The organism is Algibacter lectus (genome assembly GCF_004368925.1).
Lineage (GTDB): Bacteria > Bacteroidota > Bacteroidia > Flavobacteriales > Flavobacteriaceae > Algibacter > Algibacter lectus.
In genome coordinates, this window is record NZ_SORL01000012.1 from 115,343 (window position 1) to 227,487 (window position 112,145).

General features: G+C 33.6%; 100 protein-coding genes, 1 tRNA gene and 1 pseudogene (1 of these 102 cut by a window edge). 63 read left to right on the forward strand and 39 right to left on the reverse strand.

Translation table 11 applies throughout. The annotated features are described in order from the left end of the window. From rodA to DFQ06_RS16765, 7 genes are all read right to left on the reverse strand, one after another. A protein-coding gene (rodA, locus tag DFQ06_RS16735; RefSeq protein ID WP_042504334.1) for a rod shape-determining protein RodA crosses the window boundary here: on the reverse strand, positions 1-229 show its 5' portion. It extends 1,049 nt beyond the left edge of the window; the window shows 229 of its 1,278 coding nt (coding positions 1-229); the start codon lies at positions 227-229; its stop codon lies beyond the left edge, outside the window. Beyond that, positions 229-2,166, reverse strand: a complete 1,938-nt coding sequence (gene mrdA / locus DFQ06_RS16740) for a penicillin-binding protein 2 (protein WP_133969007.1) — start codon at positions 2,164-2,166, stop codon at positions 229-231. Before mrdA ends, rodA begins: the two co-directional genes overlap by 1 nt. Further along, positions 2,163-2,669, reverse strand: coding sequence for a hypothetical protein (locus tag DFQ06_RS16745; protein WP_042504329.1), 507 nt, complete (start codon positions 2,667-2,669; stop codon positions 2,163-2,165). The genes mrdA and DFQ06_RS16745 overlap by 4 nt, the downstream gene beginning before the upstream one ends. Beyond that, entirely contained in the window at positions 2,662-3,483 is an 822-nt protein-coding gene (gene mreC / locus DFQ06_RS16750) for a rod shape-determining protein MreC (protein WP_042496993.1), read from the reverse strand. The genes DFQ06_RS16745 and mreC overlap by 8 nt, the downstream gene beginning before the upstream one ends. 24 nt (positions 3,484-3,507) lie before the next feature. Next, positions 3,508-4,536 (reverse strand): rod shape-determining protein, encoded by a 1,029-nt coding sequence (locus tag DFQ06_RS16755; protein ID WP_042496995.1) that lies wholly within the window; start codon positions 4,534-4,536, stop codon positions 3,508-3,510. Positions 4,537-4,731: 195 nt separating this feature from the next. Beyond that, positions 4,732-6,264: a bifunctional phosphoribosylaminoimidazolecarboxamide formyltransferase/IMP cyclohydrolase gene (gene purH / locus DFQ06_RS16760; RefSeq protein WP_133969009.1), complete on the reverse strand. Its 1,533-nt coding sequence runs from the start codon at positions 6,262-6,264 to the stop codon at positions 4,732-4,734. A gap of 253 nt (positions 6,265-6,517) precedes the next feature. Further along, entirely contained in the window at positions 6,518-6,973 is a 456-nt protein-coding gene (locus tag DFQ06_RS16765; protein ID WP_074938802.1) for a GAF domain-containing protein, read from the reverse strand. 69 nt (positions 6,974-7,042) lie between these two features. Between DFQ06_RS16765 and xrtF the strand changes: the two genes are divergently transcribed. Both xrtF and DFQ06_RS16775 read left to right on the forward strand, forming a co-directional pair. Beyond that, entirely contained in the window at positions 7,043-7,594 is a 552-nt protein-coding gene (gene xrtF / locus DFQ06_RS16770) for an exosortase family protein XrtF (protein ID WP_133969011.1), read from the forward strand. Continuing rightward, positions 7,587-8,024, forward strand: a complete 438-nt coding sequence (locus DFQ06_RS16775; RefSeq protein WP_133969013.1) for an exosortase F system-associated membrane protein — start codon at positions 7,587-7,589, stop codon at positions 8,022-8,024. The genes xrtF and DFQ06_RS16775 overlap by 8 nt, the downstream gene beginning before the upstream one ends. A 135-nt stretch (positions 8,025-8,159) precedes the next feature. Here DFQ06_RS16775 and DFQ06_RS16780 read toward each other — a convergent pair whose 3' ends face one another. The 3 genes from DFQ06_RS16780 to DFQ06_RS16790 all read right to left on the reverse strand — a co-directional run bounded on the left by DFQ06_RS16780 (position 8,160) and on the right by DFQ06_RS16790 (position 12,025). Further along, entirely contained in the window at positions 8,160-10,196 is a 2,037-nt protein-coding gene (locus DFQ06_RS16780; protein WP_133969015.1) for a M3 family metallopeptidase, read from the reverse strand. Between the two features lie 160 nt (positions 10,197-10,356). Then, entirely contained in the window at positions 10,357-10,839 is a 483-nt protein-coding gene (gene purE / locus DFQ06_RS16785) for a 5-(carboxyamino)imidazole ribonucleotide mutase (RefSeq protein ID WP_042497002.1), read from the reverse strand. A 31-nt stretch (positions 10,840-10,870) separates the two neighbouring features. Next, positions 10,871-12,025, reverse strand: coding sequence for a 5-(carboxyamino)imidazole ribonucleotide synthase (locus DFQ06_RS16790; protein WP_133969017.1), 1,155 nt, complete (start codon positions 12,023-12,025; stop codon positions 10,871-10,873). A gap of 138 nt (positions 12,026-12,163) precedes the next feature. Here DFQ06_RS16790 and DFQ06_RS16795 point away from each other — a divergent pair, with 138 nt between their 5' ends. The 4 genes from DFQ06_RS16795 (at position 12,164) to DFQ06_RS16810 (ending at position 15,745) form a co-directional block, all read left to right on the forward strand. Next, the gene (locus DFQ06_RS16795) at positions 12,164-13,273 is read left to right on the forward strand and encodes an adenylate kinase (protein ID WP_081958613.1); all 1,110 of its coding nucleotides are present in this window, start codon (positions 12,164-12,166) and stop codon (positions 13,271-13,273) included. A gap of 189 nt (positions 13,274-13,462) precedes the next feature. Next, positions 13,463-14,458, forward strand: coding sequence for a GTPase ObgE (gene obgE / locus DFQ06_RS16800; RefSeq protein ID WP_042497003.1), 996 nt, complete (start codon positions 13,463-13,465; stop codon positions 14,456-14,458). A gap of 166 nt (positions 14,459-14,624) precedes the next feature. Beyond that, a complete protein-coding gene (locus DFQ06_RS16805) occupies positions 14,625-15,146 on the forward strand; it encodes a DUF4136 domain-containing protein (protein ID WP_042504322.1) in 522 nt (173 codons plus the stop codon). A gap of 41 nt (positions 15,147-15,187) precedes the next feature. Further along, positions 15,188-15,745 (forward strand): hypothetical protein, encoded by a 558-nt coding sequence (locus DFQ06_RS16810; RefSeq protein ID WP_133969019.1) that lies wholly within the window; start codon positions 15,188-15,190, stop codon positions 15,743-15,745. Between the two features lie 8 nt (positions 15,746-15,753). Here DFQ06_RS16810 and DFQ06_RS16815 read toward each other — a convergent pair whose 3' ends face one another. Beyond that, a complete protein-coding gene (locus DFQ06_RS16815) occupies positions 15,754-17,187 on the reverse strand; it encodes a T9SS type A sorting domain-containing protein (RefSeq protein WP_133969021.1) in 1,434 nt (477 codons plus the stop codon). 1 nt (position 17,188) lies between these two features. Next, positions 17,189-17,653, reverse strand: a complete 465-nt coding sequence (locus DFQ06_RS16820; RefSeq protein WP_133969023.1) for a hypothetical protein — start codon at positions 17,651-17,653, stop codon at positions 17,189-17,191. 178 nt (positions 17,654-17,831) lie between these two features. Between DFQ06_RS16820 and DFQ06_RS16825 the strand changes: the two genes are divergently transcribed. The 13 genes from DFQ06_RS16825 (at position 17,832) to DFQ06_RS16885 (ending at position 30,100) form a co-directional block, all read left to right on the forward strand. Then, entirely contained in the window at positions 17,832-18,287 is a 456-nt protein-coding gene (locus tag DFQ06_RS16825; protein ID WP_133969025.1) for a GNAT family N-acetyltransferase, read from the forward strand. A 6-nt stretch (positions 18,288-18,293) separates the two neighbouring features. Further along, positions 18,294-18,833 carry a DUF1697 domain-containing protein gene (locus tag DFQ06_RS16830; RefSeq protein WP_133969027.1) on the forward strand — a complete coding sequence of 180 codons (540 nt, stop codon included), beginning with the start codon at positions 18,294-18,296 and terminating at the stop codon, positions 18,831-18,833. Between the two features lie 107 nt (positions 18,834-18,940). Further along, entirely contained in the window at positions 18,941-20,020 is a 1,080-nt protein-coding gene (gene mvaD / locus DFQ06_RS16835; RefSeq protein ID WP_133969029.1) for a diphosphomevalonate decarboxylase, read from the forward strand. Between the two features lie 29 nt (positions 20,021-20,049). Further along, on the forward strand, positions 20,050-20,979 hold the full coding sequence (locus DFQ06_RS16840; protein ID WP_042504308.1) for a mevalonate kinase family protein: 930 nt from the start codon (positions 20,050-20,052) through the stop codon (positions 20,977-20,979). 73 nt (positions 20,980-21,052) lie between these two features. Further along, on the forward strand, positions 21,053-21,955 hold the full coding sequence (locus DFQ06_RS16845; protein WP_133969031.1) for a geranylgeranylglycerol-phosphate geranylgeranyltransferase: 903 nt from the start codon (positions 21,053-21,055) through the stop codon (positions 21,953-21,955). Between the two features lie 183 nt (positions 21,956-22,138). Continuing rightward, positions 22,139-23,017 (forward strand): pseudouridine synthase, encoded by an 879-nt coding sequence (locus DFQ06_RS16850; protein ID WP_042504303.1) that lies wholly within the window; start codon positions 22,139-22,141, stop codon positions 23,015-23,017. 701 nt (positions 23,018-23,718) lie between these two features. Beyond that, positions 23,719-25,116 carry an arginine decarboxylase gene (locus DFQ06_RS16855; protein ID WP_133969033.1) on the forward strand — a complete coding sequence of 466 codons (1,398 nt, stop codon included), beginning with the start codon at positions 23,719-23,721 and terminating at the stop codon, positions 25,114-25,116. Then, positions 25,106-26,044: an agmatinase gene (gene speB / locus DFQ06_RS16860; protein ID WP_042497020.1), complete on the forward strand. Its 939-nt coding sequence runs from the start codon at positions 25,106-25,108 to the stop codon at positions 26,042-26,044. Before DFQ06_RS16855 ends, speB begins: the two co-directional genes overlap by 11 nt. Further along, a complete protein-coding gene (locus DFQ06_RS16865) occupies positions 26,034-27,008 on the forward strand; it encodes a deoxyhypusine synthase family protein (RefSeq protein ID WP_133969035.1) in 975 nt (324 codons plus the stop codon). Before speB ends, DFQ06_RS16865 begins: the two co-directional genes overlap by 11 nt. A 2-nt stretch (positions 27,009-27,010) precedes the next feature. Beyond that, the gene (locus DFQ06_RS16870; protein ID WP_042497022.1) at positions 27,011-28,537 is read left to right on the forward strand and encodes a bifunctional GNAT family N-acetyltransferase/carbon-nitrogen hydrolase family protein; all 1,527 of its coding nucleotides are present in this window, start codon (positions 27,011-27,013) and stop codon (positions 28,535-28,537) included. 133 nt (positions 28,538-28,670) lie between these two features. Then, complete coding sequence (locus tag DFQ06_RS16875; RefSeq protein ID WP_042497143.1) at positions 28,671-28,985, forward strand: hypothetical protein; 315 nt, start codon at positions 28,671-28,673, stop codon at positions 28,983-28,985. Between the two features lie 14 nt (positions 28,986-28,999). Next, positions 29,000-29,224, forward strand: coding sequence for a hypothetical protein (locus DFQ06_RS16880; RefSeq protein ID WP_042497024.1), 225 nt, complete (start codon positions 29,000-29,002; stop codon positions 29,222-29,224). Positions 29,225-29,320: 96 nt separating this feature from the next. Beyond that, entirely contained in the window at positions 29,321-30,100 is a 780-nt protein-coding gene (locus tag DFQ06_RS16885; RefSeq protein ID WP_133969037.1) for an RMD1 family protein, read from the forward strand. 82 nt (positions 30,101-30,182) lie between these two features. On the opposite strand, the gene DFQ06_RS16890 is transcribed toward DFQ06_RS16885, so the two are convergent. The 4 genes from DFQ06_RS16890 to lysS form a co-directional block, all read right to left on the reverse strand. Beyond that, the gene (locus tag DFQ06_RS16890; protein WP_074938841.1) at positions 30,183-30,653 is read right to left on the reverse strand and encodes a hypothetical protein; all 471 of its coding nucleotides are present in this window, start codon (positions 30,651-30,653) and stop codon (positions 30,183-30,185) included. Between the two features lie 146 nt (positions 30,654-30,799). Then, entirely contained in the window at positions 30,800-33,235 is a 2,436-nt protein-coding gene (locus DFQ06_RS16895) for a zinc-dependent metalloprotease (protein WP_235833571.1), read from the reverse strand. A 114-nt stretch (positions 33,236-33,349) separates the two neighbouring features. Then, the gene (locus tag DFQ06_RS16900; protein WP_133969039.1) at positions 33,350-34,567 is read right to left on the reverse strand and encodes a hypothetical protein; all 1,218 of its coding nucleotides are present in this window, start codon (positions 34,565-34,567) and stop codon (positions 33,350-33,352) included. Positions 34,568-35,172: 605 nt separating this feature from the next. Then, positions 35,173-36,870: a lysine--tRNA ligase gene (lysS, locus tag DFQ06_RS16905; RefSeq protein WP_133969041.1), complete on the reverse strand. Its 1,698-nt coding sequence runs from the start codon at positions 36,868-36,870 to the stop codon at positions 35,173-35,175. Between the two features lie 333 nt (positions 36,871-37,203). On the opposite strand from lysS, the gene DFQ06_RS16910 reads away from it, so the two are divergent. Next, positions 37,204-37,362 carry a YqaE/Pmp3 family membrane protein gene (locus DFQ06_RS16910; protein WP_074938849.1) on the forward strand — a complete coding sequence of 53 codons (159 nt, stop codon included), beginning with the start codon at positions 37,204-37,206 and terminating at the stop codon, positions 37,360-37,362. A gap of 79 nt (positions 37,363-37,441) precedes the next feature. Here DFQ06_RS16910 and DFQ06_RS16915 read toward each other — a convergent pair whose 3' ends face one another. Continuing rightward, positions 37,442-37,882 (reverse strand): hypothetical protein, encoded by a 441-nt coding sequence (locus tag DFQ06_RS16915; RefSeq protein ID WP_042497032.1) that lies wholly within the window; start codon positions 37,880-37,882, stop codon positions 37,442-37,444. Positions 37,883-38,249: 367 nt separating this feature from the next. Between DFQ06_RS16915 and ffh the strand changes: the two genes are divergently transcribed. The 4 genes from ffh (at position 38,250) to DFQ06_RS16935 (ending at position 41,260) form a co-directional block, all read left to right on the forward strand. Beyond that, positions 38,250-39,578, forward strand: a complete 1,329-nt coding sequence (ffh, locus tag DFQ06_RS16920) for a signal recognition particle protein (protein ID WP_042504466.1) — start codon at positions 38,250-38,252, stop codon at positions 39,576-39,578. 59 nt (positions 39,579-39,637) lie between these two features. Next, entirely contained in the window at positions 39,638-40,012 is a 375-nt protein-coding gene (locus tag DFQ06_RS16925; RefSeq protein ID WP_042504292.1) for a four helix bundle protein, read from the forward strand. An 87-nt stretch (positions 40,013-40,099) separates the two neighbouring features. After that, positions 40,100-40,978: a bifunctional methylenetetrahydrofolate dehydrogenase/methenyltetrahydrofolate cyclohydrolase FolD gene (folD, locus tag DFQ06_RS16930; RefSeq protein WP_074938851.1), complete on the forward strand. Its 879-nt coding sequence runs from the start codon at positions 40,100-40,102 to the stop codon at positions 40,976-40,978. Positions 40,979-41,008: 30 nt separating this feature from the next. After that, complete coding sequence (locus DFQ06_RS16935) at positions 41,009-41,260, forward strand: hypothetical protein (RefSeq protein WP_133969043.1); 252 nt, start codon at positions 41,009-41,011, stop codon at positions 41,258-41,260. 54 nt (positions 41,261-41,314) lie between these two features. Here the strand turns inward: DFQ06_RS16935 and rluF are convergent, their stop codons facing one another. Genes rluF through DFQ06_RS16950 form a run of 3 tightly spaced genes read right to left on the reverse strand, consistent with a single transcriptional unit; the run spans position 41,315 to position 43,291 of the window. Beyond that, a complete protein-coding gene (rluF, locus tag DFQ06_RS16940) occupies positions 41,315-42,070 on the reverse strand; it encodes a 23S rRNA pseudouridine(2604) synthase RluF (RefSeq protein WP_074938853.1) in 756 nt (251 codons plus the stop codon). A gap of 18 nt (positions 42,071-42,088) precedes the next feature. After that, the gene (locus DFQ06_RS16945) at positions 42,089-42,916 is read right to left on the reverse strand and encodes an alpha/beta fold hydrolase (protein WP_133969045.1); all 828 of its coding nucleotides are present in this window, start codon (positions 42,914-42,916) and stop codon (positions 42,089-42,091) included. Positions 42,917-42,922: 6 nt separating this feature from the next. Next, positions 42,923-43,291 (reverse strand): cupin domain-containing protein, encoded by a 369-nt coding sequence (locus tag DFQ06_RS16950; protein WP_133969047.1) that lies wholly within the window; start codon positions 43,289-43,291, stop codon positions 42,923-42,925. A 75-nt stretch (positions 43,292-43,366) separates the two neighbouring features. On the opposite strand from DFQ06_RS16950, the gene lipB reads away from it, so the two are divergent. Continuing rightward, positions 43,367-44,065, forward strand: coding sequence for a lipoyl(octanoyl) transferase LipB (gene lipB / locus DFQ06_RS16955; protein WP_133969049.1), 699 nt, complete (start codon positions 43,367-43,369; stop codon positions 44,063-44,065). A 58-nt stretch (positions 44,066-44,123) separates the two neighbouring features. Then, positions 44,124-46,148, forward strand: a complete 2,025-nt coding sequence (gene dnaG, locus DFQ06_RS16960) for a DNA primase (RefSeq protein WP_133969051.1) — start codon at positions 44,124-44,126, stop codon at positions 46,146-46,148. On the opposite strand, the gene DFQ06_RS16965 is transcribed toward dnaG, so the two are convergent. Next, entirely contained in the window at positions 46,143-46,775 is a 633-nt protein-coding gene (locus tag DFQ06_RS16965; protein ID WP_042504465.1) for a response regulator, read from the reverse strand. The genes dnaG and DFQ06_RS16965 overlap by 6 nt on opposite strands. 100 nt (positions 46,776-46,875) lie before the next feature. Beyond that, positions 46,876-47,664 carry an NAD(+) synthase gene (gene nadE, locus DFQ06_RS16970; protein ID WP_042497148.1) on the reverse strand — a complete coding sequence of 263 codons (789 nt, stop codon included), beginning with the start codon at positions 47,662-47,664 and terminating at the stop codon, positions 46,876-46,878. 93 nt (positions 47,665-47,757) lie between these two features. On the opposite strand from nadE, the gene gldB reads away from it, so the two are divergent. The 12 genes and pseudogenes from gldB (at position 47,758) to DFQ06_RS19470 (ending at position 61,563) form a co-directional block, all read left to right on the forward strand. Then, positions 47,758-48,723 (forward strand): gliding motility lipoprotein GldB, encoded by a 966-nt coding sequence (gene gldB / locus DFQ06_RS16975; RefSeq protein WP_133969053.1) that lies wholly within the window; start codon positions 47,758-47,760, stop codon positions 48,721-48,723. After that, entirely contained in the window at positions 48,723-49,055 is a 333-nt protein-coding gene (gene gldC, locus DFQ06_RS16980; RefSeq protein ID WP_042504278.1) for a gliding motility protein GldC, read from the forward strand. The genes gldB and gldC overlap by 1 nt, the downstream gene beginning before the upstream one ends. A 174-nt stretch (positions 49,056-49,229) precedes the next feature. Beyond that, a pseudogene (gene cdd, locus DFQ06_RS16985) lies at positions 49,230-49,751 on the forward strand (cytidine deaminase); the annotation flags it as partial. A 166-nt stretch (positions 49,752-49,917) separates the two neighbouring features. Next, the gene (gene pdhA / locus DFQ06_RS16990; RefSeq protein ID WP_042504276.1) at positions 49,918-50,916 is read left to right on the forward strand and encodes a pyruvate dehydrogenase (acetyl-transferring) E1 component subunit alpha; all 999 of its coding nucleotides are present in this window, start codon (positions 49,918-49,920) and stop codon (positions 50,914-50,916) included. A 3-nt stretch (positions 50,917-50,919) separates the two neighbouring features. After that, positions 50,920-52,548, forward strand: a complete 1,629-nt coding sequence (locus DFQ06_RS16995) for a pyruvate dehydrogenase complex dihydrolipoamide acetyltransferase (RefSeq protein ID WP_133969055.1) — start codon at positions 50,920-50,922, stop codon at positions 52,546-52,548. 84 nt (positions 52,549-52,632) lie between these two features. Then, positions 52,633-53,562, forward strand: coding sequence for a M28 family metallopeptidase (locus DFQ06_RS17000; protein ID WP_133969057.1), 930 nt, complete (start codon positions 52,633-52,635; stop codon positions 53,560-53,562). Further along, positions 53,555-54,238: an SDR family NAD(P)-dependent oxidoreductase gene (locus DFQ06_RS17005; protein WP_042504272.1), complete on the forward strand. Its 684-nt coding sequence runs from the start codon at positions 53,555-53,557 to the stop codon at positions 54,236-54,238. The genes DFQ06_RS17000 and DFQ06_RS17005 overlap by 8 nt, the downstream gene beginning before the upstream one ends. A 403-nt stretch (positions 54,239-54,641) precedes the next feature. Further along, the gene (locus DFQ06_RS17010) at positions 54,642-57,371 is read left to right on the forward strand and encodes a T9SS type B sorting domain-containing protein (RefSeq protein WP_133969058.1); all 2,730 of its coding nucleotides are present in this window, start codon (positions 54,642-54,644) and stop codon (positions 57,369-57,371) included. A gap of 4 nt (positions 57,372-57,375) precedes the next feature. Beyond that, on the forward strand, positions 57,376-58,287 hold the full coding sequence (locus DFQ06_RS17015; RefSeq protein ID WP_133969060.1) for a PorP/SprF family type IX secretion system membrane protein: 912 nt from the start codon (positions 57,376-57,378) through the stop codon (positions 58,285-58,287). Position 58,288: 1 nt separating this feature from the next. Continuing rightward, a complete protein-coding gene (locus DFQ06_RS17020; RefSeq protein ID WP_133969062.1) occupies positions 58,289-60,316 on the forward strand; it encodes an OmpA family protein in 2,028 nt (675 codons plus the stop codon). Positions 60,317-60,322: 6 nt separating this feature from the next. Continuing rightward, positions 60,323-60,958 (forward strand): HAD family hydrolase, encoded by a 636-nt coding sequence (locus DFQ06_RS17025; RefSeq protein ID WP_133969064.1) that lies wholly within the window; start codon positions 60,323-60,325, stop codon positions 60,956-60,958. A gap of 80 nt (positions 60,959-61,038) precedes the next feature. Then, complete coding sequence (locus tag DFQ06_RS19470; RefSeq protein ID WP_159140102.1) at positions 61,039-61,563, forward strand: ubiquitin-like protein; 525 nt, start codon at positions 61,039-61,041, stop codon at positions 61,561-61,563. 42 nt (positions 61,564-61,605) lie between these two features. On the opposite strand, the gene DFQ06_RS17035 is transcribed toward DFQ06_RS19470, so the two are convergent. After that, positions 61,606-62,925, reverse strand: a complete 1,320-nt coding sequence (locus DFQ06_RS17035; RefSeq protein WP_133969066.1) for a hydroxymethylglutaryl-CoA reductase, degradative — start codon at positions 62,923-62,925, stop codon at positions 61,606-61,608. Positions 62,926-63,076: 151 nt separating this feature from the next. Between DFQ06_RS17035 and DFQ06_RS17040 the strand changes: the two genes are divergently transcribed. The 4 genes from DFQ06_RS17040 to DFQ06_RS17055 all read left to right on the forward strand — a co-directional run bounded on the left by DFQ06_RS17040 (position 63,077) and on the right by DFQ06_RS17055 (position 69,383). Beyond that, positions 63,077-65,266: a S9 family peptidase gene (locus DFQ06_RS17040; RefSeq protein ID WP_133969068.1), complete on the forward strand. Its 2,190-nt coding sequence runs from the start codon at positions 63,077-63,079 to the stop codon at positions 65,264-65,266. 29 nt (positions 65,267-65,295) lie between these two features. Further along, complete coding sequence (locus DFQ06_RS17045) at positions 65,296-66,849, forward strand: peptide MFS transporter (protein WP_042504262.1); 1,554 nt, start codon at positions 65,296-65,298, stop codon at positions 66,847-66,849. Between the two features lie 58 nt (positions 66,850-66,907). After that, positions 66,908-68,692 (forward strand): peptide MFS transporter, encoded by a 1,785-nt coding sequence (locus DFQ06_RS17050; protein WP_133969070.1) that lies wholly within the window; start codon positions 66,908-66,910, stop codon positions 68,690-68,692. Positions 68,693-68,834: 142 nt separating this feature from the next. Beyond that, complete coding sequence (locus DFQ06_RS17055; RefSeq protein WP_074938924.1) at positions 68,835-69,383, forward strand: thioredoxin family protein; 549 nt, start codon at positions 68,835-68,837, stop codon at positions 69,381-69,383. Positions 69,384-69,405: 22 nt separating this feature from the next. Here the strand turns inward: DFQ06_RS17055 and DFQ06_RS17060 are convergent, their stop codons facing one another. The 5 genes from DFQ06_RS17060 to surE all read right to left on the reverse strand — a co-directional run bounded on the left by DFQ06_RS17060 (position 69,406) and on the right by surE (position 74,256). Then, on the reverse strand, positions 69,406-71,400 hold the full coding sequence (locus DFQ06_RS17060) for a ComEC/Rec2 family competence protein (RefSeq protein ID WP_235833572.1): 1,995 nt from the start codon (positions 71,398-71,400) through the stop codon (positions 69,406-69,408). A gap of 69 nt (positions 71,401-71,469) precedes the next feature. Further along, positions 71,470-72,045 carry a C40 family peptidase gene (locus DFQ06_RS17065; protein ID WP_042504256.1) on the reverse strand — a complete coding sequence of 192 codons (576 nt, stop codon included), beginning with the start codon at positions 72,043-72,045 and terminating at the stop codon, positions 71,470-71,472. 7 nt (positions 72,046-72,052) lie between these two features. Further along, positions 72,053-73,165: a lipid-A-disaccharide synthase gene (gene lpxB / locus DFQ06_RS17070; protein ID WP_133969074.1), complete on the reverse strand. Its 1,113-nt coding sequence runs from the start codon at positions 73,163-73,165 to the stop codon at positions 72,053-72,055. Positions 73,166-73,200: 35 nt separating this feature from the next. Then, the gene (locus DFQ06_RS17075; protein WP_042497073.1) at positions 73,201-73,482 is read right to left on the reverse strand and encodes a hypothetical protein; all 282 of its coding nucleotides are present in this window, start codon (positions 73,480-73,482) and stop codon (positions 73,201-73,203) included. Next, positions 73,483-74,256: a 5'/3'-nucleotidase SurE gene (surE, locus tag DFQ06_RS17080; protein WP_042504254.1), complete on the reverse strand. Its 774-nt coding sequence runs from the start codon at positions 74,254-74,256 to the stop codon at positions 73,483-73,485. A gap of 177 nt (positions 74,257-74,433) precedes the next feature. Here surE and DFQ06_RS17085 point away from each other — a divergent pair, with 177 nt between their 5' ends. The 3 genes from DFQ06_RS17085 to DFQ06_RS17095 all read left to right on the forward strand — a co-directional run bounded on the left by DFQ06_RS17085 (position 74,434) and on the right by DFQ06_RS17095 (position 78,599). Beyond that, positions 74,434-76,578, forward strand: coding sequence for a carboxy terminal-processing peptidase (locus tag DFQ06_RS17085; protein WP_133969107.1), 2,145 nt, complete (start codon positions 74,434-74,436; stop codon positions 76,576-76,578). 14 nt (positions 76,579-76,592) lie between these two features. Then, complete coding sequence (locus DFQ06_RS17090; protein ID WP_074938891.1) at positions 76,593-77,687, forward strand: ABC transporter permease; 1,095 nt, start codon at positions 76,593-76,595, stop codon at positions 77,685-77,687. Positions 77,688-77,756: 69 nt separating this feature from the next. Then, on the forward strand, positions 77,757-78,599 hold the full coding sequence (locus DFQ06_RS17095) for a hypothetical protein (RefSeq protein WP_042497081.1): 843 nt from the start codon (positions 77,757-77,759) through the stop codon (positions 78,597-78,599). A gap of 487 nt (positions 78,600-79,086) precedes the next feature. Here the strand turns inward: DFQ06_RS17095 and yihA are convergent, their stop codons facing one another. Continuing rightward, complete coding sequence (gene yihA, locus DFQ06_RS17100) at positions 79,087-79,701, reverse strand: ribosome biogenesis GTP-binding protein YihA/YsxC (RefSeq protein ID WP_133969076.1); 615 nt, start codon at positions 79,699-79,701, stop codon at positions 79,087-79,089. A 48-nt stretch (positions 79,702-79,749) separates the two neighbouring features. Beyond that, positions 79,750-80,514, reverse strand: coding sequence for an alpha/beta fold hydrolase (locus DFQ06_RS17105; RefSeq protein WP_074938895.1), 765 nt, complete (start codon positions 80,512-80,514; stop codon positions 79,750-79,752). Positions 80,515-80,810: 296 nt separating this feature from the next. On the opposite strand from DFQ06_RS17105, the gene mraZ reads away from it, so the two are divergent. The 17 genes from mraZ to DFQ06_RS17190 all read left to right on the forward strand — a co-directional run bounded on the left by mraZ (position 80,811) and on the right by DFQ06_RS17190 (position 99,085). After that, positions 80,811-81,281, forward strand: coding sequence for a division/cell wall cluster transcriptional repressor MraZ (mraZ, locus tag DFQ06_RS17110; RefSeq protein ID WP_133969109.1), 471 nt, complete (start codon positions 80,811-80,813; stop codon positions 81,279-81,281). Further along, on the forward strand, positions 81,268-82,164 hold the full coding sequence (gene rsmH, locus DFQ06_RS17115) for a 16S rRNA (cytosine(1402)-N(4))-methyltransferase RsmH (protein ID WP_074938925.1): 897 nt from the start codon (positions 81,268-81,270) through the stop codon (positions 82,162-82,164). The genes mraZ and rsmH overlap by 14 nt, the downstream gene beginning before the upstream one ends. Before the next feature lie 123 nt (positions 82,165-82,287). Next, positions 82,288-82,608 carry an FtsL-like putative cell division protein gene (locus DFQ06_RS17120; RefSeq protein WP_042497085.1) on the forward strand — a complete coding sequence of 107 codons (321 nt, stop codon included), beginning with the start codon at positions 82,288-82,290 and terminating at the stop codon, positions 82,606-82,608. Positions 82,609-82,668: 60 nt separating this feature from the next. Continuing rightward, on the forward strand, positions 82,669-84,627 hold the full coding sequence (locus DFQ06_RS17125; RefSeq protein WP_133969111.1) for a penicillin-binding protein: 1,959 nt from the start codon (positions 82,669-82,671) through the stop codon (positions 84,625-84,627). Next, positions 84,624-86,087, forward strand: a complete 1,464-nt coding sequence (locus DFQ06_RS17130) for a UDP-N-acetylmuramoyl-L-alanyl-D-glutamate--2,6-diaminopimelate ligase (protein ID WP_133969078.1) — start codon at positions 84,624-84,626, stop codon at positions 86,085-86,087. Before DFQ06_RS17125 ends, DFQ06_RS17130 begins: the two co-directional genes overlap by 4 nt. A 16-nt stretch (positions 86,088-86,103) precedes the next feature. Continuing rightward, on the forward strand, positions 86,104-87,345 hold the full coding sequence (gene mraY, locus DFQ06_RS17135) for a phospho-N-acetylmuramoyl-pentapeptide-transferase (RefSeq protein WP_042504241.1): 1,242 nt from the start codon (positions 86,104-86,106) through the stop codon (positions 87,343-87,345). Between the two features lie 49 nt (positions 87,346-87,394). Beyond that, positions 87,395-88,735: a UDP-N-acetylmuramoyl-L-alanine--D-glutamate ligase gene (gene murD, locus DFQ06_RS17140; protein ID WP_074938903.1), complete on the forward strand. Its 1,341-nt coding sequence runs from the start codon at positions 87,395-87,397 to the stop codon at positions 88,733-88,735. Positions 88,736-88,794: 59 nt separating this feature from the next. Continuing rightward, on the forward strand, positions 88,795-89,988 hold the full coding sequence (locus DFQ06_RS17145; protein ID WP_042504236.1) for an FtsW/RodA/SpoVE family cell cycle protein: 1,194 nt from the start codon (positions 88,795-88,797) through the stop codon (positions 89,986-89,988). 57 nt (positions 89,989-90,045) lie between these two features. Further along, positions 90,046-91,140 (forward strand): undecaprenyldiphospho-muramoylpentapeptide beta-N-acetylglucosaminyltransferase, encoded by a 1,095-nt coding sequence (murG, locus tag DFQ06_RS17150; RefSeq protein WP_133969080.1) that lies wholly within the window; start codon positions 90,046-90,048, stop codon positions 91,138-91,140. Next, positions 91,141-92,493 (forward strand): UDP-N-acetylmuramate--L-alanine ligase, encoded by a 1,353-nt coding sequence (gene murC, locus DFQ06_RS17155; RefSeq protein WP_133969082.1) that lies wholly within the window; start codon positions 91,141-91,143, stop codon positions 92,491-92,493. Then, positions 92,483-93,202 (forward strand): cell division protein FtsQ/DivIB, encoded by a 720-nt coding sequence (locus DFQ06_RS17160; protein WP_133969084.1) that lies wholly within the window; start codon positions 92,483-92,485, stop codon positions 93,200-93,202. Before murC ends, DFQ06_RS17160 begins: the two co-directional genes overlap by 11 nt. Before the next feature lie 3 nt (positions 93,203-93,205). Continuing rightward, on the forward strand, positions 93,206-94,540 hold the full coding sequence (gene ftsA, locus DFQ06_RS17165) for a cell division protein FtsA (RefSeq protein WP_133969086.1): 1,335 nt from the start codon (positions 93,206-93,208) through the stop codon (positions 94,538-94,540). A 66-nt stretch (positions 94,541-94,606) separates the two neighbouring features. Beyond that, positions 94,607-96,619 carry a cell division protein FtsZ gene (ftsZ, locus tag DFQ06_RS17170; RefSeq protein WP_074938914.1) on the forward strand — a complete coding sequence of 671 codons (2,013 nt, stop codon included), beginning with the start codon at positions 94,607-94,609 and terminating at the stop codon, positions 96,617-96,619. Positions 96,620-96,781: 162 nt separating this feature from the next. Then, positions 96,782-97,231: a GatB/YqeY domain-containing protein gene (locus DFQ06_RS17175; RefSeq protein WP_042497092.1), complete on the forward strand. Its 450-nt coding sequence runs from the start codon at positions 96,782-96,784 to the stop codon at positions 97,229-97,231. A gap of 37 nt (positions 97,232-97,268) precedes the next feature. Beyond that, positions 97,269-97,342 (forward strand) — tRNA-Arg (locus DFQ06_RS17180). A 263-nt stretch (positions 97,343-97,605) separates the two neighbouring features. Further along, entirely contained in the window at positions 97,606-98,475 is an 870-nt protein-coding gene (locus DFQ06_RS17185) for a zinc-dependent peptidase (protein WP_074940659.1), read from the forward strand. A 190-nt stretch (positions 98,476-98,665) separates the two neighbouring features. Then, on the forward strand, positions 98,666-99,085 hold the full coding sequence (locus DFQ06_RS17190; protein WP_042497101.1) for a CBS domain-containing protein: 420 nt from the start codon (positions 98,666-98,668) through the stop codon (positions 99,083-99,085). Here DFQ06_RS17190 and rpe read toward each other — a convergent pair. The 3 genes from rpe to DFQ06_RS17205 form a co-directional block, all read right to left on the reverse strand. Beyond that, positions 99,082-99,744 carry a ribulose-phosphate 3-epimerase gene (gene rpe / locus DFQ06_RS17195; protein ID WP_133969087.1) on the reverse strand — a complete coding sequence of 221 codons (663 nt, stop codon included), beginning with the start codon at positions 99,742-99,744 and terminating at the stop codon, positions 99,082-99,084. The two genes, DFQ06_RS17190 and rpe, sit on opposite strands and share 4 nt — an antisense overlap. 43 nt (positions 99,745-99,787) lie before the next feature. After that, on the reverse strand, positions 99,788-100,195 hold the full coding sequence (locus DFQ06_RS17200; RefSeq protein WP_052415295.1) for a BLUF domain-containing protein: 408 nt from the start codon (positions 100,193-100,195) through the stop codon (positions 99,788-99,790). A gap of 176 nt (positions 100,196-100,371) precedes the next feature. Beyond that, positions 100,372-101,235 (reverse strand): sigma-70 family RNA polymerase sigma factor, encoded by an 864-nt coding sequence (locus DFQ06_RS17205; RefSeq protein WP_042497104.1) that lies wholly within the window; start codon positions 101,233-101,235, stop codon positions 100,372-100,374. Between the two features lie 555 nt (positions 101,236-101,790). Here DFQ06_RS17205 and DFQ06_RS17210 point away from each other — a divergent pair. Next, positions 101,791-103,863, forward strand: a complete 2,073-nt coding sequence (locus DFQ06_RS17210; protein ID WP_074940640.1) for a hypothetical protein — start codon at positions 101,791-101,793, stop codon at positions 103,861-103,863. Between the two features lie 92 nt (positions 103,864-103,955). Here the strand turns inward: DFQ06_RS17210 and DFQ06_RS17215 are convergent, their stop codons facing one another. The 6 genes from DFQ06_RS17215 to DFQ06_RS17240 form a co-directional block, all read right to left on the reverse strand. Next, positions 103,956-104,657 (reverse strand): VWA domain-containing protein, encoded by a 702-nt coding sequence (locus DFQ06_RS17215; protein ID WP_159140101.1) that lies wholly within the window; start codon positions 104,655-104,657, stop codon positions 103,956-103,958. A gap of 248 nt (positions 104,658-104,905) precedes the next feature. After that, positions 104,906-105,655, reverse strand: a complete 750-nt coding sequence (locus tag DFQ06_RS17220) for a LytR/AlgR family response regulator transcription factor (protein ID WP_074940634.1) — start codon at positions 105,653-105,655, stop codon at positions 104,906-104,908. 21 nt (positions 105,656-105,676) lie between these two features. Further along, on the reverse strand, positions 105,677-107,557 hold the full coding sequence (locus tag DFQ06_RS17225) for a tetratricopeptide repeat-containing sensor histidine kinase (RefSeq protein ID WP_133969091.1): 1,881 nt from the start codon (positions 107,555-107,557) through the stop codon (positions 105,677-105,679). 180 nt (positions 107,558-107,737) lie between these two features. Further along, positions 107,738-109,654 carry an OmpA family protein gene (locus DFQ06_RS17230; protein ID WP_042497115.1) on the reverse strand — a complete coding sequence of 639 codons (1,917 nt, stop codon included), beginning with the start codon at positions 109,652-109,654 and terminating at the stop codon, positions 107,738-107,740. 10 nt (positions 109,655-109,664) lie between these two features. Continuing rightward, positions 109,665-110,600 carry a PorP/SprF family type IX secretion system membrane protein gene (locus DFQ06_RS17235; protein WP_074940631.1) on the reverse strand — a complete coding sequence of 312 codons (936 nt, stop codon included), beginning with the start codon at positions 110,598-110,600 and terminating at the stop codon, positions 109,665-109,667. A gap of 12 nt (positions 110,601-110,612) precedes the next feature. Then, positions 110,613-112,145: T9SS type B sorting domain-containing protein (locus DFQ06_RS17240; RefSeq protein ID WP_166668889.1), on the reverse strand; the 1,533-nt coding region annotated here is incomplete at its 5' end.

Here is a 112,145-nt window from a genome sequence, read left to right on the forward strand (position 1 = left end):
AACGCTCGTAGAACTTAGCATCTATGGCTAAGAGTAGTATAATTAAACCGAAGGTTAAAAAAATAAAAATAAGTTGTTTCCCGAAGGGTTGAGAAAGATCGAAATAATCTAAAGTTACTCCGGTGTGTGATGCCGATAAAATATTAAGCCAACCAAAACCTACTAAAAGAAAAAATAGAAAGATAGTAATCCAATCGAATTTAAAATGTCTGTTAGTGTCTCTAACCATTAATTTGCTGTTTTATTTATTTTATTCAGCTCTGTTTTTAGTCGATTGTATTCTTGATCGTCAACAATTTGCAAGCTTGTTTGTCCGTTAATTCTAAAAGACTCACCAGAATAAGGTTTAGCATATTCGTTCTCTAAACTATGCTTTAAAAGCCACTCTTCTAAATCTTTTCGGGTAATTTCTTTTTTAATATGTTTTTCAATCATTAAACTAGCAATTCGTCCAGCAAAACGACTTCCCCAATATCCGTTTTCAACAAAAACAGCAATGGCTATTTTTGGATTATCTTTTGGAGCAAAGGCTAAAAATATAGAATGGTCGGTAAGCTGTGTTCTTACGCTATCAATTTTTACAAAATTTTCTACAGTTCCAGTTTTTCCGCAGATGTCAATATCTTTTACTTGTAAAGATGCTGCTGTACCTTGTTTGTAAACTTGTAGCATACCCTCGATAACAGGTTCGAAGTTTTGCTTGTCTATAGTAGTTATTTTAGGTTTTGTAAACTGTTCTGGTAAAGTTTCGTTTTCAATACTTTTTATAATGTGTGGCGTAAAATAATGCCCGCGATTGGCAATAGCTGCAGCCATATTAGCTAATTGAATTGGTGTTGTGGCAACTTCCCCTTGCCCAATAGCATTAGAAATGGTATAGGTAGAGTAGAAAGTGTTTGGGTAAATATGCTTGTAATATGCACGGTCTGGTATACGTCCTTTTTGGCCTACATACAAATCGTTATTTAAAAACTCGCCTAATCCAAAACTTTTAGCATGATTGCTCCAGGTATCAATACCTGCTGAAGCATTACCATTTTTATCTAAAATTTTTCGGTATGTAGTAGCAAAGTATGCATTGCATGAGCGTTGTATACCAGAAATCATATCATTTCTAGTACCGCTATGGCAGTGGCATTTCATAAATCTATTTCCATATTTATAACCTGCGTAACAGGTAACAGTTTCATCTGGGGTTACAACGCCTTCTTGTAAAGCGATTAAGGCATTCATTAATTTAAATGGTGATCCTGGCTCATAAACGCCTTGTAAACTTCTATTGAAAAGCGGTTTCGCAATAGAATCGTTATAGAGTTTTGTGAAATTTTTAGAACGATTTCTTCCCACTAAAATATTAGGATCGTAAGTTGGAGCCGCAACCATGGCTAATATTTCTCCAGACGATGGTTCTATGGCAATAACACCACCGCGTTTATTTTGCATAAGCAATTCACCGTAGGCCTGTAAATCGGCATCAATTGTGATTTTGATGTCTTTACCTTGTTCTGGGGTAATATCGAATTCGCCATCTTTATAAGGGCCGATATCTCGATTGAATCTATCTTTTTGAATAAATTTTAAACCTTTAACACCACGCAACGTTTCTTCATAAGAGGCTTCAATACCTTGTTTTCCGATAAGGTCACCCATTTTGTAGTAATCGTCACGATTTATAATGGCATTGTTTACCTCTCCAATATCACCTAAAACGTTGGCGCCAATAGTGGTTTCGTAATGTCTAAGTGAACGTTTTTGAATATAAAAACCTTTAAACTTACGCATTTTTTCTTGTAGTACTGCGTAGTCAGATTTTGATAAATGTGAAACAAAAACAGATGATAATCTAGGGGAATAGCGACGTGCTTTGTTGTATGTTGTGATAAATTTTTCTTTATCAATTTTTAAAAGATTACAAAACTCTAAAGTATCTAGTGGTTCTACTTCTCGAGGAATTACCATAACATCGTATGATGGTTGGTTGGAAACTAAAAGTTCACCGTTTCTGTCATATACAAAGCCTCTTTTTGGGTAATCCCATACTTTTCTAATGGCATTATCATCGTATAAACTATCTGAATTCGAGCTGTACACTTGAAGATAAAAAAGCCTAGAAATAAATAAAACACCAACAAGAATGATGGAGATAAAAAGTAAAAATTGTCTCATTTCGTTTTCCTACTAAAAATAACTGTAATTAGAATAATCAATATAATACTGAATATACTTGAGAATAACGCCTTTTGAAGGATTAAAATTATTTTTGAAAAGTTAAATATTTCTAAACTAAACAAAACAAAGTGATGCACTATGGTTAATAATGAGATATAGGTAAGTTTAGCACCAAAGTCTACTGTATTGAAACGGATGGTTTGGTGTTCGTAAATCATACCGAAAGACGATTTTAAAAGAATAGGGCGAATGTAAGCGATAAATACGCATGCTGCCGCATGAACGCCTCCTGTGTCTAGAAATAAATCAATCGACAATCCTAAGAAGAAACTAATAAAAATGATAACAATACGATTATTTCTAACCGGGAAAAATGCAATTAATAAAATGTAGATATACGGATTTATATATCCTAAGAAATTAATGTGGTTGAATATTAATACTTGAAAAAGGACAAGGATAATAAATCGGCTAGCTTGGGCGAAAAAAACACTATTCATTGCTTATGCCGTTTAAAAGGTTTTTAATTTCAGGAAGATTGATGTTTTTTATAATGTAAACATGCTCAATATTCGTCATGTCGTTAAACAACAATACATTTATTTCGTAGTAATTCTCTGTGTTGTCTAGTTTGAAATCGTTAACGGTACCAATAGGAACGCCTTTAGGAAAAATAGAAGATAGGCCAGAGGTTACAATGGTATCTCCTGTTTTAAAGTTTGCAATTTTAGGGATATCTACTAATTGGGTAATTCTTGGGTTTTTCCCGTTCCATTTTAAAGACCCATAATGGTTGGTCTTTTTTAACTTGGCACTAATGTTACTAGTTGTATTTAATATTGAAATAACGGTTGCGAAATTTTTACTCGTTTTATTTACAATACCTAAAATGCCCTTACTTGTAATAACGCCAAAATCTTCAAAAACACTATCGTTTTTACCTTTGTTTAAAAGTAAAACATTATCAGGTAAAGCATAACTGTTTTTGATAATGTTGGCCGAAGTAAATCTGTATTTATCATTAAAAGATAAGCTATCTATATAAACTGAATCTTTTGTAGCTTGGTTGTACAAAAGAGATTTTAGATGTCTGTTTTCTTCTGATAACAGATTGTTTTGAGATCTTAAATTAAAATAATCTGAAATATTATTTACAGAATTATAAACACCACCAGTTAAAAAGTTAGCCGAGTTAATAAACTTACTTTTATGGTAGGAGTGTGACTGAATTGTAAAAACAATAGAAATGCTAAACAGCAACAAGAACAACAAAAAGTTTTTGTTTCTTATTAGAAAATTAATAATCTGTTGCATGGGTTATAGACCTATTTTATGCTTTTATTTTATCAATACACTTTTGTATTTAGGTAAGTTTTTAAGAGTGATACCTGTACCACGTACTACAGCACGCAACGGATCTTCGGCAATGTAAACCGGTAAATCTGTTTTTAAAGATAAACGCTTATCCAAACCACGTAACATAGAGCCACCACCAGCTAAATAAATACCGGTGTTGTAAATATCTGCAGCTAATTCTGGAGGCGTTTGAGATAAGGTTTCCATAACGGCATCTTCAATACGTAAAATAGATTTATCTAAAGCCTTAGCTATTTCTCTATATGAAATTGATACTTGCTTAGGTTTTCCTGTTAATAAATCACGTCCTTGAACGCTCATATCCTCTGGAGGTAATTCTAAATCTTCGGTAGCAGCACCAATTTGAATTTTTATTTTTTCAGCAGTACGTTCACCCACATATAAATTGTGTTGCGTACGCATGTAATAAACAATATCGTTTGTAAATACATCACCTGCAATTTTAACCGATTTGTCGCAAACAATACCACCAAGAGCAATAACAGCAATTTCTGTTGTACCACCACCTATATCTACAACCATGTTTCCTTTAGGTTGCATAATATCTACGCCAATACCAATTGCAGCAGCCATAGGCTCGTGAATTAAGTAAACTTCTTTACCATTAACACGTTCTGCACTTTCTTTTACTGCTCGCATTTCTACTTCTGTAATTCCAGAAGGAATACAAATTACCATACGTAAAGCAGGTGTGAAGAACTTCTTTTTTAATGCTGGTATATTTTTAATAAACATACTAATCATTTGTTCCGAAGCATCAAAATCTGCAATAACACCATCTTTTAACGGACGGATGGTTTTAATATTTTCATGGGTTTTACCTTGCATTAAACTGGCTTCTTGCCCTACGGCAATAATTTTACCAGAAATTCTATCTCTTGCCACGATAGATGGAGCATCTACAACAACCTTATCATTATGAATAATAAGCGTGTTTGCGGTACCTAAATCTATGGCTATATCTTCGGTAAGGAAGTCAAAAAATCCCATGTGCTATTAATAATTAATTATGGTTTAAAATACGAATCCCGTAAAAGTACTAAAAGTTACTAAATATTCTGAGTTTTACGAGGCCCAAAATTCTGTTTACCAAATGTATTCGTAAGTTATACGTAATTTATTTGTTTATGGACGGTTTAAACTTGCGTTTCCGGAAGAAATGAAAGTTTAAACCGTCTATAAAATTTAGTGTTTAAAATGGCGTGTTCCTGTCATAACCATGGCTACATTGTTGCCGTTACAATAATCAATACTTAATTGATCTTTTATAGAACCACCTGGCTGAATTACAGAACTAATACCAGCGTTTTTTGCTATTTCTACACAATCAGGGAAAGGGAAAAATGCATCACTCGCCATAGCAGAACCGTTTAAATCGAATTTAAAAGTTTGTGCTTTGTGTATGGCTTGCTCTAAAGCATCAACACGACTAGTTTGTCCTGTTCCACTGGCTAATAACGTTTTGTTTTTTGTTAAAACAATAGTGTTAGATTTGGTATGCTTACAAATTTTAGAAGCAAAAATTAAATCGTCCACTTGTTCGCTTGTTGGTGCTAAAGTTGTTACTGTTTTTAAATCTTCAGCCTGATCTGTAATGTTATTTCTATCTTGAACTAAAACGCCGTTTAAACAACTTCTAACGTTTGTTTGTGGCATTTCAATATCATGTATTTCTAATAAAATTCTGTTCTTTTTACCTTTAAGAGTTTCTAGCGCTTCCGCAGAAAAAGAAGGTGCGATAACAACTTCACAGAATAATTTGTGTATTTCTTCAGCTGTAGCTAAATCAATTTCTTTATTACTAATTAAAACACCACCAAAGGCAGAAACAGGGTCTCCAGCTAAAGCATCTATATAAGCTTGGTGAAGCGTATCACGCTGTGCTAAACCACAAGCATTATTGTGTTTTAATACAGCAAATGTTGGTGCGTCATTTTTAAATTCATTCATTAAATTAACAGCGGCATCAACATCTAAAAGGTTATTGTAACTTAATTCTTTTCCATGAAGTTTAGTGAATAACTCATCGAAGTTTCCGAAGAAAAATCCTTTTTGGTGTGGGTTTTCACCGTAACGTAACGTTTTACCGTTAGTCTCGCTTATTTTTAAAACTGTTTCTTCATTGTTTTGGTTGAAGTAGTTAAAAATAGCAGTATCGTAATGAGAAGATACGTTGAATGCTTTTCCCGCAAAACGTTTTCTGTTTTCTTCTGAAATGCTTCCGTTATTTTCTGAAATAAGTTCTAAAAATTCAGCATAATCATCAACTGAAGATACACAGATAACATCTGAATAATTTTTAGCAGCAGCACGAATTAAAGAAATCCCTCCAATATCAATTTTTTCAATAATATCTTGAGTACTTGCTCCAGAAGCTACTGTTTTTTCAAAAGGATATAAATCAACAATTACAACATCAAGTTGTGGGATATTATATTCGGCTAATTCAGCAACATCACCATCATGGTTTTGTCTGTTTAAAATACCACCAAAAACTTTTGGGTGTAATGTTTTTACACGACCACCAAGAATAGAAGGGTAAGATGTAACATCTTCTACAGGAACAACGTCTATACCTAAATCGTTAATAAATTTTTCAGTACCACCGGTAGAATAAATGGTTACGCCTTGTTCGTTTAACTTTCTTACAATTGGTTCTAATCCGTCTTTACTAAATACTGAAATTAGTGCCGATTTAATGGTTTTTTCGTTGCTCATTGGTGTTGTGTTGTGTTTAAGAGTGCTTTTTTATGTGAAATTTTGTTGTTTTTCAGTCTTTTACGCTGAAAATTTAAAATATTTGCAAAAGTACTTATTTAGTTTAAAAAATGGGTTGTGAAATAATAAAAAAGACGCTTCAGTTTTTAACTAAAAACAGAAGTTGTTAACAAGTGGAATGCAAAACGCAAACACCACGTGCTAACAACTTAAATAAACTTGCTATATTTTAATTTTTTAATAGAGAATTTTACTAAAGTATAGTTGCAACTTGCGCGCAAACAAACTCCAGAAAACGTTCGTCTAATTCTGTAAAAGGATCTGGCGTATTAGAGTCGATATCTATTTGGCCAATGTTTTCGCCATTAACAAAAATAGGAACTACTATTTCGGCTTTAACAGTAATGCTACAAGCAATATAATTATCTTGAGCAGCGACGTCTGGCACAACAAAGTTTTCGTTGCTAACGGCTACTTGTCCGCAAATACCTTTTCCAAAAGGAATTACAGTATGGTCTGTTGGCGCACCAACATAAGGACCCAAAAGTAGTTCTTCTTTTTCGCCGTTTCTAAAATAGAAACCGACCCAGTTATAATATGTTATGTTTTTATCGAGTAGTTCGCATATTTTTAATAGACGCTCGTTTTTATCTAGGTCTTGGTTAGAAATAATTGCTGATACTTGGGGTTTTAGAGTTTCTAAAATCATAATTTGAAAAGTTTTGGCAAAAGTATTTAAAAAGATGTAATTTCGGTACTTTGTTTATAGCATTTTAATTTGAAAACACTCTTTATAAAATACAGGTCGGTAATAAAGTTTATACTTACATTTTTGTTGGTGTACTTATCACTTTCTGTAATTTATAAATTTTATTTACAATTTTCTGATGGTTCTGAATTTTATCCAGATTATTTCACGCATTTGGTTGGTGAGCAAAGTAAAGATTTGCTAAACACATTTGGCTATGCTACCAAAATGGTGCCACATCTAGAAGAGCCTTCTTTAAAGGTAATGATAGGTAATACCTATGTAGCTAGAGTTATTGAAGGGTGTAACGGATTAAGCGTGTTAATTCTATTTATCTCTTTTATTGTTGCATTTTCAGGAAGATTGAAAGCTACACTTTTGTATCTGCTTTCAGGGAGTGTAATCATCTATGTGGTTAATGTTTTGCGCATTGTAATATTATCGATTTGGCTTTATAAATACCCAGAACAATCGGAGTTTTTACATGCCGTAGTATTTCCAGCTATTATTTATGGTGCTGTATTTTTACTTTGGATTTTTTGGGTGAATCGTTTTTCTAAATTAAACCAAAAAAATGTCTAAACCGGTTAAATATATTCTGCTTTTTATATTGATAACCGTATTGGTGTTAATTCGATGGTTTGAGAATGAATTGTTTTACGATCCATATTTAACCTTCTTTCATAATGATTATTTGTATATTGATAGTCCGCGTAGAGAAGTATTAAAATTAGTAGCTTTTACAGTTTTACGCTATGTTCTAAACGGTTTAGTTTCCTTAGGGATTCTTTATGTGGTTTTTAAAGATAGAAGCATTATTAAGTTTTCAGCTTTGGTTTACGCTATGGCTTTTATTATTTTAATTTGTGGCTATTTGTATTTTGTTATCAACCCGAAACAAACCGATTACTACTTCTTTTTTAATTTGAGACGCTTTTTAATTCAGCCTGTAATTTTAATATTGTTACTGCCTGCTTTTTATTATTACAAACTTACCAAAGATTTAAAGTAGATTTTATTCTGAAGCAGTACAGGCTCGTTTATTTCTCTAGGAACACATGGAGTATTTCAATTTTAAACACAAAAAAAGGTGTTTATTTAGTTCGAAAACCTCATAAACACCTTAAGTTATTTTAATCTGTATTATTTATTTTATTAACCCAGCACGTTTTAATAAAGCTTCAGGTTTTGGTTCTTGACCTCTAAAACGTTTGTAAAGTACCATTGGGTTTTCTGTTCCACCTTGCGACAGTACGTTGTCTTTAAATTTGGTAGCAACTTCTTTATTGAAAACACCAGCTTCTTGAAAATATTCGAAAGCATCGGCATCTAAAACTTCAGCCCATTTGTAACTGTAATACCCAGATGAATATCCACCTTGAAAAATATGAGAAAATGCGGTACTCATGCAAGTCTCTTCTGTTTTAGGATATAAGTTGGTGTCTTTAAAGGCCTCGGTTTCAAAATCTTTAACATTAGAAATGTTTGATGGATCTTGTCCGTGCCATTTCATATCTAAAAGACCAAAACTTAACTGACGTAATGTTTGCATTCCTTGGTGAAAACTAGCCGAATCTTTTATTTTTTCAACTAAATCCATTGGGATAACTTCTCCAGTTTCATAATGTTTAGCAAACAATTCTAAAGCTTCTTTCTCGTAGCACCAGTTTTCCATAACCTGACTCGGTAATTCTACAAAATCCCAAAACACACTAGTTCCAGATAGGCTAGGGTAAGTAGTGTTTGCTAGCATACCATGCAATGCGTGTCCAAATTCGTGAAATAGGGTAGTCACTTCGTTAAAGGTTAATAAAGATGGTTTGCTTTTTGTTGGTTTTGTAAAGTTGCAAACTATAGAAATGTGCGGGCGGCTATTTTCGCCATCTATTACATATTGTGGTTTGTAAGATGTCATCCAAGCACCGTTTCTTTTTCCTGATCTTGGGAAGAAATCGGCGTAAAATATAGAAACTAAATCACCGTTTTTATCGGTAACTTTATACGTTAAAACATCTTCGTGATATTTATCAATAGTATCAATTTCTTCAAAACTTAAATCGAATAATTTGTTAGCGACCGTAAAAGCGCCATCAATTACATTTTCTAATTTAAAATACGGTTTTAGCTGTTCATCATCTAAACTGAATAATTTTTGTTTCAGTTTTTCAGAATAATAAGATCCATCCCATTTTTCTAATTGGTCTATGTTATCTAATTCTTTTGCAAATTTCTCTAAGTTTTCAAACTCCTTTTTTGCAGCTGGTTTTGCTTTTTCTAACAACTCATTAGAAAAATCTAAAACTTTTTCAGGGGTTTGCGCCATACGTTCTTCTAGAACAAAATGCGCATGCGTTTTGTAACCTAATAAGTTAGCGCGTTCGTGACGTAGGTTTACAATTTGTAATACAATGTCTTGATTGTCTAAATCGTCACCCTTAAAGGCTTTGCTGCCTGCCGCTAAAGTTAGTTTTTTACGTAACTCTCTATTGTCTGCATAGGTTACAAAAGGAATGTAACTTGGGTAATCTAGAGTGAATAACCAACCTTCTTTTTCTTTAGATTCTGCCAATTGTTTTGCAGCTTCTATTGTGCCTTCTGGTAAACCGGCTAAATCTTTTTCGTCTACAATAAGCATTTCAAACTTATTGGTTTCAGCTAAAACATTTTCTCCGAATTTTAAACTTAACTGACTCAGTTTTTTGTCTATTTCGCGTAATTTTTCCTTTTTGTCTTCGGGTAAATTAGCTCCGTTTCTAGAAAATCCTTTATATCTTTTATCTAATAAGGTTTGTTCTTCCGTAGTTAAATTTAACTCATTTTTATTATCGTAAACGGCTTTTACACGCTTAAATAAGTCTTCGTTTAATGTAATGTCATTACCAAATTCTGATAATAAAGGAGAAACTTCTTGAGCTATTTTTTGGATAGTTTCATTGGTTTCAGCAGAATTTAAATTGAAAAATATACTCGAAATTCTATCTAATTGTTCTCCGGAAAAATCTAATGCTACAATGGTGTTTTCAAAGCTAGGTTCTTCGGTGTTGTTTACTATCGCATCAATTTCAGCTTTGGCTTGCTTTATGGCTTCCTTAAAAGTAGGAAGATAGTCGTCGTTTTCAATAGCTAAAAAAGGCGCTGCGTTGTATGGGGTTTGGAACGGGGTAATTAAAGATGCTTTTATCATTTTAATTAAATATAAGTTAAAATTATAATTTAGTATGTATGCATAGTAAATTATTGTAAATTTGCTGCAACAATTTTAGAGTGACTAACTCTTATAGGATTATTGTTAATAGCTAGAAAAACCTTGAAATTTATATTTCGAGGTTTTTCATTTTATAGTATTAGCTTAAATCTTTAGCCGATTCGTTAACCTTTACTTTCAAGTCTTCTTTGTAAGCTATTATTTTTTCGCGAACATATAAATCGCTAGCTCCTAAAATTTGTGCTGCTAATATTCCTGCATTTTTTGCGCCATTTAAAGCAACTGTTGCAACAGGAACACCACCTGGCATTTGTAATATTGATAATACAGAATCCCAACCATCTATAGAATTACTGCTTTTTACAGGAACTCCAATTACTGGTAATGGTGATAGTGATGCAATCATGCCTGGTAAATGTGCAGCGCCACCAGCTCCGGCAATTATTACTGCAAAACCTCTGGTGTGTGCATTTTTACCGTAGTCGAATAATTTTTCTGGTGTGCGGTGAGCCGATACAATATCAACTTCAACATCAACACCAAATCCTTTTAAAATATCTATCGCATCTTGCATTACTGGCAGGTCGCTTTTGCTTCCCATGATGACTCCTACTTTATTCATTTTTTATATGAATTAAATTTATAATTATGTTTTATTCTGAAATTACTCGGATGGATTTCTTAACCTCTTCGGCAATCCGTCTCGCTTCATTCAAATCTTCATTTACAATAGTGACATGTCCCATTTTTCTAAACGGACGTGTTTGTTTTTTGCCATAAATATGCGGTGTAACACCATCCATATTCATTATTTTTTCTATGTTTTCGTAAACTACATTGCCGCTAAAACCTTCGGCACCAACAAGGTTAACCATAACACCACCTACTTTATTGTCTGTGCGACCTAAAGGTAAATTTAAAACGGCACGAATATGCTGTTCAAATTGAGAAGTGTAACTCGCTTCTATCGTTTGGTGTCCTGAATTATGAGGTCTTGGAGCGACTTCATTTATTAAAATATCATCGTTTTCGGTTTGAAACATTTCAACAGCCAACAAACCAACATGGTTAATAGCTTCTGAAACTTTTAAGGCTACAGCTTCTGCTTTTTTAGCAACAGCAACATCTATGCGCGCAGGACAAATAACATACTCTACTTGGTTGGCTTCTGGGTGAAATTCCATTTCTACCACAGGGTAGGTTTTTGTTTCTCCCGATGCGTTTCTTGCAACAATTACGGCCAATTCGTTTTTAAAGGGTACTAACTTTTCTGCAATACATTCTACATTAGGTAAATCTTTTAAATCGTCAACGGTTCTAACAATTTTTACGCCAGTACCATCGTATCCAAACTGAGCGCATTTCCAAACAAAAGGCAAGCTTAAGCCACCATGATTTAGAGCTTCTTTTATTTCTGAAGTAAAAGCAAAACGAGTAAAAGGTGATGTAGGAATGTTGTGATCTACATAAAATAATTTCTGTGTTGCTTTATTCTGGATAATACGTAATGTTTTTGCCGATGGATATACTTTTACACCTTCTTTTTCAAGCGCTTCCAGGGCATCGATGTTTACGTTTTCAATTTCAATAGTTAAAACATCTACTTGTTTTCCGAAGTTGTAAACGGCATCATAATTCATTAAATCACCAAGGTGAAATTCGTCGCAGGCTGTCTTGCAAGGCGCCTCGTTACTAGCTTCCAAAACACAGGTGTAAATATCGAATTTTCTGGTGTTGTAAAGTAGCATTTTACCGAGTTGCCCACCACCTAAAATGCCGAGTTTAAAATGAGAAGAGAAGTAATTCATTTGCTTGTTTTTAACTAAAGTATCTTAAATTGTAAGCAAAAATACGTTATAATCTTAAAATAGGCTTCAATTCATAAATCAAAAAAGCCTAAAACGTTAATCTATTGATTATCTTTGCAACTTCAAAAATTAATAACGGTGATAAAGTTACACGACAAATATTTTAAACCATTTATATCTGCTGCACAAATTGATGATGCACTAGCAAGAATGGCCGATGAGATTGCGAGCGATATTGGAGATGAAGTTCCTGTATTTGTTGGTATATTAAACGGCTCGTTTATGGTGGTAAGCGATTTTGTTAAAAAATATCCAAAACCTTGTGAGGTTACTTTTATCAAATTAGCATCGTATGAAGGTGTGAAGTCTACTGAAGATATTCAACGTTTAATTGGGCTAACCCAAGATTTGTCTGGCCGCACTGTTGTGATTTTAGAAGATATTATAGATACCGGAAACACGCTTGCCGAAGTACATCGTATTTTTAAAAACGAGAATGTTAAGGCTTTAAAAATTGCTACTTTATTTTACAAGCCTGAGGCCTATAAAAAAGACTTTAAACTACATTATGTTGGTATAGAAATTCCTAATAAATTTATTGTAGGCTACGGCTTAGATTATGATGGTTTAGGAAGAAATTTACCAGAAGTATATCAAATAAAAGAAACACAACACATGACAAATTTAGTGCTATTTGGCCCTCCAGGAGCAGGCAAAGGAACACAAGCAAACTTTTTAAAAGAAAAATACAACTTGGTACACATTTCTACCGGTGATGTTTTTCGATTCAATATTAAAAACGAAACAGCTCTCGGTATGTTAGCAAAATCGTTTATAGATAAAGGAGAGTTGGTTCCAGACCAAGTAACTATTGATATGTTAAATGCTGAAGTTGAAAAAAATGCCGATGCAAAAGGATTTATTTTCGACGGTTTTCCTAGAACAAATGCACAAGCAGAATCTCTAGATAAATTAATGGAAGCTAAAGATTCGCAAATTAATGCAATGATTGCGCTAGAGGTTGACGATGAGATTTTAGTTGGTCGTTTATTAGAAAGAGGAAAAACAAGCGGAAGACCTGATGATGCCGATGAGTCTATTATAAGAAATAGAATTACCGAGTATTATAATAAAACAGCTATTTTGAAAGATTACTACAACGCACAAGAGAAATATTTTGGTGTTGATGGTGTAGGTAGTATCGAAGATATTACTGTACGTTTAAGTACGGCAATTGATAAATTGTAAAAAAAATACTAAAGAGTAAATCAAGATACTCCTTATGCTATTGTTACTTTGGTTTGCTGCTTTTTATATTTTGTTAAAGGCAAATTAAAACATAATAATATTTAACAAAATAAACTTTTCGCTTACGCGGAAAAAATAAAGGAACAACTGCTATTTTAAGCGTTGTGCTTATTAATATTAAATTGGAAAATGACAGAAGGAAATTTTGTAGATTACGTAAAAATGTATGTAAGCTCAGGTAAGGGTGGCCGTGGATCGGCGCATTTACATCGTGAAAAATATATTACAAAAGGTGGTCCCGATGGAGGAGATGGAGGCCGTGGTGGTCACATTATTTTACGTGGTAACGCTAACTTATGGACTCTTCTGCATTTAAAGTATAAAAAACACTTACGTGCTGGTCACGGAGAAAATGGTGGGAAGAGTAGAAGTTTTGGTGCCGATGGTGAAGATTTTTATTTAGATGTACCATTAGGAACCGTAATTCGTGATACTGAAACTAACGAAATCATTCTTGAAATTACCGAAAATGGTGAAGAAAGAATTATTGCCGAAGGTGGAAAAGGTGGTTTAGGAAACTGGCACTTTAGGTCGTCAACGAACCAAACGCCTCGTTATGCGCAACCTGGTTTGCCAATGGAAGAGAAGTACATAACATTAGAGTTAAAAGTACTTGCCGATGTTGGTTTAGTAGGTTTTCCTAATGCTGGAAAATCAACACTTTTATCTGTAGTAACTTCTGCAAAACCAAAAATTGCCGATTACGAGTTTACAACCCTAAAACCAAATTTAGGTATTGTAAAGTATCGTGATTTTCAAACTTTTGTAATGGCAGATATACCTGGTATTATTGAAGGTGCTGCTGAAGGTAAAGGATTAGGGCATTATTTTTTACGCCATATTGAGCGTAACTCAATTTTGTTGTTTATGATTCCTGCGGATGCGGAAGATATTAGAAAACAATACGATATTTTACTTGATGAGCTTCGTCGTTATAATCCAGAAATGTTGGATAAAGATCGGATTATCGCTATATCAAAAAGCGATATGTTGGATGATGAACTTCAGGCTGAACTTAAAGTAGAATTGGATAATGAGTTGCCAATTCCGTACCTATTTATTTCGTCTGTAGCCCAAAAAGGTATCACAGAGTTAAAGGATGTACTTTGGAAAATGTTGAATTAATAAAATAATCTGGACGAACCTGTAAAATGGAAAGTCCTTTTTTTATAACATTATTTAAGCCGCTAAGTCTTGTTTTTTAACAATACTTGGCGGTTTTTTAATTCAGAATAATAAGTAATGCATATTCGGAACAATTTTTGTTTAAATTTATATAAAAAATAAGACTATGAAATTTGTTAAAACTCTCGCTATATTATTTTTAGTAGCATCTTGTGCTCCTATTTATGTAAACTACGATTACGAAAAAGGTACAGATTTTACCAAGTATAAAAGCTATAATTATTATGCCGACATGAAAACCGGTTTAAGCGAGCTGGATACTAAGCGACTTTTAAATGCTCTAGATGAACAACTGCAAGCTAAAGGTTTTGCATTGTCTGATACGCCAGATTTTTTTATAGACATAAAAAGCACCGAATTTCAAGGCGCACAAAGGCAAACCGTTGGCGTAGGAGTTGGCGGCGGAGGCGGTAATGTTGGCGGAGGTATTTCTATAGGTTTACCTCTTGGGCAAGCACAGGTTACACGGCAAATAACAGTCGATTTTGTTGACGAAAATATCAAGCAACTTTACTGGCAAGCGGTTAGCGAATCTAGTTTTAATCCAAATAGCTCACCAGAAAAACGTGAAGCACGTTTAAGCGCTATTGTTGCTAAAATATTAAAGAAGTATCCGCCTAAAAATTAGGTGTCTAGATCCTGTTTCAAATATAAAATATGATTTTTAAATTGAAGGAAATAATCAAATTAGGGATTCTAGTTATAATTATTAGCTTATTCGTTAGCTGTGATTATGAAGATAAAGTGATTGTTGATAAAACTCATAAAGTGTTATCAAACGGGAAGCGTTTGGAAGTTGAAAAAATAACAACGCTTTCAACTGCGATAGGTCTGTTTTCTGGGCATAATTACGGCACTACACATCGATTTACGTATAAACTAGGAATACAACCAGAAGACATTAATTGGGATGGTGGTAGTGGTGAGCCAAAAGCGTTACTCTTCCATAGAGACACTACATATATTTATTATTTAAAAGAAAAAGTTATTCGAACTGCCTATACTGATTCGGTAACAAATACTTTAAAAGAAGATAGTCATACAGAAATACAAGCGTTTTATGAGAAACATGTTGATGAGCGCTTTTTCTTTAAGTTGCTTGGTGATGATTATTGGGTAGGCGTTCAGGCTGAAGATTATGATGCTGCCAAACGTTTTTCTGATGAATTTATCGTTCCTAATGATAATGAGCTAAGCGTTAAGATAAATGATAGTATTGATTTTTAAGAAACAGCTTATTTTCTTATTAGCTTTTTAGTTGCTAAAAGTACCTTGTTAGCATAAAAATTAGTTAAATAAATCCCTGAAGGCAAAGCGCTTAAATTAATAGAGTTTACTGTAGAATTGGTAAGCGTTTCCGATTTAATTTTTCGACCATCTATCGATATAATCTCTACGGTTACATTTTCGGTGTTATCACTTTCAAATTTCAAATTAACAACATCTAAAACTGGGTTAGGATACATTGATACGGTAAAGGTGGTGTTACTACTTTCAATAGACTCAATGCCTAGTGTAGAATGTTCTATCGTCCAGGTTACGGTGCTTACGTGCGTTGTTTCATGGTTGTCTACCTTTAAAAGTTCGGTGTTATCTATAATTACCGCGGTTAAGGTATTTGTACCTATGGTTAAATCTTCTTCTTGTATGCTAACCAAATCTTGATTAGTTGCGAAAGATGCACTGTTTAAAGTCCATTCACTTTCTAGAGTATTTGGTAGAGGTTCAATTAAATTTAGCTCAAATTCTAAAGGGAAAGCAGCATTACTAATTGCGTTGTCGTTATTTGGTGTAAATGAGTTAATGGGTGGTAGTAAATCATGAATTTTTTCAATAATGCCTTCTGTGCACACCGGGCAAAACGACTTGTTTATGCTTTCCATAATGCAGTTTTGGTGCGGTTTATACCATTCGGCACAATTACCAGTATCGCAAGTGTATTGATAAACACCAACATTATTTGTGCCTACCCAGTTTTTCCATTTCACAAGAGTTTCGTCACTTTCTCTAGTCATGTTTATGGCTTCTTCTGTAAATAATTCACCTGGATAATATTCGTCTTTCAGGTTAAACATAGAGTGGCCAAGCTCGTGAAGTACAGTTTTTGGACCCCAATACCCTGTATAGCTCATAGGGAATTCACCTCCGCTAGCTCCGTACTCATCAGAGTTTACTAGTATTAAAGCTTGGTCGTAAGTAGGGAAGTTATCGGCTAGAACACTGTTGATTTTTACTTCAGTTTGGTTGGCGTAATTACCGTCTGCTTCGTAAAAAAGCCTTCTGTGTGCGCCGTAAGAATCGTAAGTTGCATTAAAATAAGTATCTGCACTAGTTATTGGTGACAATAATGCATCTGGAGTTTCTTCCGGATCAAAACTTTCTCCAGGATGATCGGCACCACTTTCGTTTGATGGCACGTAAATGATATGAACGTTGAAGTAATTGGAGTATTCTTTAAAAGGCGATTCGTTAAACATGTTGTTTGTGTAATTAACAGCATCGGTTTTAAATTTAGCAAACTCACTAACTTGGTAGCCTTCGCTTAAAATTACTAAATTGAGACGCTTACTGTTGTCACCGGAGTTTTTGATGATTTCCGTAGTAAAAACTTGAGCCCCTGTAAACTGAAAGTTTACTAATACAAAAAATAAAAAGAAGACGTTTTTCATATTATTCAATATTAGAGGTAATAAGCGTTTTTGTATTTTGTAGAGAGTCTATTACTTCTTTAATTCTAATAAATTTAGTTGAAGTATTTAACTGAATACGTAGGTTTAACGGTGCTTGTTTTATAGATACGTTTCGCTTTTTGAAATTAAAAGAGTCGGTTGTGAATTCAATAGTTTTTAATAATGGATTAGATATGGTTTGTTCGGAAATTAGCGTTTTATTTTTACTAAGTTGTGTACAAACTAAATCGCCTGGAAATCCGTATTTTATATATTTAGAATCGCTGTTTCGTAGTTTACCGTCTACTATTTTTTTATCTATAAATTCAATAGATTTTTGGCCTTTTGAATTTTGAGAAACTCGATAATTTAAGAATATAAGCTTTGGGTCGCTTTCTGGAACTTCTGCGTTTTGAACAAGACTAGTTTTTGTGGCACAAGATATGCACACCAAAGCGAATAGCATTAAAAATGCAGTTTTAGGCTTGTAAAAGTTAGTATGTTTTGGGGCAACCTTTTTCACAATTGAAATAAAATATTTAAACAAAGTTACGGAATATTGTCTTTTAAAGCCATGATATAACGATGAATGCCTTAGTTTTGGTTGCAAACCCTACAATTGTATCGTTAAAAAGCGTAAAAGAATGATAAGTATAAAAAGAACAAATTCTAATGATTTAGATTTTCAAAAACTTGTTGAGGCTTTGGATATTGATTTAGGTGCTTACTATAAAGATGAAAAACAGTTTTACGGAAAACTTAATAATATTGATGAAATTAAGCATGCTGTTGTGGCTTACGATGAAAATAATACCCCTACTGGATGCGGGGGAATTAAAGCTTTTTCGGAAGATGGAGTTGAGGTTAAGCGGATGTTTGTGCCTGTTGAATTTAGAGGAAAAGGTGTTGCTAAATTGGTTTTAGAAGCTTTAGAAGATTGGAGTGTAGAATTAGGTTTTAAAAAATGTATTCTTGAAACTTTAAAAGAGAAACCTTATGCTATCAGGTTTTACGAGAAAAATAATTATCATATTATTCCTAATTTTGGTGATTATGTAAAAGCCAAAAATAGTATTTGCTTCGCTAAAAATTTAAAATAAACGGATATGGGAACTTATATTGCATTGCTGAGAGGTATTAATGTTGGGGGAAAGAATAAAATTTTAATGGCAGAGCTTCGCGATTTGTTATTAAATATGGGGTTAAAAGACGTACAAACATATATACAGAGTGGCAATATTATTTTTAATTCTGAAGAAGGAAACGCTTCGGAATTAGAATTTCAAATTATGGAAGCTATAAAAAAACGTTTCGAATTAAGTGTTCCTGTGCTTGTAATAACTAGTGATGCGTTAAACACTATTTTTAATACTTGTCCCTTTTCCGAAGAAAAAAAACAGAAAAGTTACTTTTCATTGTTATATACAGCACCAGAAATCGATTTGGTAAATGAAGTTTTAAGTATGAAATTTGAGAACGAGGAGATTAATATTTTAGCTAATTGTGTTTACTTCTATTCGTCTATTGGCTACGGAAAAACGAAATACAATAATAACTTCTTTGAACGTAAATTAAAGATTACTGCCACGGCTAGAAATTATAAAACAATGGCAAAGCTTTTGGAACTATCTGAAAACGCTAGTTGAATTAATAATTTGTTGACAATAATAGTGAATTGCTGAATTCGATAAAAATAGCAGAGATATTTCTTATTTTTGCCAAAACTAGCTGTATTAAAGCTTAAAATTTAAACATGACTGAAACCGATTTTATCTCAAAACCATATTCGAAGCATATTGAAAGCGGAGATTTTACATGGAGTTCGCCAAGCAATATTGCTTTAGTGAAATATTGGGGGAAAAAGCAAGATCAAATACCAGAAAATCCATCTATAAGTTTTACGCTAGATTATTGTAAAACAACCACGAAATTAAGTTTTTCTGAAAAAGAAAATAAAGAAAATTTTTCGTTCGATGTGTTTTTGGATAATGAGAAAAAAGACGATTTTAAACCTAAAATAGAAACCTTTTTTAAGCGAGTGGAGCGTTATTTACCGTTTTTAAAAAACTATCATTTTAAAATAGAAACATCAAATTCATTTCCTCATAGTTCTGGTATTGCATCATCGGCGTCTGGCATGAGTGCTTTGGCTTTGTGCTTGATGAGTATTGAAAAGGTATTGGTTAATGATGATTTAAAAATAAATTTCATTCAAAAAGCATCTTTTTTAGCGCGTTTAGGTTCTGGTAGTGCTTGCAGAAGTCTGGAAGGCGATTTGGTAGTTTGGGGTGAGCATGAAGATGTAGTTGGAAGTTCCGATTTGTTTGGTGTAAAATATCCGTTTGAAGTTCATGAGAATTTCAAAAATTATCAGGATACTATTTTATTGGTGGATAAAGGAGAAAAGCAGGTGAGTAGTACGGTTGGACATAATTTAATGCATGGCCACCCATTTGCGCAACAACGTTTTGAGCAGGCTAATAAAAACCTTAAAGACATAAAAAATATTTTAAAATCGGGAGATTTAGATGCTTTTATTGGTTTGGTTGAAAGTGAAGCTTTAACACTGCATGCTATGATGATGACGAGTATGCCTTATTTTATTTTAATGAAACCGAACACGTTGCAGATTATAAATAAAATTTGGGCATTTAGAGAATCTACAGGTTCTAAAGTGTGTTTTACTTTGGATGCGGGTGCTAATGTACATGTTTTGTATCCTGAGAATGAGGCAGAATCTGTACTTAAATTCATTAAAAGTGAGTTAGTTACCTTTTGTCAAAAAGGTGAGTATATTATCGATAAAATTGGATTTGGGGCAAAACTGTTGTAATTTTGCATTTACCAAGTCTATTATAGCTTATGAAAGGACCATTATTTTACTCAAAAATATTACTCTTCGGAGAGTACGGAATTATCAAAGATTCTAAAGGTTTATCAATACCTTACAGCTTTTATAATGGGGCTTTAAAAACGGATAAAAACCCATCGGAAACAGCAATAGCTTCTAATGCAAGTTTACAACGGTATGTTGGGTATTTAGAGAATATTAATCCAGAATTGGTTGTTTTTGATGTGGCTTCACTAAAAAAACATGTAGAGGCTGGTATGTATTTCGACTCGTCTATTCCGCAAGGTTATGGTGTTGGTAGTAGTGGTGCTTTGGTTGCGGCTATTTACGATAAGTATGCACAAGATAAAATTACAGTTTTAGAGAATTTAACTCGTGAAAAATTACTAAAGTTAAAAACAATTTTTTCAGAGATGGAATCTTTTTTCCACGGAAAATCTTCTGGTTTAGACCCTTTAAATAGTTATTTAAGTATTCCAATTCTTATCAATTCAAAAGATAATATCGAGGCAACAGGTATTCCTGCTCAGCAAAATGATGGTAAAGGTGCTGTGTTTTTATTAGATAGTGGTATTATTGGGGAAACCGCACCAATGGTAAGCTTATTTATGGAAAACATGAAGCAAGAAGGGTTTCGTAGTATGTTAAAAAATCAATTTATTAAACATACCGATGCTTGTGTAGACGATTTTCTAAAAGGAGATGTTAAGTCTTTATTTAAAAACACCAAGAGTTTATCTAAGGTGGTTTTAAGTCATTTTAAACCTATGATTCCGCAACAGTTTCACGAGCTTTGGAAAAAAGGTATCGATACTAACGAATACTATTTAAAACTTTGTGGCTCTGGTGGAGGTGGTTATATTTTAGGTTTTACCGAAGATTTAAGTAAAGCAGAAAAAGCACTTTCGGGTTATAAATTAGAAGTGGTTTACAACTTCTAGATTTTAGGTTTTATTATAAAATTCCGAAAACTTTTCGGGATTATTTGAGAATTCTTTTCAAAAGCAAGATTTTATGCTATCCAGAAAACAAAAGCACATTTTACTTAAGTTTTTTAGCATGTTCTCTGTAGTACGAGGTTACAATATTCTTATTGTAGTTATCGCACAATATCTAACGGCTATTTTTATTTTAGGGCACGATTTACCTGTAAAAGATGTTGTTCTAGATTTAAACTTACTCATGCTTGTTTTAGCTTCGGCAGCAACTATTGCTGGCGGATATATTATTAATAATTTCTACGACTCTGAGAAAGACTTAATTAACAGGCCTATAAAATCGAAGTTAGATAAGTTAATAAGTCAAAACACCAAGCTGTCTTTCTATTTTGTTCTTAATTTCTTGGCTGCAGTAATGGCAAGTTATGTGTCGTTTAAAGGCGTAATTTTCTTTTCTATTTACATTTTCGGAATTTGGTTCTATTCGCATAAACTTAAAAAAATGCCATTTATTGGTAATTTAACTTCGGCTATACTAACCATTACACCATTTTTTGCCATTTTTATGTATTACAAAAACTTTGAACATGTAGTTTTTGTACACGCCATTTTCTTGTTTTTAATGATGTCTATGCGCGAGCTCACTAAAGATTTAGAAAATATAAAAGGAGATTTGGCTCAAAATTATAAAACTATACCAATAGTTTATGGTGAAAGAGCATCTAAAATAATGTTGACTATTTTGGCGATTTTAACCTGGTTGCCTATAAGTTTGTTGCTTTCTCGTTACGATATTGGTTATATGTATTTATATTTTTATTTATGCATTCCGTTGTTATTGGCTTTTTTGTTGATTTTATGGATGTCTAAAACAAAAACACATTATTTAATACTTCATAATATTTTAAAATTTATAATTGTTGTTGGTGCTTTTAGTATTGTACTTATAAAGGTTAGCGTGGTTTTAAATAGAATTTAATAAAATGTTCTTTCTTCAGTTATACATTAAAGAAAAATAGAATTTCAGCATATAAAACAAGTGTCGCGGTTTCTTAATAAAACATTGCTATTAAGGGCGTTCGTGATATTTATAGAAAACAAAAAGTAAAACTTAAATCGTCAATCATAATTTTAAATATATCTTTGCAGAAAATTATTAGTCATGAACAGAAATCAAGGAACAAGCGGAAAAGGGAAACCTTCAGGAAGAGGTAATCAAGGTGAAGCTAAAAAAGGCGTTGCTAGAGGAGGTGAAGGTGGAAAAAGTAAAAGTTTTTCTAGAGGTAATGCACCTATTAAAAAGGGTAACCCTACACCTAAAAAAGCGAGTAATCCTGATGAAATTAGACTAAACAAATACATAGCAAATTCTGGTATTTGCTCTCGTCGTGAGGCTGATGATCATATTGCTATTGGTTTAGTAACCGTTAACGGTAAAGTAATTACCGAAATGGGATATAAAGTAAAGGTTGCAGATGAAGTTCGTTATGATGGCGCACGTATAAACCCAGAGAAAAAAGCTTACGTTTTATTAAATAAACCTAAAGGTTTTGCTACAACAACTAGCGAAGGTAAAGGGAGAACAGTAATGGATTTGGTTGCGAATTCAACAAGTTCACGTATTAAGCCTATTGGGCGTTTAGGTAGAAATTCTAAGGGGTTAATATTATTTACAAACGATGATGCTATAGCAGCTAAGTTTACCAATTCTAAACATGGTGTGCCACGTTTATTTCATATTGAATTGGATAAGAATTTAAAATTAGAAGATCTTAAAAAGATACAAGCTGGTTTTAAAATTGAAGGAAAACTTATTGAGGTAGAAGAGATTAGCTATATCGATAATGCGTCTAAAAAAGAAATTGGACTTAAAATTAAAAATACTGGAAACACAATTATCCGTAGTATTTTTGATTACATAAAATACGAGATTGTTAGTTTAGATTGTGTTGCTATTGGGCACTTAACTAAAAAAGATATTCCTCGCGGAAGCTGGAAACATTTAACTGAACAAGAGTTGAATACTTTAAAGATGTTATAAAACTTTTAAGTTTGGCCAAATATTTTAATCGAGTGTTACGTCTTCATGAGAAGGTGTAACACTCGATTTGGTTTATAGTGTGTTGTATGCGTTTTTTTGTGTTATGTCGACGCTAGGAGACATCGCATACTGTTTTATAAAGAAATTTTCTTTTTTTATTATGAAATTTTCCTTTTCATCGGAACAATAAGCTCTTGCAGTATTGTTTTTTATCTGTATTTTGAGGGTAAATAATGTCGCTAATTGTTTAGAATGTAATTTGGTAATACACCCGCGTTAGGGATAGAACGGCCTGTTTGAGCTCTTTTTGTGTGGTTGCACCTAAGCAACACAAAAAAGCGAGTAGTGATAGCCTGACCCTTGTGGTAACGCACCCTAAAAAATATTTTAAAAATAAATACAAAAAAAGTTTGTAATTCAATTTTTTGTATTTCATTTGCACTATTATTAGCTGAACGAATTGAACTCTGTTTCTGTGTTCGGGCTTTTGGACATTAGGAAGTCATTTTCAAAAGCAGCTTACCGATTAAGCGACCGAATTTTAAAGCTAACTTCCGTATCTGCCATATATGCTATCCAGTATAAGTACGGCTTCGTACCTACTACTCAACCTGAAATTCAAATTTGATTTTAATTTTTTTACGGAATTAACATGTAGTTAATCTACAATTTATATCTTTAAATATCTTAAAATAAATACATTGAATACAAAATATATTGATTTAATCAATCAGACTTATGATTTTCCGCAAGAGGAATTTGCATTAGAAAACAAAACATTACAATTTCACGGAGTAGACCTAATGGAGTTGGTAGAAACTTATGGTGCACCATTAAAATTTACATATTTACCTCAAATTTCTAACAATATTAATCGTGCAAAAAAATGGTTTGCCGATGCTATCGAAAAGAACGATTACAAGGGTAAATATAATTACTGCTATTGTACAAAGAGCTCGCATTTTAAACATGTTTTAAACGAGGCTTTAAAGAATGATATACATATTGAAACCTCTTCGGCTTTTGATATTGATATTGTTGAAAACCTTAAAAAAGAAGGTAAAATTACAGACGATACCTTTGTAATTAGCAATGGTTTTAAGCGTGCACAATATGTAACTAATATTGCTCGATTAATTAATAACGGACATAGAAATGCTATTCCTATTATTGATAATTACGAGGAAATTGAATTGCTTTCTAACGAGATCGATGGCGACTTTAATGTTGGTATTAGAATTGCTTCGGAAGAAGAACCAAAATTTGAATTTTATACCTCACGTTTAGGTATTGGCTATAAAAACATAGTGCCGTTTTATAAATCTCAAATTCAGAATAACGAGAAGGTGAATTTAAAAATGCTTCACTTTTTTATTAATACTGGTATTCGTGATAATGCGTACTATTGGAACGAGCTTACTAAATGTTTGAAGGTTTACACAAACTTGAAAAAGATTTGTTCGAGTTTAGATAGTTTAAATATTGGTGGTGGTTTTCCTATTAAGAACTCTTTAGTTTTTGATTACGATTATGCTTACATGGTTGAAGAAATTGTAAATCAAATTAAAATTGTTTGCGAAGAGGAAGGTGTAGATGTGCCAAATATTTTTACGGAGTTCGGTAGTTTTACTGTAGGTGAAAGTGGTGGTGCGGTTTACGAAGTTTTGTATCAAAAACAACAAAACGACCGGGAAAAATGGAACATGATTAACTCATCTTTCATTACAACATTACCAGATACTTGGGCTATTAATAAACGTTTTGTGATGTTGCCTTTAAACCGTTGGAACGATAGTTACGAGCGTGTTTTACTTGGCGGCTTAACTTGCGATAGTGATGATTATTACAACAGTGAGCAACACATGAATGCCATTTATTTACCAAAGTATGATAAAGATAAACCTTTATATATTGGCTTCTTTAATACAGGTGCTTACCAAGAAACTATTGGTGGTTTTGGAGGTTTACAGCACTGTTTAATTCCCTCGCCGAAGCATATTTTAATAGATAGAGATGAAGATGGAAACATCACAAAAAAAATATTTAGTGAACAACAAAAAAGTGAAGACTTACTTAAAATTTTAGGTTATGAGCAATAATACCTACGCTGGAATTGCAGAAGAGTTTGCAAAAAAGGAAACTGCAAAGATTGTTTTAATTCCTGTGCCTTATGATGGTACAAGTACATGGCAAAAAGGTGCCGATAAGGGGCCTAAGGCGTTTTTAAATGCTTCGGAAAATATGGAGCTTTACGATATTGAAACCGGAACGGAAGTGTACCGCCAGGGGGTGTATTTAGCCGATGCTGTAACCGAGAATGCATCGCCAGAAGCCATGGTGGAAGCCGTACATAAAGCAACAAAAAAATATATTAAGAGAAATAAGTTTGTAACCATTTTTGGTGGAGAACATTCTATTTCTATAGGTACTATTCGTGCTTTTAACGAAATGTACCCAAGCTTAACGGTTTTGCATATTGATGCACATGCAGATTTACGTAAAGAGTACGATGGTTCTACGTGTAACCATGCTTGTGCTGTTTACGAGGCAAGCCAAACAACCAATTTAATTCAAGTAGGAATTCGTTCTATGGACGTTATGGAGAAAACCGTTATGGACGAAGAGAAAACTTATTTTGCACACGATATGGCTGTAGATGATACTTGGATGGATTCGGCAATCGATCAAATGACGGACAATGTGTTTATTACTTTTGATCTGGATGCTTTCGATCCTTCAATTATGCCAAGCACAGGTACACCAGAACCGGGTGGATTATTATGGTACGAAACCTTAGACTTTTTAAAACAAGTTTTTAAAGAGAAAAATGTGGTAGGTTTCGATATTGTGGAACTTTGCCCAAATAAAAAAGAAAAATCATCCGATTTTTTAGCAGCAAAATTATATTACAAAATGCTAAGCTATAAATTTATGGATGAGTCGGTAAACGACGATTACGATAACGCATACGATAATACAAAACAAAAAACTAACGCTTCTAAATTCAGTGACAACGATGAGTACTAAAGGACCAATTTCGCAATTTATAGAAAAACATTATTTACACTTTAACGCTGCTGCTTTGGTGGACGCTGCAAAAGGGTACGAGGCACAGTTAAACTCTGGGGCTAAAATGTTAGTGTCTTTGGCAGGAGCTATGAGTACTGCTGAATTAGGCAAGAGTTTTGCTGAAATGATTCGTCAAGATAAAGTACAAATTATTTCTTGTACTGGTGCGAATTTAGAAGAAGATATCATGAATTTAGTAGCACATTCTCATTACAAACGTGTGCCAAACTACCGTGATTTAACACCGGAGGATGAGTGGGCTTTGTTAGAAAAAGGGTTAAACCGCGTAACTGATACTTGTATTCCTGAAGAAGAGGCTTTTAGAAGATTACAAGAACATATCGTTAAAATTTGGAAAGATGCCGAAGCTAATGGCGAACGTTTTTTACCTCATGAGTATATGTACAAAATGTTACTTTCTGGAGTTTTAGAAGAGTATTACGAAATTGATTTAAAAGATTCTTGGATGTACGCTGCAGCGGAAAAAAACTTACCTATTGTTTGCCCAGGTTGGGAAGATAGTACTATGGGTAATATTTTTGCGAGCTACGTTTTAAAAGGAGAATTAAAAGCAAGTACTGTAAAATCTGGTATTGAATACATGACGTTTTTAGCAGATTGGTATACTGATAATTCATCTAAAGGTATTGGCTTTTTTCAAATAGGAGGTGGTATTGCTGGCGATTTTCCGATATGCGTGGTGCCAATGTTGTACCAAGATATGGAACGTACAGATACACCATTCTGGAGTTATTTTTGTCAAATTAGCGACTCTACAACCAGTTATGGTTCGTATTCTGGAGCTGTACCAAACGAGAAAATTACTTGGGGTAAATTAGATATTAATACACCTAAATTTATCATCGAAAGTGATGCTACTATTGTTGCGCCATTAATTTTTGCATACCTACTAGGTCAATAGCAATGGACATAAACAATATTGAAAATATAGAATTAAAGTATCTAACTGTTGATGATTTTGAGGAGTTAAAAGCAGCAACGTTAGAGTCTTATGGCGGTGTGCTAGATTCTTATTGGAAAAAAGATCACATTCAAAAATTAACCACCATGTTTCCAGAAGGACAGGTGGTTATTAAAATTGATGGAAATTTAGCGGGCTGTGCGTTGTCTCTTATTGTCGATTATGATAAAATAGATGATAACCATACTTATAGCGATATTATTTCTGGGGAATCTTTTAAAAATCACGATCCAGAAGGCGATGTGCTTTATGGTATCGATGTGTTTATAAAGCCAGAATATAGAGGGTTGCGTTTAGGTAGAAGACTCTACGATTACAGAAAAGAAGTTTGCGAAACGTTAAACTTAAAGAGTATCGTATTTGGTGGGCGTATGCCAAATTATCATAAACATAGAGATTTAACGCCTAAAGAGTATATTGAAAAAGTTAAGCGTAAGGAAATTCATGATCCGGTTTTAAACTTTCAAATATCTAATGATTTTCATCCGGTAAGGGTTTTAAAAAATTATTTAGAAGGCGATACAGCATCAAGTGAATACGCAGTTTTAATGGAGTGGGATAATATAAATTATACCAAACCTAATAAAAAAGCAAGTAGCATAAAAACGGTGGTGCGTTTAGGTTTAATACAGTGGCAAATGCGCCCCTACAAAGGCTTGGACGATTTAATGCAGCAAGTAGAATATTTTATTGATAGTGTTTCGGCATATCGCTCTGACTTTGCAGTATTTCCAGAGTTTTTTAATGCGCCTTTAATGGCTGAGTTTAACCATATGCATGAACCAGATGCTATTAGAGAGTTGGCAAAATTTACTGAAACTATTGTTAATAGAATGAAACAGTTATCTATTTCATATAATATTAATATTATTTCAGGAAGTATGCCAGAATTGGTTGGTGATAAACTGTATAATGTTGGGTATTTATGCCGAAGAGATGGTAGTTTTGAGCGTTACGAAAAAATACATGTAACACCAGATGAAGCTAAGGTTTGGGGTATGCAACGTGGTGATAAATTAAAAACCTTTGAAACCGATTGTGGTAAGATTGGTATATTAATTTGTTACGATTCGGAGTTTCCTGAATTATCACGTTTATTGTCTGATGAAGGCATGGATATTCTATTTGTACCATTTTTAACCGATACGCAAAACGGATATTCTCGAGTGCGTTTATGTGCGCAAGCACGTGCTGTAGAGAACGAATGTTATGTTGCTATTGCCGGAAGTGTTGGTAATTTACCAAACGTAAATAACATGGATATTCAATATGCGCAGTCTGCTGTGTTTACACCATGCGATTTTTCGTTTCCAAGTAATGGAATAAAAGCGGAAGCGACAACAAATACAGAAATGATTTTGGTTGCCGATGTAGATTTAAGCTTATTGCGAGAACTACATTCTTTTGGAGCTGTTAAAAACCTGAAGGATAGACGAAAAGATTTTTACGATGTAATTCGTGTAAAGTAATCATAAATAATTATATTTATCTTGTGGCTAAATAATGCCCAAATCTAAAAAACAATTAACCCTGTTTAATGAGAGTAATATGTCGTTAAATAGGGTACATGTGAAACCTAATAAAAAAAATAAAAACCAACACATGAAAAATAGAAATGAAAATTTAAAACGTGTCATTGTTGATTTTAAAAAATTGACACCTGAGATATTAGCCTTATTAGTAGAACGCTATCCTGATGGATATGATGATGATCAAATTATTTCATTTAAAAATCAGCATAACGAAATTATAGAAGCGGTAGAAGTAACCACCGAGGATACTAAATATTTAGTAAAAGTAAGTTCTAAATTAGCAGTAACCATGGAGAATTATGATGAAGATGATTATGAAGATTTTGATGATAATGATCCGGAAGCTGTGCAAGACCCGAGCTTAGAAGACGACGATAACGATTAACACAATTTAATATTATGAGAACAGCTGTTTTTAAATCTTTCGAAAACGGTTATTTTAATTTTTGGTTTGAAAACGGCGAGGAGCTTGCTTTTGAGGAAGTGCATCCACGCGTTTTAAAGCAATTCGATTTAAAAAACGATGAGTCTTTGGTTGATAAAGAATTCAGAATCACATTTGTTGAAGATGCTGATGGTGACGATGCCATCTATCGCGTTCAGAGTTTAAAACCGATAGATTAATTCATTTAATAAAATATTTTAGACCTGATGGGTTTTCAAAATCTGTCGGGTATAAAATTCCCTACTCTAAAAATAACACAATACTTATAGAATATAATGTACCGCGTAGTTGCTTACCAAGTAGCTAGTGCTATCCAAATAAAAGCTAGTAAACAAGAGTTGCCGTGGCAATTGGTGTTTCAGGATAGTGATGAACTTTATTATAAAAGTTCAAATCAAAAATTTATTTACATCTTTCAATACGGGATGGTGTCTTTTTTCAATTTATCTCACGATGAAATTGAACAGGCATTAAAGCAAATAAAGCCTTTTTGTTCTAATTATTTTACTGAAAAACTTTCTGAATCTGTTTCTGTAATTGTAAAACCAGAGACGTTACGAGTTACCTTCGATGATGTTGTGCTTCCTGAACTGGATCAAGAAATGATACGTTTAGTAATGCTTAATACATCGCAATCTGTGGCTTTAGATCGTTATGCGGAAATAACAGAGGAGCTTCTTATAGAAACAAATAAGCACACCTTGTTTTTAGAAGAAAAGGGAACGCTTGATATTTCGGGAAATAAATTAAAACGATTTATTGGGAAGATTTTAAATATCAAAAATAAAATTTCTGAGAACTTATATATTTTTGATTCTCCTGAAATTACCTGGGAAAATGAACAGCTTAATAGGCTTAATCAGGACTTGAAACGGACTTTTGATTTACAAGATCGATACCGATTAATTCATGATCGAATTGAAATTATTAAAGATAACCTAGAGCTGTTTAAGGATATTATGGACCATAAGGAGAGTAGCAGGCTAGAATGGATTATTATCATTCTAATTGTTATTGAAGTGGTCGATATGTTTATCGGGAAGATTTTGGGTTAGTAGTTTTTATATAAAACAAAAGCGCATTTCAATAATCTGAAATGCGCTTTCTCATTAACTATCAATCAATCTAACAAAATTCTTAGTCTCTTTTGTGGTTCTTGCCTTTTTTATTATCGCCTTTGTTACCACGTTTATTCATGTCTCTTTTTTCTAAAGATTCTACCCATTTAGTATATTGCTCATCGTTTAAAATCTTTTTCATTTTAGCTTTTTCAGCAATTTTGTGATCAAGCATATCATTCATCATTTTTAAACGCTCTTCTTTAGTTGGTTTTTCCGCAGTTCCAGCTTCTTTTTTAGCTTTGCGTTCTTCCATCATTGCTTTACGTTTTGTGGCGTTGTCTAAATTTATGGTGTAAATTTTATTTTGTTGTCCTTCATCTAAATCTAATGCTAAAGTCATTTTTTTAGTTTGAAGTGTTGCCATTTCATTTGCAGTAAGATTCATCATTTTTTCTCCTCTGTCATGATTTCTTGGTCCGCCTTCTTTTCTTTGAGCAGTTGCTTGTAATCCAATAAAAGCTAATGCAATAATTATTAATTTTTTCATCTTATTTAAGTTTTAATGTTTATTTGCTATTAGGACTTTCGCATTTCAAAAAGGTTTAAAAAGGTTTTGAAATTTAACTAGCTTTTAACAAAAAAGGCTCCCGTTATGGAAGCCTTTTTTAGGTGTGCTAATTATGTAACTTGCTTTTATTTAGGGTCTAAAACAGCATTAATTTGTTCTGCCATATCTCTAAGGTGAATGTTTGTAATAGCGTTTCTAGATCCAATACGTGAGCGTACTAGGTTTTTTAAAGTAGTAAGTTCGGCACGAGAAATAGCTTTAATATCTGAGTTGCTTGTGCTCGTCATTAAATAAGCTAACCTGTTAACGTGTGCACGTTGTAAATTACGTTTGTAGGTGTCTATATTCTTTCCGGTGTTTAATTCTTTCCAAACGCCGTTTCTTAAGTCACGCATCATGCTTGTAAGCGCGTATGCGTCGTTTCCGTTAAGCGATTCGTTCTCTATCATTCGTTGCATTCTAGAGGTGCTTAAAAGGTTGTTTAACGTTCGTGTTTGCACGGCGTTAATACGTTCTATTATTCCTGAAGCCTGAATTTTATCATTAATCTCTGGAGAAATTAACCATTCTGGTGTTTCAAATAATTGATCGTTTATAAATAGTAAACAATCTTTTTGATGTTTTTTATCTACATGGCTGTAAACAGCACCTTCTTGATCGGCTGTTTTATAGTTTTCGTAAACACCACCAACGTTGTTGGCAACATGCCCCATATAGCGGTTAAATTGTGAAAACACATGGCCATACATGGTTTTTAAATCTTCATAATCAGAGTTGTTTTTAGTAGTCCATTCAATTAAGTTGGGCACTACGCGTTTTAGGTTTTTTATACCATAAGTACTTGCTAAAACAGCATCGTCTCCTAAATCTTCAGTTTGCGAGCTAGGATCTATAGTTTCTCTTTGTTGTTTACCAAATCTATAAAGTGGATCGCCGTCATGTGCCATAATCCAACTGTCTAGAGTTTCTTTTTCTTCTTCAGCAGTTTTATCTAAAATAGGTTTATAACCCCAAGCAATTGAATATTTATCATAAATACCAATATTTGGGAATAAAGAAACGCCAACATCTTCGGGTTGCGCGATGTAATTAAAACGAGCATAATCCATAATAGAAGGAGCAGTTCCGTATTTTTTAGTGAATTCAGGATCACGTAAATCTTCTACTTTATAAGCAGAGCTACTTCCCATGTTATGTGGTAAACCTAAAGTGTGTCCAACTTCGTGAGATGATACAAAACGAATAAGTTCTCCCATAACCTCATCACTAAATTCTGAGTTTTGAGCGGCTTTGTTTGCAGCGGCAGTTTGAGTAAAGAACCAACCGTTTACTAAGCTCATTACGTTGTGGTACCAGTTAATATCTGATTCTAGTATTTCACCAGATCTTGGGTCGCTAACGTGCGGGCCATTTGCATTTGGTATTGGCGATGCTAAGTAACGCACAACAGAATAACGTGCGTCTTCTGGTGTCCATTCTGGATCGTCTTCTACACTTGGCGGATCTTTAGCGATAATGGCATTTTTAAAACCTGCGGCTTCAAAAGCAGTTTGCCAATCTTCAATACCTTGTTTAATATATTTTCTCCATTTTACAGGAGTTGCTCTATCTATGTAATAAACAATTTGCTTTTTAGGCTCAACCAGTTCACCATTTTTAAATTTTTCTAGATCTTCATCTTTTACTTCTAATCTCCAGCGGTCTAAATACGTTAGTCTTTTACTTTTTTGAGCTTCTAAACCATAATCGGTTTGGCTACTTGTAAACCAACCAACACGTTTATCAAAATAACGACGCTTCATTGGTGTTTTAGGTAGTAAAATCATGGAGTTATTGATTTCAATACTAATAGTCCCTGTGCTAGAGTTTGATGGAGGGTTTGATGCGTAGTATGTTTTTACATGGCGCGCTTCAATGTTTAAAGGGTAACTTTTTACAGATTCTATGTAAGATTTGCTCTCGTCTAATCGAGATACTTTATAGTTCTTTTTGTTTCGAACGCTTAAGCCTAGCGAGTTTACATCTTTTTTGTATAAATCGGTAACGTCGATAACTGTTGCAGTAGAGTCTTTACTAAAAGCTTTTATAGGAAAAGCATATAAAATAGGTTCGAAATTAGAGTTTACAACAGCCTCGTGGATTGGTAAAGATTTATCGGCTACTACGTTGTTTGATACCACGCGTAGCAATACTTTTTTATCCTTTACTTGCCAGCGTAGCACTTGTGTGTTTTCTTTTCCGCCGCCAAAGCCAAGTCCGCTCGCTGTTTTTGCAATTCGGGTAACCATAAGCATTTCTCTATCGAAAAGAGAATCTGGAATTTCATACAAATATTTATCGTCTATGGTATGGATTTTAAATAAACCTATATCCGTTTTTGCATCTTTAGTAACGATTTTACTGTACGGCTGAATTTGTTGCTTTTTCAGTTTGTCAGCCTTCGCTTTTTTTGCGAGCATAACTTTTCTAGCCGCATCGGCTTCTGCTGTCTTTTTAGCAGAATTACAAGACAGTATTATTGTTGTTAGAGACAACAATAATAGTTTGGTAGTTTTTTTCAAATTATTATTGGGTTAGTTAATAACGTGAAAATATTTATTTTATATAAAATTATAACCTATAGTGGTAAAAATTAACGAAATTTTAATTAAAATTAACAAAAACCTGATTTTTTATTAATTAAGTACTGGTATTTTTATGTTGAATCCGGTCTGGAAATCTGGCGCATTATTAACTAAAAAATCTTCTTTTACGTAAAAAGCCAATTGCATATCTGGCATGCCGTAAGTATAGGTGAAATTCCAATTGGTTAATGTTTTATAAAGCGTACTTACACCATGTTGCCAACCTCCATTTATTTCTTGCCATTTACCAATAAGTTTATAGTAGCCAGCTTCATCTTTTTTGTTGTAACGCGATTGTAGTTGGTAATTAATACTAAAGGCATTATAGTTTCCTTTTTTAGTGTATTTTGTAATTTCAACAGTGCTTTCTGTAGTTGCTAAAAAAGGGTTATTACCCAAATCTACATTGTCTTTAAAATCTATAATGTTTTTGCGTAATAAATTTGCACCTAATGCAATATTAAGTTCGTATTGGTTTTTTAATTTAATATGTTTTACTGCGTTTGCTGAAACTCCGAGGTCTATAGCAGAATTATATTTTGAAGTATTTAAACCTAAATGACTTCCGAAGTTTATAAAGATGTTGCGACTTTTATTTATTAAAAACTCTGGATAGTAATAGTGGTTAAGTTCAATACCACCAATAAAAAAATCGTTATTCTCAAATTCTAAAACTTTTCCGTTTCTATCGGTGTACTTAAAGTCTACTTTATTTAAGCCGTAGTAACGCCTTCCGTAGGGATCTTCACCACCAGCAATATTACTATGGAACCACTCTATACTTTCGTCACTTGTGAAAGGTGAAAAGGGATATTTGCCTTTTGTTATAAGGTGAGAGCGAAGCGATATACTTAATTCATGATGTTTAGATAATGCTAGGCTTAAACTAGCTCGAAATTCTTTAATTACTGCATCTACAACAATGTTCACGTAATCGGCAGGTGTGGTTTCTTGATCAATAAAATAAAAAGGGCGATCGTGCCATTTTACTTGGCTAAGTTGTGTTCTTGTTTCCGCGTCTTTAGGTAAATAAGCCTCTACAAATGGGTGAAAGGTATTTCCGTTAGATATATTGAAACTAAAAGTATTACGCTTAGGAGCGTGAAATTTAAAGTTAGTAGAAATTCTTGAGCTAAACATACCAAAATGATGTGTCGCTAATTGATTTGGGCTATCTATGCCGTTTTTAAAAACGATACTATCATTTTGTTGAGCTTTAAGAATAGAAGATCCTAAAAAACAGATTATTAATATAATAGCTTTATTCATTACACAAATGTAAATAAACTAATTAAAATAGATTGATAAAAAATAAGAGGAGCTTCAAGTTTTTAAAAACACTCTAAAACCTTCAAAATAAAAGCATGTTTTTCTTAAAAAATTAACAAGTGATGCCCTTTACTCTTAAAGAAAAGGTAAAACTCTGGCTAAGCATGTTAAACAAATCTAAATAAGTATTATGTTTTCAAATTTAGGCTGTTTCTTTGTATAGAGTTTAAGGAGTAGTTAACCTTAAAATTTAATTTTCATAAAAGTTGATTAGTTAATTAGTTAGTTAAAAGAAGCCCGTGATTTGAATAAGAATCACGGGCTTTTTTGTGCTTATAAACCAATGTTTGCTTCTTGTTTTTCTTAAAAAATTAACAACTCGTCGAGTTTAGTCTTAAAGAAATTATAAAATACATCAAAAGTGTGTTAAACAAATCTAAACAAGTATTATGTTTTCAAATTTAGGCTGTTTCTTTGTATAGAATTTAAGGAGTAGTTAACCTTAAATCTCAATTTCATAAAAGTTGATAAGTTAGTTAGTTATTAAAAGGCCCGTAATTTTAGTTAAATTACGGGCCTTTTTATGTTGTAAAATATTTTAGTGATTATACAGCTTCTACAAATAAGCCATCATCGGTTTTTGTAACCTTTGCCAAATTATTTTTTGTTAAACCTTTAATAGTTTTATCCCATTTTTTATTAGATAAACCACTTTGTGTTTTTAAAGCATTTAAATCTATTTTTTCAACCTTTTCAATTAATGCAAGTAAAGCTTTCTCATCGTCGTTCAATTCAATCGAAGACGTTTTCTTTTCAGGTCGCATTTGCGGAAAGAATAAAACCTCTTGTATAGACTGGTTGTTTGTTAAAAACATAATTAAACGATCCATCCCAATACCCATACCAGACGTTGGAGGCATACCGTATTCTAGAGCTCGTAAAAAATCTTCATCAATAAATTCCGTAGCTTCATCATCCCCTTTTTTAGCAAGCTTTAATTGATGCTCAAAACGCTCACGTTGGTCAATAGGGTCGTTTAATTCAGAATATGCATTTGCAATTTCTTTACCACAAACCATTAACTCAAAACGCTCAGTAAGTTCTGGGTTATCTCTATGCTCTTTACATAGTGGGCTCATTTCCTTTGGGTAATCTGTAATAAAAGTTGGTTGTATGTAGTTGCCTTCACACTTTTCCCCAAAAATTTCATCAATTAATTTTCCTTTACCCATGGTATCATCCACCTCAATATGCATGCCTTTTGCAGCAGCTCTAATTTCATCTTCGGTTTTACCAGTAATATCAAACCCTGTAAAGTGTTTAATAGAGTCTGCCATGGTAACACGAGCGTAAGGTGCTTTAAAATCAATTTTATGTTCGCCAAAAGTAGCTTCGCTAGTTCCGTTTACGGCAATAGCACAATGCTCTAAAAGTTGCTCGCAGAAATCCATCATCCAGTTATAATCTTTGTATGATACGTAGATTTCCATAGCTGTAAATTCAGGGTTGTGTGTTCTGTCCATCCCTTCATTTCTAAAGTTTTTCGAGAATTCGTAAACCCCATCAAAGCCACCAACAATAAGTCGTTTTAAATACAACTCGTTGGCAATTCGCATATACAACGGAATATCCAAACTGTTATGGTGTGTAATAAATGGGCGAGCCGCAGCACCACCAGGAATAGGTTGTAAAACCGGAGTTTCAACCTCAAAATATCCAGCATCGTTAAAAAACGAACGCATGGCATTAAATAATTTAGTACGCTTAACAAATACCTCTTTTACGTGGGGGTTAACCACTAAATCGGCATAACGTTGGCGGTAACGTAATTCAGGATCGGTAAAAGCATCAAATACTTTTCCGTCTTTTTCTTTTGGTAATGGTAATGGTTTTAAAGCCTTACTTAATAAAGTAAAATCTTTAACACGAATAGTTTTTTCGCCAACCTTAGTTGTAAACAAATTGCCTTCAATACCAACAAAATCACCTAAATCTAGTAATTTCTTAAAAACATCATTGTATTTGGTTTTATCTTCACCAGCGCAAATTTCGTCACGGTTAAAATATACCTGTATACGTCCTTCGCCGTCTTGCAACTGCGCGAAAGATGCTTTACCTTGTATGTTTATTGCCATCAATCTACCAGCAACAACCACCTGTTTTTCTTCTGTAAAATCCTGTTTTATCGATTTCGATGTGTGGGTTACAGGGTATAAATCCGCCGGATATGGGTTAATGCCCATAGCGCGTAATTTTACTAATTTCTCTCTTCTTACAAGTTCTTGTTCTGATAATTGCGACATAGTCTAAAATGCTCTAAAAATTTTAAAGGCACAAAGATAAACATTTGGTTGTCCATTTTCCATTAACAATTCCTCATTTTTTTTTGGGCGCTACCACAAGGGTCGGGCTATACGCTACAAGTCCTCGTAGGTCCAATTACCATTGGCCCTGCTGTGGGCTTTTCACTGCTATCCCTAGCGCGGGCCATTTAGCTAAGTTATTTTTTTAATAGCAATGTGTTTTTGTAATTAGGTAAATTCAATATCTGAAACTCTTAAACTTTAAAAAAAGCTGTAACAAAACGTTTAATAAAACGTCAAATAATTAAAATCATCAATCAAAATCAAATCATTATGAGTTTCTGGAGAGTTTTACTTTCAATCATTTGTCCGCCATTAGCTGTTTTAGATAAAGGCTGCGGATCTATAATAATCGTTTTCTTGCTATGGCTTTGTGGCTGGGTACCAGGCGTCATTGCAGCGTTAATTATTTTAAATAACCCTAAAAACTAAGTTTTAGTTTATTAGAATAAAAAAAGGGTCGTTGCAACTATTAGTTGCAACGACCCTTTAAAATAAGATTAGATATGTCTTATTGACAATAAGGCACTGTAAATGTACCTTCAACAGTTTTATCAGAACTAGAATCGGCTTTAATTTTTACAGTAATTTCAGTCTCAGTAAGTGATGTTACTTCAACAGTGGCATCTAAATAGTTGTATGGCGCTTCTCCTTCTTTATTGAAAACAACATTTATCCCTTCATAAACACCTACTTCAGGTGTAACGTAAGTAGATATTTCTAGGTCATAATCAAGAACAGAAGATTCGCAGTCAGCTACTATATTTGTTATGTTTACAGAAATATCTTCACCAGAATCGAATGCTTTACCTCCTAAAGCTGTAAAATCATTTCCAAATACTTGTCCTTGTAATATTTGATTAGAAATGTTATCTCCTGAATTGTCGTCGTCCGAACAACTTATCATTAGAGAAATTAATAATGTTAATGAAATTTTAAAGTAGGTTTTCATGGGTTTTGTTTTTTGTGAACAGCAAGGTTAATGATAATATTTGATATAATAAAATTCTTTCATTTATTAAATAATCAGTTTTTCTAATCACCCTAAATTGATGGTTAGTCTTCTTTGTCTGTAATATTTCAGCTTATAAATTCTATTCTGTAGGTTTGGAGTGCGGGGTTAATAGGTTGGTTTTGAGAATGGTTTGTTCTTTTTTTTGCTTGAATCCTTGCGGAACAAAAACGGGTGAATTCATCGAAAAAAACAAAATATTTCATTATTTTTGCACTTCATTTTTAATAAGATAGCAAGCCGTTAACTCTTGGATAGCCAACCATGGACTGTCAAGTGCGGATTGCCAACTCAATACTTAAAAACCATGTTCAATAATTTAAGCGATAAATTAGATAAAGCCTTACACGTATTAAAAGGTCACGGAAGCATAACCGAAGTAAACGTAGCCGAAACGTTAAAAGAAGTTCGTCGTGCACTTTTAGATGCCGATGTTAACTTTAAAATAGCCAAAGATTTTACCAACCGAGTAAAAGAAAAAGCGCTAGGGCAAGACGTTTTAACCACTCTGCAACCAGGGCAATTAATGGTTAAAATTGTAAAAGATGAGCTTACCGAACTTATGGGTGGCGATGTAGAAGGTATTAATTTATCTGGTACGCCAAGTATTATTTTAATGTCGGGTTTACAAGGGTCTGGTAAAACAACCTTTTCTGGTAAACTTGCAAATTATTTAAAAAACAAGAAAACAAAAAAGCCTTTATTGGTAGCCTGTGATGTTTATCGTCCGGCGGCAATCGATCAGTTACACGTTGTTGGTGATCAAATTGGTGTAGAGGTTTTTAGTGATAGAGGTAATACAGATCCTGTTGCAATTTCGCAAGCAGGTATTGCTCATGCAAAAGCAAACGGACATAACGTGGTTATTATTGATACCGCTGGTCGTTTAGCTGTAGATGAGGCGATGATGACCGAAATATCGAATATTCATAAAGCTATAAGTCCACAAGAAACATTGTTTGTAGTAGATTCTATGACGGGGCAGGATGCTGTAAATACTGCAAAATCTTTTAACGATGTCTTAAACTTCGATGGTGTTATCCTTACTAAATTAGATGGTGATACGCGAGGTGGAGCAGCAATTTCTATTAAATCGGTAGTGAATAAACCAATTAAGTTTATTGGTACTGGTGAGAAAATGGAAGCTATCGATGTGTTTTATCCATCACGTATGGCCGACCGTATTTTAGGTATGGGAGATGTGGTGTCTTTAGTAGAACGTGCACAAGAACAATTTGATGAGGTTGAAGCAAGAAAACTTCAAAAGAAAATTGCTAAAAATCAATTCGGGTTCGATGATTTCTTAAAGCAAATTCAGCAAATAAAGAAAATGGGAAACATGAAAGACCTTATGGGTATGATTCCTGGTGCTGGTAAAATGCTTAAAGATGTCGATATAGATGATGACGCTTTTAAAGGTATTGAAGCTATTATTCATTCTATGACGCCAAGCGAAAGAACAAACCCAGCTATTATAAACGCAAGTAGAAAAATAAGAATAGGTAAAGGTTCTGGTACTTCTGTACAACAAGTAAATCAACTTTTAAAGCAATTCAACCAAATGAGCAAAATGATGAAGATGATGCAAGGTGGTGGCGGCAAAAAGATGATGCAGATGATGCAGAATATGAAATAATTATTTAGTTTACAGTCTCAGTCTCAGTCTCAGTCTCAGTCTCAGTTTACAGTTGAAGTATGGATTTTAAAGAATTATTGGCCTATAAAAAAGCATTCGATTTGTCAATGCATATTTTTAATGTGTCAAAAGGTTTTCCAAAGGAGGAGACTTATTCTTTAACCGATCAAATTAGGAGAAGTTCTCGCTCTGTTTGCGCAAATATTGCAGAGGCATATCGTAAAAGGCGATATCCTAAACATTTCATTAGTAAATTAACAGATGCAGACGGAGAGAATTCTGAAACGAATACGTGGATAGATTTTGCTTTGGCTTGTAATTATATATCATCGGAAGATTATATGCATTTTTCGGAACAAGGAAAAGAGATTGGTAGACTAATAAATTACATGATAAATAATCCGGGGAAATTCGGAGTAAAAATAGAAGGTTAAAATAAAAATAACGCATGCTTGAAATTTTGAGTATGCATATAAGAGTGAGCACTGTGACCGCGACTGCCACTGAAAACTATATTTTATATGACAATTTTAGACGGAAAAAAAGTAAGTAACGACATTAAAGATGAAATCGCCGAGCATGTAAAAGCTATGGTTTCTAAAGGAGAAAAAGTGCCACATCTTGCTGCTATTTTAGTTGGTACAGACGGTGCAAGTATGACTTATGTAAATGCAAAAGTAAAAGCTTGTGAACGTATTGGTTTTAATTCTACTTTAATAGATTTACCAGATTATACTACTGAAGAAGAATTACTTCAAAAAATTGATCAATTAAATACCGATAACGATATTGATGGTTTTATAGTGCAATTACCATTGCCAAAACACATCGATGAGCAAAAGGTTTTAATGGCTGTAAACCCAGATAAAGATGTTGATGGTTTCCATCCAACAAATGTAGGTAAAATGGCTTTAGATTTGCCAACTTTTCTACCTGCAACACCTTATGGTATTATGGAATTGTTGGAGCGTTATCAAATTGAAACCTCTGGTAAGAACGTGGTTGTTTTAGGACGTAGTCATATCGTTGGTCGCCCAATGAGTATTTTAATGAGTCAGAAAAGAAAAGCTGGTGATGCTACCGTAACTGTAGTGCACAGTCGTTCTAAAAACTTAAAAGAAATTACTTTAGAAGCTGATATTGTTGTCGCTGCTATAGGTATTTCGGAGTTTTTAACAGGAGATATGGTTAAGGAAGATGTTGTAATTATCGATGTTGGAATTACACGTGTGCCAGATGCTACTAAAAAAACTGGGTATAGATTAGCTGGAGATGTAGAGTTCGAAAGTGTAAGTAAAAAAGCAAGTTATATTACACCAGTACCGGGAGGTGTTGGCCCAATGACGATTGCAATGTTGCTTAAAAATACGTTATTGGCTCGAGAAAGAAATTTGCAATAAGCGCTTAAACATTAATAAAACAGATAGAATATGCTAGATGCATTAATATTAAGATATTTAACAAAAAGAGGCGTAATAGCCTATTTCGCGGGACAAATAATATTTTTTGGTTTGTTAGCGTTTTATATTTTTGGAATAGAAGATAACTCTATGGATCAGGGAGAAACGCCATTTTTTATAGGAATGGTTGTTATCGCTTTAGTTTGGGCAGGTGTATGCTTGTTGTTTTGGAAGAAGCCAAAGGAAACTAAAGATTTGAATACCGCGGAAACTGAAAGTTAAAACATAGAAATAAGAAATAAAAAAAAGCCTCAAATTTAAATTTGAGGCTTTTTTTTATGCTTTGCGTTTTTTATTGTCTTCATAAGTTTTTGTGGAATCTTCCAAAAGCTTATTTAAATCAATAAATTCTTCTTTGCTTAACTCGCGATATTCGCCAATAGGCATATCGAGTTTAATATTCATAATTCTAACACGTTTTAAAGTCTCTACCTCGTAGTTTAGGTAATCGCACATACGACGGATTTGACGGTTTAAACCTTGTGTTAAAATAATTTTGAAGGTATAAGTGTTTATTTTTTGAACATCACATTTCTTTGTGGTTTTGTTTAGTTCTTCTAGAGGAATACCGCCTGCCATGCGTTCAATAAATGTTTGAGAAATTGGTTTGTCAACCGTAACTATATATTCCTTTTCGTGATTGTTACTAGCACGTAGAATCTTGTTTACAATATCTCCATCATCGGTTAAAAGAATTAGGCCTTCACTTGGCTTATCTAATCGTCCAATAGGGAAAATACGTTTCGGGTAATTTATAAAATCAATGATGTTATCTTTTTCCACGGAAGTGTCTGTTGTACAAACAATACCTACGGGTTTATTGAATGCTAAATAAACAAACGATGTTTTAGTATTTGTAATTTCTTTGCCATCAACGCATACTACATCGTTAGGCGCGATTTTAGTCCCCATTTCTGGTATACTACCATTAATTGTTACACGTCCAGCATCGATTAGTTTATCGGCTTCTCTTCGCGAGCAATAACCAACTTCACTTAAAAATTTATTAATACGTTTTAATTGTACTTCCATCTTGCAAAAATAGGTTAATTAAGTGTTTAAAAAGTCTAAAATATGATTGTAAACTAAATCTGATTTTAAACCATGCCCAAAACCTTTAGTAGAAACAAACTCACCATTTGTGTAGTTCTGTTTAAATTTCAACCCATCTTTATAAGGAATAATTCTATCTTTTTTATCGTGAACAATAAGACCTTTGGCTTTAAACTCTTGAGTAAATTGTGCTGCGTTAAAATATTCAGGCAAATTATTAAAGCGTTTTAAAACATAGGTATTCATTGCTTTAGAAACGCGTTTGTTGTAGCCCATCATATCTATATATCTGGAGAAAACACCTGTGAAATCTGCAGGAGCTCCTAGAAGTACAAGTTTTTCTACATGGTCTATTGGTAAATTATAATTACCAAAAGCGGTAGCCATGCCGCCAACTGAATGCCCTATAATAGTTGTTGCTTTAAATTTTTTGGCCACAGCGTGTATACATTCAGAGTAAATTAAAGCGTTAAAAAGTTTTCCGCCAGAACTTCCGTGTGCAGGAGCATCTAGTGCAATCACGTTATAATCTTCAGCTTTTAGAAGTTCAATTAAATCTTTCCAGCGGTAGGTGTTGCTTTCCCATCCATGTGCCAACAAAATAGTGTCTTTTTTACCGGGCCACTGGTAAGTTTTTATTTTAATATCGTTGCAAATAAGTTCGTCTTGTTGTGCACTTTTTAAGTAAGCGGCTTGCTTTTCGTTAGTTTTACCTTTTTTAGGAGAAGAAAATAAAACGATTGATAGGTGTGCAGCGTATTTTGGAGCTAAAAAACCAATAGCATTTATGCCGTTGCCAATAATTTTAGGGATATATTTTTTCATTTTTGTTTACGCTTCTCGGTTTACTAAATCTATTGAAAAAGCTGGGGTGCAAATAGCAATATATTCACAAACTTCGGTAAATGGATTAGAGTATTGTACTCTAGTATTGCGTTCAATTTTTATAGATTGTCCCGCTTCTAAAACAATAGTTTCGCCATCGATAATAAATTGTTTTTTACCACTAATAATAAAGGTGAACTCATCGAATTCAGGAGTTTGAAAAGGCTCACTCCAGCCTGCAGGGGCTTTCATGTGTGCAATACTGATGTCTTTATTGCCATCGGTTGTGTTTCCAAAATGCTCTTTAATGATTTTACCATCGGTTGTTGGTACAATAAAGGGATTGGCTTGAATGGTATATTTTTTTTTAGACATATCTATAATTTTACTTTTGTCTTATTGCTGTTTTACGTTAATCTTTCTCCTTAAAATATTGTAATTTTGCAGCCTATGAATAAGCAAATTGAACTGCAGGATTTAGGCTATAAAGATTATAAAGATACTTGGGATTACCAAGAGGCTTTGTTTAAGGGTATTGTTGATGCAAAAATAAAGAATAGGAGAGAGGAAACCGCTCTAAAAACCAAAAACTATTTTTTGTTTGTTACGCATCCGCATGTATATACTTTGGGTAAAAGTGGCGATTTGTCGAACTTGCTTTTAAATGAAGCACAGTTGGCCGAAAAAGGAGCAAGCTTTTATAAAATAAATAGAGGAGGAGATATTACTTACCATGGTCCAGGGCAAATTGTTGGTTATCCTATTTTAGATTTGGAGAATTTTTTCACCGATATTCATAAATATTTACGCTTTTTAGAAGAAATGATTATTTTAACTTTAGCAGAATATGGATTAAAGGCAGAAAGAAGCCCAGGTGAAACAGGAGTATGGCTTGATGTTGGAACACCTTTTGCTCGAAAAATATGCGCTATGGGTGTGCGCGCAAGTCGTTGGGTTACTATGCATGGATTTGCATTAAATGTAAATGCTAATTTGGGATATTTTGATAATATTATACCATGCGGTATTCGCGGTAAAGCAGTGACATCACTTAATGTAGAGTTAGCTCAAAAAACAGTGGATGAGGTTGAGGTAAAAGAGAAATTACTAAAACATTTTAAAGCTCTTTTTGAAGCTGAATTTGTTTAAAAAGAACCGCGATTATTTAAATAATAAATTGTTTTTATTTTAAAAAAGAGAGTTAAATTTGATATCACCAGCATCCATAGATTTAGTATTTGAAACCGCCCGAGTAGAGGAGGTTATAGGCGATTTTGTAAACTTAAAAAAAGCAGGTAGTAACTTTAAAGGGTTGAGTCCTTTTAGTGACGAGCGCTCGCCAAGTTTTGTGGTATCGCCAGTGAAGCAAATCTGGAAAGATTTTTCAACAGGAAAAGGCGGTACATCTGTGTCTTTTTTAATGGAGCATGAGCATTTTACTTATCCGGAAGCGATAAAATATTTAGCAAAAAAATATAATATTGAAATAGAAGAAACCGAGCAATCTAATGAACAAAAAGAGCAGGCTAATGAGCGTGAAAGTTTGTATTTGGTTAGTGAATTCGCAAATACCTACTTTCAGAAAATTCTTCATAAAACAGACCAAGGAAAATCTATTGGTTTAAGTTATTTTAAAGAGCGTGGTTTTACAGAAGAAACTATTAAAAAATTCGATTTAGGATATTCGCTAAACGAATGGCAAGGTTTTACCGATGAGGCTTTGAAACAAGGCTATAATATCGATTATTTAGCAAAAACAGGGTTAACCATTGTTAAAGGAGATAAGCGTTTCGATCGTTTTAAAGGTCGTGTGTTGTTTCCTATAAAAAGTATGAGTGGCCGTGTGTTAGGTTTTGGTGGTCGTATTTTGGTGCTTGATAAAAAAGCAGCGAAGTATATGAATTCGCCAGAAAGTGATATCTATCATAAGAGTAAGGTGTTGTATGGTATTTATCATGCTAAGCAAAGTATAGCAAAAGAAGATAACTGTTATTTGGTTGAAGGTTATACCGATGTTATTCAGTTTCATCAAACGGGAATTACCAATGTTGTAGCATCTTCTGGTACAGCATTAACACCAGATCAAATTAGATTAATAAATAGGCTTACCAAAAATATTACGGTCCTTTTTGATGGGGATGCAGCAGGTATGCGAGCGTCGCTACGTGGTATCGATTTAATTTTAGAGCAAGGCATGAACGTTAAGGTGTGTACCTTCCCAGAAGGTGAAGATCCTGATAGTTTTGCAAAACAAAATACATTAGAGGAAGTTTCTACATATTTAACTGAAAATGCTAAAGATTTTATTCAATTTAAAGCATCTATTTTATTCGAAGAGTCTAAAAACGATCCGATTAAAAAAGCAGATACGGTTAGAGATATTGTAAATAGTATTTCTAAAATTCCAGACCAGATAAAGAAGGAAATTTACATTCAAGAATGTGCGCGTATCATGGATATGAGTGAATCTGTATTATTCAGCACACTTGCGCAAATTGATAGTAAAACAGCCAAAGATAATAACTCGAAGCCAGCAACTAATAAACAGAATTATAATATGGATCCGAATATGGATCCGAATCAAGACCCAAGAGAAGGTCCTCCGGATAATTATCCGTTTGAGGTGATTACAAATAAAGAGCCTGTAAAAAAAGTAGATGTTCAGTATCTTTTAGAACGAAAGATTATTGAAGTGCTTCTGCTTTATGGTAATGAGGTAGAGGAGTTTGAAGATTTAGTTTTGAAAGAAAATGAAAAAGGCGATTTGGTTTTAGAACCTGTTGTGCATGAGGCAAAAGTATTCGAAAAGGTGTTTTTAGATTTGCAGGATGATGAAATGGAGTTTACAAATACACAATTTAAGGAGCTTTATTACACCATTATTGATAGATTAAATCAGGATACGAAGTTTGAGTTAAAGACCTTCATCAATACCGTAAGTACAGATATGTCTAGCGAAATTACTACTATTTTAATGGATGATGATCGCTATGCGCTAGACGATTGGAATAGAATGAATATTTTTCCGAAGGAGAAAAAAATGAGTATAGCACAACTAGTAAGCGAGACCATACTTAATTTGCGTTGCTTTTTAATAGATCAAAAAGTAAAAGAGTTTCAACAAGAAACGTTGCAAAATAAAAAAGACTCGAATAGAAACATACTAGAAGAAGTAAGAGACTATTCGGGTCTTAAAATGTTGTTATCTCGAAAATTAAACCGCGTACTATAGGTGTTCTGCTAGTTTCGCTTGGTTAACTAAATCAATAAGGTTTGTTACTTTAAGCTTACGCATTAAACGCGCTTTGTAAGTACTTACTGTTTTTTCGTTAATGTCTAATTCTTTAGAGATTTCTTTGTTTTTTCTACCGATAGTTAAAAGCTTTAAAACTTCAGCTTCTCTAGTGGATAACTTTTTGTAAAACGTTCCAGAGCCTTTATTCACTCTGTTCCCAAACGCTAGTTGTTGGGTTAGGTCATTACTTAAATAAATACCACCATCGTAAACTTTTAAAATAGCTTCGTTGATAGTAATCACATTTACAGATTTATGGATAAATCCAGAAGCTCCTGCTTTAATAGCATTTATAGCATAAACTTCTTCAGGTTCACCGCTAAAAATCACGGTTTTAATGTCGGGGAAATCATTTTTTAAATAACGTAAAAGGGTTAAACCATTAAGCTTAGGGAAATCAGCTTCAGTTAAAATAATGTCCACTTCGTTTTTTCTAATGAAATCTAAGATGTCATTTCCATCTTGTAAACTTCCAACAATTTCGATGTTTGGTGAGGCAGAAAAAAGCACCTCTAGTCCCTTCCTAGTAATAGGATGGTTGTCTGCTATTAATAATTTTATCATAATTTTCCGAGCTTTCATTGTAAAGGGTTGAGAGAATATACTACTTGAAAGAAAAAAGCTCGGGGGCTAAAGTATGAGTTTTTTACGTATTTTACAAAAATTACATCAAATTATCAGGAATATCACAGATTGGGATGGCAATCATTTTGTGTTTATTACTAGAATTAAATCTTTTGTAAATTTTAAAAACTTCAAGCTCGCGTCCAGAAAATTCTGCAGCTGTTTTGCCAGCTTCATCCATGGACATTGCCCATTCTAACTCGGGATACGAGGCTCCAATTTGATCTTCATCACTTCTTGTATCTCCAAAAAGCCCGTCGCTAGGAGCAGCTTTCATAATAGATTCTGGAACTTCTAAAAACTCACCAATTTCATAAACTTGAGATTTTAATAAATCTGCGATTGGACTTAAATCTACACCTCCATCGCCGTATTTTGTGTAAAAACCAACACCAAAATCTTCAACTTTATTACCTGTTCCTGCAACTAATAGTTTATAAAGTCCGGCATAATAGTATAAAGTGGTCATGCGTAAACGTGCTCTCGTATTGGCTAGTGCCATATCGACTGTAGCTTTATCTCCGTCGAAAAACAATTCAGATTTAAAAGACTCAAATACTGGCGTTAAATCGGTTCTTGTATCGCTAACATTATCAAAGCGTTTAGAAAGTTGTGCAATATGTTCTTGTGCACGAGTAACGTGGCTTTCGGCTTGGTGTATTGGCATTTCAATACATAAAACGTTTAATCCAGTTTTGGCGCATAATGTCGAGGCAACTGCCGAGTCTATTCCGCCAGAAACACCTATTACAAAACCGTTTACTCCAGCTTTTGTTGCATAATCTTTTAACCAATTTACAATATAATCTACTACTTTTTCTGTTTGCATTTTAGAAGAGTTTTGATATAAGAATACTACCTTTGCCAACAAAAATACTGTAATCACTCAATTAATAAAAATTTAAAACGTTTAAGTTTTAGTATGAAACAACTGTCATTAATAATCCTTGTTGCTATTTGTGTTTTTTCTTGTAAAAAGAAAAGTGATGTAGAATTGGCATTGGAGAACAACAAGATAGATATTTCTGTAGAACGCTTCGATCAGTTTTTTGCACAAACTAATCTCGAAGAATTGCCTAAATTAAAAAAGGCTTATCCGTTCATGTTTCCGGCAGCTATACCAGATTCTATTTGGATAGAAAAAGTGAACGATACTTTGCAACAGGAGCTAAGTGGTGAGGTTGATAAGGTGTTTGTCAATTATCAAAACACGGAAGAAGATCTAGAGGAATTGCTAAGTTATATTCATTATTATTTTCCTGAATTTAATACGCCACGAGTTATAACTACAACTAGTAATGTAGATTATAGAAACCGAGTAATTGTTACCGATACTATTGTTTTGGTGGCTCTAGATGTCTACTTAGGGAAAGATCATTATTTTTATCAAAGTATTCCAAAATACATTTCGGAAGATTTAAGGAAAGAACAGATTGTTGTAGATGTTGCTGAAGAATATGCTAAGAAACATGTTTTTCAGCCGGAAAGAAAAACACTTTTAGATGAAATGATCTATTTTGGTAAAATTCTATATTTTAAAGATCAGGTTATTCCTTTTAAGTTAGAAAACGAACGAATAAGCTACACTCAAGACGAGTTAACTTGGGTTAAAAATAACGAAAGTTCTGTTTGGCAGTATTTTGTAGAACGTGAATTATTATACAGTACAAATTCTAAATTACCTAACCGTTTTATAAACCCAGCTCCATTTTCTAAATTTTATTTAGAAGGCATAGATGGCGAATCTCCCGGGAAGATCGGGCAGTACATAGGTTGGCAAATAGTGAGAGCATACATGGATAACAACGACACATCTTTTAAAGATATGTTGATTATGAATGCCGAAGAACTCTTTAATAAATCAAAATTTAAACCAAAAAAAAAGTAATGGCTAATATAAAATCTAAAATTGAATTAAATGTGGAGTTAGATGAAAATCGAGTTCCAGAAAAATTACATTGGACAGCCCAAGATGGAGGTATTTCAAATGCTGAAGCTAAAGCCATGATGCTATCGGTTTGGGATTCTAAAACCCAAGAAAGTTTACGTATTGACCTTTGGACAAAAGATATGCCTGTAGATGAGATGAAAGTCTTTTTTCATCAAACACTTGTGGCTATGAGTAACACATTTAATCGTGCTACGCAAGATGAAAAAATGACAGCAACCATGAAGGATTTCTGTGATTATTTTGCTGAGAAATTAGAGATTAAAAAATAGTTTTTCACGCATATTCGAAATTTTTAATTTCTTTTTACGTCACAAAGTAGCGGTGTAAATTGAAAAAAAATAACGGCTTTAGTTGTAGATATCAACTTTTAGCTTACATTGTTGCGTTCAAAACTTTAGATTTTTCAATATTTAAGATGAAATTTAAAACAATTTTTTAAAGCTTCTAAAATTGAAAAGCTAGTTATACTAATAAAAAAACATATGAAAGAAGTAAAGATAGAATCCACCTTATACGTTTATGATGATTTAAATGAAACACCTGATGATGTTGTTGCATTAATGGCAAAAGCTATAGAAGCTCGAGATAAAGCTTATGCGCCATATTCTAAATTTCATGTGGGCACTGCCATACTTTTGGATAATAATGAAATAATTACAGGTAGTAATCAGGAAAACGCATCATATCCGTCAGGTTTGTGTGCTGAGCGTACAGCAATATATTATGCAGGAGCAAAATATCCAGAAGCAAAAATTGTACGTATGGCTATAACGGCGGGTTCAAAAGTAAAAACAACGTTATCACCAATTCCGCCATGTGGGGCTTGTCGTCAATCTATTGCCGAATATGAGGTAAAACAAGATAGCCCAATAGAGATTTATTTTATGGGCGAAACAGGTAAAGTGGCTAAGTCGAATTCATTGGCTAATTTATTGCCTTTAGGTTTTGATAAATCAGCACTTTAGATTTTTAAAAAATCAGTATTCGTTCAAATTATTTGAAGATAATTTAAAGGCGTTCTCAAATTAAGTTTTTTTAATATTTTTTTCACTTTAAGGGCAATGGGTTTTTACAATTACTTGCAATGTGTTACTTTTGTCTTTCGCGAAATAAAAACATTAATACTAGTCGATGCAAAAAATCACAAAAGAGGTTTACCTCAAATGGTATGAAGACATGTTATTCTGGAGAAAGTTTGAAGACAAGCTAGCTGCCGTTTACATTCAACAAAAAGTAAGAGGATTTCTTCACTTATACAATGGTCAAGAAGCTGTTTTAGCAGGTGCTTTGCACGCTATGGATTTGACTAAAGATAAAATGATAACTGCTTATCGTAATCACGTTCAACCTATTGGTATGGGAGTAGATCCTAAACGTGTTATGGCAGAATTATATGGAAAAGTAACGGGAACGTCTCAAGGTATGGGAGGTTCTATGCATATTTTTTCTAAAGAATTTCGTTTTTATGGTGGTCACGGTATTGTTGGTGGTCAAATTCCTTTAGGAGCAGGTATTGCATTTGGCGATAAGTATCATGGTAGCGATGCTGTAACTTTATGTTGTTTTGGTGATGGTGCTGCAAGACAAGGTTCTCTTCACGAAGCATTCAACTTAGCAATGCTTTGGAAATTACCAGTGGTATTTGTTTGTGAAAACAACGGTTATGCTATGGGAACTTCAGTAGAAAGAACAGCGAATCATACTGATATCTGGAAATTAGGTTTAGGTTATGACATGCCTTGCGGGCCTGTAGATGGTATGAACCCAATTAAAGTTGCTGAAGCTTTTGATGAAGCTATTCAAAGAGGTCGTCGTGGTGATGGTCCAACTTTCTTAGAGTTGAAAACTTACCGTTACAGAGGGCACTCAATGAGTGATGCGCAACATTACAGAACAAAAGACGAAGTAAAGGAGTACAAGAAAATAGATCCAATTACGCAAGTAAAAGATGTTATTCTTGAAAACAAATATGCTACGGAAGACGATATTAAAATAATCGATAAGCGTGTTAAAGATCGTGTTGCAGAATGTGAAAAATTTGCAGACGAATCTCCGTATCCAGAAAAGCAACAGCTTTACGATATGGTATACGAACAAGAAGATTATCCATTTATACAACACAAAATATAAGCTATGGCAATAGTAGTAAATATGCCTCGTTTAAGCGATACCATGGAAGAAGGTACCGTTGCAGCTTGGTTGAAAAAAGTAGGAGATAAAATTGAAGAAGGCGATATTTTAGCCGAAATTGAAACTGATAAAGCCACAATGGAGTTTGAGTCTTTCAATGAAGGTACTTTACTTCATATTGGTGTTCAAGAAGGTGAAACTACTAAAGTAGATGAGCTTTTAGCTATTATTGGTGACGAAGGTGAAGATATTTCGGCGCTTTTAAGCGGTGGTGATGCTTCAGCGGAAGCGACTGAAGAAAAAACAGAGGAAGCTGCTCCAGTAGTAGAAGAAACTAAAGACGAAGCGCCAGCATCGGCAGAATTGCCAGAAGGTGTTATAGTTGTTACCATGCCACGTTTAAGTGATACCATGGAAGAAGGTACTGTTGCAACTTGGTTGAAAAAAGTAGGTGATAGCGTTGAAGAAGGCGATATTTTAGCTGAAATTGAAACGGATAAAGCAACAATGGAATTTGAATCATTCCAATCTGGTACTTTATTATATGTAGGTCTACAAGAAGGCGATTCTGCAAAAGTAGATGAGCTTTTAGCTATTATTGGCCCTGCAGGAACAGATGTTTCTGGAGTTGCTTCTAGTTTTAGTTCGGCTGTACCGGCTGCTAAAGTAGACGCTCCAAAAACTGAAGCTAAAAAAGAAGCACCAAAGAGTGCTCCTGCATCAGCTACTCCTTCTAAACCTAAAACAAGTGCACCTGCTCCAACGCCAGTAACGGCAGATGGGCGTGTACATGTATCTCCATTAGCAAAAAAGTTAGCTGAAGATAAAGGTATTAACTTAACAAAAATACAAGGGTCTGGAGAAAACGGACGCATTGTAAAACGTGATATAGAAAATTACGAGCCAGCAACTTCTGCGGCGGCAGCGGGTAAATTTGTACCTTCTGGTCAAGAAGATTTTGATGAGGTTGATAATTCTCAAATGCGTAAAGCAATTGCTAAAGCGTTAACAAACTCTAAGTTTTCTGCACCACATTATTATTTAAGTGTGGAGTTCGATATGGAAAACGCTATGTCTTTCCGAACGCAGTTTAACTCAATTCCTGATACTAAAATATCTTATAACGATATTGTCGTTAAAGCTTGTGCTTTAGCGTTAAAACAACATCCTCAAGTAAACTCTCAATGGTTTGCAGATAAAATGAGATTGAATAATCACGTACATATTGGTGTTGCAGTAGCAGTTCCAGATGGTTTAGTTGTACCGGTTGTTAAGTTTGCAAACGAGCAGTCGTTACCACAAATTGGTGCTGCGGTTAGAGAGCTTGCAGGTAAGGCTAAAAACAAAAAATTAACTCCAGATGAAATGCAAGGTAGTACATTCACTGTATCTAACTTGGGTATGTTTGGTATCGATACATTTACATCGATTATCAATCAGCCAAACTCTGCAATTCTTTCTGTTGGAAATATTGTTGAAAAGCCAGTGGTTAAAAACGGACAAATTGTTGTTGGACATACCATGAAGTTATCATTAGCATGCGATCATAGAACGGTTGATGGTGCTACAGGTGCTTTATTCCTTCAAACATTAAAAGGATATATTGAAAACCCGGTAACTATGTTAGTGTAACCAGATTTTTAAAAATCTAAATATAAAGACCTGTTTCATATTATTGAAGCAGGTTTTTTTTATCTTTAATTTTTAAATCGAAATATGAAAAATATATTAAGTCTTAGTTTAGTAATGTTTGTTTTTAGCTGTGCTGCTCAAAATAAAATAGAAGAAAAATCTATTAAAACAAGTTTAGAGTATTTAGCATCCGATGTTTTGGAAGGCCGGAGTACAGGAAGTATTGGTATAGAAAAAGCGGCAGTTTTTATAGAGAACTTCTTTAGTGAAAATAATATAAAACCTTATTTTGAAACTTATAGAGATACCTTTAATGTAAAAGATATCATAGGTTATAATGTGGTAGGTTATATTGAAGGCAATGATCCGGGTTTAAAAGATGAATTTGTGATTTTAGGTGCGCATTACGATCATATTGGTACGGCAAAAGAAGTTAATGGCGATGTTATTGCAAATGGAGCTAACGATGATGCTTCGGGTACGGTAGCTGTTATGGAATGGGCAAAATATTTTTCTGAAACTAAAACTAATAAGCGTAGTGTTTTGTTTACGCTTTATGCTGCAGAAGAAATGGGCTTAAAAGGTTCTGGGCATTTAGCTGAGCGTTTAAAAAGCGATAGTTTAAATGTATATACCATGATTAATTTCGAGATGATTGGAGTTCCTAGAGCAGAAGGAGAAATGATGGCTTATGTTACCGGTTTTAAAGAATCGAATATGGCTGAAAAATTAAACAGTTACGCTAATGCTGAAATTATAGGGTTTCTGCCAAAGGCCAAAGAATTTAATTTGTTTAAACGTTCAGATAACTATCCATTCTACAAATCTTTTCAAATTCCGGCGCAAGCCATTTCAACCTTCGATTTTACAAATTTTGATTTTTATCATCATGTGGATGACGAAACTGAAAACATGGATTTTAAACACATGACGAACTTTATAAATAAAATGATTCCTGCTCTAGAGGGGATGATAAATGCTTCAACTAAAGAAATAAAACTTACCAATGAGTAAAAATATAATTGTTACAGGAACAAGTAGAGGTATTGGTTTTGAGTTGGTACAGCTTTTTGCAAACGAAGGGCATAATGTATTGGCGCTTTCGCGGAATGAAAAAACTATTAGTGATTTGAATTTAGAAAACGTTACTTGTTTTTCTTTCGATTTAAATGATGAAAAGGCTTATGTGAAAGTTGAAACTTTTATTTCTGAAAATTGGAAACAAGTTGATGTGTTAATTAATAACGCTGGAGCTTTACTAAACAAACCATTTTCAGAAATAACAATGGCAGATTTTGAAGCGGTCTATAGAACAAATGTTTTTGGTGTTGCTGAAATAACTAGAAAAGTACTTCCGTTTATGCAGGCTTCAAGCCACGTGGTTACTATTAGCTCTATGGGAGGTGTGCAAGGTAGTATGAAGTTTCCGGGCTTAGCAGCTTATAGTTCTAGTAAAGCAGCCGTAATTACGCTTACAGAGCTCTTAGCGGAAGAATATAAAGAATCTGGCATTGCTTTTAATGTATTGGCTTTAGGAGCTGTGCAAACCGAAATGCTGGAAGAAGCTTTTCCTGGTTATCAAGCACCAACTACAGCTTTAGAAATGGCTCAATATATTTTCGATTTCTCACTTAACGGAAATAAGTATTATAACGGTAAAATGTTACAGGTTTCTAATTCTACGCCGTAATGTAAATACGCTTTAGAAGTTGTTTTTTATTAAATTGTGAATTATGTTAAAATGTTTTGGTGGAAGGAAAGTCTTTCAGGTAGTGTAATTCTAATAAATCTATTCAATGCGTTAAACTGTTTAGGAGGTTTACGTGAGTAAATTTAGATAGGTTAAAGATGGTTTAGGAAAGAAAATGGAAAATCCGATAATCTGTTTTGTGTTTAAAAAGTGATTTTTTTTAGATATTTATGTTAAATTTTCAGATGATTTTATAAAATTTAATCGTTAAAATGCATAAATCATAGATATTATGCGTTAAATTTTAACTTTTTCCTTCATTTTTTAGTTGTAGGTTTTTATTTTCTACACCTTTGCTCATGCATTGGAAATAATACTTTGCTTAAAACCTAAATTAACTCAATTGAAAAAAGTCCTCTTTTTGGCTTTTGCTCTTCTAATATCTTGTTTTGCAAAAGTACATGCGCAATGCGATGAAGTAGTAACTTATAATGTTTGTGACATGACAATCGTTGATAAGGATGCTGACGGAACGCCCGACGGAATAATTAATTTATACGACGTTTATAATGCTCTTCCTGGAGTTTCAACGCCAATAACATCGGCTTCGGGTACTTGGTTCGATCCAAATTATAATTTCTCCCTAGATGTATCTACTGGTGATTTATATTTATGGGATTTAAAAGATGCTTCGGTTGATATCGATTCGTACCAGTTTCAATTAATCGATACGTCTAGTGCGTGTCCCGATGGTATAAAAACACGATTAAATATTGTTCTCGGCCCTTTTGAAGGGAAACCTTTGCCGCCCGCAGGAGTTAACGATGCTAATGTTACGGTATGTCAAGCAGTATTAGCTGGTTTCGATTTATTTCAAGTTTTTGAGTCGCAACCATCACCTCACAAAAATGGTGTTTGGGAGTTTGTAGGGAATATGGGAGACCCAAGTAATTTTAAAGGCTTAAGTGTTGAAGGTAAGTTTAATGCCGAAATTCCTTATGAGCCTTACGGAGATCTAGTAGAGTTTGATGTTTTCGAATTTAAATATACCGTTTATGGTGTGTCGCCATGCGATTCTGAAAAAGTATCTTATTTTAAAGTAGAAGTTATTCGTGATGTACTTTCTGGAGAACCTTCAACTTATGATATTTGTGAGAGTGATATATTATCTGGAATGTGGGATGCAGATATTGATTTAACCGATGATAGATTCCTTGTAGGTGAAGATGTAGAAGGTACATGGAAATCTGCTTTTGATCCTACAAACCAAATTTCAAACCCAGCAGATTCTAATATCAATATTAGAGAGGTTTATGATAATTTAAAAAGTAGTACTTCTAATTTTGGTTGTAGAGAATTTACGTATACGTATTCGGTAGAAGCAAGATCTTCTTTAACCGATTGCCCAAGTAAAGAATCGGAAGTAGTATTTAGAATTTACGAACCTATAAAACCTTTTTATCAAGTTGAGCCTCTAGAAGTGTGCTTAGATGATAATAAGCCGGCAGGTATAAGTTTATACAATGAATTAATTTTTACAACCGAAAACGGGATATTGTATGATTATGCGGAAGCATCCAGCTGTAGTTCTTGGAGTTTTGTTTCGGGACCTTCAGATATTAGAATAGATACCGATTCTGGATATATCGATTTAAATATACTTACTCAAGCTAATGCCGGTACCTACGTTTTTAGGTACTATGTTTCTAGTTTGTGCAATGCTTGTGGAACTAGTGGTACATCGCCATGCGATCCACAATTCGCTAATGTTACTATTATTTTATTACCGAAAAATTATGCAGGTGAAGATACTGTGGGGATGGAGTTTTGCGAAAACGATCCGTTAATAGCAAGTCCTTTAAATCTATTTTCTCGTTTGAACACTAATAGTATTGACGATCCAATTTACCAAGGACCTTTAGGAACATGGGTTGATAATATTTCTGGAGAAACTATTACAAATCCAACAACCTACGAGTTGCCAGAAGTAAAGGGTAGCCAGTTGTTCGATTTTACATATTCAACCTTAACAGATAAAGGTTGTGTGGATAGTGCAAATTTATCGTTTACAGTTTATGAAGAATATACTGCTGGTGTTGATACACTATTAGATGTTTGTGATAACAATGGTGTTTTTGATTTGTTTGATGAATTAGAAGGAAACCCTAGCGGAACAGGAACTTGGACAGGGCCAAACGGATTTGTTACAACCGATTATAAAGCTGAATTTGATCCAAAAACTGCTGATGCCGGAGTTTATACTTATACAGTTCCTGATAATGTAACGCCAGAAGGAACAACTATGTGTTCTGGTAGTGAGGCAACTATTACGGTAACTCTTTATAAGAGTCCAAGTGCAGGAGAGGATGTTGCTTATGATGTGTGCCGATCTGATTTGGAAATCGATTTAATAGATTACCTAGATGATACAGCGAATAGCGGAGGTGTTTTTATAGATGTAGATAATGGTAATTCACCTATAGGGAATTTATTAGATGTTTCTCAATTAGTGGCAGGAGTTTATAATTTTCGATACGAAATTCAAGGGCATGCGTCATGTCTTTTAGATACAGCCTTAATAGAAATTACTATTTCTGAGGTTGAGGTGCCAACAGCATCTAATCAAACTTTTTGCGCTGTAGATGGTGAAACCGTTAATAGCTTAGTCGCTAATAATGGATATGATTTTAATTGGTATGATACAGCCATTGATACAACTCCGTTGCCATTAGGAACTGTTTTAATAAACGGCGAAGATTATTTTGTTACAGCGGTAGATGAAAACGGTTGCGAATCTCCCAAAATAGCCATGACGGTTACTATCCTACCTTTTGGAGATGATAATTGTGAAAGTTGTATTAAAGATGGTATATCGGTTAATGGTGACAATGTAAACGATGTTTTCGATTTATGTAATTTACCAGAAACCTATCCAAATTTCGAATTAAATATTCACAATAGATATGGAGTTACCGTATATAAAGGCACAAAAAGTACACCTTTGTTTTCTGGTAAATCGAATGTTTCAGGAACACTTGGGAAGCAATTGTCTTCTGGAGTTTATTTTTATGTTTTCGATCCGAAAGACGGGATGACTAAACCTTTTCAGGGGAATTTTTATTTAAGCAAATAAGTTGATGAAGATAAAATTATTTATACTATTTATAGTTTGTAATCTGTCGGTTTTTGCACAGCAAGAACCACAGTACACGCAATATATGTACAATATGAGCATGGTGAATCCTGCTTATATGATAAACGAGCCAAGCCTTGTAGAAGTTGGTGCTTTGCACCGAACACAATGGGTCGGTATTGATGGGGCTCCAAAAACAACTAATGTTTTTGCTAATATTCCGTTGAATGAAAAAATAGAATTAAGCGTTAATTATTTAAATGATAATATAGGTGGAAATGTAAATACAAGTGAAAACGTATTTAATGTAGATGCAGCTTATAAAATTAATTTAAATAAAGAGCTTAATTTGTCTTTTGGATTAAAAGCCGGCTTCGATCATTTAAATTTTAGTGCTATTGGTAGTAATGTGTCTGCCGACCCTTCTTTTGGAAACACTAATAAAACGGTTTTGAATATTGGAGCAGGAGCCTTTTTATTTCATGAAAATTATTACGTCGGGTTATCGTCACCAAATTTAATTCCTGCCGATTTAAGTGTTAATGATGGTGTGATATACAACAACAGTATTCATGGGTTTTTAATTGCAGGTTACATTTATGAATTGAATGATTTGTTTAAAATAAAACCATCAACTGTTATGAAATTTGCTGGAGGAGCGCCTTTGTCTTTTGATGTTTCTGCAAATGTTCTTTATGATAATAAATTCGAATTAGGGGTGTCTTACCGATATCAAGACGCTGTTTCTGGTTTGGCTGTTTTCAACATAACACCAGATTTACGCATCGGTTATTCTCACGATTTTAATACGAGCCAATTAAAAAGTTATAACAATGGAAGTCACGAGTTTGTTTTGCTTTATAGGTTTGATGTATTAGGTTTAAGTAAAAAATATTCATCTCCAAGATTCTACTAATATGATTAAGAAAATAACTTTAATTTTTGCAATCTGTTTTATGTCTCAGTTGGCCGTTGGCCAAAAATCTAGAGGCGATCGTTTTTTCGAAAAAGGAGATTACATCAACGCAGCAAAATATTACGAAACGGCCTTAGAAAAGGAACGTCATAAAAAAGATCTAGAAAATATAGCGGAATGTTATTACAATACGTTTCAGTATCGATTAGCATCCCGACATTTAAAGCAATTGGTAAAAGGTCGATTTGGCGAAAAGGATAAAAGCTACAACAATGAATACAACTTCAAGCTGTATCAAATACTTTCTGCCTTGGGAGATTATGAGGTTGCTTTGGTGTATTTAAAATTGTATAAAGAGAATAATTCTGCAACGTTAGATGTTGCCGAATCTATCGAAACCATTGAAGCTTTCAAACTTAAAACACCAGATTATAAAATTGAAAAAGCGCATTTCAATTCTGAAGCTTCAGATTTTGGAGCGGTAAAGTTTGGGGATAGTGTTTATTTTACTTCCGATAGAGATGTAAATCAATTATTCGGAAAAACTTATAAATGGACGCATCAGCCATTTTTAGATATTTATGTAACTGCTGTAAACAAAGATCTTGATACTGTTGGCCATACAAAAGCATTACCGAAAATTATCAATTCTAAATATCACGAAGGAAATTTCTGTTTTAGTAAAGATGGTAATACCTTATATATTTCAAGAAGCAATATTGTAGATGGTAAGCGTGAATTTAACGATGCCAAAACCAATGATATTCACATTTATAAATGGGTAAAAGAGAATGGAAAATGGTTGAAGCCAGTGAAATTAGCGTTTAATAAAAACGGATTCTCATATCAGCACCCAGCTTTAAGTCCAGATGGTAGCAAATTATACTTCTCGTCTAATTTAGAAGGGGGTTTTGGAAGTTTCGATTTGTATTACGTTACTTTAAGTGAAGATGAAATTAGCGAGCCCGTAAACTTAGGAGCTGAAATAAATACAGAGAATAGGGAGCATTTTCCTTTTATATCAGAAGAAGGGCATTTGTTTTTTGCTTCTAACGGACATTTAGGTTTGGGTATGTTGGATAATTTTGTTTCGGAGTTGGTGGATAATGTATTTACTGCGCCAACAAATTTAGGTGTGCCAATCAATTCTCAATACGATGATTTCGGAATAAATTATTACAACGAAAATGAAGGCTTTTTTGCTTCGAATAGAAATAAAAAAGACGATAATATTTTCAAGTTTAAACAATCGGGGCCAATATTTATTAGAGAGTATATCAATACATTTGAAATTCGAGATGCTGTTACAAAAGAATATATTCCTAACGCTCAAGTTGTTTTAAGCAACCGCAAAAAAGCAGAGATTTATAGCAATACCTTAGATGATACTTCTGTTTTTAACATGAATTTGTTAGCAGATCATTACGAGCTTAAAGCTGAAAGTGAAGGGTATTATGCAAAAACACTCCCAGTAGAAGTTCTAGAAAAACAAGATCAAAAACATGTATTGTATTTAAAGCAAATCCCGCCACCGCCACCTGTAGTTGTAGACCCTGTGGATGCTATAATTACAGAAAAGAAAATAGATAAGAAATTAAAAGAAGAAGATCCAACGAGGTTTGCTTTGCTTACCGATGTCGATGGACCACCGGTTATAGAGAAAGATGGTAAATTGTTTTTTAAGTTAGCACCTATTTATTTCGATTTTGGTACTTGGAATATTAGAGCAGATTCTAAAAAAATATTAGACGAATTATCTGCGAAATTAGAACGTTATCCTGATATATATTTAAAAATTAGTGCACATACCGATAGTCGTGGTAGTGCAAAATACAATCAAATTTTATCAGAGCGTCGTGCAGAATCTACAAGAAATTACATAGCTTTGGAAGGTTATATTAACGCTCGTAGATTATCGTTTAAAGGTTTTGGAGAAATGGAGCCTATTGTGCCGTGCCCTATGCTAAATTGTACAGAAGATGAGCACCAGCTTAACAGACGAAGCGAGTTCGAAATTATTAAATATTAAAGTTTTATGAAACAATATAAATGTGTCATTTTCGATTGCGATGGTGTTTTGGTGGATAGTGAACCTGTAAGCATACAGGTGTTAGTAGATATCGCAAATGAATATGGAGCGAATATTGATTTAGCTTACGGAATGGAACATTTTAAAGGAAGTTTCTTCGATGCCTGTAAACGTATGATTTTTGAATTAGCACAAAAAGAATTACCAGATTCTTTAGAGAGTGAATACAGACAGCGCAGTTTTGAAGCTTTTAAAAAAGATATGAAACCCGTTGAAGGTGTTAACGGGGTTCTGAAAAATATAAATAGGCCATTCTGTGTTGCGTCTAGCGGTCCAGAAGATAAAATAGAACTTAATTTAGGGCTTACCGGTTTGTTACCTTTCTTCGAAAATAAAATATTTAGTTGCTATAAAATCCAAAAATGGAAACCAGATCCAGCAGTGTTTTTATGGGCAGCCGAAACTATGGGGTTTAAGCCAGAAGAATGTGTTGTAATTGAAGATAGTATATCAGGAGTTCGTGCGGCAAAATCTGGTGGATTCGATGTTTTTGGCTACGTAGCTCACGATTATAACAACCAATTAAAAGATGAAGCGACCCAAACTTTTGATAGTATGGATAAGCTTTTAAGTATGATTTAAAACACCTTTTTGTTACATGAGGCTAGAATATGGGCTTCATTATAATAATAAAAATCACAATTTCCATTAAAAATATATCTATGAAGAAAAAGTACACTTTAATTGCATTTCTGTTTTTGTCTTTAAATGTTATGGCGATGCAAATTTTTGTTAAACTTAGTGATGGTAAGACTATAGCCTTAGAGGTTGAAGCAAATGATACAATTGATAATGTAAAAGCAAAAATTCAAGATAAGGAAGGTATACCTCCAAATGAACAAGTTTTAAAATACAACGGTCAGACTTTAGAGGATGGACGTACGCTAGCTGATTATAATATTCAAAAAGAATCTACTTTGTTTTTAGAGTCGTCTACATTATCAGTAAATAATTTAGCGAATGTAGAGCGTAAATTATCCGTATATCCGGTGCCTGCTAAAAATTATATTTCTATTTCTAATTTAAAAGAAGTTAAAACATACCGTATTCTAAATGTACTAGGACAAGGAGTTCAGGAAGGTGTTGTTTCTAGTGGTAAAGATCGAATTGATATTCAAAGTTTAGATAGAGGTTTTTATGTTTTGAATTTTAAAAATGAAGAATCATTACGTTTCTTGAAAGAATAAGCGGTTTCTTTTTATTGAAATCTCTAGACGGAATCTTTCTGTCTATTCCTTTCTTAAATTATTGATAGCATTTACAACAGCACTATGGCTAACAGGATTGTTTGCAAAATGTTCAACTAGAATCACTTTTTCTGCATCATTAGCTTCAAACTGATTTAAAATATTCATAAGGTGCATTTTCATGTGTCCTTTTTGAATACCAGTAGTTGTAAGCGAACGCAATGCTGCGAAGTTTTGTGCTAATCCTGCAACTGCTACAATAGACATCAACTCTTTTGCCGATGGTTTATGGAGTAATTCTAAAGCTAATTTAACCAAAGGGTGTAAGCCTGTTAATCCGCCAACGGTACCCAAAGCTAATGGTATTTCCATCCAAAAGGTAAATATGCCGTTTTCAATTTTAGAGTGCGATAAGCTACTGTATTTTCCGTTTCTAGAAGCATAAGCATGTACGCCAGCCTCTACAGCTCTAAAATCGTTTCCGGTGGCAAGTACAACAGCATCAATACCATTCATAATACCTTTATTATGAGTCACGGCTCTATAAGGTTCTACTTCTGCAATATTTACAGCTCTCACAAATTTTTCAGCGAAAGCTTTACCAGAAATGGCTTTATTTTCACTTAAATCTTCCACCTTACAACTTACCTCGGCACGCACTAAACATTCGGGTACGTAGTTAGAAAGGATGCTCATCACTATTTCTAGATGCTTTTCTTCTTCAGAAAAACCAGAAAATAATAAAGCCTCATTTTTAAAGGTTTTTGCAAATTGCTCTAGACAAGAATTTATAAAATTCGCACCCATGGCATCTAGCGTTTCAAAAGAGGCGTGTAGTTGGTAGTAGCCTTCAATATCGGCTGTTTTATCTCGTAATTCAATATCTAGAATACCACCGCCACGAGCTTCCATGTTTTTGGTAAGTGGCTTAGCTTCGGTAATTAATTTTTGTTTTACGGTGTCGAAAAACGATTTTAGATTTTCATAATCACCATGAAACATAAAATGAACTTGTCCAATTTTTGTAGTAGAAATTACAGTAGTTTTAAAACCACCTCTGTCTAGCCAAAATTTTGCAGCTTTACTTGCTGCGGCTACAACAGAGCTTTCTTCAATAGCCATTGGTATGGCGTAAAGCGTTTCGTTTATTAAAAAGTTAGGAGCAACACCAAGTGGTAAATAATAATTACTAATGGTGTTTTCTATAAACTCATCATGTAATTGCTGTAGCTTTTCGTTATCATTCCAGTATTGTTTTAAAACAGCTTTCGTGTTTTCTGCATTGGCAAAATAGGTATTTGCAATCCAGTCAATTTTTTTAGATTTAGATAATTTTGAAAATCCAGCAATCGTTTTACTCATAATTTGTTCATTTAACGGTGTAAAGATAATACTCTTCTTATAATTAATCGTGAACTTGAGTTTTACTAGTTATTTATGTGTTAATATTATCGTTTTTTTGAAGTATTTTTACTAAACTTGCCGGTATTATGAGAAATAAACATCAATTTTAATGAAATACCTAAGATTCAGCTTTCAAATTTGTCTTTTTTTTACAGCCGTATTATCTGCTCAAAATAAAGAGGTTACTCTAGAAGAAATATGGAACGGAACATTTAGAACTGAAAGGCTGGATGCTTTACATTCTATGGCTAATGGTCAGCAATATTCTGTTTTAAATTTTAATCGTGAAGCACGAAGTACTTCTATAGATATCTACGATTATAAAACCTTAGAAAAGGTAAATACTTTGGTTAGTTCTAGTGATTTACCGAGTGTAGATTATTTTACGGATTACACGTTTAGTGCGGATGAAAGTCAAATTATATTAGCCACAAACGAGGAGTCCATCTTCCGTCATTCAGTACTTGGGCATTATTATATCTACGATGTAAAAAGTAAAAGTTTAACTTTAATTTCTGAAGAAAAAATACAAGAGCCAACGTTGTCTCCTAACGGAGATAAAGTAGCTTTTGCCAGAAATAATAATTTATATATTAAGGATTTAGTAACAACTGAAACTTTTCAAATAACCTTTGATGGTGTAAAAAATAAAATTATTAATGGTATTACAGATTGGGTTTACGAGGAAGAATTTGCCTTTGTTCGCGCCTTCGATTGGAATGCCGATGGAACTCAAATAGCATACATTAGATTTGATGAAACCAACGTGCCTGAATTCTCGATGGATGTTTATGGTAAGGGGCTGTACCAAACACAAGAAGTGTTTAAATATCCTAAAGCTGGTGAAGCTAATTCTAATGTGTCACTTCATGTTTATAACTTGAAAACGACAAAAACAGCTAAAGTTAATTTAGGAGAAAAGATTGAATATATAGCGAGAATTGAATGGACTAAAAACGCTGATGTTTTAAGTGCCCAGGTTTTAAATCGTCATCAAAATAAATTAGATTTATTAGCTTATAACACTGCTGAGAATAAAACTAGTGTATTGCTAATTGAAGAAGATAAAGCTTATGTTGATGTTACCGATAATTTAACGTTTTTGAAAGATAATAGTTTTATCTGGACGAGCGAAAAGGATGGCTATAATCACATTTACCACTACAGTAAAGATGGTAAGTTGATAAACCAAATAACTAAAGGAGCTTGGGAAGTAACCAATTACTATGGTTTTAATGAAAAAGCGAAAACTATTTTTTATCAATCGGTAGAAAATGGATCGATAAATCGTGATGTTTATTCTATTAAATTAAACGGTAGGAGCAAAACAAGACTAACCCAAGATGAAGGAACAAATGGGGCTGATTTTAGTGCCGATTTTTCATATTTTATAAATACATTTTCTAACGCTTCAACACCACCAAGATATACTTTAAACAGTGCTTCTTCTGGTAAGGTGATTAAGTTGATAAAAAATAATGAAGCGCTATCCAAAACGCTTTCAGAATATAAAATTTCTAACAAAGAATTTAGCACAATTGCTATAAACGGAAACGATTTAAATATGTGGACGGTTAAGCCTACAGATTTTGATCCTTCAAAACAGTATCCGTTATTAATGTTTCAGTACTCTGGACCAGGTTCGCAACAAGTTGCAAATAGTTGGATAAGTTCTAACGATTATTGGTATCAATTATTGGCGCAAAAAGGCTATATTGTAGCCTGTGTTGACGGACGAGGAACTGGGTTTAAAGGTGCTGATTTTAAAAAAGTAACTCAAAATGAATTAGGGAAATACGAAGTTGAAGATCAAATTGCTGCGGCTAAGCAGTTAGCGGCTTTACCTTATATAGATGCCGAGCGTATTGGTATTTGGGGATGGAGCTTTGGTGGCTTTATGAGTAGTAACTGTTTGTTTAAAGGGAATGATGTTTTTAAAATGGCAATAGCTGTTGCGCCGGTAAGTAGCTGGCGTTTTTACGATTCTATTTACACAGAGCGTTACATGGCAACACCACAAGAGAATGCAAGTGGTTATGATGAAAATTCGCCTATAAATCATGTTGAAAAACTTAAAGGAGATTTTCTTTTAATTCATGGTTCTGGAGATGATAATGTGCATGTGCAAAACACAATGCGTTTGGTTGAAGCCTTAGTGCAAGCAAACAAACAATTTGATTGGGGGATTTATCCAGATAAAAACCATGGTATTTATGGTGGTAATACAAGGTTGCATTTATATACAAAAATGACCAACTTTTTAGATGAAAATCTAGGTGATAAAATAAGCAAGAAATAATAAAAGCATAATTAACTAACAACAAATTTATGGCAGCTAAGGCATTGCAACCACATCAAAAGGAGTTATTTGGACAACCAATAGGACTGTATATTTTATTTTTAACCGAAATGTGGGAACGCTTTTCATACTACGGTATGCGTGCCTTATTGGTGTTGTATATGACTACGCAAACTACGGGAGATGCTAGAGGTGCAGGTTTAGCCTGGACAGACCAAGAAGCTTTAGCGCTTTACGGTTGGTATACTATGCTGGTTTATGTAATGTCTATCCCAGGAGGAATGATTGCAGATAAATTGATTGGTCAGAAAAAAGCCGTCCTATATGGAGCCGTTATTTTATGTATTGGTCATGCCGTTTTAGTACTTACTGATATTTGGGCATTTTATACCGGTTTAGGTTTAGTTATTCTAGGTGTTGGTTTATTAAAACCTAACATTTCTACTATGGTTGGTGGCTTGTATAAGGCAGGTGATATTAGACGTGATAAAGGATTTAGTATTTTTTATATAGGTATTAACTTAGGGTCGCTTTTAGCAACTATGATTGTTGGTGGTGTTGTTGCAAAATGGGGATGGCATGCTGGTTTCGGGTTAGCAGGTGTTGTTATGGTTCTTGGATTAATAAACTATATCGCTGGTCAAAAATATTTATCTCAGGTCGGTAACTTTATACCGAGCACAAATGATAAAAACGAGGTGTCTTACGGTCAGTTGTATTCTGAGTTGTTTAGTTCTCCAAAACAATTAATGTTTGCAGGTGTATTATTAGCGGCATCTTTATTTGGTTGGTATGCTATGGGCTGGGGTTATGGTCTATTGTTTTTGTTTTTAACAGCAATAGCGTCTTTATTAATGATGATTTATAAAGATTTAGATACGCAAGTGTATAAAGATCGTTTTGTTGTGTTACTGCTATCATTCATTATGGTAATTATCTTTTGGGGCGCTTTTGAGCAAGCCGGAGGGTTAATTAATTTATATACAGATACTAAGACGGATAGAGTGTTGTTTGGTTGGGAAATACCAACAGTTATGTTTCAAAGTTTAAATGCCGGATTTATTATTCTTCTTGCAACTACTGTAGCTGGTATTTGGGCTAAACGAAAACTAAAAGGAAGAGAAGCTTCTTCTATATTTAAAATGGCAGCAGGTATTATAATCATGGGCTTTGGTTTTCTATTCATGGTATTTGCAGCCATGGAGTTTGAAAAATCTGGAACGTCTAGCATGATTTGGTTAGTGTTAGCTTATTTATTTCATACCATTGGAGAGCTTTGTATTTCGCCAGTTGCGCTTTCTTTTATAACAAAATTAGCGCCTGTTAAATACGCTTCATTAATGATGGGAGTTTATTTCGCTGCCACTGGTCTTGGGAATAAAGTCGCTGGTGTTATAGGTGAATCTGCAAGTGAATTTGGAGAGCTTAATATTTTTGCAGGAATTGTAATTTTTACTGTAGTTATTGGTGTATTATTTATAATAATTTTGAAGCCATTAAAACGGTTAACTCATGGAGCGGAAGAAAGCGAACGCGTTTTAAAAAACGAAGAAGCTGAAGGTTTCGAATTAGCTGAAAACTAAAAAGTACATAACCCTCTTTTGAGGGTTTTCTTCATTATAACCATTAAATATTCTTTTTATGAATACAGATATTGAAAATCTATTTAAAGACAAAGTAATAGGGCATCCTGCAGGTTTGTTTATTATTTTCTTTACAGAAATGTGGGAACGTTTTTCATTCTACGGAATGCGTATTCTTTTAGTATTGTTTTTAACGGCACCTATGCTTGGTACTAATCCCGGTTGGGAGTGGCCTCGCGAGCATGCTTTAGCTTTAATTGGAACTTATGGTTCTATGCTGTATTTAACCCCTATTATTGGTGGTTGGGTCGCCGATAAAATTACGGGTTATAAATGGGCTGTAATTATTGGTTGCTTCTTCATGATGCTTGGTCATTTATCTATGGTTTTTGAAACACCTTGGTCTTTGTATTTAGGTTTGGCTTTATTAATTGTAGGTACAGGTTTTTTTAAGCCTAATATGACTTCTATGATTTCTGAAATGTACAAAGGCAAAGAGTCTAAAAAAGATGGCGCTTATACTATTTATTATATGGGTGTAAATGCTGGAGCTTTCTTCGGAATGATGCTTTGTGGTTATTTAGCAGAAAATATTGGTTGGAGCTATGGTTTTGGACTGGCAGGTATCTTTATGTTACTTGGTCTAATTCAGTTTTGGTTAGCAAAAGACTTTTTTGGACAAATTGGTGAAAAACCATCTAAAGTGCATGAAGTAGAATTACCTCAAAATATTAATGAAAGAAATCCTAAAGAACAAGATGCAACAGAGCATGTTGAGAAGTTAAATCCTTTTACTTCTGTAGATAAGGTGTTGATAATTTTATCTGCACTAGGAGGCTTTTTATATCTTTTAAACGATCCAATTTCTAAGATAGGAAACATTAATTTGTTAAACTTCAAATTAGGAGGTTTAGACGGTTCTAGTGTTACTGTTTTAACGGCGTTAGTTCTGTTTTTATATTTAATAATAACACGTATTTCTCGATATTCTAGAATTGTGCGCGATAAAATTATTGCAGTGTCTGTTTTTGCTGTATTTACAGTAATATTCTTTGCTGCTTTCGAGCAAGCTTTAGGCTCTATGACGCTTTTTGCTAGAGATTATACAGAGCGTGCCCTTACTGGTAGTTCTGCAACAATTTTTAAAGTTATCGATTTAATATTAACTGTAGGTCCATTAGCAATTATCACTTATGTTTTACTTTTGCTTTTCAAAAAAACATATAAGAAAATCTTATTATCAAATATAATTCTGAGCTTGTCTTTTGTGTTTCTATGGTATATTGTTTATTATAAAATTAATAATGAATTCAGTAAAGATGCTACTGAAGTACCTGCAACTTGGTTTGGTATTTTAAATTCATTTTTCATAATTACATTAGCACCATTGTTTTCTAGATGGTGGGAAAGTAAATATAACCCAAGTGCAGCCACAAAGTATGGTATTGGTTTATTGCTTTTAGGTTTAGGTTTTGGTGTGTTAGTTTTTGGTACATTGGGTATTCCGCAAGGCGCAAAAACAGCATCGGTTAGTATGGTGTTCTTAATATTGGCTTACCTGTTACATACTATGGGAGAATTGTGTATTTCTCCGGTAGGTTTATCATACTTAAGTAAATTAGTTCCGGGTAGAATGATTGGGTTTATGTTCGGTATTTGGTATTTAGCCATTGCTATCGGTCAAAAAGCAGCGGGAACTATGGGAGGCATGATTGATAAGATTACTGCGGAGTATTCGCTAAGTAGTTTTTTCTTGATATTTACTATTGTTCCGGCAATATTTGCGTTAATTTCATTAGTGCTAAATCCTTTGCTTAAAAGGCTTATGCATGGTGTACGATAATAAAATAAAATGTTAAAATATATAAGAACGCTCCTTTTTTAGGGGCGTTTTTTGTAAGTTAGGTACGGCTTTTGTTACTTTTGTAACAGGTTAACAGTTTCAAATAATAAATATGAAGCTGAATACATTAAAATTAATTGCAATGAAAAAAATAACATTCGTGTTTTTATTGACGCTTATTACTACGGTTTACGTAAGCGCACAAGAAATTAACTGGTTAACTTTAGATGAGGCTATAGCGCTTCAAAAGAAAGAGCCAAAAAAAATTATGATGGATATTTATACCAACTGGTGTGGGCCATGTAAAATGTTAGATAAAAATACGTTTCAAAATAAAGAAGTAGCAGACTATGTAAATAAACATTATTATGCTGTTAAATTAAATGGAGAAGGAAATGATGTGGTAACGTATAAAGATAAAGCATACGGTAACCCTAATTACGACCCGGCAAAAGCAAATAGACGTAATTCTGCGCACGAATTAGCGCGCTATTTCCAAATAAACGCCTATCCAACAGTTTTGTTCTTTGATGAAACAGCTGAGGTTATTACGCCGTTAAGAGGATATCAAACACCTCCGCAATTAGAGTTGTATTTAAAAATGTTTAAAAACGACGATCACAAAAATATTAAAACACAAGATGAATTTAATACGTATTACAATGCGTTTAAAGCAGAATTTAAAGGGTAGTTATAGTAGTCCTGAATAGATTCTAATATTCAATTATAAAAGCTCCCTTTTCATGCGTGTCATGGAAAGGGAGTTTTCGTTTTTTACAAATAGCTTTCCATTGTTTGGTGTAAGATTTATAATTGCTGCCATCTGCAATTATGTATTTGGGGTGAATAGAATCGATTAATCTATTTAGGTTTATTTTGGGTGATTGACGTAGTAGAACATAGTCGGGATTAAACGATTTGACATGGTAGGTGTTTAAGCTATCTACAATTAAAAGTTTTTTGTTTTTCAACAGATAAATAGATTGAAGTTTATTGTATTCAATGTTGTTAATAGAATGGCCTACGGTATAGTTTTTTATAGTTGAATTTTTTAAAAGGGCCATGCTATCTAAATCATGAGCTACGCTTAATTTGTTTTGCATCGTGTTGCTAATCATGCTAAAGCGACTTTTATGAAACACCACAAATTGATTAGAAGGTTTTCTGAAATTTGTGTAAATAAGAGCACACTGAAAACTAATTACAGCTAAAAGCGCCCATTTTAAAATAGAAAACTTATAATTTTTACAGATTTGTATTATTGAAAAAATCATAAGATAAGACGTTAATACATGCCAGATGGTAAAATGAATATCGTTGAAGATAAATGAATCTTGTTGAGAAATAACACTCATAATATAATTCATGCCGCTAATAATATATCTAAAAAAGTCTGCTAAAAATGGAGGTAATATATTTAGAGATGCCATTAGAATCACAACAATTCCTAGACCTAAAATAATAGCTAACGGCGGAATAATAATGATGCTGGATAACAGGAATAGTCCCGCGAATTGATGAAAATAAAAGAGTAGAAGCGGAGCAATACCAAATTGAGCCGCGATACTTATAGTAATAGTATGCCAATAAATATCTAGTAATTTGTTTTTTGGTTGCCATAATTTATAAATCATCGGGTCTATGTAGACAATAGCAAGTACAGCCATATAACTTAATTGAAAACCAACATCGAATATATAAAGCGGGTTCAGTAATAAAATTACGAAAATTGAAATAGCCAAAGTGTTGTATATATTAGTTGGCCTTTTTAAGTTGTTTGCAATGGCAACAATACTAAACATGGTTACTGCTCGAGTTACCGATGCTGTTAAGCCAGCAATTACCGCAAAACTCCATAGAATGATAAGTATTAAAATTGTTTTTTGAAGTTTGCCAAATTTTAAGCGTTCCATCGGTTTTAAAACCCAGTTTAGGAGAATTAGTATAACTCCAATGTGGAGTCCTGAAATAGCCAATATATGTATAGCTCCTGCATTTCTGTAATCGCTATAAATGTCTTCACTGAGGTCTTGTCTTTGCCCCAGAAAAAGCGCATTAATTACAGCGAGTTCGTCGGGTTTAAAATGATATTTTTTTAATTTTGAATTAATAAATTGTCGAGTAGCATTTGCGTATCCAAATACCGTATGTGTATTATCGCTAATTAAAAATAGCTCGGTAGGTTTTAAGCTGACTTGGTGATAAATGTATTTCTTTTCTAAATACGATTCGTAATCAAATTGAAAAGGATTTAACGGATAGCCTAAGCTTTTAAAATTGCTCTTTGTAGAGAATATAGCGTCTACGTTAAGTGTCGGTTTTAAAGTGTCTTTTGCTATGCTTAGTAGTAATTTTCCTTGGGTTCGGTTAGTGTCAACTTGTAAAACATCAATAATATATTTGTCGTAAAAAGTATTGGATTTTAAAACTTCTCGAATTCTGAAAGTGATAGCATGAGCAGAGTCATCTTCATTTAAAAGATGTTTTGTATAGTGGTTGTTAAAATTTTGTTGATTATGGATGTTTACAGTGAGAACTCCAATCGAAATCATTAAAATAAAAGCAGTAATCCCAAACCAAATAGTTTTAAAAAACTGTTTTCTAGCTATAAAGTAAGTGATACCTAACAGTAATGATGCAGCTAGTGTAAAATACAAAGCCATCATTATTGGAATGGGAATAAAATACCCAATTAAAATGCCTATCACTAGGCAAATGGTTAGTTTAATTATGGTAAAATTGAGGATTTTCATAATTAAACTAAGATATAAAATATCTTATAAAACCCGACGAGCTTCGTAAAAAGCTTTATGCCAGTAAGTTTCGTTTATCCAAGAAGTCATTACGCCTTTGCTGCTCGTGGCGTGTATAAACTCAATGTCGTTGTTTTCTATAGAGACAATAAGTCCAACATGGTTAATTGCATTTCTTCTATTGCCGGTTTTAAAGAATAACAAATCGCCTTTATGAACATCTTTTAAATTGATTTTATCGCCACGCTTGGCCATGTCTCGGGAAATTCTGGGTAAATTAACGTCATAAGCTCTAAACGATTCGTAAATTAAGCCCGAACAATCCATTCCTGCTTTTGTAGTGCCACCCCATTTGTATCGAACGCCTTCAAAACTTTCAGCATATTCAATAATGTTGTCGGCTTTGGTTCTTCTGCTATTTGCGTTTCTCGGTGTATATTTTTTTTCTTCGGAAGAAATAACTACTCGGTCATTTTCGTTTGCATCCGATTTTTTTGTTATTATTTTAGAAGAGGAATTTGAACTTCTTTTAGATCGTTTTGAAGATTTACAGCTGCTAAAACTAATGAATAGGGCGAGTATAAAAATTATTTTTTTCATATAAAGATTAACCTTTTATGGCGTTGTATATTAATTTTGCGGTTTTTTCGCTAGCGCCTTTTCCGCCAAGGGCTTTTTCCAATTCATAATACTCTAAAAAGAGTTTTTTTCGGCCTTCTTTATCCAAGATACGCTCTAACTCTTTTTTAAGATTTTTTTTATTAAAATCCCCTTGAATAAGCTCTGTTACCACTTCGCGGTCCATAACTAAATTGACTAAGGATATAAACTTTAATGTAATAATGCGTTTAGCAATTTGGTAAGATATTGCGCTGCCTTTATAGCACACCACTTGTGGTACTTTAAATAATGCGGTTTCTAGTGTAGCAGTTCCTGAGGTGACTAAAGCTGCTGTCGAAATACTTAACAAATCGTAAGTTTTATTATCAATAAATTTTACGTTAGCCGATTTAATAAAGGTTTTATAGAAACTGTAATCCTGACTGGGAGCCCCGGCAATTACAAATTGGTAGGTTTTAAAATCGTTAACAAGACTAAGCATTACCGATAGCATTTTTGTGATTTCTTGCTTTCGGCTTCCGGGTAATAAGGCAATAATAGGTTTGTCGCTAAGTTGGTGTGTTTCTCTAAATGCTTTTTCGCTTACTTGCGCACGGTTGGCAATAGCATCAATAAGTGGGTGGCCAACAAAATGAACGTTGTAATCGTACTTTTTATAGAAATCCTCAACAAAAGGAAGAATAACATACATGGCATCCACATCGTGTTTTATATCTTTAACACGACTTGCTCGAGAGGCCCAAACTTGAGGTGAAATATAATAGTGTGTTTTAAAATTGGCAGCTTTGGCCCATTTCGCAATGCGTAAATTAAAGCCCGAATTATCAATAAAAATAACAACGTCTGGTTTATAGTCAGTAATATCTTCTTTACAAAAGCTTATAAATTTAGATATTTTTCGAAGGTTCATAATAATCTCTATAAACCCCATAAAAGCACGTTCCTTGTAGTGAGTTACTAAAGTGCCGCCAACGGATTGCATGAGGTCGCCGCCCCAAAATCTAATCTCGGCATTTGGGTCTTCTTGAAACAAGGCTTTCATTAGGTTTGAGCCATGTAAATCTCCCGATGCTTCACCTGCTATTATGTAATATTTCATGTGCTATAACTTTTAAGTTGGGGTGATTTTAATTTCTAAAGCATTTTAAAAAGAAACGTAAACACAGCAATAAAAACAGTGACTAATAAAACACCTCTGGCGCGATAATCTTCTTTTCTTCTTATAAAAATAAAAAAACTAATAAGGTTTAAAACCGCACCTAAGCTAATGAGTTTTCCTAAAAAGCCTTCTGCGGCTGCAGCTTTAATTACAGTTGTAAAATCGTCACCTCTACCAAGTAGCGTTGCGGTTAAAATTAAGCCAACAGCATTTGCTATTAATCCAACGAGCATGCCTATAAAAATTTCTTTCTTCATCTATTTTAAATTCCAAGTATTTAGTTGTTGTATAAAGTGGTGTGCGGTTAAATCGAACTGTACGGGAACTACAGAAACATAGTGGTTTTCAAGCGCCCATTCGTCAGTGTCTTCACCGTTGTCTAAGTTTACAAATTTACCCGAAAGCCAATAGTAATCTTTCCCTTGTGGATTTTTGCGTTTATCGAAAGATTCTACCCAATTCGATTTTGCTTGTCTACAAATTTTAATGCCTTTTATGTCTCCACTTTTAGCATTTGGTATGTTTACATTTAGAACAACTCCTTTGGGTAAGCCTGATTTTAGTACATTTTCGGTAACCTTTTTTACGTAAGGTTTAGAAGCTTCAAAGTTAGCATCCCATGCGTAATCGAGTAAAGAAAAACCAATAGCCGGAATACCTTCAATACCTGCTTCAATAGCGGCACTCATGGTGCCAGAATAAATAACGTTTATAGCAGAGTTAGATCCGTGGTTTATACCAGAAACACAAAGGTCTGGTGTTCTTGGTAGTAATTCTCTAATGGCTATTTTTACGCAATCGGCAGGTGTTCCAGAACAGCTAAACTCTTTTTGTGGCCCTTTACTAATTTCTACGTTTTGAGCAAAAAGCATAGCGTCTAGCGTAATAGCGTGCCCCATGCCACTTTGCGGACTATCAGGAGCTACTACAAAAACATCGCCTAAATTAACCATAACTTCAATTAAAGCTCTAATTCCTGGAGCAGTAATGCCGTCATCATTCGTAATTAAAATAAGGGGTTTTTTCGACATAATTTGTTGTTAAATTATAATGCTAAAATACATAATTTCGATGGTAAACGTCTTATTTCTTCTGTTTAACAAAAAATTAGTAGCAAAAACCGATTGTTGGCATAGTTTTTTCTCTATTTTAGTAAAATGATATAAAATTCCCTAAAGAATTTTGAAATACAGAAGATGAAGAATATTATGAAAAAGAATTTTAAAGTACTATCGTTGTTAATGGTTTTGGCTTTTGCCTCGTGTAGTTTTACTTCTAAAAAATTCGATAATCCAGATAAAGATAAAAAACTAATAGAACTTATAACCTTTGTTATTGAGCGCGGACATTTTGATCCTATTGCTTTTGATGATGCCTTTTCGGAAGAGTTGTTTTCCGATTATTTAGAGATTGTAGATCCTGTAAAAAGATATTTTTACGCTTCGGATTATAAAGAGTTTGAAAAATATAGAACAAATTTAGACGATCAATTAAAATCGGTAGATATTTCGTTTTTTAATTTGGTTCACGAGCGTGTTTTAGAGCGTATAAGTGAAGCAAAAGAGATTTATCACGATATCTTGGCGAAGCCTTTTGATTATACTGTTGATGAAGATTTTGATACTGATTATGAAAATACTGGTTATGTAAAGAATAGGAGAGAAATGAAAGCTCGTTGGAGACAGCAATTAAAGTTTTCGACACTTTCTAATTACGATGATATTTACGAAGAAGAAAAACGTGCCAAGGAAAAAGATCCGGAGTATGTTATGAAAACGGATAAAGTTATCGAGAAAGAAGCTCGTGAAGCGACTTTAAAATCTATCGATATTTATTTTAATGATAGTGTTGATGATTTAGATCGTGATGATTGGTTTGCGGTTTACGTAAATACGATAGTAGAAGAGTTTGATCCGCACACATATTATTTAGCACCAAGAGGTAAAGAGAATTTCGACCAACGTATGTCAGGAAAACTTGAAGGTATTGGAGCGAGATTACAAAAAAGAATGGATTACATTAAAATTGTAGAATTAATTTCTGGAGGGCCAGCTTGGAGAAGTAAGCTTTTAGAAGTTGAAGATGTTATTTTAAAAGTAAAACAAGAAGATGAAGATGTTGCTGTAGATATTGTTGGTATGCGTATTAACGATGCTATTAAATATATCAAAGGGCCTAAAGGGACTAAAGTAACGCTTACTATTAAAAGTATGGATGGTACGGTTAAAGATGTAACTATTACTAGAGATGTGGTAGAGTTGATGGAAACTTATGCGAAATCATCGGTTGTTGAAAAAGAAGGTGGTCGTTTTGGTGTGATTGATTTGCCTGCGTTTTATGCTGACTTTCAAGATTATAAAAATATAAATGCAGCTAAAGATGTAAAGGAAGAAATTTTACGTCTTAAAAAAGAAGGTATTGAAGGTTTGGTATTAGACTTGCGTAACAATGGTGGTGGATCTTTACCAACTGTTGTAGATATGGCAGGTTTGTTTATCGAAGAAGGACCAGTGGTTCAGGTACGATCTACAGGGCAAGCAAAAGAAGTTTTAAAGGATAGTGATAAATCTATTGTTTGGGATGGACCTTTGGTTGTTTTAGTAAACGAAATTTCAGCTTCAGCATCAGAGATTATGGCGGCGGCCATGCAAGATTATAAGCGTGCTATTATTATAGGGAGTAAACAAACTTATGGTAAAGGTACCGTTCAAAATGTCATAGATTTAAATAATGTTTTACGTAGTAATACAGGAGGAGATCTTGGAGCTATAGCGTTAACCACTAAAAAATATTATAGAATTAATGGTGGTTCTGTACAGTTAGAGGGTGTTAAAAGTGATGTGCAAGTACCAGGACGTTTTAGTTATATTGATGTAGGTGAAAAGGATAAAGATAATCCGTTACCTTATGATGAAATTGATGCGGCCGATTACAAGCCTTGGACGGGTTATTTCGATTATAATACAATTGTAGCAAATAGTAAAGCGCGTATGGCGAATAATGCTCAATTAAAGCTTATTGATGAAAATGCTAAATGGGTGAAAAGTAAAATAGATGATACTAAGTTTTCATTAAATTTTGAAAAGTATAAAGAGCAATTGGATAGAAATGAGGAAGAAGCAAAACGTTTTGATGCTATTTCAGATTATAAAACTAATTTAACTTTTAACTCAACAAAATACGAGCAATCACTTTTTGATAAGGATACTACAGATTTAAAAGAAAAGCGCGTGCGTTGGCATGAGAGCTTAAGTCAAGATGTTTATGTCGAGGAAGCTTTAAATGTTTTAGAAGATTTAAAAAACTTTCCAATAGAAAAAGTTGCTTCTACACACGCTCAAGCTAAAAATTAGAAGAAATAAAATATATGAGTTCAAAATCTAGCTCACTAAAACAATTAGCACTCCAAAAATTTAAAAAGAATTTTTGGGGTGTTTTTAGTTTATGCTTTATTGGTTTTGTTGGTGTTGTTTCGGTGTTTGCATATGCCTTTGCACCCGATAATTCTCAATATGCGAACCAAATGCATTTATCAATTCATTCTAAAAGGCCAGGCTATACAGTAACAATGCTTACTATCCCCTCAGAGTTGAAAGTCAATCAGAATATGTTTGATAAACTCTTTTTTGGGAAGAAGAATACAGATTCTGAAATTCCTATTTCAGAATATCATATAGATGGTGAGACTTTGATTTATACTGAATATGCTTCGGATGGTTTGGAAGGTGTGAAAAAAACAATGGAGTTAAGTCGGTTTCCAAATAGTGATGCTGTATCGTTTATAAAAGAAAAATCATTCCTTTTTGGAACTGATAAATATGGACGTGATTTGTTGAGTCGCGTGCTAGTAGGTGCTAGGATTTCATTTTTTATTGGATTTGTAGCGGTGTTTATTTCATTAGTTATCGGCATTTTTATGGGGAGTATTGCGGGCTATTTTGGTGGTAAGGTAGATGCTGTTATTATGTGGATTATAAATGTAACCTGGTCTATACCTACTCTGCTTTTGGTAATAGCGATTACTTTAGCATTAGGCAAAGGTTTTTGGCAAGTGTTTATTGCTGTCGGTTTAACCATGTGGGTGGAAGTGGCTAGAGTAGTTCGTGGGCAAATAATTAGCACTAAAGAAATGCAATATGTAACAGCAGCAAGAGCTTTAGGTTTTAGTGATTACAGAATAATCACAAAACATATCCTTCCGAATATTATGGCACCGGTAATTGTAATTTCAGCAGCAAACTTTGCCGCAGCTATTTTAATAGAAAGTGGTTTGAGCTTTTTGGGTATTGGTGCGCAACCACCAATGGCTAGTTGGGGTGCTATGATAAAAGATCACTACAATTATATCATTTTAGGGAAGCCTTATTTGGCTTTAATTCCAGGGCTTTGTATAATGAGTTTGGTAATGGCTTTTATGCTTATAGGTAACGCGTTACGCGATGCGTTAGATGTTAAAGGTTGAGATCTTGTTGTTTTTGGCATGGTTTATGAAAAACGGTAGGCTTAACTTATGTAATCAAATTTTAATAGAATGAAACACATTAAAAAGTATCACGCGTTTAGTTTTTTAATTATTGCTCTGGTTTTTTTATCATCATGTAGTTCTAATGATGATTCTGATAAATCGGAAGATAATGAGGTTATTGCAGAAAAATTGGCTATAACTAGTTTTAAAATGTTGTCTAGCAACCATACGTTTTCTGTTATAAAAGCACATACGCAACCGTTAGATTCTTTAGTTGTTTGTCTGTTTCCTTCGGCTGTAGACTATTCTAATATATCGCCCATAATAGAATTTGAAGGTGCTAGTATTGAGTATAGAATAAATAATGAAGCTTTTCATGCTTATAATGTGAGTTTAGAAGAATCTATTGATTTTAGTTATCCAAACACGATAGATTTTAAAGTTGCAAATTCCGATAATTCAGACTCTAAAGTTTATAGAATAATTGTTGATACAGAACGGCCTATTGTATTTAATAATATCGAAATTGAAATACCTGATTCACAGGTAAATGTTAGTTATAGTGGGCTGGGAATTTCTACATGGACAAATGTTGGAAACTATCCTATTAGGCTAGCACTTAGAACCACCGAATATGTAGATGTTGTGACTCCTGAAGCAGGCTTAAATAATGCTTTTAGTACAACGCTTACAGATCAATCGGATTTTGCGCAGCCTAACCAAAGCGGAGATGTGAATGTGTTTGCGGGAGCTACGATGGTTGGAGCATATAGCGCAACAGCTTTGTTTAATCTTTACTTTAATGAAAATTTAGGCTATCTTGTTTATGATGATATCGCTAATGAATATGTTAAAAATATTGGTTATCAGAAAGCAGCGTTAAAGTTGAAAGGGCAAATGATAGAATAATTCTCATACGTTCGCGATTTTAAACTTGTGTTTGTTTTGTAACTTGAAGTAAGCAAATACTCAACTACCTTTAGCTAAGTCCAACATAGTGATTTTTAAAAACTGTGAACGTAGCAGTTGTTCTAATCTATATACAATTAGATGGTTTTCCGGATCCTACTCAGCTAGTAATAAACTTATTTCTTTTTTTAGATTTAGGATTTGAAAAATTATAAAAGACGAGAGTGTTTTTCTTGTTTGCGTTACAACATTATATTTCGCAACAAGCTTTTATTGTTTTCTTGAATTCCGATAAGTTTAAGTATGTCAAACCCCTTTTTTTTGGGGTGTCTGTTTGGGAAATCTCAATGAATTTTTCTTCTTTTTTCTAGGTTTCGGTTGTGTTGCAGTTTATATTAGGATATAATAAATCATCACATATCTTAGTCAAATATAAAAATAAAAGGCTGTCAACTAAAGAAAAAAGAGGCGTAACTTATAAGTGAAGTTATTGGCGGCTGTCTAAGTCCATATTTTCGTTAAGATCATCGATATAGTCTAAAACTTCGTCTTTTCCTATGTCTTTAGATGATGATGTAATAAAATAGTTAGGCATCTCTTCCCAGGTTTCTAATAAAATAGCTTTGTAGGCATCAACGTGATCTTGAATAGCTTTTGGTCTTAGTTTGTCGGCTTTAGTAAAGATGATAGAAAAAGGAATCCCGTTTTCTCCAAGCCATATCATAAAGTCAGAATCTACAGGTTGAGGTGTGTGTCGAATATCAACTAAAACAAACGCTGTAACAAGTTGTTCTCGTTGTCCGAAATAATTAGTGATAAATTTTTGAAACACCTTTTTAGAACTCTTAGAAACACGAGCATAGCCATAACCTGGTAAATCTACTAAGTGCCAGTTTTTATTAATTAAAAAGTGATTAATAAGCTGTGTTTTCCCTGGTCGTCCAGATGTTTTAGCTAAGCTTTTTCGGCTAGTTAGCATATTAATCAACGACGATTTTCCTACGTTACTTCTGCCAATAAAAGCGTACTCCGGCAGTCTGCTTTTTGGGCATTTTTCAACTTCGGAATTGCTCATTACAAATTCGGCCGATTTAATATGCATCTATCTTAATGTGTTTAATGTTGGGAATGTTTTATGCTAGAAAAGTGTCTAGAATTGTCTTTTTTCTAACCAAGCATCCATGATTTTATTGAATTCATCAGGGTGTTCCATCATGGCTGCATGGCCACATTTGTCAATCCAATGTAATTCAGAATCAGGTAAAAGTTCGTTAAATTCTTCGGCAACTTCAGGTGGCGTTACGCTATCATTTTTACCCCAAATAATACAAGTGGGCGTTTTCATGTTAGGTAAATCTTTCGCCATATTATGCCTAATAGCACTTTTGGCAATAGCTAAAGTTTTTATTAGCTTATTACGGTTATTTACGGTTTCGTAAACTTCGTCTACAATTTCTTTGGTGGCAACTGCGGGATCGTAAAAAACATCTTGTGCTTTCTTTTTAATCACCTCGTAATCGCTGCGTTTTGGGTAGCCTCCGCCCATAGCACTTTCGTAAAGGCCAGAGCTTCCGGTTATTATTAAGCCTTTTACAGTGTCGGGGAACATTTTTGTATGGTATAAGCCAATGTGTCCGCCAAGCGAATTTCCTAATAAAATAACCTCATCATAACCTTTAAAAATTATAAATTCGTGTAGGTATTTGGCAAAGCTTTTTACGTTAGTTTTAAGCAGTGACATGCTGTAAATTGGGAGTTCGGGGATCAGGACTTTATATCCTTTTTGGCTAAAAAAATCAGTTACGGCATCAAAATTACTCAATCCGCCCATTAATCCGTGTAGCACAATAATTGGTGTACCCTCTCCGGCTTCAATATAGCTGTAATTACCTTCTTTTTTTAAACTATGCGTCATTAATCAGTATTCATTGCATGAGAAACAAATATAGTTATTTCATTGATATTTCAAAGGTTTTAATTCCTTCTGAAAAAAGAATAATTTTTCTGCGTCAAGAATAGTGTTTTGAATTAAGATTTTTCTTATAAAATTAATTAAAGAATAGTCAAGTTTGCTTACCGTTTTTATTGATCTCGTCGATTGTAGGGTGTATTTCGTCAAAAACTTGTTAACAAAGTGGGGTAAAGTGGTAAAATGTGGTAAAATTTTCAATATATTTGAATCTTAAACGTTTAAACCATAGCGAAATACTATTGGACTTATTAACAGGGACATACGATTGTAAAGTTGATGCCAAAGGCAGACTTATGATGCCTGCTGCGATAAAAAAGCAGCTTGCGTCAGTGCTAGACGATGGTTTTGTTTTGCGAAGATCGGTTTTTCAGAAGTGTTTGGAGTTGTATCCAATGCAAGAATGGCAGGCGTTAATGCAGAAAATGAATAAGCTTAATAAGTTCAAGAAAAAGAACAATGATTTTATTCGAAGATTTACTGCAGGGGCAAAAATTATTGAAATTGATGTTAATGGGCGCTTATTAGTGCCGAAAGATTTAACAGTTTTTGCTAACATTTCGAAAAATATTGTAGTGGCTTCGGCAATCAATATTATTGAAATTTGGGATAAAGATTTATATGAACAAGCCATTGATGATGCGGCAATCGATTTTGCAGATTTAGCCGAAGAAGTTATGGGGCAAGATGATGAAGACTATGGAATATCATAATCCGGTATTATTAAAAGAAACGGTAGATGGTTTAAATATTAAACCTGACGGCGTTTATGTTGATGTTACTTTTGGTGGTGGCGGACACAGTAAGGAGATTTTAAAGCGACTTGGTGAGAATGGAAAATTATTTGCGTTCGATCAAGATTTGGACGCTCTTGAAAATACAATTGACGATACTCGATTTACATTGATAAACGAGAATTTTAGATTTATAAAACGTTTTTTGCGATTTCATGGTGTAAAAAAAGTGGATGGTGTTTTGGCAGATTTTGGCGTATCGTCACATCAATTTGATGTTGCAGAACGTGGTTTTTCTACTCGGTTTGAGGCTGATTTAGATATGCGGATGAATCAAGAAAAGGCATTGTCGGCATTTCATGTTATTAATGAATACGAAGAAGGACAATTGAAAGATGTGTTCTTGCAGTATGGTGAATTGCGTGCGGCGCCTGCTATGGCTAGTTTAATTGTTGCGCATCGTGAAAGTGAATCTATTGTTACAAGTGAACAATTGAAATCTGTTTTGCGAAAATTTTTACCGCCAAGACATGAGAATAAAGTTTTAGCTCAAATATATCAGGCTATTAGAATAGAGGTGAATCAAGAAATTGAAGCTCTAAAAGAGTTTTTATCTCAAACACCTGAGATTTTGAATGAAAACGGAAGGTTAAGTTTTATATCGTATCATTCTTTAGAAGATAGGTTGGTAAAAAGATTTATTAGAAACGGACTGTTTGAGGGAGAGCCAGAACGTGATATGTTTGGCAATTTTGAAGTGCCGCTAAAAAAGGTTGGTGGCTTAATAGTGCCTACTGCTGCAGAGATTAAAATAAACAACAGAGCACGAAGTGCAAAGTTAAGGATTGCTACAAAGGCTTAATTTCAAATAAATAAAACGAGAGTGCTAGATCCAATACCGAATTGAAAAAGGAGGTTTTTGTGTCTTTAATAATAAGAGTGGTTTTTCCGCTTTTTTGAAAACATCATATTTTAGTCATTAAAGGTGAAAAATAATATATACGACATATTAAAAGGAACATTTTTAGTCAGTGACGATTCGTTTAAGAATTGGCGCATGATTTTATTTGTTTCCGCTTTAGCGATAGTTATGATAGCGAGCTCGCATAGTGCAGATAAAAAAGTTTACGAAATATCTAAACTTAATAATGAAGTAAAAGAAATGCGTTCGGCATTTGTGGATGGTCGTTCTAAATTGCAGCGTTTAAAAATGGAATCGACTGTGTTGGCAAAAATGAAAGAAAAAGGTTTGGCGACTTCCACAACGCCAGCAAAAAAGATAAAAGTAAAATCTCAAAACAATTAGAATACCTTGGCTGTAAACGATAAGGGCATATTAAATAGACTATATTTTGTAGCGGGATGCATGTTTGTGTTCGGGCTTGCTGTGCTGTTTAAATTGTTCAGTATTCAGTATTTGCAAGGTGATAAATATAGAGCGCTAGTTGAAAAACGCGATGTTCAAAATATTACTATTCCTGCAAATCGTGGCAACGTGTATTCTGATAATGGTGGTTTGTTGGCAACATCGATCCCGAAGTACAATATTGCTATAGATGCAGTAGTGTCGCCAACTAAAAAGTTCGAAGAATTTGTTGGGCCGTTGTCCGATTCGCTTTCTAAATATTCAGGAAAATCATCATCATATTACGAGAAGTCTATTAGAAAAGCACGTGCGAATAAAAATCAATATTTGCTATTAGCAAAAAACATTAATTATACCGATTATGTGCGTTTTAGAGGGTTTCCGCTTTTAAAATTAGGCGCAATTCCGGGGGGGCTTATTGTAAGTCAGAAAACAAAGCGTGAATTTCCAATGGGTGCTATTGCTCAACGTTCTATTGGTTACGAGCGATTTGATGACGAAGGAAATGTAACGCGTGCCGGAATCGATGGTGCTTTTGGAGTAAAATATTTACGAGGTACCGATGGTAAGCGTTTAAAACAAAAAATAGGAAAAAACAAATGGAAACCACTTACCGATTATAATCAAGTGGAGCCAAAAGATGGTTATGATGTTTATACGACTATTGATGTAAATATTCAAGATATCGCGCATCACTCACTATTGGGGCAGTTAGAGTATTACGAGGCTGAGCATGGTTGTGTGGTAGTTATGGATGTTAAAACTGGCGAAATAAAAGCTATTTCGAATTTAGCAAAAACCAAGAGTGGCGAATATTACGAAAAACGAAATTATGCCGTTTGGGAGTCGCACGAGCCGGGGTCTACTTTTAAAGTTATGGCGCTTATGGCTGCTCTAGAAGATAAGGTGATTGATACGGCAACGGTTGTAGATACTAGAAAAGGATCTAAGCGTTTTTACGGAAGAACAATTTATGATTCTCATCATGGTGGTTTCGGTAAAATTTCGGCAGCAAGAGCTTTAGAGGTGTCTTCAAATATTGGTTTAGCTACAATTATCGATGAGAATTATTCTAAAAATCCTAAGAAATTTATAGATCATATTAAGGATTGGAATCTTGATAAGCCTTTGGGTGTTTCAATTAAAGGTGAGGGGGATCCTGATATTCCAGAGCCAGGTGATAAAAAATGGAGTAGAAATGCTTTGCCATCTATGGCTTATGGTTATAACTTAAGTTTAACGCCGTTGCAAACACTTGCTTTTTATAATGCAATTGCTAATGATGGTGAAATGGTAAAGCCAAGATTTATAAAAGCAGTTAAGGAGTTTGATGAAGAAATTGAGGTTTTTGAGAAGGAAGTAATTAATAAAAAGATTTGTTCTGATAAGACTTTAGGTGAAATTAGAGAGATATTAAAAAACATAGTGGTGAGAGGTACAGCAAGCAAGTTGTATTCTCCAAATTTCTCAATGGCAGGGAAAACGGGAACGGCGCAAACAGAGTATTGGATGGCTGATTGGAAAAATAATAAAAGATATATTTCGTCTTTTGCAGGTTATTTTCCAGCGGAAAACCCAAAATATTCTTGCATTGTCGTGATTCATAAACCAAGTACAAAAAAAGGGTATTACGGGGCCGATGTTACAGGGCCGGTTTTTAAACGTATTGCGCAAAAAATATTTACAGACACGCCTTTAATAGATGAAGTAAATTCTTTAGATGTAAAAGTTGCTTCTGTAGAAGATGAGTATAATAAGTTTTACGAAACTACAAAAACATACAAAACCATTATGCCGAATGTTGTAGGCTTGCCTGCTATGGACGCATTAGCTCTTTTAGAAAATATGGATGTGAAGGTTAAGGTGAAACTTAACGGAAACGGCGTTGTGAAAGAACAATCAATAAATAAGAGTACCAAGTTAAAAAACAATCAAACGGTTACATTAAAAGCATCATGAGTGTATTAAAAGACATATTGTATAAGGTTACTTTAAATGCTGTTGTTGGAAACACGAGCATGGATGTAAACAACATTCATTTCGATTCGCGCAACATTGTTAAAGGTGATGTGTTTGTGGCTATCCGTGGCAGTGTTGTGGATGGACATAATTATATAGATGTGGCTATTAAAAATGGTGCGACTGCAATAGTTTGTGAAGCGACTCCGGAAGATGTTGTTGATGGTATAACTTATGTAGAAGTTGATAATTCTAGTAAAGCTATGGCTATTATGGCATCTAATTTTTATGGTGTGCCATCCGAGAATTTGAAACTTGTTGGTGTTACTGGTACTAACGGAAAAACAACAGTTGCTAGTTTGTTGTTTCAGTTGTTTAAAAATGCTGGGTTTAAAGTCGGGTTACTTTCAACAGTAAAAATAATGGTAGATACTGTGGAGTATAAAGCCACACATACCACGCCAGATTCTTTAACTATTAATAAGTATTTAAAGGAAATGAATGCGGCAGGTGTCGAGTTTTGTTTTATGGAAGTTAGCTCACATGGTATTCATCAATTTAGAACGGAAGGGTTGCATTTTGAAGGCGGGATATTCACCAATTTATCGCACGATCATTTAGATTATCATAACACTTTTGCAGAGTATCGCGATGTTAAAAAACGTTTTTTCGACGGTCTACCATCAACAGCTTTTGCGTTAGTGAATACCGATGATAAAAATGGAGCAATTATGCTTCAGAATACAAAAGCTAAAAAACAGACATACGCCTTAAAAGGCTATGCTGATTATAAAGCACAAATTTTAGAAAACAGATTAAGCGGTTTATTGCTTAAGGTGAATGATAGTGAGGTTTGGACACGGTTAATCGGGAATTTTAATGCTTATAATGTATTAGCTATTTATGCTACAGCGGAATTGTTAGGGCTCGAAAAAGTAGAAATCCTTCGTTTAATTAGTGATTTGGAAAGCGTGAGCGGACGATTTCAGTATTTAATTTCAGATGAAAAAATAACAGCGATTGTTGATTATGCACACACACCTGATGCATTGAAAAATGTATTGGAAACTATAAATAGTATTCGTACTAAAAATGAAGAGCTCATTACCGTTGTTGGTTGTGGTGGAGATCGTGATAAAACAAAGCGTCCAAAAATGGGGCATATCGCTACGGCGTTAAGCACAAAGGTGATTTTTACGAGTGATAATCCGCGAAGTGAAGAGCCACAAGCCATTTTAGACGATATAGAAAAAGGGGTAGAACCTCAAAATTTTAAAAAGGCCCTAACAATTTCAGATAGAAAACAAGCCATTAAAGCGGCTTGCCAAATGGCGCAACCTAACGATATTATTTTAATCGCAGGAAAGGGGCATGAAGATTATCAGGAAATTAAAGGAGAACGTTTTCATTTTGATGATTATGAAACCGTGCAAGAGATATTAAAGCAATTACAGAAGTAATTAAAATAGAGAAAGAATGCTGTATTACTTATTCGAATATTTAGAAAAACAGTTCCAGTTTCCTGGGGCATCACTCTTTGGGTTTTTAACCTTTAGAGCAGCATTGGCTATGATTTTTGCTTTGCTTTTTTCAACAATTTACGGTAAAAAAATAATTAGCTTTTTATCTAGAAAGCAAATGGGAGAAACCATTCGCGATTTAGGTTTAGAGGGTCAAAAGGAAAAAGCCGGTACACCTACAATGGGTGGAATTATTATCATTTTAGCAACGTTGATCCCTGTGTTGTTATTAGCAAAGCTTTCAAATATTTACATCATTTTATTAATAGTAACCACTATTTGGATGGGGATTATTGGTTTTATAGACGATTATTTAAAGAAGTTTAAAAATGATAAAGACGGTTTAAAAGGGCGTTTTAAAATTTTAGGACAAGTTGGCTTAGGGATTATAGTGGGTAGCACATTGTTTTTTCATCAAGATGTTACTATGAAGGAAAAATTGCCAATAGAGCAACAACGAGCATTATTGGTAGAAAATCCGGATATAGCGCCGTCGAAGTTGTTCGCGGCCGAAATGAAATCGACTAAAACAACCATTCCTTTTGTAAAAGGAAACGAAATTGAATATGCAAAGTTAATCACATGGATTAGTCCAGATTTAGAAAAGTACGCTTGGATTATTTTTATTCTAGTTACCATTTTTATAATAGCCGCAGTTTCAAACGGTGCTAATTTAACCGATGGAATCGATGGTCTCGCGGCAGGAACATCGGCTATTATTGTGCTTACATTGGGGATTTTTGCTTGGGTTTCTGGTAATATTATTTTCTCAGAATATCTCAATATTATGTATATCCCACGTGTTGAAGAAATTACAATTTATATCGCTGCCTTTGTAGGTGCGCTAATTGGTTTTCTTTGGTATAATACCTATCCGGCACAGGTTTTTATGGGAGATACAGGTAGTTTAACTATTGGAGGTATTATTGCTGTAATTGCTATTGCGGTGCGTAAAGAATGGTTAATACCGGTGCTTTGCGGAATCTTTTTAGCTGAAAACTTATCGGTAGTAATGCAGGTAAGTTGGTTTAAGTATACAAAGAAGAAATATGGTGAAGGCCGACGCATTTTCAAAATGTCGCCATTGCATCATCATTATCAAAAATCGGGATATCACGAAAGTAAAATTGTAACACGATTCTGGATTGTTGGTATTTTGCTAGCTATTCTTTCAATTGTAACATTAAAAATTAGATAGTAAATGTATGGTTTCCGCGAAAGCGTAGATTATATAAAATGATAAAGAAATGGCAGAACAAAGACTAGTCATATTAGGAGGAGGAGAAAGTGGTGTAGGAACTGCGCTTTTGGCTAAAACTAAAGGCTTCGACGTTTTTGTTTCCGATAAGGGAAAAATAAAAGAAAATTATAAACAAGTTCTTGTACAAAATGATATTGAATGGGAAGATGAGAATCATTCTGAAGAAAAAATTCTGAATGCTAACATCGTCATGAAAAGTCCTGGTATTCCTGATAAAGCGCCTTTGGTAAAACAAATTCGTGAAAAGGGAATTAAGGTGGTTTCGGAAATTGAATTTGCAGCCCAATATACCAATGCAACAATTATTGGTATTACGGGAAGTAATGGTAAAACAACAACGGCAACACTGGCGCATCACATTTTAAAAGAAGAATTGAATGTGGGGTTGGCTGGTAATATTGGCGATAGTTTTGCTAAGCAAGTTCTAGAAGAAGATTTTGATAATTACGTGCTAGAAATTAGTAGTTTTCAGTTGGATGATATTATCGACTTTAAACCTAAAATAGCTGTAATAACAAATATTACTCCAGATCATTTAGATCGATACGATTATAAATTTGAAAATTATATCGCATCTAAATTTCGAATTGCCAAAAACCAGAGTAAGGACGATTATTTAATTTATGATGCCGATGATGAGGTGATTGTAGATTATTTAAAAAAAAATCCGGTTCAATCAACATTATTGCCGTTTTCATTAGTGAAAACAATAGAGAATGGCGCGTATTTAGACAAAGAAAATAACATTAAAATAACAATAGATAACACCCAAATAATTATGCCAACAAACAAAATAGCATTAGAAGGAAAACACAACGTAAAGAACGCTATGGCGGCTTCTACTGTTGCGCATTTACTAAAAATTAGAAAACAAACCATTCGTGAGAGTTTAGAAAACTTTCAGGGTGTAGAACATAGATTAGAGCAAGTTTTAAAAATAAATAAAGTACAGTATATCAACGATTCTAAGGCAACCAATGTAAATGCTACATATTTTGCTTTAGAGAGTATGAGTGCACCAACAGTTTGGATTGTTGGAGGTGTAGATAAGGGTAATAATTACCAAGAGTTGTTTCAGTTTGTAAACGAAAAAGTGAAAGCTATTATTTGTTTAGGTGCAGAAAACGAGACTTTAATGAGCACTTTTGGAAATATGGTGGATGTTATTGTTGAAACTCAGTTTATGAGTGAAGCAGTAAAAATTGCTTATAAATTAGCTGAATCTGGCGATAACGTATTGTTGTCTCCGGCTTGTGCAAGCTTCGATTTATTTGAAAATTATGAAGATAGAGGTCGTCAGTTTAAAAACGCGGTTAGAAATTTATAAAACACTTAATGCTGCATAATAAGCGGAATAATAGAAAAGCGAGATAAGAAAAAAAGTAAATGCAAACGCTATTTAAAAATATAAAGGGAGATCGATTAATTTGGGCCATTGTAGCGCTACTAGCTATATTGTCCTTTCTGCCTGTGTACAGTGCGGCGAGCGATTTGGCATATAGTAAATACGATGGAAATACATTTATTTCGTTCGTAAAACACTTTATGCATTTGGTTTTAGGGTTTGCAATTATGTATGGAGTGCACAAAATTCCGTACCGTTATTTTAAGGGGCTGTCATTAGTGATGCTACCTGTGGTTGGGGTTTTGTTATTAATTACCATGGCTCAAGGCACGGTAATGGGTGGTGCAAGTGCGAGTCGATGGATTAAAATACCGGTTGTAGGTTTGTCTTTCCAGACATCTACTTTGGCCTTTGTGGTTTTAATGGTTTATGTGGCACGATATATGTCGAAAGTAAAAGATGAAGTCATAACATTCAAGGCTTCTATTTTGCCGCTTTGGGCACCTGTATTTATTGTGCTGGCTTTAATTTTACCATCTAACTTTTCTACGGCTGCTATTATGTTTTTAATGGTAATGATTTTGGTGTTTTTAGGAGGTTATCCTGTGCGTTATATGGCTATTATCTTGGGTTCAGGCTTAGTTGCTTTAATACTCTTTATTATGGTAGCTAAATTAACAACAGGACCTTTAAATGTTAAAGTAACAACTTGGGAGAATAGAATTAAGAATTATTCTGATAGTGAAGATACTGATGCCGATTATCAAATAGAAAAAGCGAAAATAGCTATTGCCTCTGGAGGAATTACTGGTGTTGGACCAGGTAAGAGTATTCAGAAACATGCTTTGCCTCAATCGTCTTCCGATTTTATTTTTGCTATAATTATTGAAGAATACGGTTTAATTGGAGGTTTTTCAATCATGATTTTATACATGTGGTTATTGTTTAGAGTGGTAATTGTTTCTCAAAAATCGGATACTATTTTCGGGAAATTATTGGTGTTAGGCGTTGGGTTGCCTATTGTTTTTCAAGCTTTAATAAATATGGCTGTTGCTGTAGAGCTATTTCCTGTAACGGGGCAAACGTTACCATTAGTTAGTAGTGGTGGAACATCTATTTGGATGACCTGTTTAGCTATAGGTATTATACTTAGCGTAAGTGCTAAGCGTGAAGAAATGAAGGAAAAAGAAATAAATGAAGATAATCCGTTAGAGATTCTTTCGGAGGCTATATAAATATTGAATTAAAAAAGAAAAGAAATTTTCCCTTTACGGGGAAAAGTTTAAAAAGGAATGAAACCATATAAAATTATATTATCGGGAGGTGGAACAGGCGGACATATTTATCCGGCTATCGCTATTGCAAACGAATTAAAGTTGCGTTATCCTGATGCTCAATTTTTGTTTGTTGGTGCAAGCGATCGTATGGAAATGGAAAAGGTACCACAAGCCGGTTTTGATATTAAAGGACTATGGATTTCGGGTATTCAGCGTAAGCTAACCTTTAAGAATTTAATGTTTCCGTTTAAGTTAATTAGTAGTTTGTGGAAAGCTAATACAATTGTTAGGCGTTTTAAACCCGATGTGGCTATTGGAACGGGCGGATTTGCAAGCGGACCATTATTGCAAATTGCAAACTCTAAAGGAGTGCCTACTTTAATTCAGGAACAAAATTCGTATCCAGGAATTACAAATAAATTTTTAGCTAAAAAAGCTAAAAAAATATGTGTAGCCTATGATAATTTAGAACGATTTTTTCCTCAAGATAAAATTATAAAAACTGGCAATCCGGTGCGCCAAGGTTTGTTAGATATTGATACCAAAAGAGAAGAGGCGATAAAGCATTTCGATTTAAAACCGGGTAAAGTAACTCTTTTGGTTATTGGTGGTAGTTTAGGTGCGAGACGCATTAATCAATTAATCGAGAAGAAATTAGATTTTCTCGACACACAGAATGTCCAAATTATTTGGCAATGCGGTAAATTATATTACCAACAATATAAAATTTATGGTAATATAAAAAATGTGCAAGTTCATGAGTTTTTAAACAACATGGATTTAGCCTATGCTGCTGCAGATGTGGTGATTTCGAGAGCGGGAGCGAGTTCTGTTTCGGAACTTTGTATTGTTGGAAAACCAGTGATTTTTATTCCATCGCCAAATGTTGCTGAAGATCATCAGACCAAAAACGCTATGGCTGTCGTAGATAAAGATGCGGCCATGATTATTAAAGAGGAAGATTTGGATACCGATTTTCAAAATAAGTTCTCGCAACTTATTGCAGCACCCGATCGTCAAGCAGAATTAGGACGAAACATAAAAGAATTGGCATTAGTAAATGCAACAAAAGATATAGTAAATGAGGTTGAAAAACTTCTAAAGAAATAAATGAATTTAAATAATATACATAACATCTATTTTATTGGTATTGGTGGTATTGGCATGAGTGCTATAGCACGCTATTTTAATGCGAATAATAAGCTTGTGGCGGGTTATGATAAAACTCAAACTGCAATTACTGATACTTTGGTAGAGTTAGGTATGCAAGTCCATTTTGATGATGATGTAAAGCAGATTGATTCGGCTTTTTTAAATTTAGAAAACACATTGGTGGTTTATACACCAGCAGTGCCGAAAAATCATTCGGAATTAAATTATTTTAAATCGAATAATTTCAACGTATTAAAACGTTCTGAAATTTTAGGCTTAATTACAGAAAACACAGTTTGTTTAGCCGTTGCTGGAACTCACGGAAAAACCACAACAACAAGTATTCTTGGGCATTTAATGCATGAGTGCCATGTTGAACTTACTGCTTTTTTAGGAGGTATAAGTGAAAACTATAACTCTAATTTAATTTTAAAAGGAACAGGGGTTTCTGTTGTAGAAGCCGATGAGTTCGATCGTTCGTTTATGACCTTGTCTCCGGATTTCGCAGGGATAACATCTATAGATGCCGATCACTTGGATATTTATGGTGATGCTTCAGAATTAAAAAAGACTTTTGAAGATTTTACAAAACGATTAAAACCCAACGGAAAACTGTTTGTTAAAAACGGATTGCCTTTAAAAGGAATTACATACGGTATTGAGGATAATTCTGATTATGCTGTTCAAAATATAAAAATAATAAATGGCGCGTATGTTTTTGATGTAAAAACACCAACTACAGTGCTAGAAAATTTGGAGTTTAACCTACCAGGAAGACATAATTTGTCTAATGCATTATTGGCTTTGGCGATGGCTGTAGAATATGGTTGCCCGTACCAACAGCTCGCCAAAGCGTTAGCATCTTACAAAGGTGTTAAGCGTAGGTTTACTTATCAAATTAAAACGGATAGTTTGGTGTATATCGATGATTATGCGCATCATCCAGCAGAAATTAATGCTGTGCATCAAGCGGTTCGCGAAATGTATCCAGGTAAAAGCGTGTTGGCTATTTTTCAGCCGCATCTATTCAGCAGGACTAAAGATTTTATTGACGATTTTGCTCAAAGTTTATCTCAGTTCGATGAGTTGATGCTTTTAGATATTTATCCTGCACGAGAATTACCAATGGAAGGTGTAACATCGGAATGGTTGTTGAGTAAGGTTAAAAGTGATAAAAAGCAGTTGGTGAGTAAAGCAAACCTGCTAGCTGAAATTAAAAAAAGTGAAGCTCAAGTTATTTTAACTATAGGAGCTGGAGATATTGGAGAACAAGTAAAACATATTAAAAAAGAGTTGAGTTTTGAAAGTTAATTGGAATTACATAAAAATGGTAGCTTTGTTCTGCTTGGTGGTTTTTCTATTTGCTTTTGCATCGGGAAGAAATAATGCTAGATTGATTACAGAGCCTGCTATAAAATTTACGGGAGAAGATAACTTATTTGTTACTAATGAGACTGTTAGTAAGTTGTTAACACAAAATTACGGTGGTACTCAAAACGTTGTCAAAGAAACTTTAGATTTGAATAAGTTGGAAAATGTACTCAAATCGAACCCCATGATTAAGAGTGCCGAAGTGTATGTTGCAGTAAACGGAACGCTTAACGCGGAAATAAAACAAAAAACACCAATAGCAAGAGTTAGTACAAATGCGTCTTATTATATCGACGATCGAGGCTTTTATATGCCTTTATCTAGTAATTATTCGGCTAGAGTACCGCTTGTTACGGGTTATGTTGAGAAGAATAACTTAGAAAATATCTTTAAAATAGCAACAAAAATTAGAGAAGACGAGTTTTTAAAAATGAACGTTATAGAAATTCATCAAAATGCTAATAATAAGCTGTTTTTAAAATTAAGACAGTGTAAGTTTTTAGTGCAATTGGGTGATTTAAACTTATTAGACAAAAAAATTAATAATTTGAAGGCATTTTATCAAAAAAACATCAAAGAAAAGACGCTAGATAATTATAGCAAAGTAAATTTGCAATTCGATAACCAAGTAGTATGTACCAAAATATAAGCCATGGAGCATAACATATCAGTAGGATTAGATATAGGAACCACAAAAATTGTGGCTATGATTGGTCGTAAAAATGAATACGGCAAACTTGAAATTTTAGGCATAGGTAAGTCTAAAAGTTTAGGCGTGCACCGTGGTGTAGTAAATAATATTACACAAACCATTCAATCTATTCAGCAAGCAGTTCAAGAAGCAGAAGCGGCTGCCGAATTAAAAATTGACGGTGTAACGGTTGGTATTGCAGGACAGCATATCCGTAGCCTACAACATAGTGATTATATAACCAGACCACACTCAGATCGTGTTATTGACGATGAGGATATAGATCGTTTAATAAACCAAGTGCATAAGTTAGTTATGTTACCTGGTGAAGAAATTATCCATGTCTTGCCTCAAGAATATAAGGTAGATGGTCAGGCCGAAATAAAAGAGCCTATCGGGATGTACGGTGGTCGTTTGGAAGCTAATTTCCATGTAGTTGTTGGGCAGGTATCATCTATTCGTAATGTTGGTCGTTGTATACAAAGTGCCGATTTAAATTTAGAAGGTATCACTTTAGAACCTTTAGCTTCAGCTAATGCCGTTTTAAGTCAAGAAGAAAAAGAAGCTGGTGTTGCTTTAATTGATATAGGTGGTGGTACAACCGATTTAGCTATTTTTAGAGATGGTATTATTCGCCATACCGCAGTTATTCCTTTTGGAGGAAATGTTATTACTGAAGATATAAAAGAAGGTTGTTCAATTATTGAAAAACAAGCCGAATTATTAAAAATAAAGTTTGGTTCAGCATGGCCAGGCGAGAATAAGGATAACGAAATTGTATCTATTCCTGGTTTACGCGGTCGTGAACCAAAGGAAATTACATTAAAAAATCTCTCAAAAATTATTCACGCTCGTGTTGTCGAAATTATAGAGCAGGTTTATGTCGAAATTAAAAATTACGGTCACGAAGAGCAAAAGAAAAATCTAATTGCAGGTATTGTGTTAACAGGAGGAGGAAGCCAGTTAAAACACTTAAAGCAGTTGGTAGAGTATATTACAGGTATGGATACACGTATAGGGTATCCTAACGAGCATTTAGCAGGCGATAGTAATGAAGATGTTACTAGTCCGCTTTTTGCAACAGCAGTAGGCTTGGTTTTAGATGGCTTAAAGCGTCAAGAACGTAAAAAAATAGAACAGCAGGTAGAAGAAGAAGCTGTCGTTGAAGAGGAAGAAGTAGAACATCCTACCGAAGACGTAGAAGAAGAAATTAAAACAGAACCGGTTAGAGAAAGACGTTCTTTTCTTGATAAATTAACCGATCGCGTTAAAGATTTTCTAGATAACGCAGAGTAAAAGTATAGATTAAGAAATCCATTGAATAAAAAATATTTAGTACAAAACCCCAGTAAAACAGAGTTTATGAGCAGCAACAAAGAATTCGAAAACATCGCATTTGATTTACCTAAAAATCAATCAAATGTTATTAAAGTTATTGGCGTTGGTGGTGGCGGTAGTAACGCTATCAATCACATGTTCCAACAAGGTATAAAAGGTGTCGATTTTTACGTATGTAATACCGATGCACAAGCCTTGCAAAACAGTGGTGTGCCAAACAAAATACAATTAGGTCTAAACTTAACCGAAGGTCTTGGTGCAGGAGCAAATCCTGATATCGGAGAGCAATCGGCAGTAGAAAGTTTTGAAGACATCTCTCAAATGTTAGATTCTAATACTAAAATGGTATTCATTACAGCCGGAATGGGTGGTGGTACAGGTACTGGTGCAGCACCAATTATTGCTAAAATGGCTAAAGATATGGATATTTTAACTGTTGGTATAGTTACAATGCCATTTCAGTTTGAAGGAAAAATGCGTATCGAACAATCTCAAAAAGGTATTGAGAAATTGCGTGGTATGGTCGATTCATTAATTGTAATTAACAACAATAAACTTCGTGAAGTTTACGGAAATCTTGGCTTTAAAGCAGGGTTCTCGAAAGCAGATGAAGTGTTATCTACCGCTGCTCGTGGTATAGCCGAAGTTATTACACACCACTATACACAAAACATCGATTTACGTGATGCTAAAACCGTATTAAGTAATAGTGGAACAGCTATTATGGGGTCTGCATTAGCGTCGGGTCAAAACCGTGCGCAAGATGCTATCCGCAAGGCTTTAGATTCACCATTATTAAACGATAATAAAATTACAGGAGCTAAAAATGTACTGCTTTTAATTGTTTCTGGTGTACAAGAAATTACTATTGATGAAATAGGTGAGATTAACGATCATATCCAAAATGAAGCTGGCCATGGTGCTAACATCATTATGGGGGTTGGTGAAGATGAATCTTTAGACGAATCTATTGCTGTAACTATTATAGCAACGGGTTTTAATATTGAACAACAAGACGAAATTTCTAATACTGAAACTAAAAAAGTAATTCATTCTTTAAGTGAAGAGAAAGAAGTAGAAGCTAAAGCGGTTAAAGAAGAAGTTGCGCCTGAAGTGATTGCTCCACCAGTTGTAGTAGAGAAAAAAGAAGAGCCTAAAGTTGTAAAACATACGTTGGATTTAGATGAAGAGGAGGAATTCACTTTTTTGGAAAAAAGCGTGATAAGAAAGGATAAATTATCATCGCCGCCACAAAATATTAATTTAATTCCTACCTCAGAAATTTTAAAAAACATGAATGTTGTTTATGATGAAGTTCGTGTTAATGTTGAAGATGAAGACGATTTCATTATAAATTCTGTTAACAATCAAGATGAAGACTACAACGAGATTGAAGTATTAGCAGACGAATTTGAAGAAGAAAAACAAATTACTTTAACCTTCGATTTACCAATTAGTAACGAGACTAAAAAGGAACCGAAAAAGGAAGAAGTTGTAGAGAAAAAAGTAACGTTTAGTTTAGACGATGATGATATTAAAGACATCGCTGTTAACGATCACGTAGAAGTATCTGCTGCAAAGCCAAATGAAAATGGTGATATTAGATATACGTTAGATGATTTTTCTGAGGTAGAATCTTCATCTAACAAAAAACAAACTTCAAGTCAGGAGATTGTAGAAGAAATAGAAGAAGATATCGTTTTCGAAAGAAAAGTGGTTCAAAAAGAAGAAGTTGTTAAGCATAGCCTTCCCGACGAAGAAGAGGATATTGACCCGATGAATACGCCAATTTCAGAATTACTGAAAGAACGTGCGGCTGAACGTCGTCGTAAAATGAAGGACTTCAACTATAAATTCAATAATGCAAAAATTGACGACATAGAAAAAGTGCCTGCTTACAAACGTCAAGGTGTAAATTTAGAAGATTCTAAACATTCATCTGATAACGATTTTTCAAGAACAAGTATTGGTTTAGATGATAATGATGATTTACAAGTAAGAAGAAATAACTCGTTTCTTCACGATAATGTAGATTAGTGCATATCACTAAACTTAACTAAATTATAAGCCCGGAAAGTTAACCATACTTTTCGGGTTTTTTATTGTGCTTATTATAGGGTTTACTATTAAAACTAATCGGGATTCGGGTATTTTAATACTAAGTTTTTTTTATCTTCGCATATTAAATAAATTGAAAAAATGGCTCTACAACAAGACATAATGACGGCGCTTAAAACCGCAATGAAATCAAAAGATCAAACTGCTCTTACAGCTTTACGCGCTGTTAAATCGGCTATTTTATTAGCTCAGACAGAAAGTGGTGCAAAAGAAGAGTTAACGGAAGATCAAGAGCTTAAAATACTTCAGAAGCAAGTAAAACAGCGTCGTGATAGTGCTGCTATTTATTTAGAACAAGGTAGAGAAGATTTAGCTGCTCCAGAATTAGCAGAAGCAGAGGTTATTTCTCAGTTTTTACCAGAAGCATTATCTGATGAGGAAATTGAAAAAGTAGTTGTTGCAACTATTGAAAAAGTAGGAGCGCAAGGTATGAAAGATATGGGTAAGGTTATGGGTATGGTAAGTAGTGAACTTGCTGGGAAAGCAGATGGTAAAACCATTTCTAATATAGTAAAAGCAAAATTGTCTTAAAAAAAATATAAAAATTTTTTCGCTTGCGCGGAAATAAGGCTGCGTAGTTCAACTGGATAGAATATCAGATTTCGGCTCTGAGGGTTGGGGGTTCGAATCCCTTCGCGGTCACAGCCTTTAAAAGCTCTTTAAACATTTAGTTTAAAGAGCTTTTTTTTTGTGGATGAAGTTTCTTCTTTATTAATTTTTTGTTTTTTAGGAATGAAAAAAGTGAATTTATATACTTTTAAATAAACGGTTATTATCGATAATAAGCGCATTGAAGAAAGGAATTCAAAATGTATGTGCAAACAACTATCGTAAGTGTTTTTAGATTATTTAAAAATGCTATATTACACAGCCCTTACTATCTAATTTTAACCTTTAGCTTTCAAATGATCTTTTTAACTCAAAATGATAAGTACTACATCGGGACTATAGTTGTTACTATTCTGGTTGGTGTCGTGATTTTTATGGTTTTCGTGTTTATAAAACGTGTTGTTATGTCCATCGTTGATGGTTTGGAGATGATGTATACGTTCTTTACTAAGCGTCCTGCCTTTATTCATTTATATGTTTTTATAAAAAAAATGAAACCTGAGCAAATTCGAATTTTAGAAGAACAATTCACTTTTTATAAAAGGCTCGATGAAAAAAACAAGTTGTATTTCAGGCATCGTGTAGCATCATTTATAGATAAAAAGCAATTCATTGGAAAAGAAGGTTTTTTAATTTCCGAACAAGTGCAGGTTTTAGTTTCAGCTACAGCTGTGATGTTAACCTTTGGTTTTAGAGATTTTATGATTGAGGCTGTTGAACATATAATTATCTACCCAACCCAATATTATTCTCAATTAAATAAGCAGTATCACAAAGGGGAGTTTAATACAAGGCTTAAAACATTAGTTTTATCATGGGATAGTTTTATTGATGGTTACCGTATTGAAGATGATAAATTAAATTTAGGAATTCACGAATTTGCTCACGCCATTCACTTTAATAGTATTTATCAAGAGGATATCAATTCTATTATATTTATTGATACTTTTAATGAGTTAAGAAGCTTGATAGCTGAGGATGAATTTTTAAAAAATAGATTAATAACTTCAGAATATCTAAGAGACTACGCTTTTACAAACGATTTTGAGCTGCTTGCCGTTATTTTAGAAACCTTTATTGAAACGCCTCTGGCATTTAGAAAGCAATTTCCGGTAGTTTATTATAAGGTTCGGCAAATGCTGAATTTTAATTTTCCCAGCTACTAATATTCGCTTATAATATTTAATTTAAAAAAGATATTTGTACGCCGGTATTAGGTAGAATAAGGATGAATGGTTGTATTGATAAAGCATTTATTTTTCCCTTCGGAATAACTCCTTTACCATAAGTGATAAATGTCATAAAATAAACACATGTTGTTCTGTAAATTTACTCTAGTAATTAAAACAGAAAGCCATGAGAGAGCACATTCCAGTTTCTTCTATAATGACCAAAACAATTATAGGTTTAACCCGTTCAGACGATTTAAAACGAGCAGAAATGCTATTTAATAGACATAGAATTAAACACATTCCCGTAGTTGCAGGAGAATGCATTATAGGTATGCTTAGTTATACCGATTTAATGCGTATTAGCATCCCTGAAGTTGCAGGAAATGATAATGTTGGTTTAGATTCTGTTGTGCTTAATAGTTTTACAATAGAACAGGTTATGGTAAAAAATGTAGTAACGGTAGCTCCGGAAACTAGCATTAAAGATGTTGCTTTAATTTTAGCAAATAGAGAATTTCATGCGCTACCAGTAGTCGACAAAGGTGACTTAGTGGGCATTGTTACCACAACCGATTTATTAAACTATTTTATTAGAGAATTTTAAGAATTAGCTAAGGCCTTTAATTGCTTAATGGTTTCTACTTGGTTATCACTTTTAAAAACGTGACTTCCAGCTACAAATACATCAGCGCCAGCTTCAACTAATTTTTGAATATTTTTATCGGTAACACCACCATCAATTTCAATTCGGGTATTTAAACCTTGTTCAGTAATCATTTTACGAAGTTTTTTTACCCGATTGTATGTCATGTCTTCAAACTTTTGCCCTCCAAAACCAGGGTTTATAGACATTAGTAAAACCATATAGCATTTTGGTAAAATATCTTCTAGCACAGAAATAGGTGTTGTTAAGTTTAAAACAACACCAGCCTTACAGCCTGCGTCTTCAATTTGAGTAAGCGTACGGTGTAAGTGCACTGTAGATTCGTGGTGTACTGTAATTATATCTGCACCAACTTTAGCAAATTCTTCAATATAACGTTCCGGCTTTTCAATCATTAAATGTACATCTAAAGGCTTTGTAGCATGCTTTTTAATAGCTGCAATTACTGGCATTCCGTATGAAATGTTTGGTACAAAATGACCATCCATAACATCAATGTGAAACCAATCGGCATCACTGTTATTAACCATTTCTGTATCGCGTTGTAAGTTACCGAAATCGGCAGCAAGCATTGAAGGAGCAATTAATTTAGAAGACATTCGTGTTCGTTTTGTGTTATTTCCGCAAAGCTAAGGATTTTTATTAGTTGACCGTTAATAGGTCTTCAATAATTTGCAAGAAGAGGCTGCTGTTTTCAATATTATTTTGCTCTAAGGCTGCTACATAAAGTTGTAAACCATACAGCGTGTCTATATCTTCGATAACTGTGTATCCGGTATCGAAGGCCTTAAAACTGAGCTCAGAAATGGAGGCGTTTAATAGTTCAGAAATCTTAGAGTGTCTAGAATCCTTTTTTATTTGTACAAAAAGCGAGTCAATAACTTCGGGATGCCCTTCTATTATTTGAAAAAACAGATTGTCTTTCTTTACCAAAACGCCTGTAATGTTATTTCTATCGTTTCTGGTTTGAGTTTCGTTGAATAAAGCTTCAAACTCTAAAAGACTAAGTGAGGGTTTTACAGTACTTGTGTAGCAAATGGTTTTTAACATTTGCCAAATATAAGATTATTAAGTTTTAGTTAAAAGGCTTACGGATAAAAAGATAGAAAGGTTTAAAATGAATAAACCCACGGTAATCAGCCGTGGGTTCTTTCATCAATCAAAAAACGAACAGTTATTTTTGTAACTGTTTGTAATTGTAATTTAGTCGTAATAATATATAATTACTAACCTAAATATGTTTTTAATATTTTACTTCTAGACGTATGTTTTAATCTACGAATAGCTTTTTCTTTAATTTGACGTACACGCTCACGTGTTAGATCGAAAGTTTCTCCAATTTCTTCTAAGGTCATTGGGTGTTGGTTTCCTAAACCAAAGTATAAACGAATAACATCTGCTTCACGAGGTGTTAATGTTTCTAAAGCACGCTCAATTTCTGTACGTAAAGATTCGTGTAATAATTCACGATCTGGATTTGGAGACTCTCCTGAGTTTAATACATCATATAAGTTAGAATCTTCACCTTCAACTAAAGGTGCATCCATACTTACGTGACGTCCAGAGTTTTTCATAGACTCCTTAACATCGTTAATCGTCATATCCAATTCTTTTGCAATTTCTTCAGCAGAAGGTGGACGTTCATGACTTTGCTCTAAAAAGGCAAATGTTTTATTAATCTTGTTAATAGAACCAATTTTATTCAAAGGTAAACGCACAATACGAGATTGCTCTGCTAATGCTTGAAGAATAGATTGACGAATCCACCATACAGCATAAGAGATAAATTTAAAACCACGCGTTTCATCAAAACGTTGTGCGGCTTTAATTAAACCTAAATTACCTTCGTTAATTAAATCTGGTAATGTAAGTCCTTGGTTTTGGTATTGTTTAGCAACCGATACAACGAAACGTAAATTAGCTTTTGTTAACTTCTCTAAAGCGACTTGATCTCCCGCTTTAATGCGTTGTGCTAATTCAACCTCTTCGTCTGCAGTAATTAAATCAACCTTTCCAATTTCTTGAAGATATTTATCCAGCGATGCGGTCTCTCTATTGGTAACCTGCTTGGTAATTTTAAGTTGTCTCATTATAAAGTATGTTGTTTAGGTTCTTTGTTAAGGTATTCAATAGTTATACGTTTATATATCAATAAATGTTACAAAACTTTTAAACTATTTTTTAGGGCGTCTATTATTTAGACTCTAAAAGATGTAAAAAGTCACAATATTTAGTCAGAATAATTTTAAACCATTGGAATTGATTAAAACCTGAATTAAAAAAATCAATAATAACTAAGTGTTATTTAATGGCACAATACGTGTGTTTAGTCAAAGTGTAGGTTGTGGAGTTTTAATAGATAAAGTTGCATGCTTTTTTTCAAAAATTAATAAAGTGGCTCCAAAATTAGATGAGATTTTCATACATTACGCACCTAGGTAATTCTAATATAATAATTGATTTTCACTGTATAAAGAAAATCTTTTAATCCTAACAAGGAACACTTTATATTTGCCGCCAAATTGATTAAACGTTCTAATATTTTATAAGTCCTAGAACAAGTATTAAATCTTGAGAGTTATTAGAAAAAAATAGAGAGCTCTGCGAGAACAACGTTTTTAAGAACGTTTTAAATTAAACCACCAATGAAGAATAATATACTAATTGAAGATCAGTATAAAAGAACCAGTTTGTTTGAAAAAGAAAATGTGAATTATCTGGTTCATGTTTTAAAAAGATTTAATACAGTCCCGAAAATAAACAATATCAATATTATTACCTCTAACAGTGCTCCAGATGTATTTAAAATTGAGCCTAATAAGTCGATTGTAATAGGTTCGTTGTTTTTAAGTAAACCCGTTTTAGCTCTAGTATATTTAAGATATGCTATTGAATGGCAACTGTGGTATAAAGCTTTAGGTACAGACAAAAGTAATACTGTTTTATGTGATATTGCAGCACTTGAAGTTGCTAGAATTTTTTATAAGCTATTACCAAAAGAGGATAAAGAAAAACTAGAACCGCTTAGTTATTTTTTAATAAATTTAATTAAGAATGATAAAAAGGTAAGTGTAGAAGAGGCCATAGAACATGGTGGACTGCAAACTTTACACGGTTTAAATACAAACAATAAAATATATAAAGAATCTTGGAAACCTATTGTTGAAAATTTAGCAAAACCAACAGAGTTTTTGTTAATGGCAGGTGGTGATCTTAGATTAAATATAGATGAAATTGATTTGCTTAATAAATACGGTTGCCGACCATTTCCAAGACCTGATGCTTTTACCTTTGCATCTTCTACGGCAACTAGTGTTTCTAATTTTGCTTTCGATAAAACAGATAAAGCACGTAGTATTCTAATAGGTAATAGCCTGAAAAATGGTTTTGAAGGTACTACTATTGAGTTTTCTGAATTATTAAAAGATAAACTGAAAAGAATATTTAAGTTGAATGAGGCCTGTGAAATTATATTTTCGCCATCAGGAACCGATTCTTCACTTCAAATAGCTGCCATCACTCAAATTATTTCCGATAAGGATATTACTCATGTTTTAGTAGCTTCAGATGAAACGGGTAGTGGTGTGCCTGGCGCATTAAAAGGTTGCCATTTTGAAAATACAACAGCTTTAAATTATCCGGTTACCAAAGGGGATAGAATTGAAGGTTTTAGAGATATCGATTTAATTAAAGTTACTTTAAGAGATGAAAATGGTGCGTTAAAAACAACTGAGCAATTAGATAATGAAATATTTAATGCCATTTCTAAAACCAATGAATTGGGTAGACATGTTGTTTTACATACCATGGATCATTCTAAGCTAGGGTATCAATCACCTAGTGAAGCGATGATGGCCAAATTAAATACTCTAAACAATTTATCGATACAAGTTATTGTAGATGCTGCTCAACTTAGATTAGACCCTAAAGACATGCAGAACTATTTGAACAAAGGTTATATTGTTACCATCACTGGAAGTAAATATTTTACTGGCCCTCCGTATTCTGGAGCATTAATTTTACCAGAAAGTGTTAGTGAATCAATTCAATCTGCTAAAAATAAGTTTCCAGAAGGTTTAACACAATACTATAATAGTTCCGAATGGCCAGCATCTTGGTTTTGCTCACAAGATTTACCAGATGGGTATAATTTTGGCTCTTACATGCGCTGGAATGCCTCTATAGTAGAAATGGAAAGGTATTTTAAAACGCCTATGCTATACCGGAATATGGCTATTGAAATGTTTTGCGATTTTGTAGACGATTCTGTAAAAGATGCTTCTTTTTTAGAACCTCTATACGGAGAGCTTCCAAATGCCAATGCTTATAATAGTAAAGAGTTTGGGATACGAAATATACGTACCATTTTTCCTTTCTTTATTCTTAAAAACGATAAAGCCTTATCGGTAGAAAATGTTAAGAAACTTTATATTTTATTAAATTCAGATTTATCCGATTATTTTAAAGATGCGTCTTTAGAAATTATAAGGCTCGCAGCTCAAAAATGTCATATCGGTCAAGCCGTGAATGTAAAATATGGTAATGATTTCCAAAGTGCTGTATTGCGAATTAGTTTAGGCGCACGTGTTATTTCAGAAAGTTGGGTAAATAGGGATATCAGCTTGTTTTTTAGAAATATTGAATTACAAATGAATCAAATTACCGTGATTATCAAAAAAATAGAATTGATTTTAAGCCATCCTGAATTAATAGAATAGTATGTTAATTTAAAGTGAAAAAAAGCCCAGTAATTAATTTTACTGGGCTTTTTTTGTTTTATAGAATGACTTTTTTAGTCTAAATCTTGGTGTTATATTTTAGATGTAATAAAGTTACCGTTATTTTCTTCAGCTAAAGTTTTCATGAAGTTTAAATCGGCATCATCACCAAAGGCTATAGAGTGAATAATAATATTTTTTGTATTCGCTTTACGTACTTCGTTCAATACAGCCTCAGGGCTACTGTTAGGTAAACCGTCACTCATTAACACTATTTCTTGTACATCTACCATAGATAAAGCCTCTAAAAGGCCGTCTAGCGTATCTGTACCTCCTTTAGCTTTTAAGTTTTTTACAAAAAAGTTAGAAGCCGTTCTCGATACATTATCGGCTACTTTAAATTCTGTAGACTGTTTTGTGACGTTATCACTAAAAGTGAAAACCACGAATTTTTTACCATCAGGTAACCCTTTAATAGCGGGTATTAATTTACGTTTTACGGCCCCCAGTTTTGTAGCTTCATTAGAAACTTGTTTACCTAACAAGTTACCGAATTTACCACCTATAATTTTACTAACTTGATTTCCTGCTGTGTCACCAACTTCGCGCATTACTTGGTCTTTAACAGAGCCTTCATCTATACCTTCCATACTTCCCGAAATATCAATAAGGTAAAGTGTGTTTAGGGTTGATGTTTCTATTTTGTAAAAATCATCAGATTTTTTCATTACATAGCAAGATTGCATTAATGAGCAAACAGCAATTAGAGCAAATACAGTTATAGTCTTTTTCATTTTTTGGAAAATTAAATAGTTGTTTTGTTTTTTGTTAGAAATATGCCTTTTCATTAAGAAAGCAATGGTGTAGAGGGCGTGTGGGTGTTTTTGTTTCTAAGAAGTAAATGTAAATTTATTAAAGATGAAAATTTAGATAAATGAGAATTCACCTTAAAGCATTTAGAAATAGAGTTGTTTTAGAGAGAATTCTAGATGTTTTGTGTTTTGTGTTTTGTGTTTTTTGAAAAGTGAAAAAAGGATGAAGTTTAAAACAGTTCATCAATGTAAGTAAGTAAATTCTTTTTTCTACTTTGAGCTACTGGAATGGCATGGTTTGCATTTAGAACGACTTCCTCACTTCGTTTATTAAAAGAGGTAATGTAATTTAAGTTTATCAAAAAACTTTGGTGAACACGAAAAAAACGATGTTCTTTTAACTTTTCATCAAAAGATTTAAGCGGTTTAGATACCAATATACTTTTGCCATCTATTAGTCGAAAAGAGGTGTAGTTATTATCCGATTTTGCATATAAAACATCCTTTATATCTACAACATGAATAGCTTCTGTTGTTTTTAAAATGAGCTTTTTAGATTGCTCTTTACTAGAAATATTATGCATTAATGTGCTTAACTGCTGCTGGTAATTTGTTTTTTCAAGATCACTCACAACTTTATCTATAGCCAGAATAAGATCTTTTTTTTCATATGGTTTTAATAAGTAATCTAAAGCACTAAACTTAAAAGCATCGATAGCAAACTTAGCATACGAGGTTGTAAAAATGATTTTAAAATCAATGCTATCAAAAAGAGGTAGAAACTCAAAAGCATTACCATCAATTAGAAAAACATCTAAAATGATAAAGTCTGGCTTTAGTTCTTTTATTAGCATTGCGGCTTCTTTAATTGTATTAGAAGTACCAACTATTTTTATGTGTTGATAGGTTTCTATAATAGACGACGCATAGGCAAAGGCCTGCGGATCGTCTTCTACAATAAAACAAGATATAGTTTCCATAGGCAGACAAAGATACTCTATTTACATTGTTGTAAAACTTAAAAGTACTTCGGTGCCGTTGGAAGTTGTTGTTACTTCTATATCACCCTTAAAGTCTTCCGATGATTTGTTGAGGTTTTTTAATTGTTCTTTTATAATTTCCATACTCATAGATTTGTGCAATCGGTTAGAGTCATCTTTTTTGGCTTCAAAACCTTTTCCGTTGTCGGTTATAGAAACGTGTAAAATCGAATCTCGCTTATAGTATTTTACTGAAATAATACCGTTATCATTATTTTTCAAACCATGCAATATGGCATTTTCAACAAAGGGTTGAGTTATTAATGTTGGTAGCATATCAAAATCTTCATCTACAGATTCTTCAATGTTTATTTTGAATGAAAACGTATTGTTGTAATTAAGTAGTTGCAAAGAAAGATAAGATTCGATGGCTGCTTTATCATCTTCAACGGTAATGAAATCGTTATCAGATTTTTCTAAAACCAACCTGATTAATTTCGAATAACTAGTAAGATATGAACTCGATTTTTCTTTGTCATTTTGATGAATAAAATTTTGAATACTTTGTAAAGCATTGAATAAAAAGTGCGGGTTTAATTGCATTTTTCTTAAGCGTTGTTGCAATAGAACCTTGTCTAGTTGTTGCTGTATTTTGTAACTTTTAAATCCAAAATAACCCAAAATGATTATAAGTAAAACAAAAAGAGCTAAGGCTGCAAGTAGGTAATTTTGTTGTTTAATAGTAAGGGCTTGTAGCTTGTTTTCGGTATCTAATATATTAATACGTTGTTCTTTTTTCTCCGACTCGTACTTCTCTGTTAGTTCGGCTACACTTTCTTTTTGCTTTTGGTTAGTAATAGAATCTTTAATTTTATCCTTTAAATCGGCATAATGTAAAGCTGTTTTATATTGCTTTAAGCCGAGGTAAGATTCTTTAAGATTATTGAATATGTAAGATTTTAAAAGACCTTGAGCACCAATGCTAGCACTGTCTAAAAAACTGATGGCTTTTTGATATTCTTGTCTTTTCAGGTAGGCATTACCTATATTATTGTAAGTCACGTTGAGAGTGTTGGTGCTATTAAGTTCTTTTTTTAATGCAATGGCTTTTTTTCCATAAGAAACTGCTTTATTATAATCTGCTCCATCGTTTGTAAAATAGATTGATAAATTATTATAAATAGTAGATAATGTATTTTTAGAGTTATATTTAATAGCAAGTTCTTCTGCTTTAAAAATACTTTCGGTATATTTTTTAAACTGCTTTTCGTTGTAGTAGATATTGCATAAATTAACTAGAATTTGAAGTTTTACAACTTCATCAAAATCACTTAAAGCCAAAGCGCGTTCTAAATAAATTTGAGCATTTTTATAGTTCTTTAATGAAGCGTTAATAGTACCAATGTTAGAATATGTGCTAACAAGCTGCTCTGTTTTTTTTGTTCGCTCTAAAATTCCGGCAGCTTGCACATAAAGTTCTAATGCTTTTTGAAAATCTTGTTTATAATATTGTATAGTTGCTAGGTTGTGTATGGTTAACCCTTTAATGTGTTTTGGCAAAATCTTGGTAAGATTTTCTTGTAGTAAAGAGTCTGATTTAGAAAACTCTTTTTTGAAAATAAGAAGACTACTTTGTTGTAAGTTAGATTTTGCTAACAACGTATCGCTATTAATTAGTTTAGATTTTTCAGCAGCTTTTGTAGCATAGAAATAAGAACTATCAATATTTGTTTGAGCTAGTCCTTTCGATTTTAATAAAAGAGCCTCTACTTGTTGAGGTTCATTAATTTGCTCTTGAGCATTTATAACAGAACTATTAAATGCTATTATTCCACATATTAAAATGAATAATATGTTAGAAATAGGAGTGGGGTGTTTATATTTAATAAAGAGGTTGAGCATATTTTTGGAAACTTAATGCAATATAGAAAAAGCCCTTTAAATTTAAGAGTTTGTAATATCGAGATTTGGAAAATACTAGCATGTAATTTTCATTGTTGGTTTGATAGAAACCTGAATTAATGAACAAAAAAAAATCACAAACTATTAAGCTTGTGATTTTTTAAGAATGGTTGAGTAATTTTATTTCTTCAAGATGTAAAAATAAGATCGTCTGTTTAATTGATGCTCCTCTTGAGTGCATCGAACACCATTACTGCATTTGTTCAGTAATTGTGTTTCTCCATAACCAATAGCACTTTCTATACGCTCTGGTTTAATACCTCTAGAAAGTATATAATCTCTAGTAGATTTTGCTCGCCTATCTGATAGGCTTAAGTTGTATTTATCTCTTCCTCGGCTATCCGTATGCGATTCAATTTTTATAATCATGGTTGGGTTCGCTCTCAATACATCTACAATATTCTCTAACTCGTATTGAGCGTCAAGTCTAATGTTCGATTTATTAAAATCAAAAAAGATAGGCTTAATAACAATTTGATTTCCGACAACTAATGAAGCTAAAAACAAATCTTGTTCAACTTCAATTTCATTTTTATCGCTTGTATTAAAGTTTGCTTTATCGTCTACATATCCTGGTTTACTTCCTACAAGACTATAGTTTTTATTACACTCAAGAGTAAATTCATAAGCTCCATTTTCAGCAGTAACTACTTCTTCAATTATTTTTCCTGTTTCATCTATAAGTTTAACAATGGTGTTGCCTAAAATATCATTGGTGTTTTTATCTCTGGTAGTACCTGTTAAGTTTTGAAAACAGACTTTTGAATATACTGTGTAAATATCATCATTACCAACTCCTCCAGGTCTGTTAGATGAGAAATAACTACGTTTATTCTTATCAGAAGGATCTGCGAAATAAGCAAAATCATCATAACCACTATTGTAAGGCGCACCTAAATTTTGAGGTAGAGATAGGCTGTCTTTAATAATGTTCGATTTAAAAATATCTAACAATCCTAGATTTAAACGACCATCTGAAGAGAAATAGAATGTACTGTCTTGACTTACAAAAGGGAACATTTCTCGGCCTTCAGTATTTATCCTCGGTCCTAAGTTCCTTGGTTCGCTAAATTTATTGTTTGCAAGAATATCAACTTCATAAATATCAGTTTGTCCCAAACCACCTTCTCTATCTGATACAAAAAATAATTTTTTATTGTCAGCACTTAAGCTAGGGTGTCCTGTTGAAAACACTTCGTCGTTAATTGGTAATTCTATAATGTTCGACCATTGGCCATCAATAAGGCTTGCTCTATAAATTTTTAGGTGAGTAGTTCCTTTTTTGTCAAAATTTAATTCGTTCCTTTTTGTTACGTTGTCTCGAGTAAAATACATGGTTTTACCATCGTTCGAAATAGTAATAGTCGCTTCATGGTAATCTGTATTTACTTTAGAAGCTTTAATTAAATGCGGAGCGCCAAATTCTAACTCATAAGCTTTTTCTTTAACAGCAACTTCAAAAATATCTAAAAACGGTTCTTTATTCCAACCGTATTTTTTGTTTTCATCGAGTCTTCTAGAAGAGGCGAAGTATAGTGTGTTGTTTTGTACAAATGAACCGAAATCTGAAAATTTTGAGTTAATCGATAAGTTCTCTACTGTAATATATAACGACTTATCAACGGTGTTAAGTTCTTCGTAATTTAATAAATCTTCAGAATTGTTTTCGCTAATTTTAGTGTCGTCATTTTGAAGTAGTAAATATTTTTTCAACCAAATATCAGCTTCAGCATAATGCCCAATACTCTTTAAAGTTGAAATATATTTAAATAGATATAGTGATGAGATATCATCATATTTATTTACAGCCTTCCCGTACCAAGTGGCCGCTTTTTCCGAATTAGAATTGTTGTAATAACAATCGCCTAAACGTGTTAAAACATGCTCGCTATCATCTCCGTCTTCAAAAGCTTTTTGATATAGTTCGCTTGCTTTTACATAACCATAGTTATCAAAAAACCTATCGGCTAGCTTTACTTGGCCGAACATTATAGAACCGTAAATAGTAAATATAATTAGTAATAAATTTGATTTCATAATATGTTTTTTAGAAGAATCTAGGAGATTTAATACGTTTACTTTTAAAGACTTCGAACATCAGTAAGATCTCATGAGTTCCACTTGTGTACGTGTTTAATTCTGATAGAGGATACTCATAAGCATAACCAATACGCATTTGTTTGGATACTTGTAAATCGGTAATAAAGCCAAGAGCAGCAGCAGATTCGTTAATTCTATAAGAACCACCTAACCAAAATTTATCATTGAACAAAAAGTTAGCCGTCATATCGAAAGACAAAGGCGCTCCGTTTGTTGCTTTAAGTAAAACAGCAGGTTTAAATTTAGTAGTAGCACTTAAATCGAAAACATAACCACCGGTTGCGTAGTAGCTAATACGTTCTAAAGCGACGTAATCGATAGTTCCATTTCTGCCATTATTGTAATCTGTATTTAAAACTCTAGGAGCAGACAGTCCAACATACCATTTGTTGGTGTGTAGATAAAGTCCTAGACCTATATTGGGACTCCATCTATTAGAAACATCATCAAAAAATTGATCGTTAATAACAGTTGGGTCATTCAAAATAGATTGATCAATATGGTATTGTGTAAAACCACCTTTAAGACCAAATGCTAATTTAGCCTTTAAACCTATTGGAAGTGTATATGAGAAATCTCCATATAAATATGAGAAGTTTTCATAACCAAGTTCATCATTGATAAAAGATAAACCTACACCAATACGATCGTTTCTTAATGGGGTATGCATAGATAATGTTTGTGTAGTAGGAGCACCTTCTACGCCAACCCATTGACTTCTATGTAAACCTACAATGCTGAAAGTTTCTCTACTACCAGCGTAAGCAGGGTTTATAGAGATTGTATTATACATATACTGTGTGAATTGGGGTAGCTGTTGTGCTACTCCAATCCAGCTATTGGCCAGTATAAAAATAATGAGTTTTAATTTTAATGACTTCATAATATATTGGGTTTATTTAGAACCTACGTAAAATGCTTTCGCTATAGGTGCCAATCCACTGTTTTTTAGGTTAATAATATAGTAGTATGTTCCGTTTGGTACTTTATCTGCACCGCCTACAGACGATTTATGAGAAGTACCATTCCAGTTATTTTGGTAGTTAGAGTTCTCGTAAATTTTAGCTCCCCATCTGTTGAATATTTTTAAGTCGACAACAAACCCACAAGTTTCTACTCCAGTGATTGTAAAGAATTCATTTTGTGCATCACCATTTGGTGTTACAACTTTTGAAATAACTACATCATCTTTTCCACAAGGAAGAACGATACATTCATCATGAATTTCTATAACAACCTCAGTAGTATTTAAACAACCGTTGTTAGCGTTAGTGTAGCTAAAGATATAATTACCTAACTCTACATTTTCAGGATTGAATGTACTCTCGTCTAAGTTTGCGTTACCTTGAGTAATTGTCCAGGTTCCACCTACTTGGTCATTTTCTAAATAATCATTCAAGTCGATTGTTCCATCATCAGAACAAGCTCTCTCATTAACAGTTGTAATGAAATCGTTTAATGTAACTGAAATTGTTTGCGTATAAGTTGCGATATTATCACAGTCATCATTTACAGTCCATGTTCTTACTATTTCGTAATCTGAAGGATTGCTTTCGTCGAATGAATTTGTTTCTTCAAAAACAACATTTACACTCGATGAGCAGTTATCAGTAAATTCAATTGTAGGAACTTCTGGTACGCTTTCACAATTTACTAACAATGATTCCTCAATGTCAGTTGTTGGAGTAGGAGCTATAGTATCTGCAATAGTTAACGTTGCAACAAGCTCTGTTGTATTGTTGTTTGCATCAGCGATGGTATATATTACAGTAATTGTACCACTAGCGCCACATGTTGAAACTAAGTTATCAAAATCATAGTCTGAAGTAACTTGACCGCTAAATGTTGAATCACAAGCATCGGTAGCACAAAGCTCTAAAGCAGCAATATTAGCATCGTTCCACGTATTAGCAAGGCTTTCATTATCATCCCCAGCACATTCAATAGTTTCATCATTAATAGAACAGTTGATAATGCTTGGAGGCGTAGAATCTGTTATTGATAAATAAACCGTTGCTTGATCACAAGCTTGGTCAGCATTATTATCACAAATACTATAAACGAAAGAATCATTTCCTATAAAGTCTAATGATATAGGAGTATAAGTAAACTCACCTGTGTTAGCATCAATAATAACTGTAACACCTTCAGTAGTTATTACTGTAGTCGTTGTTATTGTTTGCGTATCACCTTCTATATCATTATCGTTTACAAATACATTACCTGTAAGACTTCCACATGTTGAAGCAAAAAAGGCATCATCATTAGCATTAGTTGTATTCGGAGAATCTGTAGGTTGAATCGTTACTGTAACCGTAGCGGTATCACAAAGTGCAGGATTCGCATCATCACAAATGGTGTAAGTGAATGTATCCTCACCAATGAAACCATCATTAGGTGTATAAGTAATTGTTCCGTCAGGATTCAG

What these genes read in the sequence shown, in the direction of transcription:
- ftsZ (WP_074938914.1), top strand. Translation starts at nt 94,607, where the DNA reads ATGAGCAGCAACAAAGAATTCGAAAACATCGCATTTGATTTACCTAAA.
- DFQ06_RS16820 (WP_133969023.1), bottom strand. Translation starts at nt 17,653, where the DNA reads ATGCTATTCGCTTTGGTGTGCATATCTTGTGCCACAAAAACTAGTCTT.
- DFQ06_RS17040 (WP_133969068.1), top strand. Translation starts at nt 63,077, where the DNA reads ATGAAATACCTAAGATTCAGCTTTCAAATTTGTCTTTTTTTTACAGCC.
- DFQ06_RS16805 (WP_042504322.1), top strand. Translation starts at nt 14,625, where the DNA reads ATGAAATTTGTTAAAACTCTCGCTATATTATTTTTAGTAGCATCTTGT.
- DFQ06_RS16945 (WP_133969045.1), bottom strand. Translation starts at nt 42,916, where the DNA reads ATGAAAAAATATATCCCTAAAATTATTGGCAACGGCATAAATGCTATT.
- DFQ06_RS17105 (WP_074938895.1), bottom strand. Translation starts at nt 80,514, where the DNA reads ATGACGCATAGTTTAAAAAAAGAAGGTAATTACAGCTATATTGAAGCC.
- DFQ06_RS19470 (WP_159140102.1), top strand. Translation starts at nt 61,039, where the DNA reads ATGAAGAAAAAGTACACTTTAATTGCATTTCTGTTTTTGTCTTTAAAT.
- DFQ06_RS16910 (WP_074938849.1), top strand. Translation starts at nt 37,204, where the DNA reads ATGAGTTTCTGGAGAGTTTTACTTTCAATCATTTGTCCGCCATTAGCT.
- DFQ06_RS17025 (WP_133969064.1), top strand. Translation starts at nt 60,323, where the DNA reads ATGAAACAATATAAATGTGTCATTTTCGATTGCGATGGTGTTTTGGTG.
- DFQ06_RS17145 (WP_042504236.1), top strand. Translation starts at nt 88,795, where the DNA reads ATGCAAACGCTATTTAAAAATATAAAGGGAGATCGATTAATTTGGGCC.
- purE (WP_042497002.1), bottom strand. Translation starts at nt 10,839, where the DNA reads ATGAATAAAGTAGGAGTCATCATGGGAAGCAAAAGCGACCTGCCAGTA.
- DFQ06_RS16865 (WP_133969035.1), top strand. Translation starts at nt 26,034, where the DNA reads ATGAGTACTAAAGGACCAATTTCGCAATTTATAGAAAAACATTATTTA.
- DFQ06_RS16935 (WP_133969043.1), top strand. Translation starts at nt 41,009, where the DNA reads ATGCTAGATGCATTAATATTAAGATATTTAACAAAAAGAGGCGTAATA.
- lipB (WP_133969049.1), top strand. Translation starts at nt 43,367, where the DNA reads ATGAATAAGCAAATTGAACTGCAGGATTTAGGCTATAAAGATTATAAA.
- ftsA (WP_133969086.1), top strand. Translation starts at nt 93,206, where the DNA reads ATGGAGCATAACATATCAGTAGGATTAGATATAGGAACCACAAAAATT.
- DFQ06_RS16850 (WP_042504303.1), top strand. Translation starts at nt 22,139, where the DNA reads ATGAACAGAAATCAAGGAACAAGCGGAAAAGGGAAACCTTCAGGAAGA.
- DFQ06_RS17020 (WP_133969062.1), top strand. Translation starts at nt 58,289, where the DNA reads ATGATTAAGAAAATAACTTTAATTTTTGCAATCTGTTTTATGTCTCAG.
- DFQ06_RS16745 (WP_042504329.1), bottom strand. Translation starts at nt 2,669, where the DNA reads ATGAATAGTGTTTTTTTCGCCCAAGCTAGCCGATTTATTATCCTTGTC.
- purH (WP_133969009.1), bottom strand. Translation starts at nt 6,264, where the DNA reads ATGAGCAACGAAAAAACCATTAAATCGGCACTAATTTCAGTATTTAGT.
- DFQ06_RS17225 (WP_133969091.1), bottom strand. Translation starts at nt 107,557, where the DNA reads ATGCTCAACCTCTTTATTAAATATAAACACCCCACTCCTATTTCTAAC.
- lpxB (WP_133969074.1), bottom strand. Translation starts at nt 73,165, where the DNA reads ATGAAATATTACATAATAGCAGGTGAAGCATCGGGAGATTTACATGGC.
- DFQ06_RS17210 (WP_074940640.1), top strand. Translation starts at nt 101,791, where the DNA reads ATGAAGAATAATATACTAATTGAAGATCAGTATAAAAGAACCAGTTTG.
- yihA (WP_133969076.1), bottom strand. Translation starts at nt 79,701, where the DNA reads ATGCATATTAAATCGGCCGAATTTGTAATGAGCAATTCCGAAGTTGAA.
- DFQ06_RS16875 (WP_042497143.1), top strand. Translation starts at nt 28,671, where the DNA reads ATGAAAAATAGAAATGAAAATTTAAAACGTGTCATTGTTGATTTTAAA.
- DFQ06_RS16780 (WP_133969015.1), bottom strand. Translation starts at nt 10,196, where the DNA reads ATGATAAAAGCATCTTTAATTACCCCGTTCCAAACCCCATACAACGCA.
- ffh (WP_042504466.1), top strand. Translation starts at nt 38,250, where the DNA reads ATGTTCAATAATTTAAGCGATAAATTAGATAAAGCCTTACACGTATTA.
- DFQ06_RS17045 (WP_042504262.1), top strand. Translation starts at nt 65,296, where the DNA reads ATGGCAGCTAAGGCATTGCAACCACATCAAAAGGAGTTATTTGGACAA.
- DFQ06_RS16765 (WP_074938802.1), bottom strand. Translation starts at nt 6,973, where the DNA reads ATGATTTTAGAAACTCTAAAACCCCAAGTATCAGCAATTATTTCTAAC.
- DFQ06_RS16825 (WP_133969025.1), top strand. Translation starts at nt 17,832, where the DNA reads ATGATAAGTATAAAAAGAACAAATTCTAATGATTTAGATTTTCAAAAA.
- DFQ06_RS17095 (WP_042497081.1), top strand. Translation starts at nt 77,757, where the DNA reads ATGAAACACATTAAAAAGTATCACGCGTTTAGTTTTTTAATTATTGCT.
- DFQ06_RS17015 (WP_133969060.1), top strand. Translation starts at nt 57,376, where the DNA reads ATGAAGATAAAATTATTTATACTATTTATAGTTTGTAATCTGTCGGTT.
- rpe (WP_133969087.1), bottom strand. Translation starts at nt 99,744, where the DNA reads ATGTCTTCTAAATTAATTGCTCCTTCAATGCTTGCTGCCGATTTCGGT.
- DFQ06_RS16790 (WP_133969017.1), bottom strand. Translation starts at nt 12,025, where the DNA reads ATGAATTACTTCTCTTCTCATTTTAAACTCGGCATTTTAGGTGGTGGG.
- DFQ06_RS17000 (WP_133969057.1), top strand. Translation starts at nt 52,633, where the DNA reads ATGAAAAATATATTAAGTCTTAGTTTAGTAATGTTTGTTTTTAGCTGT.
- DFQ06_RS17220 (WP_074940634.1), bottom strand. Translation starts at nt 105,655, where the DNA reads ATGGAAACTATATCTTGTTTTATTGTAGAAGACGATCCGCAGGCCTTT.
- DFQ06_RS17190 (WP_042497101.1), top strand. Translation starts at nt 98,666, where the DNA reads ATGAGAGAGCACATTCCAGTTTCTTCTATAATGACCAAAACAATTATA.
- DFQ06_RS17175 (WP_042497092.1), top strand. Translation starts at nt 96,782, where the DNA reads ATGGCTCTACAACAAGACATAATGACGGCGCTTAAAACCGCAATGAAA.
- DFQ06_RS17065 (WP_042504256.1), bottom strand. Translation starts at nt 72,045, where the DNA reads ATGAAAAAAATAATTTTTATACTCGCCCTATTCATTAGTTTTAGCAGC.
- DFQ06_RS16775 (WP_133969013.1), top strand. Translation starts at nt 7,587, where the DNA reads ATGTCTAAACCGGTTAAATATATTCTGCTTTTTATATTGATAACCGTA.
- DFQ06_RS17130 (WP_133969078.1), top strand. Translation starts at nt 84,624, where the DNA reads ATGAGTGTATTAAAAGACATATTGTATAAGGTTACTTTAAATGCTGTT.
- DFQ06_RS16965 (WP_042504465.1), bottom strand. Translation starts at nt 46,775, where the DNA reads ATGATAAAATTATTAATAGCAGACAACCATCCTATTACTAGGAAGGGA.
- DFQ06_RS17075 (WP_042497073.1), bottom strand. Translation starts at nt 73,482, where the DNA reads ATGAAGAAAGAAATTTTTATAGGCATGCTCGTTGGATTAATAGCAAAT.
- DFQ06_RS17005 (WP_042504272.1), top strand. Translation starts at nt 53,555, where the DNA reads ATGAGTAAAAATATAATTGTTACAGGAACAAGTAGAGGTATTGGTTTT.
- DFQ06_RS16925 (WP_042504292.1), top strand. Translation starts at nt 39,638, where the DNA reads ATGGATTTTAAAGAATTATTGGCCTATAAAAAAGCATTCGATTTGTCA.
- obgE (WP_042497003.1), top strand. Translation starts at nt 13,463, where the DNA reads ATGACAGAAGGAAATTTTGTAGATTACGTAAAAATGTATGTAAGCTCA.
- DFQ06_RS16815 (WP_133969021.1), bottom strand. Translation starts at nt 17,187, where the DNA reads ATGAAAAACGTCTTCTTTTTATTTTTTGTATTAGTAAACTTTCAGTTT.
- murG (WP_133969080.1), top strand. Translation starts at nt 90,046, where the DNA reads ATGAAACCATATAAAATTATATTATCGGGAGGTGGAACAGGCGGACAT.
- DFQ06_RS17050 (WP_133969070.1), top strand. Translation starts at nt 66,908, where the DNA reads ATGAATACAGATATTGAAAATCTATTTAAAGACAAAGTAATAGGGCAT.
- DFQ06_RS17125 (WP_133969111.1), top strand. Translation starts at nt 82,669, where the DNA reads ATGTTTGTGTTCGGGCTTGCTGTGCTGTTTAAATTGTTCAGTATTCAG.
- DFQ06_RS16900 (WP_133969039.1), bottom strand. Translation starts at nt 34,567, where the DNA reads ATGAATAAAGCTATTATATTAATAATCTGTTTTTTAGGATCTTCTATT.
- murC (WP_133969082.1), top strand. Translation starts at nt 91,141, where the DNA reads ATGAATTTAAATAATATACATAACATCTATTTTATTGGTATTGGTGGT.
- DFQ06_RS17205 (WP_042497104.1), bottom strand. Translation starts at nt 101,235, where the DNA reads ATGAGACAACTTAAAATTACCAAGCAGGTTACCAATAGAGAGACCGCA.
- DFQ06_RS17185 (WP_074940659.1), top strand. Translation starts at nt 97,606, where the DNA reads ATGATCTTTTTAACTCAAAATGATAAGTACTACATCGGGACTATAGTT.
- DFQ06_RS17085 (WP_133969107.1), top strand. Translation starts at nt 74,434, where the DNA reads ATGAAAAAGAATTTTAAAGTACTATCGTTGTTAATGGTTTTGGCTTTT.
- DFQ06_RS17090 (WP_074938891.1), top strand. Translation starts at nt 76,593, where the DNA reads ATGAGTTCAAAATCTAGCTCACTAAAACAATTAGCACTCCAAAAATTT.
- DFQ06_RS17200 (WP_052415295.1), bottom strand. Translation starts at nt 100,195, where the DNA reads ATGTTAAAAACCATTTGCTACACAAGTACTGTAAAACCCTCACTTAGT.
- DFQ06_RS16845 (WP_133969031.1), top strand. Translation starts at nt 21,053, where the DNA reads ATGCTATCCAGAAAACAAAAGCACATTTTACTTAAGTTTTTTAGCATG.
- mrdA (WP_133969007.1), bottom strand. Translation starts at nt 2,166, where the DNA reads ATGAGACAATTTTTACTTTTTATCTCCATCATTCTTGTTGGTGTTTTA.
- nadE (WP_042497148.1), bottom strand. Translation starts at nt 47,664, where the DNA reads ATGCAAACAGAAAAAGTAGTAGATTATATTGTAAATTGGTTAAAAGAT.
- gldB (WP_133969053.1), top strand. Translation starts at nt 47,758, where the DNA reads ATGAAACAACTGTCATTAATAATCCTTGTTGCTATTTGTGTTTTTTCT.
- surE (WP_042504254.1), bottom strand. Translation starts at nt 74,256, where the DNA reads ATGTCGAAAAAACCCCTTATTTTAATTACGAATGATGACGGCATTACT.
- mraY (WP_042504241.1), top strand. Translation starts at nt 86,104, where the DNA reads ATGCTGTATTACTTATTCGAATATTTAGAAAAACAGTTCCAGTTTCCT.
- mreC (WP_042496993.1), bottom strand. Translation starts at nt 3,483, where the DNA reads ATGCAACAGATTATTAATTTTCTAATAAGAAACAAAAACTTTTTGTTG.
- DFQ06_RS16915 (WP_042497032.1), bottom strand. Translation starts at nt 37,882, where the DNA reads ATGAAAACCTACTTTAAAATTTCATTAACATTATTAATTTCTCTAATG.
- lysS (WP_133969041.1), bottom strand. Translation starts at nt 36,870, where the DNA reads ATGTCGCAATTATCAGAACAAGAACTTGTAAGAAGAGAGAAATTAGTA.
- DFQ06_RS16885 (WP_133969037.1), top strand. Translation starts at nt 29,321, where the DNA reads ATGTACCGCGTAGTTGCTTACCAAGTAGCTAGTGCTATCCAAATAAAA.
- folD (WP_074938851.1), top strand. Translation starts at nt 40,100, where the DNA reads ATGACAATTTTAGACGGAAAAAAAGTAAGTAACGACATTAAAGATGAA.
- rluF (WP_074938853.1), bottom strand. Translation starts at nt 42,070, where the DNA reads ATGGAAGTACAATTAAAACGTATTAATAAATTTTTAAGTGAAGTTGGT.
- DFQ06_RS16950 (WP_133969047.1), bottom strand. Translation starts at nt 43,291, where the DNA reads ATGTCTAAAAAAAAATATACCATTCAAGCCAATCCCTTTATTGTACCA.
- DFQ06_RS17055 (WP_074938924.1), top strand. Translation starts at nt 68,835, where the DNA reads ATGAAAAAAATAACATTCGTGTTTTTATTGACGCTTATTACTACGGTT.
- mvaD (WP_133969029.1), top strand. Translation starts at nt 18,941, where the DNA reads ATGACTGAAACCGATTTTATCTCAAAACCATATTCGAAGCATATTGAA.
- DFQ06_RS17235 (WP_074940631.1), bottom strand. Translation starts at nt 110,600, where the DNA reads ATGAAGTCATTAAAATTAAAACTCATTATTTTTATACTGGCCAATAGC.
- DFQ06_RS16880 (WP_042497024.1), top strand. Translation starts at nt 29,000, where the DNA reads ATGAGAACAGCTGTTTTTAAATCTTTCGAAAACGGTTATTTTAATTTT.
- murD (WP_074938903.1), top strand. Translation starts at nt 87,395, where the DNA reads ATGGCAGAACAAAGACTAGTCATATTAGGAGGAGGAGAAAGTGGTGTA.
- DFQ06_RS16755 (WP_042496995.1), bottom strand. Translation starts at nt 4,536, where the DNA reads ATGGGATTTTTTGACTTCCTTACCGAAGATATAGCCATAGATTTAGGT.
- DFQ06_RS17230 (WP_042497115.1), bottom strand. Translation starts at nt 109,654, where the DNA reads ATGAAATCAAATTTATTACTAATTATATTTACTATTTACGGTTCTATA.
- speB (WP_042497020.1), top strand. Translation starts at nt 25,106, where the DNA reads ATGAGCAATAATACCTACGCTGGAATTGCAGAAGAGTTTGCAAAAAAG.
- pdhA (WP_042504276.1), top strand. Translation starts at nt 49,918, where the DNA reads ATGCAAAAAATCACAAAAGAGGTTTACCTCAAATGGTATGAAGACATG.
- DFQ06_RS16870 (WP_042497022.1), top strand. Translation starts at nt 27,011, where the DNA reads ATGGACATAAACAATATTGAAAATATAGAATTAAAGTATCTAACTGTT.
- DFQ06_RS17035 (WP_133969066.1), bottom strand. Translation starts at nt 62,925, where the DNA reads ATGAGTAAAACGATTGCTGGATTTTCAAAATTATCTAAATCTAAAAAA.
- gldC (WP_042504278.1), top strand. Translation starts at nt 48,723, where the DNA reads ATGGCTAATATAAAATCTAAAATTGAATTAAATGTGGAGTTAGATGAA.
- DFQ06_RS16830 (WP_133969027.1), top strand. Translation starts at nt 18,294, where the DNA reads ATGGGAACTTATATTGCATTGCTGAGAGGTATTAATGTTGGGGGAAAG.
- DFQ06_RS16840 (WP_042504308.1), top strand. Translation starts at nt 20,050, where the DNA reads ATGAAAGGACCATTATTTTACTCAAAAATATTACTCTTCGGAGAGTAC.
- DFQ06_RS17215 (WP_159140101.1), bottom strand. Translation starts at nt 104,657, where the DNA reads ATGAAAAAGACTATAACTGTATTTGCTCTAATTGCTGTTTGCTCATTA.
- rsmH (WP_074938925.1), top strand. Translation starts at nt 81,268, where the DNA reads ATGGAATATCATAATCCGGTATTATTAAAAGAAACGGTAGATGGTTTA.
- DFQ06_RS16995 (WP_133969055.1), top strand. Translation starts at nt 50,920, where the DNA reads ATGGCAATAGTAGTAAATATGCCTCGTTTAAGCGATACCATGGAAGAA.
- DFQ06_RS16890 (WP_074938841.1), bottom strand. Translation starts at nt 30,653, where the DNA reads ATGAAAAAATTAATAATTATTGCATTAGCTTTTATTGGATTACAAGCA.